85 protein-coding genes and 15 pseudogenes (2 of these 100 cut by a window edge) are annotated in these 115,343 nt (G+C 69.0%); 49 read left to right on the top strand and 51 right to left on the bottom strand.

Annotated elements, in window-relative coordinates; all coding sequences use genetic code 11:
* Positions 1-142, bottom strand: a pseudogene (locus ACZ5XZ_RS29460) (IS5/IS1182 family transposase); its annotated part reaches 20 nt to the left of the window's first position; the annotation flags it as partial.
* A gap of 113 nt (positions 143-255) precedes the next feature.
* On the opposite strand from ACZ5XZ_RS29460, the pseudogene ACZ5XZ_RS29455 reads away from it, so the two are divergent.
* Positions 256-396, top strand: a pseudogene (locus tag ACZ5XZ_RS29455) (flavin reductase family protein); the annotation flags it as partial.
* Positions 397-546: 150 nt separating this feature from the next.
* On the opposite strand, the gene ACZ5XZ_RS29450 reads toward ACZ5XZ_RS29455, so the two are convergent.
* On the bottom strand, positions 547-2,796 hold the full coding sequence (locus tag ACZ5XZ_RS29450) for a serine/threonine-protein kinase (protein ID WP_468983329.1): 2,250 nt from the start codon (positions 2,794-2,796) through the stop codon (positions 547-549).
* Positions 2,797-3,524: 728 nt separating this feature from the next.
* On the opposite strand from ACZ5XZ_RS29450, the gene ACZ5XZ_RS29445 reads away from it, so the two are divergent.
* From ACZ5XZ_RS29445 to ACZ5XZ_RS29435, 3 genes and pseudogenes are all read left to right on the top strand, one after another.
* Entirely contained in the window at positions 3,525-4,670 is a 1,146-nt protein-coding gene (locus ACZ5XZ_RS29445) for an acyltransferase family protein (RefSeq protein ID WP_468983309.1), read from the top strand.
* 159 nt (positions 4,671-4,829) lie between these two features.
* Positions 4,830-5,030, top strand: a pseudogene (locus tag ACZ5XZ_RS29440) (IS630 family transposase); the annotation flags it as partial.
* Positions 5,031-5,219: 189 nt separating this feature from the next.
* The gene (locus ACZ5XZ_RS29435) at positions 5,220-5,714 is read left to right on the top strand and encodes a lamin tail domain-containing protein (protein WP_468983307.1); all 495 of its coding nucleotides are present in this window, start codon (positions 5,220-5,222) and stop codon (positions 5,712-5,714) included.
* Positions 5,715-5,859: 145 nt separating this feature from the next.
* Here the strand turns inward: ACZ5XZ_RS29435 and ACZ5XZ_RS29430 are convergent.
* Positions 5,860-6,156, bottom strand: a pseudogene (locus tag ACZ5XZ_RS29430) (helix-turn-helix domain-containing protein); the annotation flags it as partial.
* A 150-nt stretch (positions 6,157-6,306) separates the two neighbouring features.
* Here ACZ5XZ_RS29430 and ACZ5XZ_RS29425 point away from each other — a divergent pair.
* On the top strand, positions 6,307-6,927 hold the full coding sequence (locus ACZ5XZ_RS29425; RefSeq protein WP_468983305.1) for a hypothetical protein: 621 nt from the start codon (positions 6,307-6,309) through the stop codon (positions 6,925-6,927).
* 281 nt (positions 6,928-7,208) lie between these two features.
* On the opposite strand, the gene ACZ5XZ_RS29420 is transcribed toward ACZ5XZ_RS29425, so the two are convergent.
* From ACZ5XZ_RS29420 to ACZ5XZ_RS29400, 5 genes are all read right to left on the bottom strand, one after another.
* Positions 7,209-8,339 carry an amidase domain-containing protein gene (locus ACZ5XZ_RS29420; protein ID WP_468983302.1) on the bottom strand — a complete coding sequence of 377 codons (1,131 nt, stop codon included), beginning with the start codon at positions 8,337-8,339 and terminating at the stop codon, positions 7,209-7,211.
* A gap of 154 nt (positions 8,340-8,493) precedes the next feature.
* The gene (locus tag ACZ5XZ_RS29415) at positions 8,494-9,783 is read right to left on the bottom strand and encodes a polysaccharide deacetylase family protein (protein ID WP_468983300.1); all 1,290 of its coding nucleotides are present in this window, start codon (positions 9,781-9,783) and stop codon (positions 8,494-8,496) included.
* Positions 9,784-9,857: 74 nt separating this feature from the next.
* Positions 9,858-11,918, bottom strand: a complete 2,061-nt coding sequence (locus tag ACZ5XZ_RS29410; RefSeq protein WP_468983298.1) for a transglycosylase domain-containing protein — start codon at positions 11,916-11,918, stop codon at positions 9,858-9,860.
* Between the two features lie 2,370 nt (positions 11,919-14,288).
* The gene (locus ACZ5XZ_RS29405; protein ID WP_468983296.1) at positions 14,289-15,176 is read right to left on the bottom strand and encodes a hypothetical protein; all 888 of its coding nucleotides are present in this window, start codon (positions 15,174-15,176) and stop codon (positions 14,289-14,291) included.
* A 10-nt stretch (positions 15,177-15,186) separates the two neighbouring features.
* Positions 15,187-15,732: a papain-like cysteine protease family protein gene (locus ACZ5XZ_RS29400; protein ID WP_430975378.1), complete on the bottom strand. Its 546-nt coding sequence runs from the start codon at positions 15,730-15,732 to the stop codon at positions 15,187-15,189.
* Positions 15,733-16,963: 1,231 nt separating this feature from the next.
* Here ACZ5XZ_RS29400 and ACZ5XZ_RS29395 point away from each other — a divergent pair.
* Both ACZ5XZ_RS29395 and ACZ5XZ_RS29390 read left to right on the top strand, forming a co-directional pair.
* Positions 16,964-17,533, top strand: a complete 570-nt coding sequence (locus ACZ5XZ_RS29395; RefSeq protein WP_468983293.1) for a hypothetical protein — start codon at positions 16,964-16,966, stop codon at positions 17,531-17,533.
* An 89-nt stretch (positions 17,534-17,622) separates the two neighbouring features.
* Positions 17,623-17,850 (top strand): annotated as a pseudogene (locus ACZ5XZ_RS29390) (transposase); the annotation flags it as partial.
* Here the strand turns inward: ACZ5XZ_RS29390 and ACZ5XZ_RS29385 are convergent.
* The 3 genes and pseudogenes from ACZ5XZ_RS29385 to ACZ5XZ_RS29375 form a co-directional block, all read right to left on the bottom strand.
* A pseudogene (locus ACZ5XZ_RS29385) lies at positions 17,850-18,366 on the bottom strand (IS630 family transposase); the annotation flags it as partial. The pseudogenes ACZ5XZ_RS29390 and ACZ5XZ_RS29385 overlap by 1 nt on opposite strands.
* Positions 18,367-18,411: 45 nt before the next feature.
* A pseudogene (locus ACZ5XZ_RS29380) lies at positions 18,412-18,624 on the bottom strand (NADPH-dependent FMN reductase); the annotation flags it as partial.
* A gap of 4 nt (positions 18,625-18,628) precedes the next feature.
* Positions 18,629-19,825, bottom strand: a complete 1,197-nt coding sequence (locus ACZ5XZ_RS29375; protein ID WP_468983290.1) for an MFS transporter — start codon at positions 19,823-19,825, stop codon at positions 18,629-18,631.
* A gap of 146 nt (positions 19,826-19,971) precedes the next feature.
* On the opposite strand from ACZ5XZ_RS29375, the gene ACZ5XZ_RS29370 reads away from it, so the two are divergent.
* Positions 19,972-20,874 carry a LysR family transcriptional regulator gene (locus ACZ5XZ_RS29370; protein ID WP_468983288.1) on the top strand — a complete coding sequence of 301 codons (903 nt, stop codon included), beginning with the start codon at positions 19,972-19,974 and terminating at the stop codon, positions 20,872-20,874.
* A gap of 183 nt (positions 20,875-21,057) precedes the next feature.
* Positions 21,058-21,276: an ATP-binding protein gene (locus ACZ5XZ_RS29365; protein WP_468983286.1), complete on the top strand. Its 219-nt coding sequence runs from the start codon at positions 21,058-21,060 to the stop codon at positions 21,274-21,276.
* Between the two features lie 415 nt (positions 21,277-21,691).
* Here the strand turns inward: ACZ5XZ_RS29365 and ACZ5XZ_RS29360 are convergent, their stop codons facing one another.
* Complete coding sequence (locus tag ACZ5XZ_RS29360) at positions 21,692-22,105, bottom strand: hypothetical protein (protein WP_468983284.1); 414 nt, start codon at positions 22,103-22,105, stop codon at positions 21,692-21,694.
* A complete protein-coding gene (locus ACZ5XZ_RS29355) occupies positions 22,098-22,331 on the bottom strand; it encodes a hypothetical protein (RefSeq protein ID WP_468983283.1) in 234 nt (77 codons plus the stop codon). The genes ACZ5XZ_RS29360 and ACZ5XZ_RS29355 overlap by 8 nt, the downstream gene beginning before the upstream one ends.
* Positions 22,332-22,340: 9 nt before the next feature.
* On the opposite strand from ACZ5XZ_RS29355, the gene ACZ5XZ_RS29350 reads away from it, so the two are divergent.
* The 4 genes from ACZ5XZ_RS29350 to ACZ5XZ_RS29335 all read left to right on the top strand — a co-directional run bounded on the left by ACZ5XZ_RS29350 (position 22,341) and on the right by ACZ5XZ_RS29335 (position 30,099).
* Positions 22,341-22,595, top strand: coding sequence for a hypothetical protein (locus ACZ5XZ_RS29350; protein WP_468983281.1), 255 nt, complete (start codon positions 22,341-22,343; stop codon positions 22,593-22,595).
* 1,089 nt (positions 22,596-23,684) lie between these two features.
* Positions 23,685-27,119, top strand: a complete 3,435-nt coding sequence (locus ACZ5XZ_RS29345) for a terpene synthase family protein (RefSeq protein ID WP_468983279.1) — start codon at positions 23,685-23,687, stop codon at positions 27,117-27,119.
* Positions 27,120-27,134: 15 nt separating this feature from the next.
* Complete coding sequence (locus tag ACZ5XZ_RS29340; protein WP_468983276.1) at positions 27,135-29,285, top strand: FAD-dependent oxidoreductase; 2,151 nt, start codon at positions 27,135-27,137, stop codon at positions 29,283-29,285.
* Between the two features lie 352 nt (positions 29,286-29,637).
* Positions 29,638-30,099, top strand: a complete 462-nt coding sequence (locus ACZ5XZ_RS29335; RefSeq protein ID WP_468983274.1) for a hypothetical protein — start codon at positions 29,638-29,640, stop codon at positions 30,097-30,099.
* Positions 30,100-30,594: 495 nt separating this feature from the next.
* Here the strand turns inward: ACZ5XZ_RS29335 and ACZ5XZ_RS29330 are convergent, their stop codons facing one another.
* Entirely contained in the window at positions 30,595-31,161 is a 567-nt protein-coding gene (locus ACZ5XZ_RS29330) for a universal stress protein (RefSeq protein WP_468983273.1), read from the bottom strand.
* A 345-nt stretch (positions 31,162-31,506) separates the two neighbouring features.
* Here ACZ5XZ_RS29330 and ACZ5XZ_RS29325 point away from each other — a divergent pair.
* Positions 31,507-34,081 (top strand): annotated as a pseudogene (locus ACZ5XZ_RS29325) (ATP-binding protein).
* Between the two features lie 809 nt (positions 34,082-34,890).
* Here ACZ5XZ_RS29325 and ACZ5XZ_RS29320 read toward each other — a convergent pair.
* The 9 genes from ACZ5XZ_RS29320 to ACZ5XZ_RS29280 form a co-directional block, all read right to left on the bottom strand.
* On the bottom strand, positions 34,891-36,459 hold the full coding sequence (locus ACZ5XZ_RS29320) for a Na+/H+ antiporter (RefSeq protein WP_468983270.1): 1,569 nt from the start codon (positions 36,457-36,459) through the stop codon (positions 34,891-34,893).
* A 318-nt stretch (positions 36,460-36,777) separates the two neighbouring features.
* Positions 36,778-37,083, bottom strand: a complete 306-nt coding sequence (locus ACZ5XZ_RS29315) for a hypothetical protein (protein WP_468983269.1) — start codon at positions 37,081-37,083, stop codon at positions 36,778-36,780.
* A gap of 649 nt (positions 37,084-37,732) precedes the next feature.
* Positions 37,733-38,278, bottom strand: coding sequence for a hypothetical protein (locus tag ACZ5XZ_RS29310; protein WP_468983267.1), 546 nt, complete (start codon positions 38,276-38,278; stop codon positions 37,733-37,735).
* 197 nt (positions 38,279-38,475) lie between these two features.
* Positions 38,476-39,252, bottom strand: coding sequence for a GNAT family N-acetyltransferase (locus ACZ5XZ_RS29305; RefSeq protein ID WP_468983264.1), 777 nt, complete (start codon positions 39,250-39,252; stop codon positions 38,476-38,478).
* A gap of 70 nt (positions 39,253-39,322) precedes the next feature.
* Complete coding sequence (locus tag ACZ5XZ_RS29300) at positions 39,323-39,400, bottom strand: 50S ribosomal protein bL37 (RefSeq protein ID WP_397911949.1); 78 nt, start codon at positions 39,398-39,400, stop codon at positions 39,323-39,325.
* Between the two features lie 55 nt (positions 39,401-39,455).
* Complete coding sequence (locus tag ACZ5XZ_RS29295) at positions 39,456-40,265, bottom strand: SDR family NAD(P)-dependent oxidoreductase (RefSeq protein ID WP_468983261.1); 810 nt, start codon at positions 40,263-40,265, stop codon at positions 39,456-39,458.
* Positions 40,266-40,624: 359 nt separating this feature from the next.
* Complete coding sequence (locus ACZ5XZ_RS29290) at positions 40,625-40,831, bottom strand: hypothetical protein (protein ID WP_468983258.1); 207 nt, start codon at positions 40,829-40,831, stop codon at positions 40,625-40,627.
* Positions 40,832-40,900: 69 nt separating this feature from the next.
* Positions 40,901-43,330: a sensor histidine kinase gene (locus ACZ5XZ_RS29285; RefSeq protein WP_468983326.1), complete on the bottom strand. Its 2,430-nt coding sequence runs from the start codon at positions 43,328-43,330 to the stop codon at positions 40,901-40,903.
* Between the two features lie 220 nt (positions 43,331-43,550).
* Positions 43,551-43,691 (bottom strand): potassium-transporting ATPase subunit C, encoded by a 141-nt coding sequence (locus ACZ5XZ_RS29280; RefSeq protein WP_468983255.1) that lies wholly within the window; start codon positions 43,689-43,691, stop codon positions 43,551-43,553.
* Between the two features lie 605 nt (positions 43,692-44,296).
* Here ACZ5XZ_RS29280 and ACZ5XZ_RS29275 point away from each other — a divergent pair.
* The 6 genes from ACZ5XZ_RS29275 to ACZ5XZ_RS29250 all read left to right on the top strand — a co-directional run bounded on the left by ACZ5XZ_RS29275 (position 44,297) and on the right by ACZ5XZ_RS29250 (position 49,124).
* A complete protein-coding gene (locus ACZ5XZ_RS29275) occupies positions 44,297-44,713 on the top strand; it encodes a hypothetical protein (protein WP_468983253.1) in 417 nt (138 codons plus the stop codon).
* Positions 44,707-45,015 carry a hypothetical protein gene (locus ACZ5XZ_RS29270; RefSeq protein ID WP_468983250.1) on the top strand — a complete coding sequence of 103 codons (309 nt, stop codon included), beginning with the start codon at positions 44,707-44,709 and terminating at the stop codon, positions 45,013-45,015. Before ACZ5XZ_RS29275 ends, ACZ5XZ_RS29270 begins: the two co-directional genes overlap by 7 nt.
* 565 nt (positions 45,016-45,580) lie before the next feature.
* On the top strand, positions 45,581-45,910 hold the full coding sequence (locus tag ACZ5XZ_RS29265) for a hypothetical protein (RefSeq protein WP_468983248.1): 330 nt from the start codon (positions 45,581-45,583) through the stop codon (positions 45,908-45,910).
* Positions 45,907-46,995 (top strand): WXG100 family type VII secretion target, encoded by a 1,089-nt coding sequence (locus tag ACZ5XZ_RS29260; protein WP_468983246.1) that lies wholly within the window; start codon positions 45,907-45,909, stop codon positions 46,993-46,995. Before ACZ5XZ_RS29265 ends, ACZ5XZ_RS29260 begins: the two co-directional genes overlap by 4 nt.
* A 13-nt stretch (positions 46,996-47,008) precedes the next feature.
* Positions 47,009-48,421 (top strand): hypothetical protein, encoded by a 1,413-nt coding sequence (locus ACZ5XZ_RS29255; RefSeq protein WP_468983244.1) that lies wholly within the window; start codon positions 47,009-47,011, stop codon positions 48,419-48,421.
* Positions 48,422-48,464: 43 nt separating this feature from the next.
* Positions 48,465-49,124 (top strand): hypothetical protein, encoded by a 660-nt coding sequence (locus tag ACZ5XZ_RS29250; RefSeq protein ID WP_468983242.1) that lies wholly within the window; start codon positions 48,465-48,467, stop codon positions 49,122-49,124.
* On the opposite strand, the gene ACZ5XZ_RS29245 is transcribed toward ACZ5XZ_RS29250, so the two are convergent.
* A complete protein-coding gene (locus tag ACZ5XZ_RS29245; RefSeq protein WP_468983240.1) occupies positions 49,045-49,491 on the bottom strand; it encodes a recombinase family protein in 447 nt (148 codons plus the stop codon). The two genes, ACZ5XZ_RS29250 and ACZ5XZ_RS29245, sit on opposite strands and share 80 nt — an antisense overlap.
* A gap of 120 nt (positions 49,492-49,611) precedes the next feature.
* Between ACZ5XZ_RS29245 and ACZ5XZ_RS29240 the strand changes: the two are divergent.
* A pseudogene (locus ACZ5XZ_RS29240) lies at positions 49,612-49,752 on the top strand (flavin reductase family protein); the annotation flags it as partial.
* Positions 49,753-50,113: 361 nt separating this feature from the next.
* Here the strand turns inward: ACZ5XZ_RS29240 and ACZ5XZ_RS29235 are convergent.
* Positions 50,114-50,620, bottom strand: coding sequence for a hypothetical protein (locus ACZ5XZ_RS29235; RefSeq protein ID WP_468983238.1), 507 nt, complete (start codon positions 50,618-50,620; stop codon positions 50,114-50,116).
* A gap of 866 nt (positions 50,621-51,486) precedes the next feature.
* Here ACZ5XZ_RS29235 and ACZ5XZ_RS29230 point away from each other — a divergent pair.
* Positions 51,487-53,724: a hypothetical protein gene (locus ACZ5XZ_RS29230; protein WP_468983235.1), complete on the top strand. Its 2,238-nt coding sequence runs from the start codon at positions 51,487-51,489 to the stop codon at positions 53,722-53,724.
* Between the two features lie 114 nt (positions 53,725-53,838).
* Positions 53,839-59,853: a hypothetical protein gene (locus ACZ5XZ_RS29225; protein WP_468983233.1), complete on the top strand. Its 6,015-nt coding sequence runs from the start codon at positions 53,839-53,841 to the stop codon at positions 59,851-59,853.
* A gap of 465 nt (positions 59,854-60,318) precedes the next feature.
* Here ACZ5XZ_RS29225 and ACZ5XZ_RS29220 read toward each other — a convergent pair whose 3' ends face one another.
* On the bottom strand, positions 60,319-60,483 hold the full coding sequence (locus tag ACZ5XZ_RS29220; RefSeq protein ID WP_359613184.1) for a hypothetical protein: 165 nt from the start codon (positions 60,481-60,483) through the stop codon (positions 60,319-60,321).
* A 158-nt stretch (positions 60,484-60,641) separates the two neighbouring features.
* Positions 60,642-61,865, bottom strand: a complete 1,224-nt coding sequence (locus tag ACZ5XZ_RS29215) for a hypothetical protein (protein WP_468983230.1) — start codon at positions 61,863-61,865, stop codon at positions 60,642-60,644.
* Positions 61,866-62,545: 680 nt separating this feature from the next.
* Here ACZ5XZ_RS29215 and ACZ5XZ_RS29210 point away from each other — a divergent pair.
* The 5 genes and pseudogenes from ACZ5XZ_RS29210 to ACZ5XZ_RS29190 form a co-directional block, all read left to right on the top strand.
* The gene (locus ACZ5XZ_RS29210) at positions 62,546-63,421 is read left to right on the top strand and encodes a hypothetical protein (RefSeq protein WP_468983227.1); all 876 of its coding nucleotides are present in this window, start codon (positions 62,546-62,548) and stop codon (positions 63,419-63,421) included.
* A 453-nt stretch (positions 63,422-63,874) separates the two neighbouring features.
* Positions 63,875-64,428 (top strand): annotated as a pseudogene (locus tag ACZ5XZ_RS29205) (IS5 family transposase); the annotation flags it as partial.
* A 169-nt stretch (positions 64,429-64,597) separates the two neighbouring features.
* Positions 64,598-65,182: a DinB family protein gene (locus ACZ5XZ_RS29200; RefSeq protein ID WP_468983324.1), complete on the top strand. Its 585-nt coding sequence runs from the start codon at positions 64,598-64,600 to the stop codon at positions 65,180-65,182.
* 138 nt (positions 65,183-65,320) lie between these two features.
* Complete coding sequence (locus tag ACZ5XZ_RS29195; RefSeq protein ID WP_468983224.1) at positions 65,321-66,760, top strand: NF041680 family putative transposase; 1,440 nt, start codon at positions 65,321-65,323, stop codon at positions 66,758-66,760.
* Between the two features lie 73 nt (positions 66,761-66,833).
* A pseudogene (locus ACZ5XZ_RS29190) lies at positions 66,834-67,608 on the top strand (IS5 family transposase); the annotation flags it as partial.
* Positions 67,609-67,760: 152 nt separating this feature from the next.
* Here the strand turns inward: ACZ5XZ_RS29190 and ACZ5XZ_RS29185 are convergent.
* Positions 67,761-68,483, bottom strand: a complete 723-nt coding sequence (locus tag ACZ5XZ_RS29185; protein ID WP_468983221.1) for a (2Fe-2S)-binding protein — start codon at positions 68,481-68,483, stop codon at positions 67,761-67,763.
* Between the two features lie 1,117 nt (positions 68,484-69,600).
* Between ACZ5XZ_RS29185 and ACZ5XZ_RS29180 the strand changes: the two genes are divergently transcribed.
* The 3 genes and pseudogenes from ACZ5XZ_RS29180 to ACZ5XZ_RS29170 all read left to right on the top strand — a co-directional run.
* Positions 69,601-69,909 carry an SHOCT domain-containing protein gene (locus ACZ5XZ_RS29180; RefSeq protein WP_430975365.1) on the top strand — a complete coding sequence of 103 codons (309 nt, stop codon included), beginning with the start codon at positions 69,601-69,603 and terminating at the stop codon, positions 69,907-69,909.
* Positions 69,906-70,514: a sulfocyanin-like copper-binding protein gene (locus ACZ5XZ_RS29175; RefSeq protein ID WP_430975364.1), complete on the top strand. Its 609-nt coding sequence runs from the start codon at positions 69,906-69,908 to the stop codon at positions 70,512-70,514. The genes ACZ5XZ_RS29180 and ACZ5XZ_RS29175 overlap by 4 nt, the downstream gene beginning before the upstream one ends.
* 50 nt (positions 70,515-70,564) lie before the next feature.
* Positions 70,565-70,943, top strand: a pseudogene (locus ACZ5XZ_RS29170) (DUF302 domain-containing protein); the annotation flags it as partial.
* 293 nt (positions 70,944-71,236) lie between these two features.
* On the opposite strand, the gene ACZ5XZ_RS29165 reads toward ACZ5XZ_RS29170, so the two are convergent.
* A complete protein-coding gene (locus tag ACZ5XZ_RS29165; protein WP_468983218.1) occupies positions 71,237-71,488 on the bottom strand; it encodes a hypothetical protein in 252 nt (83 codons plus the stop codon).
* A gap of 268 nt (positions 71,489-71,756) precedes the next feature.
* On the opposite strand from ACZ5XZ_RS29165, the gene ACZ5XZ_RS29160 reads away from it, so the two are divergent.
* A complete protein-coding gene (locus ACZ5XZ_RS29160; protein ID WP_468983215.1) occupies positions 71,757-74,276 on the top strand; it encodes a heavy metal translocating P-type ATPase in 2,520 nt (839 codons plus the stop codon).
* Positions 74,277-74,376: 100 nt separating this feature from the next.
* The gene (locus tag ACZ5XZ_RS29155) at positions 74,377-74,691 is read left to right on the top strand and encodes a universal stress protein (protein ID WP_430975361.1); all 315 of its coding nucleotides are present in this window, start codon (positions 74,377-74,379) and stop codon (positions 74,689-74,691) included.
* Positions 74,692-75,181: 490 nt separating this feature from the next.
* Here the strand turns inward: ACZ5XZ_RS29155 and ACZ5XZ_RS29150 are convergent, their stop codons facing one another.
* A complete protein-coding gene (locus ACZ5XZ_RS29150) occupies positions 75,182-75,583 on the bottom strand; it encodes a carboxymuconolactone decarboxylase family protein (protein ID WP_430975360.1) in 402 nt (133 codons plus the stop codon).
* A gap of 127 nt (positions 75,584-75,710) precedes the next feature.
* On the opposite strand from ACZ5XZ_RS29150, the gene ACZ5XZ_RS29145 reads away from it, so the two are divergent.
* Complete coding sequence (locus ACZ5XZ_RS29145; RefSeq protein ID WP_468983212.1) at positions 75,711-76,604, top strand: LysR family transcriptional regulator; 894 nt, start codon at positions 75,711-75,713, stop codon at positions 76,602-76,604.
* 29 nt (positions 76,605-76,633) lie between these two features.
* Here ACZ5XZ_RS29145 and ACZ5XZ_RS29140 read toward each other — a convergent pair.
* The 11 genes and pseudogenes from ACZ5XZ_RS29140 to ACZ5XZ_RS29090 form a co-directional block, all read right to left on the bottom strand.
* Positions 76,634-77,394 (bottom strand): annotated as a pseudogene (locus tag ACZ5XZ_RS29140) (FAD:protein FMN transferase).
* A 34-nt stretch (positions 77,395-77,428) separates the two neighbouring features.
* Positions 77,429-77,611 (bottom strand): FMN-binding protein, encoded by a 183-nt coding sequence (locus ACZ5XZ_RS29135; protein ID WP_468983322.1) that lies wholly within the window; start codon positions 77,609-77,611, stop codon positions 77,429-77,431.
* Positions 77,612-77,836: 225 nt separating this feature from the next.
* A pseudogene (locus ACZ5XZ_RS29130) lies at positions 77,837-78,190 on the bottom strand (ferric reductase); the annotation flags it as partial.
* Between the two features lie 361 nt (positions 78,191-78,551).
* Positions 78,552-78,986 (bottom strand): archease, encoded by a 435-nt coding sequence (locus ACZ5XZ_RS29125; RefSeq protein ID WP_468983209.1) that lies wholly within the window; start codon positions 78,984-78,986, stop codon positions 78,552-78,554.
* A 106-nt stretch (positions 78,987-79,092) separates the two neighbouring features.
* A pseudogene (locus tag ACZ5XZ_RS29120) lies at positions 79,093-80,333 on the bottom strand (RtcB family protein).
* Between the two features lie 256 nt (positions 80,334-80,589).
* Positions 80,590-81,486: a DUF1918 domain-containing protein gene (locus ACZ5XZ_RS29115; RefSeq protein WP_468983319.1), complete on the bottom strand. Its 897-nt coding sequence runs from the start codon at positions 81,484-81,486 to the stop codon at positions 80,590-80,592.
* A gap of 333 nt (positions 81,487-81,819) precedes the next feature.
* Entirely contained in the window at positions 81,820-83,760 is a 1,941-nt protein-coding gene (gene ftsH / locus ACZ5XZ_RS29110; protein WP_468983206.1) for an ATP-dependent zinc metalloprotease FtsH, read from the bottom strand.
* Positions 83,757-84,329 (bottom strand): hypothetical protein, encoded by a 573-nt coding sequence (locus ACZ5XZ_RS29105; RefSeq protein ID WP_468983204.1) that lies wholly within the window; start codon positions 84,327-84,329, stop codon positions 83,757-83,759. Before ACZ5XZ_RS29105 ends, ftsH begins: the two co-directional genes overlap by 4 nt.
* 630 nt (positions 84,330-84,959) lie before the next feature.
* The gene (locus tag ACZ5XZ_RS29100; RefSeq protein ID WP_468983202.1) at positions 84,960-85,727 is read right to left on the bottom strand and encodes a SpoIIAA family protein; all 768 of its coding nucleotides are present in this window, start codon (positions 85,725-85,727) and stop codon (positions 84,960-84,962) included.
* 51 nt (positions 85,728-85,778) lie between these two features.
* Positions 85,779-86,198 carry a CBS domain-containing protein gene (locus ACZ5XZ_RS29095; RefSeq protein WP_468983199.1) on the bottom strand — a complete coding sequence of 140 codons (420 nt, stop codon included), beginning with the start codon at positions 86,196-86,198 and terminating at the stop codon, positions 85,779-85,781.
* A 167-nt stretch (positions 86,199-86,365) separates the two neighbouring features.
* Positions 86,366-86,980: an Rv1733c family protein gene (locus tag ACZ5XZ_RS29090; protein ID WP_468983197.1), complete on the bottom strand. Its 615-nt coding sequence runs from the start codon at positions 86,978-86,980 to the stop codon at positions 86,366-86,368.
* Between the two features lie 287 nt (positions 86,981-87,267).
* On the opposite strand from ACZ5XZ_RS29090, the gene ACZ5XZ_RS29085 reads away from it, so the two are divergent.
* Positions 87,268-88,143, top strand: coding sequence for a universal stress protein (locus tag ACZ5XZ_RS29085; protein ID WP_430975351.1), 876 nt, complete (start codon positions 87,268-87,270; stop codon positions 88,141-88,143).
* Between the two features lie 741 nt (positions 88,144-88,884).
* On the top strand, positions 88,885-89,571 hold the full coding sequence (locus ACZ5XZ_RS29080; RefSeq protein ID WP_468983194.1) for a CBS domain-containing protein: 687 nt from the start codon (positions 88,885-88,887) through the stop codon (positions 89,569-89,571).
* A 38-nt stretch (positions 89,572-89,609) separates the two neighbouring features.
* Here the strand turns inward: ACZ5XZ_RS29080 and ppdK are convergent, their stop codons facing one another.
* Entirely contained in the window at positions 89,610-92,246 is a 2,637-nt protein-coding gene (gene ppdK / locus ACZ5XZ_RS29075) for a pyruvate, phosphate dikinase (RefSeq protein ID WP_468983193.1), read from the bottom strand.
* A gap of 85 nt (positions 92,247-92,331) precedes the next feature.
* Positions 92,332-93,225: a universal stress protein gene (locus tag ACZ5XZ_RS29070; RefSeq protein ID WP_468983190.1), complete on the bottom strand. Its 894-nt coding sequence runs from the start codon at positions 93,223-93,225 to the stop codon at positions 92,332-92,334.
* Positions 93,226-93,503: 278 nt separating this feature from the next.
* Between ACZ5XZ_RS29070 and ACZ5XZ_RS29065 the strand changes: the two genes are divergently transcribed.
* From ACZ5XZ_RS29065 to ACZ5XZ_RS29050, 4 genes are all read left to right on the top strand, one after another.
* Complete coding sequence (locus ACZ5XZ_RS29065) at positions 93,504-94,190, top strand: CBS domain-containing protein (RefSeq protein WP_468983187.1); 687 nt, start codon at positions 93,504-93,506, stop codon at positions 94,188-94,190.
* A gap of 156 nt (positions 94,191-94,346) precedes the next feature.
* Entirely contained in the window at positions 94,347-97,046 is a 2,700-nt protein-coding gene (locus ACZ5XZ_RS29060; RefSeq protein ID WP_468983185.1) for a bifunctional acetate--CoA ligase family protein/GNAT family N-acetyltransferase, read from the top strand.
* Positions 97,047-97,101: 55 nt separating this feature from the next.
* On the top strand, positions 97,102-97,692 hold the full coding sequence (locus tag ACZ5XZ_RS29055; RefSeq protein ID WP_468983182.1) for a CBS domain-containing protein: 591 nt from the start codon (positions 97,102-97,104) through the stop codon (positions 97,690-97,692).
* Positions 97,693-97,997: 305 nt separating this feature from the next.
* Positions 97,998-98,705: a response regulator gene (locus ACZ5XZ_RS29050; protein WP_468983180.1), complete on the top strand. Its 708-nt coding sequence runs from the start codon at positions 97,998-98,000 to the stop codon at positions 98,703-98,705.
* A gap of 34 nt (positions 98,706-98,739) precedes the next feature.
* On the opposite strand, the gene ACZ5XZ_RS29045 is transcribed toward ACZ5XZ_RS29050, so the two are convergent.
* Positions 98,740-100,458, bottom strand: a complete 1,719-nt coding sequence (locus tag ACZ5XZ_RS29045) for a sensor histidine kinase (protein ID WP_468983177.1) — start codon at positions 100,456-100,458, stop codon at positions 98,740-98,742.
* Positions 100,459-100,712: 254 nt separating this feature from the next.
* Here ACZ5XZ_RS29045 and ACZ5XZ_RS29040 point away from each other — a divergent pair, with 254 nt between their 5' ends.
* Positions 100,713-101,606, top strand: coding sequence for a universal stress protein (locus ACZ5XZ_RS29040; RefSeq protein WP_468983176.1), 894 nt, complete (start codon positions 100,713-100,715; stop codon positions 101,604-101,606).
* Between the two features lie 52 nt (positions 101,607-101,658).
* Here the strand turns inward: ACZ5XZ_RS29040 and ACZ5XZ_RS29035 are convergent, their stop codons facing one another.
* Together ACZ5XZ_RS29035 and ACZ5XZ_RS29030 are read right to left on the bottom strand one after the other, a co-directional pair.
* The gene (locus tag ACZ5XZ_RS29035; protein WP_430975343.1) at positions 101,659-101,943 is read right to left on the bottom strand and encodes a DUF1876 domain-containing protein; all 285 of its coding nucleotides are present in this window, start codon (positions 101,941-101,943) and stop codon (positions 101,659-101,661) included.
* A gap of 228 nt (positions 101,944-102,171) precedes the next feature.
* Positions 102,172-102,678, bottom strand: a complete 507-nt coding sequence (locus tag ACZ5XZ_RS29030; protein WP_468983172.1) for a hydrogenase maturation protease — start codon at positions 102,676-102,678, stop codon at positions 102,172-102,174.
* A gap of 182 nt (positions 102,679-102,860) precedes the next feature.
* On the opposite strand from ACZ5XZ_RS29030, the gene ACZ5XZ_RS29025 reads away from it, so the two are divergent.
* The 7 genes from ACZ5XZ_RS29025 to ACZ5XZ_RS28995 all read left to right on the top strand — a co-directional run bounded on the left by ACZ5XZ_RS29025 (position 102,861) and on the right by ACZ5XZ_RS28995 (position 109,150).
* Complete coding sequence (locus ACZ5XZ_RS29025; RefSeq protein ID WP_468983170.1) at positions 102,861-104,015, top strand: 4Fe-4S dicluster domain-containing protein; 1,155 nt, start codon at positions 102,861-102,863, stop codon at positions 104,013-104,015.
* On the top strand, positions 104,012-104,494 hold the full coding sequence (locus ACZ5XZ_RS29020; protein WP_468983167.1) for a cyclic nucleotide-binding domain-containing protein: 483 nt from the start codon (positions 104,012-104,014) through the stop codon (positions 104,492-104,494). The genes ACZ5XZ_RS29025 and ACZ5XZ_RS29020 overlap by 4 nt, the downstream gene beginning before the upstream one ends.
* The gene (locus ACZ5XZ_RS29015; protein WP_468983164.1) at positions 104,491-105,315 is read left to right on the top strand and encodes an FAD/NAD(P)-binding protein; all 825 of its coding nucleotides are present in this window, start codon (positions 104,491-104,493) and stop codon (positions 105,313-105,315) included. Before ACZ5XZ_RS29020 ends, ACZ5XZ_RS29015 begins: the two co-directional genes overlap by 4 nt.
* 10 nt (positions 105,316-105,325) lie before the next feature.
* Entirely contained in the window at positions 105,326-106,105 is a 780-nt protein-coding gene (locus ACZ5XZ_RS29010) for an NADH-quinone oxidoreductase subunit B family protein (protein WP_468983161.1), read from the top strand.
* Positions 106,102-107,475: a Ni/Fe hydrogenase subunit alpha gene (locus ACZ5XZ_RS29005; RefSeq protein WP_468983159.1), complete on the top strand. Its 1,374-nt coding sequence runs from the start codon at positions 106,102-106,104 to the stop codon at positions 107,473-107,475. Before ACZ5XZ_RS29010 ends, ACZ5XZ_RS29005 begins: the two co-directional genes overlap by 4 nt.
* Before the next feature lie 137 nt (positions 107,476-107,612).
* Complete coding sequence (locus ACZ5XZ_RS29000) at positions 107,613-108,281, top strand: CBS domain-containing protein (protein WP_468983156.1); 669 nt, start codon at positions 107,613-107,615, stop codon at positions 108,279-108,281.
* On the top strand, positions 108,278-109,150 hold the full coding sequence (locus ACZ5XZ_RS28995; protein ID WP_468983153.1) for a universal stress protein: 873 nt from the start codon (positions 108,278-108,280) through the stop codon (positions 109,148-109,150). The genes ACZ5XZ_RS29000 and ACZ5XZ_RS28995 overlap by 4 nt, the downstream gene beginning before the upstream one ends.
* 19 nt (positions 109,151-109,169) lie before the next feature.
* Here the strand turns inward: ACZ5XZ_RS28995 and ACZ5XZ_RS28990 are convergent, their stop codons facing one another.
* From ACZ5XZ_RS28990 to acsA, 5 genes are all read right to left on the bottom strand, one after another.
* Positions 109,170-109,427, bottom strand: coding sequence for an acyl carrier protein (locus ACZ5XZ_RS28990; RefSeq protein WP_468983150.1), 258 nt, complete (start codon positions 109,425-109,427; stop codon positions 109,170-109,172).
* Positions 109,424-110,800, bottom strand: coding sequence for a 2-oxo acid dehydrogenase subunit E2 (locus ACZ5XZ_RS28985; RefSeq protein WP_468983148.1), 1,377 nt, complete (start codon positions 110,798-110,800; stop codon positions 109,424-109,426). Before ACZ5XZ_RS28985 ends, ACZ5XZ_RS28990 begins: the two co-directional genes overlap by 4 nt.
* 1 nt (position 110,801) lies before the next feature.
* Positions 110,802-111,806 (bottom strand): alpha-ketoacid dehydrogenase subunit beta, encoded by a 1,005-nt coding sequence (locus ACZ5XZ_RS28980; protein WP_468983317.1) that lies wholly within the window; start codon positions 111,804-111,806, stop codon positions 110,802-110,804.
* A 2-nt stretch (positions 111,807-111,808) separates the two neighbouring features.
* Positions 111,809-112,744, bottom strand: coding sequence for a pyruvate dehydrogenase (acetyl-transferring) E1 component subunit alpha (gene pdhA, locus ACZ5XZ_RS28975; protein ID WP_468983145.1), 936 nt, complete (start codon positions 112,742-112,744; stop codon positions 111,809-111,811).
* 155 nt (positions 112,745-112,899) lie between these two features.
* On the bottom strand, positions 112,900-114,690 hold the full coding sequence (acsA, locus tag ACZ5XZ_RS28970; RefSeq protein ID WP_468983143.1) for an acetate--CoA ligase: 1,791 nt from the start codon (positions 114,688-114,690) through the stop codon (positions 112,900-112,902).
* Between the two features lie 374 nt (positions 114,691-115,064).
* Here acsA and ACZ5XZ_RS28965 point away from each other — a divergent pair, with 374 nt between their 5' ends.
* Positions 115,065-115,343: the 5' portion of a universal stress protein gene (locus ACZ5XZ_RS28965; RefSeq protein ID WP_468983140.1), read on the top strand. The gene runs 609 nt beyond the window's last position; the window shows 279 of its 888 coding nt (coding positions 1-279); its start codon is at positions 115,065-115,067; the stop codon falls past the right edge of the window.

The raw sequence follows: 115,343 nt of genomic DNA, 5'->3' as shown, positions 1-115,343 counted from the left end.
GGTAGATGGTCGCGGTCTTCTCGTAGCGCGTGGCGATGCCGCGCCACTGCTTCAGGCGGTTGATGCACCGCTCGACGGCGTTGCGCTGTCTGTAGGTCTCGCGGTCGAACGCCGGTTGCCTTCCGCCCGGCTGCCCCGCCGCAGCCGGTGGCCACGTTGATCGGCCGGCGCGGGGATCACCGCGCGGATACCGCGCTTTGAGGTGCCGTGGACCCGCTATACGACCCGCAGCCGTCCTCCTGGATGCTGATCACCATGCGCACTGACTTTGATCCCGCTGACATGTCCCGTAACGACTTCTACCGGCTGCTGACCGCGACGGTGGTGCCGCGACCGATCGCCTGGGTCTCCACGATCTCGGCGGAAGGGACGCACAACCTCGCACCTGCGAAGTTCTGAGGAAAGCGGTATCGGCCAGCGGGTGGAAATGCCCGATGCGAAGCCGAGTTGGTCCGCACCTGGCCCGGATCTTGTTATGTGGTGCCAGCGGCGGAGGTTCCCGCGGTACTCCCTGGCGATGTTGCAGCCGCCGTCCAGCCCCCCGGGTCAGCCCGACTTCGGCGGCTTCTGCGCGTCGAAAGCGAAGAGAGTGTTCTTGGCCGCGGCCACGATCACCGCACGCCCCGAAAGAGTCACACGCGGGCTTGCGCCCCCCTCGCCCGTCAACCCATCGGCCTGCGGATCTGTTGTCCACAGGGGTTTGCCATCGTGCGGCGACAGCGCGACCACCCGTCCGGTGGCCGAGCTGAAATACAGTGCGTCGGCTCCCGCGACAGGACCCGACGCGCCCTCCACGCCGATCTGCCGCGACCACTTCCTCCGGCCGGTCGCGGGGTCGAGTGCCGTGACGAGACCGGTCTGCCCGCTCACGTAGACGGTGCTGCCCGCAATGCCGGGCGTCCCCGTGTACGTCTTGGCCAGGCGGGAGTACGTGACCTTCCGCGAGGCCGGGTCGACCCGTGCCACCCCGTTGTAACGGTCCAGCTCCGTTCCCCCCATGTGTACGTGCAGGAGTACGAGTTTGCCGTTGGCGACGCCCAACGGCACGGCGGGGCCGTTGACCGCGATGGGCCTGCCCAGTGTCCCCGAGGCGCGGTCGACCGGGTACAGGGTGGGGTGGCGCACCGCCAAGGCAGCCACCTCCGCATCCGTCGCGCACATCGCGACGAGCTGTGGGCCTACCGGGACGGGAGCGCACTGCTTACCCGCAGGGAACGACGACGTCCATGTGACCTGACCGCTGTGCGCGTTGCGGGCCTCGAAGCGGGAGTTGGAAGCGTCGACCGTTACGACGTCGGAGCCGACAACGACGGCGTCCTGAGTCCGTCCCGTGACGGCCGTCGACTGGGCGCCGGACGGCACGGACCACAGCTCCCGGCCGTTGTTCGCGTCGATGGCCACCACCTCGCTGCGAGGGTCCTGCGGGGCGTCCTGGGCGGCCAAGCGGTAACCAAGCACCGTGTCGTCGGTGGCGCCCACCAGGTACATGCCATTGGCGGGGACGCCGGGGCTCTTCGCTGTCCACACCCGCGAGCCGTCCCTGGCCCTGATACGGGCCGCGACGACACCGCCGCCCCCGCAGAACAGCGCGTCGCCGTGCGCGACGCAACGCAGCTCGTCGGGTATGTCCTCGCGACCGCCCGGCACGGTCTTGTGCCACGGCTTGAAACCGTCCGGAAGTGCGGCAACCGGGGCCGCAAGGCTGTTGCCCTTGTCGCCGCCGCTGTTCCCCCCAAAGCCGCCCGTCGTCAGCGCCGCGACTCCGCCACCGATCGCTGCCACCGTGACCGCGACCGAAGCCGCGAGCACGGGACGCCATCGGCGACGCGGTCGGCGGCCGATGGAGGTGTCGACGTTCCCCGTACCGGGACCGGCCGGGGTGGTTGTCGGGGCAGTCGGCGCCGGGGTGGCCGGCGCCGCGAAGTGATGCTGGGTGATCATGTCGCGGGTGCGGCCCGCGCCAACTGTCCTCGCGTCGGTCTGGCCGAGGTCGGCCGGCAGGTCCCGTAGCAGCACGAGGAGTTCGTCCGCCGAGGGGCGCCCATCGGGCTCCTTGGCCAGGCACGACTCGACGACCGTGCGTAAGGCCACCGGCACGTCCTCCAGCGACGGCACCCCGTGCACCACCTGATACGCAACTATGTATGGGCTCTCCGCGTCGAAGGGCCCGTGGCCCGTCGCCGCGTATGCCAGCAGCGTCCCCAGCGAGAAGACATCGGACCGCGGTCCCACATCACGCGGCGCCAGCAACTGCTCCGGAGACATGAAGGGCGGCGTACCGATGACCCGCCCTGTCACCGTCAGCGTCTGCTGGTCCACGGCGCGCGAAATGCCGAAGTCGATGACGCGTGGGCCCTCGGGTGAGAGCACGACGTTCGAGGGCTTCAGGTCACGGTGGACGACCCCCACCCGGTGGATGTCCCGCAGAGCCTCCGCCAACCCGATGGCGAGCCTCCTCAGCTCCGCTCCGCTCAGCGGGCCCTTCGTGGCGATGTGCCGGGAGAGCGTGTGGCCCTGGATATAGGTCGTCGCCATCCACGGCTGCTCGGCCTCAGGGGCAGCGTCGACCACGGCGGCGGTGAACGCGCCGCTCACCCGCCTGGCCGCCGCCACCTCCTGTCGGAAGCGGGCGCGGAACTCGTCGTCCACCGCGAACTGCGGGTGGATCAGTTTGATCGCGACAGGTCGCCCTGAACTCGTACGGGCCAGAAAGACGGTGCCCATGCCACCCGAGCCGAGCCGGGCCTCAAGTGGATAACCACCGATCTCGGCTGGATCACCTGCGCGCAGCGACACTCTTCCCGACCTCTCGTCCCCCGTGTGCCTCTGCCACCACGGGCCTTCGTACCAGTCCCGCATACAAACTAGCCGCTCCAGCGCCGGTGCCTGACATCCCTCCCGCTCCGTCGGTTTGTGCAGCATCTCCTCGAAGTGCTGCACGGCCCGCCTGCTCGACCAACTGCCGCAACCTCTCCGCTCGACGCCCGACAGCACCCCGAGCAGGTACGCACGCGCCGCAGCCGGGGGCTCAACCCGTCTGAACCTGCCCGCAATCCGGCCCATGACCTCGTCGGAAGAGGGACATCCGGGTGCTTCACCACGATGTGCCCTCTCTCCGGTGCAACCAGGAGCCGTGAGGGTGTCCCGTTCAGGGCGGGTGACCAGCCGTGCCAGGTCAGGCACCCCAGTCCGGGGGAGTCGGCGCAGTTGGCGAGAGCTGTGCGAGGGCCTGCCGCCCGGCGAGGTAGCTGTCCAGACGGGAGAGCCGGGCGCGTGCGTGGGCTGGATCTCGCGGCGGCACCGTTGCTCGGGCGCCATCCGATGCCCGGAGCGGCTCTTCCGCCGTAGCGCGACAACGGCTGGCCCAGTTCTCCGCGTATCCGCCTCCCTTGAGGCAGACGATGCGGCATCAAGCAGGCGGAACACATGAATTGGCCGGTCGTTGTGCCGAACTGACGGACGGGCGACGGATCAGTCGTGTGGACGGTTTTGCCCATTACAGCTGTGCAGCTAGGGTGCCTCAAATGTTCCGCGCGGCCATACCCCTCGAACGTACTGTGGACCCGGCGCCCGTGGGGCGGCAGGATCCCGCCCCACGCATCGATCCCGAGTCCGGCGGGAGAGATCCGTTCTTCGACAACGCGAAATACCTGGCGGTTGTCCTCGTCGTCATGGGGCATACGTGGGAGCCGCTCACCCACGGTGGCCGGGTGGCGATGGCGCTGTACATGACCGTCTACACCTTCCACATACCGGCGTTCGTCCTCATCTCCGGCTATTTCTCCCGCGGATTCGACCTTAGTCCGGCCAAGCTCAGGCGGCTCATCACCAGTGTCGCCGTGCCGTACGTGGTGTTCGAGGTTCTCTACGCCTACTTCCAGCGCTGGGTGCACGACACCCCGAACGAGCCGATCAGCCTCACCAGCCCGTACTACCTGGACTGGTTCCTGGCGGCTCTCTTCATCTGGCGGTTGACCACCCCTCTCTGGAAGCTCGTGCGTTGGCCCGTCCCACTGGCGCTGGTGATCGCCGTGCTCGCGGCGGCCTCACCTCAGGTCGGCAACGACTTTGCCATGCGGCGGGTACTGCAGTTCCTGCCGTTCTTTGTCCTCGGACTGCACCTGAAGTCGGCCCACTTCGACCTGCTGCGGCAGCGCGCGATCCGCGTCGCGGCAGCGCCGGTGATACTGGCCGCCGTCGTCTTCGCGTACTGGGCGGCGCCGCGCATGAACTCCGCATGGTTCCGGCAGAACAACGCCGTACAGGACCTGGGCATGCCGGCGTGGGTCTCCCCGGTCATGGAACTCGCGCTGTTCGGCTGCGCCTTGGTGCTCACCGTGTGCTTCCTGGCCCTGGTGCCATTGCGGCAGACGTGGTTTACGAAGCTGGGCGCGGGTACGCTGTACGGCTATCTGCTGCACGGTTTCGCGATCAAGATGTCACGCTGGTCCGGTTGGTACGACACTCTCCCCTGGGTGCGCACGCCGGTCGGCGAGGCCGTGGTGACGTTGCTGGCCGTCACGCTGATCACGCTGCTGTGCACGCGGCCGGTACGGCGGGTGTTCCGATACGTGATGGAGCCGAAGATGTCGTGGGCGTTCCAGGGCGATGCGGCCGCGTCGGCGCGGACGCGTGCGGGCACGGCTGACACGTTTCCGCACGCTCCCTAAGCGGCCAGACACGTACGTCCGACGTCGAACTCGCTGACCACCAGGCTGGACGGCCCGTCTGGTGATCCGACCTTGGCATACCTGGCGTACCTGGCGCACTGGGTGGGTACCAAGCTGCGCCGGGGCCTGAGCGTCGACCGGACGGAGCAAGACGCGCTTCTCAACCTGGTGCGCTGGTTCGCCGAACTCACCAACAAGCAGATAAGGCGAGGCGTTCACAAGGCCGTCCGGGCCCTGGAGAAAGACATCCACGCCTGGATCGCCGCATGGAATATCGACCCGAGGGCCTACGTCTGGACCAAGACAACGGACGAGATCCTCGAACGCCTCGCCTGCAGATTCTCGCGCCGTCGGCCGTAGTGGGTGCCGTGCACGACCTCGTGGGTGCCGGTACCGCAGAAGATGCACGTGATGCACGTGATGCGCGTGCGGCCCGCAGTGCTCGACGCGTCCCGGATGTCCGAGACCAGCAATTTGAAACCGCAACAAGCGAGACGTGAAGTCTGTAGGCTTCTGCCGCTCATCAGCACTCTTGAGGGGGACCTCACCATGCGTACCCGCACCACAGCCCTCGCCGCCGCTCTCGCGGCCGCAACGCTCGCCGCGCTGACCGCGAGCCCTGCGCAGGCCGCCGAGTACTCCTCCGCCCTGAAGGTCCGCGGAGTTCAGTACGACGCACCGGGCCGGGACTCCAACAGCTGCCGCACCGGCAACACCCGGGACGAGTACCTGACCGTCAAGAACTACTCGCGTACGGCGACCGTCAACCTCCGCGGCTACGTAGTCAAGGACGCCACGGGCAACCGGTTCACGTTCACCGCGAACCACTATTTGCAGCCTGGTGACTACGTCAAGCTCCGTGGCGGCAACGGCACCGACTCCGACAGCGGCAACGTCGTCTACCGCGACAACTGCAACTTCATATGGAACAACGACCGCGACACCATCTACCTCTACAAGCCCGGCGGCAGCCGCGCCGACGTCCACTCCTACACCAGCAGTGGAAACGACCGCGACGGCGACGGCTACGTCACCTTCCACTGAGCAAGCGGGCCGGCCCCCTCGCCCAGCGCGATGGGGCCGGCTCGTACTGCGCCTCGGGGCCGCGCATACCCGCGCCACGCTTCTCCACCTGTGGGAAGACAGCGGTGCAGTGCGCGCGGCAATGACCGCACACGGGAACCGGCGGGATGCCCTCGGCCTGGAGCTCGAAAGCGATCCGGGACGCGGACCATTTCTCGGCACGGCCGAGTGCCTCGATCCTGGCCACGACGTCAGAACTCGTCGCCGTCAGCTGGTGTCGGGGTGCTGAGGACCGGTCCAGCAGGCCGAGTTCACCGTGCTGTCGGTAGCGGTTGACCCATTTCGAAGCGCAGGCACGGGAGATGCCCATCTCGGCCGCCACGTGGGCGATCGGGCGGTGCCGGCAACGCTGCACGAGTCGCAGCCGCCCCTCGGGGGACAGCGGAGCATTGCGGTGAAGCACCGGCGTTCCTACTGAAGTTCTCTGCGTGATGTTGCTTAGAGCGGCGGCGATAGCCCTTGAGTTCATGCGCTGACTCGGGAAAACGCCCACACGGGTGCAGGCGCGGGTATAGCTACTGGCAGCGTTGAAGCGACGGAGTGAGGAGAAGGAATGGCGGACACCAGCGCGATGTACGGACTGTTAGGGGCACTGGGAGGAGCTGGTGTTACCGGCATCGCGGCTATCTACGGCCCGCTGCGTTTGCAGCGACATCAAGCTGGGCTGAAGGCGGCTGAGGAGCAGGTTCGTCAGCGTGAGAAGGAGATCGCACGGCTGCTGAAGATGAGAACCATGGGGCGGGTGTGGATCGATGCACTGGAGCGGATCGTCCAAGATCTGCAGGCGCACCGTCCTTTGGAAGCTGACCGATTCGATGAGATCACGAGCCAGGCCGTCCTAGAAGCCTACAAAGCTGGTCACGATCTGGTTCACGACGGTATCTGGCTCGAATCGACAAGTACACCACCGCGCGGCATCCCCGCACTTGCCACATCTTCAGTCGGTGCTGACGGATCAACGGAGGTCGCTGCCTCTCAGATCCTGGGCCGCTTACGCGTCGCGACGGAGGCACTCCGTGCCGATGTCCTGCGGCGTTCCATGGGTGAGGAGATCCCTGTGCGCGATGAAACCTTGGAGGCCTTGGAGCTTGCCAGGGCTGCTCGGGCACAGCTGAATGCAACCATTCTCGAACAGATCGAACTGATCAACGGAGATCGCGCGCTTCTTCCTTAGCTGCTGGTGCTCTTTTTTGAGCGGAATCGCTGATAGTCCGGGCTTCGCCGCAGCTCCAGGCGTTGCGGCAGGCGACATCACGCAGCGAGGTTCAGTAACGCCAGGGATCGAGGGCGAGCTTGCCCCGGCTCTGGTCCCCTTCGGATTGCTCCAGCACCTTGGCCCCCTCAGCCAGCGGCTGAACCTGGGGAACGCGTACGGCCACCGCGGATCATCCGACTGTGTGGAGTCTGAAGTGCGGTGGCCACGGGCCGCAGCGCAGGCCGCTGGTGCGGTACCGCTCAGGTGCGGTAGGCGTAGTACGCGGCGCTCGGGTATGACGCAACGATGCTGGCCACCGACCTGTTGTAGGTGTCGGTGGAGTGATACGTGACGTACGGCATGCCCTGCCGGCTGCGCTTGGTGACGATCATGGAATGGTCCTTGGACCCGTCCCTGTCGAAGTCCAGCTGTAGCACGTCACCGACGTCCATCTGGTAGACGTTCGCGAGGCCGGTGACGCGCTTGGAAGACAGGGCGAACCAGGAGAACTCGTTGACGCCGACGAAGGAGTCCGACTGGATGTCGGAGTTGCCGAACCACTTGTGGAAGTCCGTCGTGTAGCCGGGGACGTGCTGCCAGCCGCCCGCCTTCAGGGACTGGCTGACGAAGTTGGTGCAGTCCCCGCCGGTGCCGGCGCCGCTGAAGTCGGGGTAGTCCGGGTTGTACCTGTTCCAGTACTTCGTCGCGTAGGCCGCCATGGCGTTGTAGTCGTACCCGGTGGCCGTGAAATTCTTCGGGTTGGCCGGCGCGGGCCGCGTCGTGGCCGAGCGGGTCGCCGAGGGCGGGTCGGCGGCGGTGGCCGGCGCGGCGACGGACGGCTTGGCGACCTGGTTCACCGCGAGGTAGCCGTCGTCGATATCGCCGACATCGGTCAGCTGCCAGTCACCCTTGTGGTCGGCCTGGAAGGTCAGTTCGTGGTGGGCCCGGAATCCGGTGGTCTTGGGCTCGGCGCCCCGGGCCTTCTCGTACGCCAGGGTCGTGGTCTCGGTGACGTCGACCGTGGCGTGCCGGCCCTTCACCCGGGTGGCGTCCAGCGTGACACTGGTGCCGGCTGCGCTGTACCTCTCGCCGAGTCGGGCCAGGCTGGACTTGCGGGCGCGCAGTTCGTCGAGCGTCGACTCCTCCTCGCGCGACTGCGTCTCGGACAGCCGCACCCTTCCGGTGAAGCCGGACGTCCGCTGCGAGTGCGATTTCTGACGTCCGCTCCGGGCGTCGCCCACCAGGGACTGCGTGCGATCGGTGAAGATTGCGTCGGCCAGCCGCTGAAATGCGGCCTTGGTTGCCGAGTCCACCGTCGGGGCGTCGGTGGCCGTCGCGCTCGCGCTCCAGCTGGGTAGCAGGACCCCGGCGGTCACCGAGGCTGCCGCCACCGTGACTATGGTGGCGCGGCTCCGCTTGCGGCCTGTTCTTCTGGATTTCAACGATGTTCCCCTCTGCGCCGGTACACAGACCGGGCGATCGAATTTTGCACGAGATGTGTGAAGTATGTGAAGGGCTGTGCGTGAGGTCAGGTTGGTTACCGGGTCATTTGACGACCGTGGACCAGTCCGGCGACTGGGCCGGATCCAGACCGCGCAGGCGCTGCAGCGTTTCGGGCTTCTGCACGTCGAGCCAGTCCACGAGTTCCTTGAAGGACACGCATTTGACGCCCTTCTTGGCGCAGATGTTCTTGACTACCTGGTCAACGGCCTTCATGTAGATGCCGCCGTTCCAGTCCTCGAAATGGTTGCCGATGAACAGTGGTGCTCGGCTGCCGTAGTAGACGCGATTGAAGCCTGCCATGTAAGAGGCGACGGTCTGCTGCTCCCAGTCGGCGTACTTGGCCGGATCGCCCTCGGTCTCACCATGGGACTGGTTGTAGAGGAAGTTGAAGTCCATCGACAGGCCTTGGTAGTTGCCACCGGGGTAAGGAAGCATCTGCAGCGGAAAGTCCCAGATGCCGTTCTTCTTGCTCGGCCATATCTGGAAGTCGCCCGGGGAGCTTGCGTCGTAGCGCCAGCCGTAGCTCTTCATGGCTTTGAGCAGGTTCGGCTGGCCCTCCAGGCAGGGGGCGCGACCGCCGGTCACCTCCTTGCGGAAGTCGAAAGGCAGCGCGGGACTGTCCTTGTAGCCGGTGTTGGTCCGCCACTTCTCCACGAAGTCGTAGAACTGGTCGATCTCGCTCTTCCACTCCTCCACGCTCCAGTCGGCGCCTCCCTTGGCTCCGCAGAAGTGGCCGTTGAAGTGGGTGCCGATCTCGTTGCCGTCCTCGTAGGCCGCGGCGAGCTGCGTCAGGGTGGTGCGGATGTGCTCGTCGGTGGGGTAGCTGATCGCGGCGGAGCCCACCGGGTGCTGGGGCGGGTGGTAGAGGTCCTTCTTGCTTTTGGGCAACAGGTAGATGCCTGTGAGGAAGAAGGTCATATGAGCGTCGTAGTCCTTGGCCATATCGCGGTAGTGGGAGAAGAGCCGGTCGTCGCCCTCCAGCGCGCCGTCCCAGGAGAAGACGACGAACTGTGGTGGCGTCTCCGCTGCCTTGAGCGGCGCCGCCTTCAACTGCCCCTTCTGGGGACCGGTGTAGGAGGTCGATCCGTCCCCGAGGACCTTGGGTGTGCCGTCCCACTCCGGATCCTTGCGAGGCTCCGCCGAGCCCTGGGCAACCGATCCTCCCTTGCCGCCGGAGGGAGCCGAAGCTTGGCCGTCGGTCTGGCTCAACACCAGGTAGCCCGCGGCGGCCGCACAAACGACGAGGGCGGCTGACGTAAGAGCTACGAACCGGGTGCGGACGGTGCGGTGGGGCGCGCGCCCCTTACGACGGCGACCTGGAGTCGACTTCATACAGGACTCAAATCTGCGAGGGAGGTTCCAATGCGGATGCGGATGCGGATGCGGATGCGGATGTGGCCGGCCGGTCAGCGCAGTGGGCCCACAGCATCCGACCAGATGTCGTACGGGACGCTGTCGGCCGCGGTTCCCGCGAGCCCCTTCAGCGGCAGCGGTTCGAGGCTCTTGGTCAGATCCATGCGGTAGACGACCACGGCCGTGGACACGGCGCGGGCCGTGCCGACGTACCAGGCGGCCGTGTCGTCGGCGGCGGTGCCGGCTTTGCCGGACACCGCCGCCGCGGCGGGAGCGGCGTCAGGGTGGGCGGAGCGGAAGGAGTCTGCAAGCGCCTGTGTCACCTCCCCGGCCACCTGGGCGGTGACCGCGCGGCGCGCGTCCGGGGGGTCCAGCCGCACTGCCGAGCCGTTCCGGGTGATGCGGTGCACGGAGTACGGCTCGATGTGCTGCCCCGCGGCGGCGAAGGTGGCGTAGCCACTGGCCATGCGGATCGCGCTCGGCGTGGAACTGCCCAGGGACAGAGCGGGTACCTGCGGCCCCATACTCGAGGACAGCAGCCCAGCCGCCTGGGCCGTCTTCTTCACCTTGTCCAGGCCCGTGTCCATGCCCAGTTGCATGAAGGGGGTGTTCACCGACTTGGCGAGCGCCTCGCGCAGCGTCAACCGGCCCCACGACTTCCGGCCGTCGTTGTGGGCAGTGACCTTCTTGCCGCTGCGGTTCCAGTAGGGGCCCTCCGGGGTTGTGACGGGCACGTTGTCGTCGCCGTCATAGAGGGAGTGCGGGGTGACCTTCTCCCGGGGCGCGTCCCGCCGCCTGACGACGCCGTGTTCGAGACCGGCCGCGTACACGAACGGGAGGAAGGCCGAACCGGCTGCTACCGTTCCGGCGTTGGACTCGTTGTAGCCCTGCTTTCGGTGGTCCGGCCCGCCGTAGACGGCGAGGATGCGGCCGTCGGTGGCCAGCGACGCGACGCCGTAATGGGCGGTGGCTGCCGCGTCCGGGTGGGCCTGCCGGGCCTTCTCGCGCGCCTTGGCCACCACGTCGTCGAGAGCCGCCTCCCGTTTGCGGTCGAAGGTGGTGTAGATCTGATAGCCGCCCAGATCGAACTGCCTGGCCGAGATGTGCCCGGCTTTCTGGGCGAATCGGGAGGCGAGTTCCACCAGGTAGTCACTCTGCTGACCGGTGTCGTACAACGGGTTCTGTTTGACCGGCTCGGGGAAAGTCCGATACCTGGCCCGCTTGGACGGCGACAGCCTGCCGATCTTGACCATCCGGTCCAGGGTCCAGTTCCAGCGCTTCACTGCCCGCTGGTGGTTGGCCGCACTCAGTGTGGGGTCGTACAAGCTGGCGCCCTTGAGTAGCGACGCCAGGAAAGCGGCCTGGCTCGCGTTGAGTTCGCTGACGTCCTTGCCGTAGTAGGCCTGTGCGGCGCGCTGGATGCCGTAGGTGCCGCGGCCGAACCAACTGGTGTTGAGGTATCCCGCCAGGATCTCGTCCTTGCTCATCTGGTTGTCGAGCTTGAGAGCGATCATCGCTTCGGTGAACTTGCGGCTGACGGACTGGTCCTGGTTCAGGTAGACGTTCTTGACGTACTGCTGAGTGATGGTCGAGCCACCCTGGGTGTCGCCCTGACCGACCGTGCGCCACAGGGCGCGGGTGAGGCCCTTCAAAGAGACGCCGGGGTCGTCGTAGAAGCTCTCGTTCTCGGCCGCCAGCACGGCCCAGCGAACGTCCTCGGGTATGTCTTTCAGCGGCATCGCCTGTCGCTGTACCCAGCCGGTGCGAGCCATGGGCGTGCCGTCGGACCAGAAGTACACGTTGTCCTGCTGGGTGGCGTACGCGTTCAAGTCCTTGGGTATGTCGGTCGCGGCGTAGGCGACGGCCAGGAACAGTCCGGTCAGGCCGACGGCCGTCGACACGACGCCCAGCCACTGCCGGCAGGAGGGCACCCAGCGGCGCCAGCCGGTGCGGCCCGGGCGCGGATAACGCGGCCTGAGCCGACGAGCGCGCGGCGCCAGCCACCCGACGCGGGAGGCCAGCAGCGCACCGATGCGTATGCGGGGGGATGGTGGCTGCGCGGCCCTACGCCGGCCGGCCCGCCCGTTGGACCGCTCCGGCCGCCGCGTCAGCATGGTCTCACCGGTCAGTGCGGGCAGTTCGACCCTCAGCTGTACCGTGCGTTCAGGGTCTGCGGATGCAGGTGCCCGGACGTCGATTCCTTCACTGGCGAGGGGCTCCCGGGGCGTGATCCGTCGGCGGCACGATGGCCCGTGGATCTCATCCGGACTACCCGCCCCCCGCCCAGCCCCAGTCACTCCGTGTCCCCTCCGCACTATGCGTGTGGCTCGCACGGGGTGACACAGCCGCCGCAGCCGCAACTGTCATCCCGCACCCCCAAGCCACGCCGCGGCCTTCACCACATATATAAACCTATCAGCGATCTTTTCAAAATCTCCACACAAGGGTCGAACGGAAACAAGCAGACGGGGCCTGGCCGCCCCGCCGCGTCATCGCTTACGAACCAGGAACGATCGGCTGTTGGTGGGCTGGTAGATGCCGCCGCCGCGGCGCTCACATCGTTGCCGGTGGCGGGGACGGTGGTCCCGGCCACGCGGCGTTCGGCCGCGTGTGCCGGGCCCGAGCCGTTTGGTGGAGGGAAAGAGGAGCCCAGAGCCCCGGAAACGTGGAATCGGTGGACGATCGGAGGGAATGTCCTGTGGTCGGTACAGGCAGCCCGGTGGGAGCTGGGGCCGATCCGGTCCAGGAGGTCGGTGATGGTTCGACGGCAGGCGGCGATTGTCTCCGGCAGCGCGATGAGGAGGAAAGCGGGAGCAGGTGGAGAAGAACCGCTGCTGGATCTGCCTGGTTCGGCCAGCCGATCTGCCCGTCGGGCCCCAGGCTTTGCCAGGAGTTCATGAGAGCTGCGACGGATCCGGCACTCCAGCGCAGTCTGGTCGACCAAGCGGGCGGACGGATGCCCCAGGCGGCCAGGCGCGCGTCGGACGGACCCAGCCGGGATCGGGCCGAACCCGCTCCCATCGCCTCCCATCCCGCATCCACCAGAAGAGACCTCCGGAATGGCTTCCTTGCCGTCGTCCTTGCCGGAACCGCCTGCGAAGTCCTGAGGAAAGTGGTACGGGGGATGAGACGTTAGCCCAGGTGGGAGCGCCCGGGCCATTGATGGCATCGGAGTTGAAGTGCTGAGCGCTGGCCTTGCTCGGCTCGCTCTTTGCGGCCGTGGACTCTCATCCCTGCCTCGCTCCGAGGTCGTCCTGCCCACGGGCCCAGGGGCGTAGCGGCCCGCCGAGGGTGTGGGCTCTGAATTGGTCATGAGCAGCTGCCCGCGAAGGTCACCGCGCGCCGGGGACAATTAGTGTCGTCCGCTTTTCCTGCTTGTCACTGTTCGGCGAGCTGTCTTCTTTGCCAAGTAGCCGAACAGCAGATTCTTCGCCTGTTGGTGGTGCGGCGTTCATAGTGGTACTGACCTGCTGTAATGGAGGCTGCGACTGCCGTCGCAAACGCGTTGGTCCGTGTATGGTCCGGATCTTGGCCTCAACCACCGAACCGGGAAAGTGCTGGCGATGCCGCTGGGGAGGGCGACCGTCAGCAGGGCTCCGGCGTCGAGGAGGAGCGGGGTGGCGACCTCGGTTGACCCGGCGAAGTCGGAGAGGCCGGTGTGCTGGACACGAGGGGCCTGGGACAGCTCTCCGCGCGGGCTCTCGAATCCGAAGTGCGACGTGAAGGCGATCCACCAGTCGGTTGACGTGGCCGTCGGCAGCAGATCCACATGGCATAGGACGTAACGACCGTCCAGAGGCGTCCGCCCGATCCAGGACAGGTGCTGCCGACCGCCCCGAAGGCGCCCGCTACGGCTTCACCCACGACGCCGAACTGCGACTGACCGCCGTCACCGCCCCCGACGGCCGCAACTGGAACTACAGCTACGACGCCGCCGGCCGGCTGACCTCCGAGACCGACTTCGACAGCCGCACCCTCACCTGCCCCCGCGACGCCGCAGGCCAGCTCACCTCGCGCACAAACGACGCCGGCCAGACCCTGACCTACACACGCGACCCGCTCGGTCGCGTCACCCACCTCACCACCGACGACGGGCTGCAGTCCACCTTCACGTACGCACCCACCGGAGCGCTGACCGAAGCGGCCAACGCCGACGCGAGCCTCGGGCGACCAGCTGACCGCGTCCTGACCCGCCCATCTACCCGGCCAGGACGCGACGGGCCGGCGGGCCTACGACGGCTCATGTCTCAACCGCGCCGGCCGCACCCACTACGAATACGACGGACATGGACGGCAATCTTCTGCTGTCGAGGTGCAGTGCCCGGTGTGCGGCCGGTGCTGGACGGTGGGCGTCGAGCGGGGCCAGTCGGCCGTCGACTGCTCGTCGCGGTGCCGGTCTGTAGCGGCCGGTCCGGCCGGGACTGGGTTTCGCCCCGTCCCGGCTGGCTGCCAGGGGCGGGGCGACGGGGCGAGCGGGGGCGGGTTCAGCCGGTGCTTGCACGCCGGCGCAGACGGAGGGCGACGGCCCCACCTGCAAGGGCGAGTGCGGCGCCAGTACCGGCGAGCAGCGGGGTGGAGGACGATGGCTCGTCCGCCTTGTGCTGGGGGCTGTAACCGCTGGAGTAGCCCTTGGTGTCGTACTCCGAGCCGGGCAGCTTGTCGGCGTAGCGGGCCTTGACCAGCTTCTGGTAGTCGCTGAGCGACATCGACGCCTGACCGCCCAGTCCCTGCCGGGCCTGGTCGTTGAGCGGCTCGACGGTGTTGAGCTTGAGCTGGTACCAGCCGCGGATCTGCGGCTCGGTGAAGACGAGCGTGCCCACGGTGGCCTTGCTGGCGTATGTGGCGTCGCTGTCGCCGTCGCGCACGGCCGCCAGGTGCCAGCCGCCGCCCTGGGTGGGGGCGAGCATGACGGTGGCGTTGCGGCCGTTGACGGTGGTGCTCAGCGAGGAGACCAGCTGCGTCAGCTTGACCGCCTCGGTGGGCACTGGCAGGGCGGTGCCCGCGACGAACCCGGGGGTGATCTCGTTCAGTGCCACCGGGTCCTTGATCGTGAAGGCTGGGAGGCCCTGGCACGGCTCGGCCGTTTCGGGGATCGTCTGCACCGATCCGCTGGCGTCGCCGGTGGGCACCGGAGTGCTCAGGAAGCGGCAGACGGCGTTGCGGACGGCGGTGGACTTCACCGCGTCGAGGGCGGCCTGGTAGTCGGGGATGTCGGCCGGGAGCGGGTCCTTGGCCGGTGCCGCGTGGGCCGGGCCGGCGACGGACAGCAGTGCGGATGCGCTCAGTGCGATGACGATGGACAGGCGGGCGAAGCGAGAGCCGGCCCGTTTGCTGGACGTTCTGGTGCCGCTGGTGCCGCTGGTGTCGCGCATGTCGCCTGCCTTAGCGGGAGATGCCGATGCGGGAGTGGGTCCACTTGGACGAGCTGTTGCTCACGTAGTCGTTGTAGTTCCACCACGTGTACGTGGCGGTGTCCGGCCATGGGTCGGCCACACCGATGGTGTTGTTCGACGTGTCGAAGCCGTAGACGACGTTCATGTGGCCACCACCGGATGTCCACCCGATGCGGACAGCCACCGGCCGGGCCGCCTTGACCTCGGTGTACACCTGGTTGAACGTGGCCGCGCTGCTCAGGCCCGAGCCGGGGTGGGTCATGCCGAGGCTGCCCCAGGCCCTGGCCATGTCGTCGAGCGTGGCGGGCTGGTTGTTGCAGCCGTAGTAGGGCTGGGCCCGGTTGCAGAAGTCCGTCTGCGTGGAGCCGAAGCCCTGGAACTTGGCGATGGTCAGCCCGGAGGCGACCCAGCACCACTGGGTCTTCTCCTGCTTGTACATGCCGATGTTGTCCTGACCCGCTTCCGCGTGAGCCGTGCCTCCCGCGGCTACCAGCACGATGGCCGACGCCGCGGTTCCGTACCTGAATCTGCCCATGTTCCTGCCTTCCCCTGATGGGTGCGACGAGACGAGCGGGGCGATCTGGCACAGATATGACAGCGCACCATGTCAAAGACATATAGGGATCTTGCAGGAATTTAACCCCTACTGATTACTTCCCGGATAATCGCAAGTTCAGGTTATATATCCCGGATGGACGGATGTCCGACCAGTCGGGCGGCGACTGGATCTGTGACGGGCACAGACAACTCGTAATGCCCGCAGCGTTCTCGACGCGAGCGCAGGCACGGAAGGACGTCCTTGCCCCCACGGAACTCGCCTCCGGGCTGGCCAAGCGACCTTACGATCTCCGCCACGCCGGGATCTCGTTCGGGTTGTGCTCTGGTGTGGGCCCGGTCGGATGCGCTCGCCGCGCAAGCCAGAGCATCGAGGTCCTCTTCCGCCACTACGCCAAGTTCCTGGACGGTGTCGGTGTCCGGGAGCAGCTGCGAGAGATCGGCATCCCTCCCGTCCACGAAGGGGACGAGCAAACCGAGCAGGCTCTGACAGATTGCCAACGGCGACTCCCGTTTTACTCCGCACGAGATCGAATGCATCAGAGCCACAGCCCACACCCTCCAAGCCGAAAGGGGCGGGCAAAGGACCTTGTGCCTAACGGCTTCCGGCTGCGATCTCCGTACCAGCCCGGCCTTCATCGACGCCTCCATCACCAAGACCCGGCTGGGCCTCAGCCTGCCGTAACCCCAGCTATCGAAGATCTCTAGCGGTGGTGATCACGGCCGGTCAGCGGGGTGATTCTCCACAGTTCAACCGCTCCTGGAAGCGATCCGGGTCCCTTCGCTACCGCGTGGTCGATGACGCGACCGCGGAACTGCTGAAGCAGTGCACAGCACAGAAAACCCGATGAGCGGGGGCGTAACACCAACCCTCCAACCCAGTGCCTGCTGCTCACCTCAGTGCCCACAAGGTCCTTAGAGCGTGTCCTATGTGGTGAGGCGGACGAGGAACGTCCTGGCCTGCTCCTGCTCGGAGTCCTTGTCGGCGGCGGGCCGCCATGCCGGCTTCGAAGAGCCGATCGTGGAAGTCCATGGCACGTGAACCCCGCGCTCCTGCGGTGCGCTTCCGCGCGCCCTCGGCGGATGTCTTGTTGGGGGCGGAGGTTGGCTGGATACTTCCGAAGGCCACGGGCACAGGCTGCCACCGAAGCCCCGATCCGGGATCGACCGCGCGGCATGAGCAGCTCAAACTGAATTCCCATGGAGGAGCAATGGCCTCTGACTTCCGCCGGGCCACCCGAACCACCGGAACGGGCGGGGCGCTGCTACTGGCAGCCGCCCTTCTGTGCGCTCCCGTACCGGCCGCGCATGCAGCCATAGTGGACAACCAGTGCCAGGGCACGCAGGTCAACACCTATGACCCGCCCATCACCAACACCCCCCGGACGGTGACGGTCACGTCCACCGCGACCTACACGTCATGCCTGTCCACCGACCCCACGGTGACGGCGGGGTCGTTCACGAACACGACGACGTTCCACAACTTCTCCTGCAACAACATCCTCGGCTTCACGCCGATCGAACCGGGTCCGCCGAGCCTCTCCGAGTACCGCTGGAACAACCATCGATCGAGTAAGGCCACGACCCGGACCCAGGCCCTCGTCAAGGCCGTCGGCGAGACGGTGTTCCCCTACACAGGCACCGTCGACCACGGTGAGTTCGCGGGTGACGGCATCGAAGGCAATGTCGCCGTGGCAACGGCGGACCTGACCGGTTGTCTGACACACGGCATCAGCGGTGTGCGGGGTCTTGCCACGCTCACCTTCTTCCCCAACTCCTGACCAGTAGCGGGACACCCCGAGCTATGCCCGCCACCTTAGACCGAGTCCTAAGACCGAGTCCTATGTGGTGGAGGTTCGTTGGACCAGGTATGGGGCGGGGTACGTGGAGTTGGATTGTTCCGGACGGGCTGTGGGAGATAGCGAAACCGTTGATCCCTCCCTCGAAGGTGCGGCCGCAGGGCGGTGGGACGCAGGACACGCCTGATGAGACGGTGTTCGCCGCGATCATCTACGTGCTGGTCAGTGTTTGCGCCTGGCGTGCGTTGCCGCCCTGCTTTGGAATATCGAAGTCGACTGCCCATCGTCGGTTTCTGATCTAGTGACCTGAGCCAGAGATTCGGTGGCAGTAGGCAGCGACTTTGTCGAAGATCTCGTCGGCTGTTTTCGTCCAGACGAACGGCCTGGGGTGTTCGTTCCAGTCGGCCAGCCATGCCCGAATGTCGCGTTCGAGTGGCTGGACGGAGCGATGGACGCCGCGCTTGAGCTTCTTTTGCGTGAGCTCGGCGAATCACCGCTCGACCAGGTTCAGCCACGACGAGCTCGTGGGCGTGAAGTGCAGGTGGAAGCGTGGGTGAGCCAGCAGCCACTTCTTGACCGCGGGCGTCTTGTGGGTCCGCGTAGTTGTCGAGGATCAGATGCACGCTCAGGCCGGCTGGAACCTCCTTGTCGAGCCTGGCCAGGAACTTCTTGAACTCGACGGCCCGGTGCCGACGGTGCAGGGAGCCGATGACTTTCCCACTGGCCACCTCCAGGGCTGCGAACAAGGTGGTGGTACCGGCGCGGACGTAGTCGTGGCTGCGGTGTTCGGGAACGCCGGGCATCTCAGGTGTGACGAAGACGAACCCGTCGTAGCGGGCGATCGACTCCGCCCAGCGGGTGGTGTGCGCTTGGCTGTACTGGACGGACAGGGCGGGCTTCTCTTCGCCGAGCAGCGGAAGCTCGAAGTCGGCGAGGTCGACGATCTCGAAGTCGACGGACGGCTGCTCCTGGGCGGCTATCGCGGCGACCCAGTCGGCGACGGTGCGCCCGCGGCGGCCGGGGCGAGGCGGCCACGGCAGGCCGAGTCCGGAATCGGCGGCGGGCTTCGTCAAGGTGTCATCCCTTCGTGATGGAGGTGGTGGTTCGGGTGAGCGGCGCGTTGCGGTGCTGTCGGGCGCGTTGTGCCAGGACAGTGGCCGTGGCGAGTGCCAGTCCGGTGCCGCTGACTGCTGCGCCTGCTGTGTTGAGGGCCGTGTAGCCGAGCCCGGAGCTGATGCACCAGCCCCCGAGGAGGGGGCCTGCGGTGTTGGCGAGGTTGAATGCGGCGATGTTGGAGGCCGAGGCCAAGGTGGGAGCCCCGTCGGCCAGGCGCATGATGCGGGTCTGCAGGGCGGGGAGGGTTGCCATGGCGGCTGCGCCGAAGCAGAACACCGTGGCCAACGCAGCGGTCTTGTCGTGCACCGTGACGGTGAAGGAGGCGAGGACGACGGTCAGCAGGGCGAGCGACCCGCAGAGCGCGGCGTCGGGCCTGCGGTCGGTGAGCCGTCCGCCGGCCAGGTTCCCGGCGAACATGCCCAGGCCGAAGAGCATGGTGATCCAGGTGACAGCGCCGGAGCCAAAGCCCGTCACCTCGGTCATCATGGCGGCGATGTAGGTGTAGGACGTCATGACGCCGCCGAAGCCGAGGACCGTGGTCAGCAGGGTCAGCACCACAGCGGGCCGCCGCAGCACTGCGATCTCGGAGCGCAGTCCGGCGCTCGGCTCGGGATGCGAGACGGGCACGAGTGCGGCGATGCCCACGAGGCCGAGCGCAGCGAATATCGCAACGAGCCCGAACGCCCAGCGCCAGCCGAGGTGTTGCCCGACGAGGGTGCCGAGCGGGACGCCGAGCAGCGTGGACAGGGTGACCCCGGCGCCGACCATGGCGATGGCGCGGCCGCGCCGCTCCTGGCCCACCAGTGAGGCGGCGACCACCATCGCGACGCCGAAGAAGGCTCCGTGGGCCAGCGCCGACACGATCCGCCCTGCGATGAGGACCGGATAGATGGGGGCGAGAGCCGACAGCACGGTGCCGGCCAGGAACAGGGCGACCAGCGCCATCAGCAGGCGGCGCCGCTCGGTGCGGCGGGCGGCGAACGCGAGGGTGGGGGCGCCGATCACCACTCCGAGGGCGTAGCCGGAGACCAGGGTGCCCGCGGTCGGCATCGACACCGACAGGTCGGTGGCGATGTCAGGCAGCAGCCCGGCGACGATGAACTCGGCGACGCCGATGGCGAATCCGCTGAGGGTCAGGGCCAGTACGGCCAGAGGCATGACAGAACTCCTTGACGAAACCTGGGGGCGCTGCGCTGAACTGCGCTGATGTGCCTCATTCCAGCGCAGCGGCGGGGATGGACCAAGGAGTGATCCGCTAACGTACTCATCGGGGATCGTGATGAATGAGGGTGAGGGGGAGCGCCGTGGAGCTGCGCCAGGCGCACTACTTCATCGCCGTCGCGGAGGAGTTGCACTTCGGCCGTGCGGCCGAACGCCTGCACATCGTGCAGTCCACCGTCAGCCAGCAGATTCGGCGCCTTGAGCGGGAGTTCGGCCTCGAACTCTTCGACCGCACCACGCGCACCGTGACCCTGACGGTGGCGGGGCGCGCGTTCCTCCCTCGCGCCCGGGCGCTGGTACGGGCCGAACGTGCCGCCGTCGAGGCGATGCACGCGCTGCACGGCGAACACGAGACCACGCTGCAGGTGGGCATCAACATCGGGCTCGGCTCTCGCCTGAACGTGCTGCTGGCCGTCCTGAGCGAGCAAGCCCCCGGTCTCTCGGTGGAGTTGCACGGCGCACCCGCCGCCCAGCGCCTACAACGCGTACGCGACGGCGAGTGGGACGCCGCGTTCATCCGCGGTGTCGACCGGAGCCCCGGACTGGAGTTCCTGCCGCTGTGGAGCGACGACCTCGTCGTGGCGCTGCCGGTCGGCCACCCTCTGACGGCCCGGGCCGAGATCGACCTCGCCGACCTCGCCGGACTGCCCCTGCGGATCACCGCACGAGAGGACAACCCGCACCTGTACGACACCGTCGTCCAAGCCTGCCAGGACGCCGGTTTCGAACCCACCCTGGGGCCGGCCTTCACCTCCGGCCAGACCGCACTCGCCGCCATCGGGACCGGACGGCCGAGCTGGACGGTGTTCTACGCACCGCAGGCAGCCGTCGAGCCCGGCGTCCGGGTCGCCTTCCGCCCCGTCACCGCGCCCGCGCCGTCCGTCCAGAACTTTCTGGCGGTCCGCCCCGACCCGCCGTCACGCCGCCTGACCATGCTCCTTGACGCCTGCCGACGTGTGGGCAGCACCGACACGGAGTGTGGCTAATCACAACGCCGTTGCCATACGCGGTTCCTGCGGCCTGCGACACGGCCATTTCCGCAGGCCGCGAGCCTGACCGCCCACGGCTCCGGCCTGGGAACCAAGCGGTGGGTCGTAGAACAGACAATTGCCACCCCCGGCGCCCGCCTGCTCGTCTCTGCCGCCCTGAACACCTGGGGCATAGACGAGTTGGCTGACATCGGACAGCTGATCGTCTCGGAGCTCGTCAACAACTCCGTCCACCACACCAAGTGCCGCGCGATCCGCGTACTCATCTCGCGACAGCGCCGCGATGTGGTGCGCATCGGTGTTGCCCACAAGAGCCGGGAACTTCCCGTGATGTCCCACCCCGACAACGACGCCGAGGGCGGTTTGCGGCCTACTTCTGATCGCCAGTATGAGTCGTAATCGGGCGTACGACAGCAAGCACTGGGGCAAGGTCGTCTGGGCCGAGCTGGTGGTGCCGGCCCGAATGCTGACCGCTCGTCGAGTTTCGCCGAGGCGAAAGGGCAGAGGGGCGCTCGGCGAGTAGGGCGCATGCCATCCCGGTCGTCGTGCGCCCTACGTCGGTTGTTACCCCAGGCCCGATGTACACGCCCCGCCCAACAGCCTCGAATGCTTCGGCAGCTCGATGCGGTGCGGACGTCTTCTCGCGGATGCCCGGCAACGCTCGGTTCCCACGGGTAAGCTCGAATGTCCGACTGGGGGTCTCGTGGCAGCAGCGATCATCGCCGTTCTGGGCACGCTTCTCGGAGCTCTTGTTGCGGGCGGCATGCAACACTTCACCGCAGTCTCCGCCCGCCGCGACCGTGACCGCCAGGCACTAGCCGCCGCAGTGGCCGGCCTTCTCGGTGCCGCCACCGACCATCGCCGTCATCAGCACCTCAAGCACGTCACCCGCCAGCAGGGCGAAACGGAGACTCCGGAGACCCGGGCTGCTCGCTGGCAGGCCCGGTCGGAGATGGCGAAAGCTCTGACCGCCCTGATGCTCGCAACCGATGATGCGACGCTCCTCCGGTTGGCGTCCCACCTGGTCGACGCGTCGAGCGCTGTCGGAGATCCTGCCCATGACGATCGCCCTCCTGTCGACGGTGCTGTGGGTCATGCCCGCCAAGCGCACGTCGCCTTTCAAGCGGCAGCCGCCCAGCACCTCCACCGCCGCGCAACACCGGCCCGCTAGGAAAGACGGCGTCGGGCACAGCAGGTAGCGGTCGGCGGTGATCGTGGCGTCAAGCACAGGGAGCGCCTTGGCTCGGAGGCTCGGGGAAGGGGTCGAGTTGGCGGGGAGCGAGGCCGGCGGTGTGTAGGAGCTCGTCCGACCAGGCCAGTGCCAGCTCGCCGATGAGGATCGCGCCGTTGGCCCCCACCCGCTCGGCCGCAGCGGCGCTGCGGCTGTCCCCGTGGAGCTGCGTGAGGCGGCGGTGGACAGTGGGGGCGCCGCGGCGGCTGTCACTGTTGTCCATGGTGTCGTCGTGGTCGGTGTAGACCTGCTCCTTGACGGTGATCTCTGCGACCCCGGGGACCTTGAGGCTCTGGTCGCCGGATTGCCAAAGCTGGCCGAGGTTTACCGTCGTTGGGCCGATCCGGACTGGCCGTTGATCGGGGGGTTCTTGAACGTGGCGTTGCGTCCCGGCCGCGAGATCGCCTGCGCCTCGATGCCCTCGATCTCGCCGCCGAGAAGGCCGGGGGTTTTCAGCCTGACGGTGCCGGCCGACGCGGAGGCGTAGGCCGCACCGCGCTCTGGGGTGCCCGTCAGATCGCTGGTACTACAGCAGAACCACGGCGGCCAGCGCCCGCGCGATGCGCAGCGTCGTGTTCGTTGTGGCCTACCCAACGATCTCGACAGGAGCGGATGCGCGGTGCACAGGCCAGGTCCGGCGGGGACCTGAGTGGGGATGCCCTCGGCTGGAAGGCGTGGGTCAGTCGTCGAGGTCGAACCACCGGTTGTGGTGGTACGAAGCACCAGTCGTGTAACCGGGTCAGTGGCGCCACGGGAAGTGACCCTGTAGGGGCCACCGACGTTGTACGACTCGTGGCCCGCATGTCGTCCCTCGTTTAATACCGGCCATCGTCGGTACGTCCTCTGTCGTCGGCAGAGGCAATGCCCGTCAGGCCGAGGAGGGAGCCAGTTGCCAGAGCCATGGCAGCAGCGGGGCCCTGACGCGGAGGAGCGGACAAGCCGCCCGGCGCCGGCCCGGCGCCCTCGGATCGGCCCACAGAGCAGGCAGCACCGAGGATCACCCAGCTCGTGGTGGCACCCCACGGATGCACACGGTACACATACTCGCCATCGCCTACCCGTCGCGGTTCTTGACGAGTCCGAAGGGTGCCAGCCGGTCAGCGATGTCGGACAACTCCGGCTGAAGCCAGGGAGGTTCGGACTCCCAGAGGGCGCTGTACTCTGCGGCTTCCACTGATACCGGGTTAGCGGCGATGTTGCGTGTTTGACGGGTTGGCCGGCATTTTTGCAGTTCAGAGGTGGTGCTCAGCCGTGCGATCGCCAGGGCATTCAGCGGCTCGCCCCCCCAGACACCGCCGTCGGTTCAACTGGTCATTGCGATAGGGGTTGTTGGCGGTAGGCGAGTGGCGTAGTCGTCTCCCGAGCGCGCGGAATCTACTCGTTCGAGTGGCTGGAGGCGCCTGGGGCGTTGATGTCACCAACTCCTGCGAGATCCTCGACGCATCAGCTAATGAGTCCGGCATCAGGACTGGCGGTCACCGCACTGCGCCCGGGACCTCTGCCGCGGCCGTGGGGCGCGCGGGCGGATCGGCGGCGCGAGCGTGTTCAGGGAAGGACGGCATCTATCATGCGCTCCGTGGCACCGGCGTTCCCGCTGGTTCGTATCAGTCCTCATCTGGGCGTGGTGCGTGACCACGCCAAGAACTGGGCTGGCGATATGGGCATGTTGGAGCCTGGAGGCGTCTGGAGCGAGGAGTCCTTCGACTCGGCGGACTACGCCTTGCTGACCGCTGCGTGTCATCCGGACGCCGTTGCGGATCGGCTTCCTCTGGTCACGGACTGGTACGTGTGGCTGTTCTTCCTCGACGACTACTTCGACGCGTCGTACATGCGTCGCGGTGACGTGGCCGGAGGTAAGGCATTTCTCGGGCGATTGTCCGCGGTGCTGGCGGACGGGCGCGGCGCTGGCCTGGTTTCCGGCGACCCTGCGCAGCGGGGGCTCGCTGATCTGTGGTTGCGGACGGCTCCGGGGGCGACGGGCGACTGGCTACGGCGATTCCGGGAGAGTAATCAGGGCGTTCTCGACGAGCACCTGCGGGAGCTCGTGCTCTACGGGCAGAGCCAGGTGCCCGATCCCGTCAGCTATCTCGACATGCGCCGTCAGGGACGCGGCGGCCTGTGGGCGGGCGAACTGGTGGAGCTGGCGCTCCAAGCGCCGCTCCCGGCAGGTATCTCCGACAGTGGGCCGGTGCGGGCGCTGGGAGATGCCTTCGGCGATGTGGTGCGCCTGGACAACGACCTCAGCTCCTACCGGCGGGAAGTGGAGGAGGAAGGGGAGGTCAACAACCAGGTGCTCGTGGTGGAACGCTTCCTGGATTGCGGACCGGCGGAGGCATCGGCTGTTGTCCGGGACCTCCTGGCTGCCCGAATGCGCCGGTTTGAGGAGATCGTCGCCACCGAGCTACCGCTGCTCTTCGCCGATCAAACCCTGGGGCCGTCCGCTCAAGTGGATGTGCTGAGTTATGTGCAGGGGCTGCGGGAGTTCGTTGCCGGAAGTCGGCGGTGGAACAGGCAGTCGGGGCGGAACGCCGTATCGGATCGGGCAGGTGCCCCGTCACCGTTCCCTTTTCTCGGAGGACCCACTGGGCTCGGCACGTCGCTCGCCCGGTTGTTGCCCGGGCCGTCTGCCACAGGGGGCGACGAGCGCTCCAGCAGTGGGGCCTCGGCAGAAGCCCCAGGTTCTGCACCAGTGGCCGACGCGGTGGGCGAAGCTCAGCGGCGCGTGTGCCTGGATACCGCGGCACATCGTGCGCTGACATGGGCCCGGGGGATCGGCATGGCCGACCCGCTCTTCGGCGTCTGGGAGGAGAAGGACCTGTCCGGCCTCGACCTCGCGCCGTTGAGGTCACTGCTGTCACCGGCAGCCACCGGACAAGAGAACGCTGCCGCACCGGAGTGGGATCTCGCCGTGGCGTGGTACGTGTGGTCGCGGTTCGCCGACGACTACTTCTCGACCCGGTACGCGCACAGCCGTGACGTGACCGGCGCGTCCGCCTTCCTGGCCCGCCTGCCGCGGTTCACGCCGCGTGACGGGACCCAGCCCGATCTCAGGCCGGCCAACCCGATGGAGCGCGGACTCGCCGAACTGTGGTCGCGCAGCCGCTCCGTCACGGCTGAGGAATGGCAGAGCGGCCTCCACTCCTCCTTGGCAACCTTGGCGGGCGATCTGCAGTGCAGGCTCGCCGAGATGGTCGAGGGCCGGACACCGCTGGTTGCCGAATCCACCGAAGCGTTTCACCGAGCCTGGTCGTCGTGCGTGCGCGACCAGCTCCCCGGCCTGCGCCCCTCGCCCCAGGTGCAGCACCTGCGAGCCGCGCTGTCCCGTACGCCGGACGGAGCGGTCGACGACTTCGGCGGCCTCACGATCCGGGAGCGCACCGCCCGCCTCGCCGCACGTGTGACCCAATCGTTCGACGACCGTGGGGCCTTCCGGGAAGCGTGCGACAGCCGGGTCGCCGAGTCCACGATGATGCTGGCGCTGCTGCGCCGCGAAGATCACCTCCCGGCGGTCCAGCACGCTCTGGTCCGGTTCCTCTCCGCGCGCCGCCGCGATCCCCTGCTCAATCCGGTGGAGCGCCATCTGGCCGACGTCAGCCTCGGCACGTCCTCGGGACGGGACCAGGCAGAAAGACTGCTGGGCGGCTTCGACCACTTCACCGCGAGCCGCAAGCACCTGATGCTCAGGACCTATCTGGCCGTACTCGGCGCCGAGCCCTACCCGGACATGGACGTCACGGCCATCGATTACCACGGCCACGCCACCTGGGTGGAACTCGCCCTGTGCGCCATGAAGATCCTCAATGCCCACGGGCAGGGGCGGCCGGACCTGGTCCGCGAAGAGGACCGTGCGTTCCTCCTCTCCCGCCTCAGCGAAGGCCGACGGGACGTCTGGGAGGCGAATGTGTCCGCACACCTGATGGCGCTGCTGGCCATCCACGAGTTCGCGCCGGGCAGCCGGCCCATCCGGGACGGTGTCGAGGCCATTCTGGCGGTGCGCAATCCGGACGGTGGCCTGCCCTTCATCCCCGACTACACCGTCTTCTTCGGTGCACTGGCCGGCCTTGCGCTGGCCACGGTCGATGCCGATCCCCTGCTCCTGTGCCGCATCGGCGACTACCTCGCCGGCCAGCAGAGCGACAACGGCAGCTGGCCCTTCACCGAACGGGTCTGCCAGACCGACGTCGAAGGGGCGGGCGCTGTCATCGAGGTCCTGCGGGCCGTGGACTCCGCACGCTACCGAGCCGCCTTGGCGCGCGGAGCCGACTATCTCGTCGCCATGGCGAACGCCGACGGCGGATTCCCCACCTATCTGCGAGGGCACCCCTCCGAAGTCGTCATGACCGCCAACGCGGTCCATGCGCTCGCCCCCGAGTGGAGCACCTACGCACACGTCCTGGAGCCCGCGGTGACGTTCCTTCTCGACGCCCAGAAATCGGACGGCACCTACGAACGCAGCTGGAGCCTGAGCGAGGCGCACGCCATCCGGCGTGTCCTGCACGCCCTGCACCGCGTCCCCGAGTCCGCCCGGCCACTCTTCGAACGCGGCATCGCCCAGGCATACGCCCGTGCCGGTGCCTACCTGGAGAAGAGCCAGAACCCCGACGGAGGCTGGGGCCAGAGCGCCGGCGACGACAGCGATCCCATCAGCAGCGCGCACACGCTCAGCGCGGCCGCAGTCCTGGGCACCCCCGACTGGTGCGGCCGGGGATTGACCTACCTGCTGAGGCAGCAGCGGCCGGACGGGGGCTTCACTTCCGTCCCCGACCAGGTCGCCCCCCGCCCCATCCCCTACAACTTTCCCGGCATGGCTGACCTGTATGTCCTGACAGCGCTCGGAGACCTCAGGCGACTGGGCCGCCTGCCCGGCTGCACACCGCCTGTCACCCCCCGTCTTGCGCCGGGCACACGGTCCGCGCTTGGTCCCGATGGCACCTTCGGCGGGTTCGGCATGAGCGCACTGCGCGCGTTCCGCCCCGCGGACGGCAGCCACGTCGCCATGTTCCGCGCATAGGAGGGCGAGCCGTCGATGACCTGGTACGACTACATCGTCGTGGGCGGAGGTTCGGCCGGCTGTGTCCTGGCGGCCCGGCTGAGCGAGGACCCGAGCGTCAACGTGGCACTCATCGAGGCGGGAGGACAGGACGACGCCAGGGAAATCCACGTCCCCGCCGCATACGGCCGGCTCTTGCAGAGCTCGTACGACTGGAACCTGTGGAGCGAACCCGAGCCCGGTCTGAGAGGCCGCCGCCTGCCGCTGACCCGGGGACTGGTCCTGGGCGGGTGCAGCTCCCAGAACGCCATGATCTACATCCGCGGCAACCGCCATGACTACGACAGCTATGCCGCCAACGGAGCCGAGGGCTGGTCCTACGACGACGTCCTGCCCTACTTCCGCCGCTCAGAGGACAACGAGCGCGGCAAGGACGCCTACCACGGGACAGACGGCCCGCTCAGCGTCGCCGACAGCCGGTCACGGCACCCACTGGCCGACGCGTTCCTCGACGCCTGCGCACAGGCCGGACACCCCGGCAATCCCGACTTCAACGGGCCCTGCCAGGACGGAGCCGGACGCTATCAGCTCACCCAACGCGACGGACGTCGCTGCAGCACCGCCGTCGCCTTCCTCCGACCGGCACTGGCGCGGCCCAACCTGACCGTGCTCACCGAGGCGCTTGTGCTGCGCATTCTGGTTGAGCGACGCCGAGCGACCGGGGTGCGGATTAAGCGCGGCGGACAGGAGTTCACCATCGCGGCCGCACAGGAGATCGTCGTCTGCGCCGGTACCTACAACTCGCCTCACCTGCTACTGCTCTCCGGGATCGGCCCCGCAGCGGACCTCGCGGCCCATGGCATCCCCACCCATCAGGACCTGCCGGTCGGCCGCGGACTCCAGGACCACCTCGCGGTACCCCTGGTCTGGCTCACTCACGAGCAGACACTTCACTCACAGTCCACCCCAGCCGCCATGGCAATGGCCTGGCACGAGGGCCGCGGCCCGATGACCTCCAACGTCAGCGAATCCGGCGGCTTCTTCCGCAGCACCGCCGACCTGCCGGCCCCTGACATCCAGCTCTACCTGTCGCACTCGATGTTCCACCAGGAAGGGCTCGGTGATGTCCACGCGGACGCCTACACCATCCTCACCTCCTCCATCACCTCGGAAAGCCGAGGCCGCGTGACCCTCCGCTCAGCGGCCCCCGACCACAAGCCACGCATCCTGAACAACTTCCTGGGCAGCACAAGCGAGCTGACAACCGCCGTGCAGGGCGTTCGACTCGCTCTCGACCTCGCCCATCGCCCCGCTCTGCGCACCCGGGGCGGCCACCCTCACCTCATTCCGGATGCCGACACCGACAGCGCCGTCGAAGACTTCATCCGAAACACCGGATGCAGCACCTACCACCCGACCTCGACCTGCGCCATCGGCAGCGTCGTCGACCCACGGCTGCAGGTCCTCGGCATCGAGGGCCTGCGGGTGGCCGACGCCTCGGTCCTGCCCTCCGTACCCCGCGGCAACACCAACGCCGCGGCCATCATGATCGCCGAAAGGGCCGCCGATCTGATCAGGGGGCACGGTCTGCCCACGCCCGCCGCGCACGCCGACACCGTGCGGCTGTCGGCAAGGTCCCGAAGGCCCGGCGCGACGAGCACTCAACAGGCCCGCGAGCGGCTCACCGACCTCGCGGGCAGTCACGCACGCACCGACCCCGCGGAACTCGACGACCTGTGGGAAGCCCTGGACACCGTCCGCCCCGACCAGATCCTCGGAACCTGGCGCGGCACACCACTCAACACCGGCCACTCCGCCGCCCGTCGCCTGCGCACCCTGCGCTGGTACGGCAAGAAGTTCACCTCACCCGATGACGTCCAGCCGCTCATCTGCCGCGACGAGCACGGCCAGCTTTACCCCGAGAGCCAGGCGTCCGGAGGCGGAGGAAGTCTGCGCATACTCGCCTTCCGCAACGATGTGACCACGGCGCTCGTCTATCACGCCAGGCCCGTCGTCGACTTCTTCAAGAAGGCTGACCACGACACCCTCATGGGCATCATGACCGGTGGCGACGAGTCCTGCGACAACGGTGGGCCCTTCTACTTCATCCTGCAACGCCATGACGAATCCCCGGGAAAACGTGGGACGACGGGGGAGCGTCGATCACCGAACCGCCGGGACGTTTAGCCCGTTGCTCGCGGGTTCGAGGTGCAACACGCCTACGTACATCACGAGAAGAAATGCCCCCACCAGCGTGGGTAGCAGCACCAACTCACAAGGAGGGTGCCACCAACGCTACGCAGTCTCATCCGCCTCGCGAGACCTACCGGCTTCCGGTTGTAGTTCTGGTTGTGTCCCCCTTGGTCCGCTCGGATCAGCGCCCGGTATGGGGGGCCTCGCCGCGTGACGTACGACAACCGAGATCCTGGAGAGAGACCGACCATATTCCGCGTTTAGGCAACATTTATTGACGTGGTGTTTCCTGAGGGAGGGTCAGAGGCATTCGCTCAGACTCTTTCTCCAGGGAGGGAATAGGGAAATGTATATCAAATCGGGCTTCCTCAGGATTGTTGCCCTAGCCGCAGGCGCAGCTGCCCCGGCAGTCACGTCTACGCAGCCTGCTGTAGCCGCTCCGGCCTCAGTGCACACCGGGGAGGTCCGTGCGGAAGAGGCTGTGGTACTCACGTGCAACACCAAACCCTTGGGAGCTACGAGTACCGCAAACATCACTAATTGGATCTCTCCGACTTCAACAGTCGGCATCGACTGGGATATTGCGGATAATAGGTCTGACGGCCGCTATGCGGCGGCTCGGCTCATTGCCATCGGAGTGAACGGGAGCCGTTCTTACAGTAAGTGGTTCAAGGCCACCGGCGGCTACGGTGACTACAAATCCTGGAAGGGAACCAGCCACTACGATCGTGGCCTTAACCATATCCAGCTTGAGGTCGCCACGTTCAAGGGCAAGCGCATGATGTCGCACTGCACCGATAAGGCGTAGCCACACTCCGTCAGTTGCGCCCGCACTCCGTGGAACTGACGCACACTGGCTGGCCCCGTCTGATGAAAGCGGACGGGGCTTGTCGCGACTTACGGCACCCAAGATCCTGGATCGCCGAAATCCGTACCCTCCCCACCAGGGAGGCGAACGGGCTGGCAACGAAGCTAAACGAGAACAACGCCAGCAGTAGCAGCACCTGGAACCGTGGGCCCTCCGACGTAGCGGAGGCCCCACGATTGCTGTTGGACCTGGTGGATACGTGCAGTGGGGGTGATCAGGTGGTGGCGGTGAGTTCTTCGATGCGGGAGGCGAAGTCGGCTGCAGGTAGTGGCAGGTCGACGTCGTCGACGAATCCGAGGGCGTCGGGGACGTAAGCGATGACGGCATTGGCTGCTGCGGAGACACATCCCTAACGCAGAGCCACAGAGATTGACGTGGCCTCGACACACCGTGTCTGACCTGCACGGACCGTGGCTCGCACCCAGGGCGAGACGGTCAGTCCGCCAACTCGCGTGTATCGAGCGGTAGTTTCCAGACGTTGCGACGGTGTACGGAATCGAATGCGTCGTGCAGGGGAGAGGGCGGAACCGTCAGCACCGGGCAGCACGCGCGGGCGACGCAGTAGCGGGCGACGGAGGGCCAGACCGCTCGGCGCAGCCTGCCACGGGCTCCGGCCCCGACCACCAGCAGGTCGTCGGCGTCGTCGGCAGCATCGAGCAGGACCTTCCCGGGTTTGCCGCGTCCGAGCAGCCGCTGCATCGGCACTCCCGGCCCGGCGCTGCCGAAGGCGGCATCGAGAGCCTCCAGCAGTCGCTCGCTGGCCATCCCGCGCCATGTGGCGGCCAGTGACGGGGGGCAGGGCCCGCCCCGGTGGGGGATGTCGCCACCAGGCGGCTCCCAGGCCAGTACGGCCCACAGCTCGGCGCCGGTGCGGCCGGCCTCGGCGGCGGCCCGGTGCAGCGCCGTCAGGCTCCCCAGCGAACCACTCACGCCGGCCACGACGCGCCGGCTACCGACGGGTCTGCCCATGGGGTCCTGCTCCTTGTCCTGTGTCGCGTTCATGTCTCCTTCCATGGAAAAGCCGCTGGTGGAGCGAGTGCGGAGTGTTGGTGCTTCCCTTACGCCGGGAGCACGGACCCTGACGGCTCCATGACGACAGCGGGCAGACGCCTGGCGCGTAGGCAGGTACGTCACCGTCGGCGCACCACGATCGGGGAGCGGGCGCCTGATCCCGGTGGCGGGTCAGAGTTGCGTCAACGTCCTCGAACCCGCTCGCGACATTTGCCGACGTGAAGTGACGATGCTCCCAAGAACCCCGCACGCCGTCCGGTGCCACGCCGTATGCACCCTTCGTGGTGCCGTCCGGCGTGCCGTTTTTCCGAAGAGGAGCACGTGGAGGAGTACGGGATGGCGCGGGGCAGCGATGCGACCGACGGGCCGGGGTCGCGTCCGGGCAGGCTCAAGGTCTTTCTCGGGGCTGCCCCAGGGGTGGGCAAGACCTACCGGATGCTGGACGAGGGTCGACGCCGGGCTGCGCGTGGCCGGAACGTGGTGGTGGCCTTCGCCGAGTGTCATGGCCGTCCGTCGACCGAGGCGATGCTCGAAGGGTTCGAGGTGCTGCCGCGGGCGACGCGCACGCATCGCGGTACGGACTTCACCGAGCTCGACCTCGACCTGGCGCTGGAGCTGCGGCCGGAGGTCGTGCTCATCGACGAACTCGCGCACACCAATGTGCCGGGTGGCCGCCACACCAAACGCTGGCAGGACATCGAGGAACTCCTCGCCGCCGGGATCGACGTGGTGGCCACGCTCAACATCCAGCATCTGGAATCGCTTACCGATGTCGTCGAGAACATCACCGGAGTGGCGCAGTACGAGACCGTCCCCGACGAAATCGTCCGCCGCGCCGACCAGGTCGAGCTGGTCGACCTGCCGGCCGAGGGGCTGCGCCGCCGCATGGCGCACGGCAACATCTACCCGCCCGAGAAGGTCGACGCGGCACTGTCGCACTACTTCCGGCTCGGAAACCTCACGGCACTGCGGGAACTGGCGCTGCTATGGGTGGCAGGCAGGGTGGACGAGGCGCTGCGCCGATACCGGCACGAACACAGCATCGGCCGGGTGTGGGAAACCCGCGAGCGCGTGGTCGTGGCGCTCACCGGCGGTCCGGAGGGCGCGACCCTGATCCGTCGCGCCGCCCGGATCGTGGACCGATCCTCCGGCGGCGATCTGCTGGCCGTCCACATCACCCGCAGCGATGGCCTAGCCAGCTCCTCGCCCGCCGCGCTGGCCGGGCAGCGGCAGCTCACGGAGAGTCTCGGTGGCAGCTACCACTCGGTGGTCGGCGACGATGTGCCCGCCGCCCTCTTGGACTTCGCCCGCGCCCAGAACATCACCCAACTGGTGATCGGAGCCAGCCGCCGGGGCAGGTTGCGGCGGGTGCTGACGTCCCGTGGCGTGGGGGAGACCGTCGTCGAACTCTCCGGTGATATCGATGTGCACACGGTCACCCATGAACACGCCGGACAGGGGCGCAGACGGGCCACCCCCGGCAGTGGCCTGTCGCGCTCGCGCCGCGTGGCCGGCCCGGTGGCCGGCCTCGTCCTGCCCGTACTCCTGACCCTGGCACTGCGCGGTATCTCGGGCCCGCTCGCCCTCAACCTCACGAGCGAGGCCCTGCTCTTCCTGCTCACCGTGCTGGGTGTGGCGTGCATCGGTGGCGTGGTTTCCGCGCTGCTCGCCTCGGTGACGACCTCGCTTTTGCTGAACTACTACTTCATCCCGCCCGTCGGCCACTTCACCTTCGCCTCGGCCAATATCGTCATCGCCCAGGCCGCCTTCACCATCGTCGCCGTCACCGTCGCCGCCATCGTCGACCGTTCGCTGCGGCTGAGCCGAAGGGCCACACGGGCGACCGCGGAAGCCGAGACGCTGAGCTCGTTGGCGGGCGGCATCCTGCGGGGGGGACCGGGCCGTACCCGCACTTCTGGAACGTACCCGCGAGACCTTCGGCATGGACCGCATCGCCCTGCGGCCTCGAAGGGAAGAGCCGGAGCCCGCAACGGAAATCGGCCCGGTGCCCGACCACGAGACCAAGGTCGCGATAGGGGAGGACAGCGTGCTGGTGCTCAGCGGGCGCCGCCTGCCCGCCTCCGAGCACCGCGTACTCACGGCCTTTGCCGCGCATCTGACCGCCGCCGTCGAGCGCGCCCGGCTCGCCGAGGCCGCGGCCGAGGTCGAGCCGGTCAAGGCGGCCAACCGCATGCGCACCGCACTGCTCGCCGCCGTCGGACACGACCTGCGCACGCCCCTGGCCGGCTGCTGGGCCGCGATCAGCTCGCTGCGCAGCAGCGATGTGGACTTCTCACCCGAGGACCGCGAGGAACTCCTGGCCACCGCCGAGGAATCGCTGGCCAAGCTCAGCCGCCTCGTCGACAACCTCCTCGACATGAGCAGACTGCAGGCTGGTGCGCTCACCCTGAACCTGGAGCCCATCGCGCTCACCGAGGTGCTCCCCACCGCACTGGACACCCTGCCCGACTCACCCCCACAGGCGCTCGTACATGTCGTGACGCAAGGGCTGGAGACCGCCCCCGATGTGCTCGCGGACCCGCCGCTGCTGGAACGCGTCATCGCCAATCTGATCTCCAACGCGGTACGCCATTCGCCCGCCGGGCGCCCGGTCACCATCGGCGCCAGCGCGCTCGCCGGCCGCGTGGAGCTGCGGGTCATTGATCGCGGCCCCGGACTTCAACTCGCCGACAGGGGCCGGATCTTCGAGCCCTTCCAGCGGCTCGGCGATACGGACAACACCACCGGCCTGGGGCTCGGTCTCGCACTCTCCCGTGGGCTTACGGAGGCGATGGGCGGCACGCTCATCCCCGAGGAAACCCCCGGAGGCGGCCTGACGATGGTCGTCTCCCTGCCGGCCGCACCGGTTCCGGTCGCGGTCCCCGGGCAGGGGACTGCGCACGAGAGATGAGACATGAGGATGAAAGATGCGGTATGAGACATGAGGTGTGCGCGCCGGGCACCTGCCCCTGAGGCGTGAGCCGGATAGATGCCTGGCTCCAACGCCCGGCGTCAGTCCGGGATCAGTGACGCGGACGGCTGTCCCGTGCCCTCCGTTTCGATGACGAGTACCCGGCGTACCGGCTCGTCGGGTGTGCACAGTGCCGTGGCCACGGTCCGGGCCGCCTGCGTTCCGGGACCATCGAAGGCGGCGACGTCTTCCTGTGCGCCAAGGGGGTGGGCCACGAGGGCGGACTGCCAGCGGTGCGGGATCTGGAATTCTGGTCGGAGGCAAGGAAGACGGCCGGGGCGGCGAATCCTGCCCGGCCTACGCGGCGACGGCCGCCGTGCCGTCGGACTCGGGCTCAGGGCGGTCGCCCACCCGTCGGACGAACCCTGGGGCACCGCCGGCTTCCGCGCTCCGACGGAGAGCACGATCGCGGGGCGGCGGCTCCCTGCCCGGGACGGCACGTGGGTCGCGGACGCGATTCACTCGAGTGCGCGGGTGCCGTTCGGATTCCGTTAGAGAACCGGCCCCGTTGTGCGCAGGGCAGCATGCCGGGCGCCACGGTGGACTCGGTCGGGGGCACGCGAGGAAATCAGGAGGTCCGTGATGATGTGCGCGGTGACGAGGGCGGCGGTGGAGTCGTGAGCGTGGAGCGCGTCGTGGGGCTGCTGGTGGCGGCGTCGCTGGTCGGACTCCTTGTGGCCGGGGCCAAGTTCCCGGACCGGTTCTGAAGCGGTGCTCCACCTCCCTCGGGCAACTGGGCGCGCTACGGATCACTCGTCGCCGAGTCCGGCCTCTTCGAGGTCCAGTCTGCGTTGCAGTCGGCGCCGGGTGAGGTCGCTGATGTGGTTGTCCGCGTACAGGCGTTGGAGTTGTGCGGTTTCGGCGGCTATCACGGTGCGGCGCAGTGCCCGGTAGTCGGTGGCGGAGGGCAGGGAGGACGGGCCCGTGTCGTCGTCCTGGTCCGCGTCGGCCTGGTCGAGGCGGGCCAGCAGGCCGCGGCGCAGCTGATCGATGAGGGTGGCGGGCGCGGCTTCGACGGCTTCGAGTTCGTCCAGGCAGTCCAGCCCGGCCTTGGCGAGGCCGGCTCGGGCGCGGGCCTCTTCGCGGGCGGTGTGCTCCGGCTCCAGCGCGATCTTGGACCAGCGGACGACCGGGGCCAGCGTGAAGCCCTGCAGGACGAGGGTGAAGACGACGACGCCGGTGGTCAGGACCAGGATCAGCGGGCGGTGCGGCAGTGGGCTGCCGTCGTCCGCGGTCAAGGGGATGGACAGGGCGGCGGCCAACGGCATGACACCCCGGGTGCCGGCCCAGGAGACCACCGCGGGGATCCGCCAGGTGACCGCGCCGTTGCCGCGGCGGCGCTGCATCACGGCGGAGAGGGGAAGGACTCCGAGGAGCCGTACCGCGATCACGGTGGCGGCCACCGCCAGCACACCCAGCGGCCAGATCTGCTCGTCCGCCGTCAACTGGCGTACCAGGGCCGGTAGTTCCAGTCCTATGAGGGCGAAGACCACGCTCTCCAGCAGAAAGACCACGGTGCCGTAGACGGCGTGCACCTGGAGCCGGATGGTGGCATTGGTGAGCTTGTGGCCAGTGCTGCCGAGCACCACCCCGGCGACGACGACCGCGGTCACGCCGGAGGTGTGCATGTCCTCGGCGAGGACGTAAGCGGCGTACGGGGTGACGAGGGCTATCACTGTCTCGAGGATCGGGTCCTCGGTCCGCCGCCGGATCAGCGCCACGACCCCCGCGACGACGCCGCCGACCAGCGCCCCGCCACCGCCGAGCACCAGGAACTGTCCGCCGGCCGCGGGGAGGGTGACCGCATGCGCCGCTATGGCGGTGCCCACCGCGACCTTGAAGAGCACGAGGCTGGTGGCGTCGTTGAAGAGGCTTTCGGACTGGACGAGCACCTGGATGCGCGGCGGCAGCGCGATCTTGCGACCCAGGGCCGTCACCGCGACCGGGTCGGTGCTGGCCAGCACCGCGCCCAGGACGAACGCCATGGTGGTGTTGAGCGGGGTGACCGCGGACGCCACGGCCCCCACGGCTGCCGCGGTGGCCAGCACCAGGCCGAAGGCGAGGACGGTCACCGGTCGCCACACCACGCGCAGTTCCCGCCAGGGGATCTCCTCGGCGGAGGCGTACAGCAGCGGCGGCAGGACGACCACACTGATGACTTCGGGTGCCACCTGGACATCCGGAACCCAGGGCAACAGCCCGATGAGTACGCCGCCGACGACGAGCAGCGAGGGGGCTGGAATGCGCCAGTGGCGGGCGCCCGTGGCCACCAACGTGGCGAATATGACGAGAAGGAGGAGGGCAGTAAGGTCGGTCACGTTCTCGTCTCTCGATGGCTTCGGCTGTTGCTGAACCGCCGCCGACCAGACTTCCCGGCACTCCGCAAGGAAACCTACCGGTGTTGTCGGGTTACTGCCACAGTCCTAGCGTCTTTCCGATCACCGGATCGTTGGCGTGATCGTGGGGAATGGGGACATTTATGACGCCGAGTGGGCGGTGATCGCGCTGCTGCTGCTGCTGCTGCTGCCGCCCGCCCGCCGGGCTCGTGGTCGGTGGCGGAATCACCGGGGAACAAGGGGCCCGTCATGGAGAAGATCGGGCCCTTCATTCCCGGTCCTGGGCGATGAGCGGCAGGGTCAGTCGCTGTCCTGTCCCATGGCGCAGCGACGTGCCTCGCGCCGGCCCGCGTAGCGCTCCTTGCGGTTGCTGGTCTTGACCATCCCCTGCCATTCCTTGCGGCAGGAACGCACAGTGCACCCCGAGCAGCAGGTGTGGCCGAACAGCAGCATGCCGGGGTGTGCCCAACGGCAGCGGGTGTCCGCTTCCTCCTGCGTCGGGTGCGGCGGCAGATCGCAGGCACCGTAGCGGTGATCGTGAATCGGCCGGGGGTTGTGCTCCGCGTGGCGCACCCACAGTGGCTTTGTCTTGTCCGTACGGGACATCTCGTTCCTTCCGGAACCGCCGCCCTGGCTCCCGGACTTTCCGGGTGGGCGGCTAGGTTCGCCACTTCACGGCGTCACGCTCCTTCCTGTGGCTTGTGTCGCCAGCTGCGTTGGCGCCACGCAGCCGATCCTCACCGTACGGCGATCCGCCGGGCAACCGGATTTGCCCGACACAGGGCCTGACCCATCGGACACGCCCTAACGCCCCAAGGTGGCATGCGGCTCGGCCGCCGGCTTCCTCGGCCTCCGGGCTCCCCTGTCCGAGCCCCGGGGAGACGCCGCCCGTGGGTGCCGTTACACGCCGGGATGCTGCCCCACGGGCCATCGATACGAGGGGTTCGAGGGGCAACGCCGGTGCGGCCAGGCCTCCTCACCGACCCGTGCCGGACTCATCGGATGCCGGTGGTCGCCTCGGCATCCCGGCCAGGCGCGATGGCCGTCGATCTGCTGAAGGTTTTCGAGGACGGCCGCCTGTGTGTGAAAGGCGAGTGAGGCGATTGCTCAGTCCGGGTCCGGGTCCGGGTCCGTGACCCATTCCGGGGCGAACTCCAGAGGGCCGAGCGTACGCCCGACACGGCGAGGTCTCGTCACCGCTGCGGGTCCTCGCCGGGCGGGGCGGTGAAGCTGCAGTCGATGTCCCGCCGACTGGTCACAGCAGCCCGGAAGCCTTGAGCACCGCCCAGGCCTCCTGCCCGTCGGTCCGCTCCGCCAACTCCCGTAGCACCCGTGCACCGTGGTGGAGCGTGCCTTGCTCGAGGGAGCGCCGGGCGCCGGCGTCGACCAGGTGCCAGAGCAGCGGGTTGACGTCCAGGACCCGTCGGTCCAGTTCCAGCCAGTGGCCATAGGCGTCCCGTAGGACGAGGTGCGCGGCGACGCCACCGCAGAGTCGCGCCGTGATCAGCGCATCGGTACGCACCCGACCCTCGCGCACGAGGCCCCGTACGGCCAGCCACCCGTCGCCCGCGGTGACTCGGGACGGCAGGAGGACGGCGAGCACTGCGATCCCGAGGACGGCCCAGAGCCCGGCGCCGGGCAGCGTGAGACCTCCCGCGCCCCAGTCGAGCAGCATGAGCAGACCGACGAACGCCAGGGCGTACTGAACGGCGCGCCGGGCATCCCCGCGCCAGTGGCGGTCGACGGCTGTGTCCGGCCGCCCGGCGCCTGGCGCCGTGGCTGGAACTGTTCGCCGTCTCATCCCACCGACGCTACGCAGGATGTGGGTGGGGCCTGGCCTGTTGACACCCCTCTGAGGTCGCGCCGGCAATCTTTATCGCGCTCTTGCCGTGGGGCGGTGTCTGGTGTTCAGCCGACGTGGACGCGGGGGCGGCGTTCCCGGTCGGGTTCGGCCTCGCGCAGGACCTCGCGGGTGGCGACTCCTCGTTGTGGCGGCGTTCAGACGGTGAGCCCGGCGACGCGGCGGGCCGGTTGTCCGGTGAAGTAGTGGACGTACTCGTGCGCCAGGCGGAATCCGGCGGTCCAGGCGAGGAGTCGGCTGGGGCGGTTGTCGCGGGAGCAGGTCCAGCTCGGGGTGTGGCCGCGGGCCGTGATGTCCTGGCACAGGGCGGTGATGCAGGCCAGGGCGAGGCGCTGGCGGCGGTGTTCGGGGACGGTCGCGCAAGCGACGTCCTCGTACGTGGTGCCACGGAAGTAGGTGCAGGCCACGGCGAGCGCGCGGTCCTTTGCGAAGGCCGCCCAGCCGTGCCCGGAGGCGGCGAGACCTGCGGGTCCTCCCCAACTGGTGTGAATCCATGCCATGTCGGGGTGCAGCGCGGCGAGCGCCTGAGCGTCCCCGGGCACCAGCCGACGCACCGTCACACCGTGGGGCGGGCGTGGAGGCGACACGCGGACGCGGTGCACGTAGGCCATGCGCTCCCACGGCACAAGCAGATCGAAGGCGTTGCCGAGCAGGGGCAGGAAGCGGGCGGGGGCCTGCACATAGTGCGCGGCGAAGGGGGCGAGCGCGATCGGTGCCAGGGTGGTCGGGTCCCCGCGGAGCAGCAGGTGATCGGCGCAGGCCACGGCGATGGCACGGGGATGGACCGCGCGGTCGGCCCACCAGCGACCGGTTCCCGGCACCAGCGCGTGTTCGGCCAGCGCTGCCGCTCTGGGAGGCCCGGTGACAGACCAGTCGGAGAGCGCGGGGAGTTGGTCGGGGGACAGCTCGATCATGAAAGCTCCTTGTGGCGGTGGCGGGGAGGCCCGGGCAGGGCGGCCCTGGCGGGGCCGCCCTGCCCGACGGTCAGCTCTGGCCGGCCTTGCTGCCGTGGTTGGCCTTCTTCTTGCGGCGGGCCTTCTTCTTGCGGGCGCGCTTGGACATGGGCGTACGGGCCTTTCGTTCTATGGGCGCCTGGATCCTTCAGCGGTGGTGTTCTTCAGGCGCCGTGGCCGACGAGCTGGTCGGCGAGTTTGGTGAGGCGCTTGAGCGTGCGGACCTCGGTCGCAGCGGGCGCGGGTTCGACGCGCTGGTCGCGGTCGTAGTAGGCGCCGTTGACGATTTCGGTGGCCGGGTCGCAGAGGCGTACGACATGGGCGGCGCCCTCGGCTGCGGGCTCACCGCTGTTCGCGTAGAGCGACAGCAGGTCCGTCTCGCAGACGCCGGGGTGTACGGAGACGGCGGTCACCCGCGGATCGGCGGCGAAGACGGTGAGTGCGAGCTGCGACTGGGCGTAGGCCGCGAGCCGGGAGTAGCGGCGGGCGCGGTGCGGGTCGCTCCACTGGATGGAGGCGGTGCGATGCAGGGACGAGGAGACGTTGACGACGCGGCCGCCGGGGCCGCTGGTGAGCGCGGGCTCCAGGAGACAGGTCAGCAGGTAGTGGGCGAGGAAGTTGACCTGCAGGGCGATCTCGTTGCCGTCGGCCGTCACGGTGTGCCGTTCGGGGGCGGCCATACCAGCGTTGTTCACCAGGACGTCCAGCTGCGGGTGCTCGGCGATGACCCGCCGTGCCATTGCCTCGACCTCCTCCAGATGTGTGAAGTCGGCGGCAAAGACGCACAGTTGGTCGCCGTTGATGCCCGTGGTGGCGATGAGCCTGTCGGTTGCGGCCTGGGCGTCGTCGGCGGTGCGGCCGTGCACGAGGACGGTGGCGCCGCGCTCGGCGAGCTGTCGGGCGGTCTCGTAGCCGATGCCGGAGGCGGCGCCGGTCACCAGGACGGTACGGGAGGAAAGGTCGAAGACGGACATGATCCAATCCGGGAAGGGAGACGGGCACACCGAAAACGGCCCTGCCAGGGGCCCGTTGCGGGCGTGCGAAGGTACGAAAGAGGGCGCCGGATCGGATCACGGCGCCCCGTGCAGGGAATGCAGGAGATAGCTCAGCGAGAGGCTGACGTCTCCGGGCAGCGCGGCGCACGACGCGAAGCCTCGGGATGAGGCGGACGGTCGAGGAGGAGCCAGGCGCTGTTCACATCACCCATCAAAGGCCCGGCCGCGTCCGGCTTCAAGGGTTTCGCGTACCTCTTGACGGCCCCCTGATGAGCTGCATTTTCGCCCGATGACGAGGGCAGACCCGGGGGCACGATGATGCGGAGTGGAGATCGTGGTCATCGGCTCGCCGTCGCGACACCGAGCAGGGCAGGCGACAGGAGCGCGACGACGGCGCCCTCGGCGATGAACGCGCGCTCCAGCCCCAGGTTTTCCCGGTCGTGGACGACGACGGTACGAGGATCGGCAGGATCGTAGAGGACGAGCACGTGGTCGCCATCGTCGAGTGCGCCGCCGCATGCGGCAATCGTCGCGAGCACGGCCACGGCTCCGCGTCCACGCCACCCCGTTCTCCGGTGGTACATGGGCCTCCGGGGAACGCCCGGAGACTGGGACTACGTGAGTTCTGCGGGCTCCTCCACGGCAGCGGCCCGCAAGGAGAGCACCATGGTCAGCCCGCCCCCGGGGGTGTCCTCGGGGGTGAGCGTGCCGCCCATCGCCTCGGCCAGCCCCCGGGAAAGAGCGAGCCCGAGTCCCAGCCCGGCGGCGTTGTCGTTGTCGCCCAGGCGCTGGAAGGGTACGAAGATGCGGTCCCGGTCCTCGGGGCGCAGGCCCGGCCCCCGGTCGACGACCCTCAGTTCGACCCGCGGGCCGAGGGCACTGGCACTGACCAGCACCCGTTGCTGTGGGGGCGAGTGCCGGACCGCGTTGGTCACCAGGTTGGCGATGACGCGCTCCAACAGGGGCGGATCCGCGAGCACATCGCAGATTTCCGCCAGCCCCTGGGACTCGATCGGCACCGGTGTCGTGGCGAGGGTGTCGAGTGCCAGGGGCAGGACGTCCGCGAACGCGGTGGGCTGAAGGCGCAGGGTCAAGGCGCCGGCCCGGAGTCGGCTCATGTCCAAGAGGTTGTCCACCAGGCGGTTGAGTTTGACGAGCGACTCGTCGGCCGTCGTCAGCAGCTCGTCCCGTTCCGCCGTGGAGAACTCCACATCCGTGCTGAGCAGGGAGCTGACGGCGGCGCGTCCGGCGGCCAAGGGGGTCCGCAAGTCGTGGCTGACCGCGGCGAGCAGCGCCGTACGCATCCGGTCCGCAGCCTTCACCGGTTCGACCTCGGCGGCGGCTTCCGCGAGACGGGCGTGGTCCAGCGCAGCGGCGAGGTGGGCCGCGAAGGCGGTCAGTACGCGGTGTTCGGAGGCAGGGAGGCGGCGGCCTCGCAGGACGAGCACCCGGTCCGGCCCGGCCGGCACCTTCACGAGTCCGCCACCGCCGTCTTCCACGTCGCTCTCCCGATCCGAACGCGGGACGAGCTCGGCCGACTCCATACCGAAGGTCTCGCGGGTGCGTTCCAGGAGTATCGAGACCGCCTGGTCACCGCGCAGGATGTTGCCGGCCATAGAGGAGAGGGTCTCCGCCTCCGCGGTGGCGCTCGCCGCGCGCCGGGCCAGCCGGAGGGAACGGTCGACGAGGACGGCGACCGTCACCGCGACCACCACGAACACCGCAAGGGCGAGCGCGTTGTTGGGTTCGGTGATCGTGAACTGCCCGCTCGGCGGAATGAAGTAGTAGTTCAGCAGCAGGGAGGCGGTCAGGGAGGCGAGCAGCGCGGAGACGACGCCACCCAGGCAGGCCACCCCGATGACGGTGACCAGGAAGAGCAGGGCCTCGCTGGTCAGGTTGAGGGTGCCGCGAATGTGGATGAGGGCGGCGGTCAGCAGGACGGGGAGGACGAGGCCGGCCACCGGACCGGCGACGCGGCGCGCATAAGGAAGCCGGCGGCCGGGCACTGCCAACCGGCGTCCGCGGCCGGCCCCTTCGTGGGTCACCATGTGGACGTCGATGTCGCCGGAGAGCTCGACCGTGTCCTCGCCGATACCGCGCGGTGCCACCAGACGGGACAGCCAGCTGCGGCGGCTGGTGCCCAGGACAAGCTGGGTGGCGTTCTCGGCACGCGCGAAGTCCAGCAGTGCGGTGGGCACATGATCGCCGACGACCGAGTGGTAGCTGCCGCCCAGGCTCTCGACCAGGGCGCGTTGCTTCGCGAGCGCGGCGGGGGAGGCGTCGGCGAGCCCGTCGCTGCGCGCGACGTGTACCGCCAGCAAATCGCCGCCGGAGGACCGGTCCGCGATCCGCTCCGCCCGACGGATCAGCGTTTCGCCCTCCGGACCGCCGGTGAGCGCCACCACGACGCGCTCGCGGGTCTCCCACACCGTCCCGATGCCGTGCTCGGAACGGTACTTCTGCAGGGTCTCGTCCACCCGCCCGGCGACCCACAGCAGCGCGAGTTCCCGCAGCGCCGTCAGATTCCCGACGCGGAAGTAGTGCGAGAGCGCGGCATCGACCTTCTCCGGCCGGTAGATGTTGCCGTGCGCCATCCGCCGGCGTAGCGCCTCGGCGGGCATGTCGACCAGTTCGATCTGGTGGGCGCGGCGGACGACCTCGTCGGGAACGGTCTCGCGCTGCGGGACCCCGGTGATCTTCTCGACGACGTCGTTGAGCGACTCCAGGTGCTGGACGTTGACGGTGGTCACGACGTCGATCCCCGCCGCGAGGATCTCCTCGATGTCCTGCCATCGCTTGGTGTTACGGCCGCCGGGAACGTTGGTGTGGGGCAGCTCGTCGACGAGTGCGACGGCGGGGCTGCGGCTGAGGACGGCGTCGAGGTCCAGCTCGCTGAAGGTGCCTCCCCGGTATTCACGGTGCGTCCGGGGCAGTATCTCCAGCCCTTCGAGCATCTCCTCGGTGTGCGGCCGGGCATGGCACTCGGCGTACGCCACCACCACATCGGTGCCGCGACGGGCACGCCGGCGCCCCTCGTCGAGCATCCGGTACGTCTTGCCGACCCCGGGTGCTGCCCCGAGAAACACCTTCAGCTTTCCTGGCCGCACGCCTACGCCTTCGCCAACGCTTGGCGTATCGGCTGCGTCACCCCTCGGCGCCACCGAAAACCTCACCCTCACCGGTCCCGCACACGTCCCACGTCGCCTGGTACTGCGAGGGATCCCCGGGTGGCCGGGCGGCATAGGTCTGCTCCGTGCCCCATGGTCACATCAGCCCGTCGACATCGTGGTGGAGCGCGACGATCTTGACGCGTTCCTGACCCGGAAACCCCCGGACGGGTCCCTGGACGTGGTCGGCGAGCAGCCGCTCGACCTGGCCGGGGCGGAGCCGGCGGGCCTTCGCCACCTGGCCTGCGACCGGGCCGTGGTCACAGTGCCGTGCCCGCCCGCAGGGTGGGCGACGTAAGGCAGGCTTGCCCGCATGGAGCTCGTCGACCTGCCGTCACGTCAGCTTGCGCCCTGGGTTGGCAGCTGGAGGAGGAGGGGGAGGAGGCACAGGGAACTGTGCGGCTTGCTGCTGACGGAAACGTTCGAGCAGCTCCAGGTTCTTCCGCTGCCAGGTCTTGATGTAACGGGGCCCGATGACGGCTGCTGTGAGACACAGGAAGCCGCCCACGATCGCCAGCACAGTGAGTGCGGTCCGGATCCGGGCGCCTCGTTATGCAACTCTGGCCTCGGCTGATCTGGCGGCGGCCGCGCGTGAGGCGGGGTATGTCCTGCGGCCTGAGGGCGACATCGTGGCCGCGGTGAAGGTTGGTGGCCGTGGCGGCGACCTGGGCGGGGTGCTGAGGTTCCGTCCGGTGACCGCGCCGCCCGGCGCGCGGTACGAGGGGTGGCGACCGGCGCGGTCCCGGTGCCTGGCGGTGACCGGTTGTCTGTTCGCGGGCCTGGGCCCGGCGGTGCTGGTCAGGCTGATGCCGAAGGTGCCTGTGCCTGACGTGGACCGTCGCTGTGCTGTGCCTCCTCGGCCTCATCGTTTCGGTGCTGCCGATGGGCAGGGTGAAGAGGCCGGCCGTGTTGGTGCTGTTGCTTGTCTTCGTCCTTCCCCTGGCCTCCTTGGCTGCCGGGGCCGACGCCTATGAGGGCTATCTGCTCGAGCGCGATGGCCGGACCGTGCGGGCTGAGATCGTCGGCACGTACACGGTGCAGGGCAGGAACGGGTCCGTCGGCTATCTGAAGCTGGCGGATGCGCACGGCAGGGCGGTCCCCGGCTCCGCCATGCCGTCACGGGGTGTGGGGGCCGAACGCGGTGACACCATCACCGTCGCGGCGGACCCGAGGGCCGGGTGGCGCCCCGGCTCCCGGCGGATGTCGACGAAACCGTGGGCACCGTTGTGTTCTGTGCCTTGTCGCTGCTGTCCATGGTGAGCGTCGTGGGGCTGGGTGCCATCGACCGATGGCGCAGGGCGCGGATCGCCCATCTGCCCCCGGAACTGGGCTACGCCACCGTCGAAGCACGGGCCCAAGAGGTGGCCCTGCGAGAATTGCTGCGCACCGGCGAACGCGATGAGCGGGGATACCTCAGCGTGGACCCGGACGCCTTCGACAACATCTCCCACGCCCGTGCGGCCCGTCTTGCAAGGGAAGAGGGACTGCGGGCCGAGGCGTTCGGCAACGAGGGATGGTGGCGGTTCGCCGAGACCGTCGTTGAGGACGTCATCCCGGAGTGACCGGATTGACCTGGACTTCCTGCCGATGTGTGGGCCGCTGTATCCGGTAGACCGACCCACGTACGTGAGCGGCGCCCGGCTTTTCGGCTGGCGCTGGTCCCGATGTGGCAGCAGAAAGTCGGTGCGGTGCCTGTCTGGTTGAGGATGGTGGCGCGGATCGTGCTGCCGGGATGGCTGTCCTCCGTCCGAGCCGCATCCTGGCCAGGGTGCGGTCCCAACGGCGGGGATAGCGGCGAACTCCTGCCCCAGGCAATGCGCGTATCCAGCCGCGGCGGTTCGCCCTGATGCGCCCCGCAGGCCGACTATAAGCGCAGGGGAGTCCGGCAGATGGACGCCCGAGCGCGGAAGAACTCGGCAAACGGGACCGCGAAGCCACTCACCCCGCCTCGCCCTCAACTCCCCTCTGCATAAAGAGTCCAACAAGAACGTGACAAGAAAGCTTCCGGCCAGTCTTCCAATGATCGTCTTTCCTTAAGCTCGGTCAGCACGACGGTCCCTCACCACGATGCCGGAACCACGGCAGCAGGATTCCGTCGGCCGTTTCGGGAGCGATAAGGGGTGACTCATGTCCAAAAACGAGTCGTTAGTGGATGCGGCGGCTCTCTCCAGGCTGTCGAAGAGCTTCGAAAGCCATGGGTCGGACCTGGAGAGCTATATCAAGGAGTTCCAGGGGAAGGCCGATGCCGAGGTCATTCATGATGGATTCGGCGTTCTCACCGAATCCGAGGAAGTCACCTCGGCATACATCGAGATGTCCACCGGCATGGCGGAGACGCTGAACGAACTGCGCAAGCACCTCGACCAGATCAGCCAGGGACTGCGCCAGGTCCAGCAGAACGCCACGGCGACGGACGAGTCCCTGTCGACCGGTTTCGACCAGGGGCGTCACGCATGAGCGGTGACGAGTCCGTAGCGGAGCAGGTCTTCGAGGCCGGCCTGGAGATCATCAATCCCGGCGGCGATCCGGAGACCCTCCGCGCCGCCGCCAAGGGCTGGCGGGACCTCCACGACAACCTCCAGTCCATGTTTCAGGCGTTGGATCGCGACGTGCAGCGGACCCTGGATTCCGGGTGGCGAGGTGCGGCGGCCGACTCCTTCGTGGAACACTGGAAGAACCTCAATGCGGGAATGGACAAGTCCCTGCCGCAATTGCCACAGGCGGCAAAGAGCCTCGACGAGGCGGCAGATGCCATTGAGGAGATCAACGACGAGATCCACAAGATCTACCTGGAGATCGGTATCTCCATCGGTATCTCGGTCGGCATGTCATTTCTGACCATGGGCTTCTCGGCGGCCGCGGGGGCTGCCCGAGCCGCCCAGCTGGCCGCCCGGGCGGCCAAACTCGCCAAGACGCTCGGCACCATCCTCCGAAAGGTCGGCCAGGCATTCAAAGCCGTCTCCCGGCTGGCGAAGGAACACCGTTTTCTGAAGAACGTCCTGGTCAACTGGGCCAGCAATACCGGCGGCACCGTCATTACCAACACCCTCACCGGGCAGGACACCAACTTGTGGGACGCGACGTGGCAAGGCGGCCTCTCGTCCCTGGCCGGTACCGGACCCGGACTCGCGGTTGCCCGCGGACTGGGTAAAGCTGGCCGGCCGCTGCTCGGTGACATAGCGGGCGGCGCAACGGGAAGCATGGTCGGCGGGCTCGCCGTCGATGGGACGAAGAACCTCGACAACGACCTGTCGAACGACGTCAGCGGTCGCGACATGCTGTGGAATGCGGGGGTCAACGGGGTCGGCGGTGGTGCGGGAGGCGCCGCGGTACACGGTGCGAACACGCATCTGCCACCCGGCCGGGAGGGCCCGCACTTCTCGATCGAGGGTCCGGCCCAGGGAATCATCTACGGCGGCGCCGGAGCCATCGGTAGCGAGCTGCACAACGCCATGTTCCCTCCGGCGGACGCGACGGAGAGCAAGGCCGCTGACACGCCACAGGGCCCGAAGAAGGGGTCCGTGGAGGACGTTTTCGGGTGAAGGATGTTGTCGGATGAGAGAGCGGGACCGTGGAACCGCGGCGGCGTCGGTGCTGGCATGGGCCGGCGCCGCGGCGTTCCTGATCTGCCTGCTGGTGCGGAAGGTCGCACCGTATCCGCGCTGGGATCTGCTGGCATGTCTGGCGTTCTCCGCTGTGGCGTTCCTGGCGTGGTGGCTGCGGGCGACCGGACGGTGGTGTTCCCGGCGGGGATGGGCCGGCTCCCCGGCACTCGGGCCGAAGCAGGGCAGCTGGTGGTGGCCACCGGCGCGCGGCATATACGCGACACTCGGTGTCTGGGCTTTGTCCATGCCACTCGTGCTCCTGGGTTTTTCGACGTTGGACAACACTCCTCAACTGGCCGCCATTACCCGGCACGACTACCGCATCGCACCCGTCACGATCACGAAAATCCATCACTCGTACCGGAATCATTCCAAGACCGGTACGTCGTACAAGTCCGTGGTCACCGTCGAGGCTCCGGGGCCCGCCAAGCACGGCAAGACACTGCGCCTGAAAGGGACGGCGACCACACCCGACCGGTTGACTACCGGTCACCGGTTCACGGGTGGGCTCTACGCCCCGGATGCCCCGTGCCTGGGAATCATCCTGACCGGCCGTGCGGAGCTCGCTTCCCTCGTGGGAGGCCCGGCCGCACCGCGCGAGATGAGCCTCCTGGCCCTCATCGGCGCCCTCCCCATCGCGCTGTTCCTCGTAGGGCTCAAGTCCGGGGCAGAGCCGATGACTCTCCGGTCCGTGCTCGGCGACAGACCGGGGCGCAGGCTGCGTGTCCACATCGCGGGTGCGGCCGCCGGACAATGCCTCGCGGCACCCGATCCCAAGAAGTCCTCCCGTGACCCCCACACCAAGCTGTCCCCCGCCCTGCGCCTTTCCTCCCCCGAAGGCACACGTGAGCTGTTCATCGACCGGTGCCTCGACCCGCAAGCCCTTGCCGCAGCCCTCGAAGGCAGGGCCGGATGGCTTTACTGGGCGCCACTTGAGGAGCATCCACCGGACTGGTGCGTCGGAGCCGTGCTCGTCCTGGACGACGAACGGTACGTCTACGGGCTGACGCCGCCGGGAAGTGCTGCGGAGCTTCCCCAGGGCGAGCCGGTGGACCGTCCCCTCCCGGACGCCCGTCCGCTGCGCGCGGTCGGACCGTACGCGCTGTGGCAGCCGGCCGTGCATCGACCGGGACTGTACGGGTTCGGGCTCGGCTTCCTCGCCGTATGCCTGATCGTCGCGGGGGCCGGCTACGACGGTGGGCCACTGTCGGGCATGTGCTTTGCCACGGCCGTGGGAGGACCAGTGGCGGGGTTCCTGCTGATTCTGCGGCGGCGCACGGTCTACCTGCGGCGGTTGGTCGGCGAGCCGGGCCGAGACGGCGGAACGGGCCCCGGCCCACGGCAACCACGGCGTCAAAGGTGACCGAGATGAAGGACATGTTCGGGTGCGGGAACGAGATCGCGCGGTGGCAGCAGCCGCCGCGATGGCCTGGGCGGGCGCTGCCGCGTTCGTGGTCTGTCTGGTGGTGCGCGAGGTCGCCCCGTACCCCCGCTGGGATCTGCTGGCCTGTCTGGCGGTGTCCGCCGCAGCGGTCCTGACGTGGTGGCTGCGGGCGCGCAGCGGGTCGGCAGAGACGGAGCGCACGGCGTTGGCCTGGCACCCGCCCGTCCCGGTGGGGCGGCATCGGACCCGTTGGTGGCCCGAGAGCCGGTCCGCGCTCGTCGTACTGGCCCTGGCGGCGCTGACGCTCCCGTTGGTCATGCTGTTCTCCTCGGCGAAGGAGAACACGCCACAGCTAGCCGCGATCACTGCCCATGGTCCGCGTATCGGGGAGGTGACCATCGCTCAGGTCCACCACTCCGTTCTGAAGACCGGCCGGAACTCCCGGCAATACGAGTCCGAGGTCACGGCGACCGCCATGGGCGGCGGCCGGTCGGGGAAGGGGACGCTGCGGCTCGACGGCACGGTGAAGACCCCCGAGCCGCCGCACCCGGGCGACCGGTCCCCGGGCTTGTACGCTCCGGACGACCCCGCTGCCGGGGTCATCATGGACAGCCGCGCCGAGCTGCGCGCGCTTCTCGGCGGACCAGCCGGTCGAGGTCGTAGAAGATCACGCCGGCGATGACTCCGTTGGCCAGGTCGGCGAGGAGCTGGCGGAATTCGGGGCGCAGGACGATCCAGTCGATGGATCCGTCGGGCTTGATGACCTTGCGCTTCTTGAAGGCGGGGGTGTCGTTCTCTCGGTAGACCTTGGCGAACGGACCCCAGCGCAGGCGGGACCTGGTGTCCTGGGCGTCCTCAAGCTGGCGGTCGACGCCAGCCTCCAGACCGAAGCGGTCGGAGGAGATGCGCAGATAGGCACCGGGGCGCTTCGGGGCGTAGGCGGCGGCCAGGTGGTCGTGGAGGTTGAGGGTGACCTGGCCGCCGCGGGCGTGTGCGGGGACGTCGAAGTCTTCCCAGACGGTTGGTGCTATGGCTGGGGCGGTGGACACGGTGTCGGCTCCTGGTGCTCGTCGGCTCCGATACCGGGCACTCTCCGCCGAACTCAGGGGTTTTGTGGTGCAGTGGATCCGCTATACGACCCGCAGTCGTCCTCCTGGATACTGATCACCATGCGCACTGACTTTGATCCCGCTGACATGTCCCGTAACGACTTCTACCGGCTGCTGACGGCGACGGTGGTGCCGCGACCGATCGCCTGGGTCTCCACGATCTCGGCGGACGGGACGCACAACCTCGCACCTGCGAAGTTCCGAAGAAAGTGGTATCGGTTGGGCTGACGTTAGCCCAGGTGGGAGAAATGCAGCAATCACTGGAGGCGAGCTGCCGTCCTCGGCGAGTTACTTACCAGCAGGTTCTTCGTCTGTTGGTGGTACACACACCACAGCTGTGTTGACCTGCCCAAACGGTGGTGATGGCTCCGGTCCTCTGGGCGTTGGTCCGTGAATGATCCGGATCTTGGTCTCGGATGCCCGTATGGCCCGGGAAGGCTGACTGACTCGCCCCGAGAAGGCGAGGCCGGCGCCGTTGATGCCCAATGCCGTGGCGGGACCTCCTCGGTTACGCACGGGGGTATGCGGCTGCGCCCGGGGCGGCGCGGGGTGACGGGCGGCGTCATCGGAGCTCAGACATGGCGGTCGTTGCCTGGGACTGTTTCCGATGACGCATCACGTGGAGTGCGTGGTGATCCTTGGACGGGCCGCAAAGATGCAGGAGCAGTGCAGGTCCGCGTCGGCGGAGCTCCTGCGGGGTCGGCTCGTACGGGACCTTGGCCGTCCACTCCGTCAGGACGAAGGGGAAAGACCGGCCCCGGATCACGATCGCCAGCGTGTGTACGGCTTCACCGCGATGGAGGCCGGTCTGGGTCTCCACTGTGTAGCCACGGCTCTCGGCCGCGGTCAGAAGCGCGTGCATGATCCGCAGGGCCCGGTCGGCGAGCGGGCGGGACACGTACAGAGGAATGACCTCGGCTCTGCCCCGCGTGTCGACCGCGCCCTGAAACCGGCCGAGAGCCTTGCGCGTTGCGCGGACGAGACGATGAGGGCGAGCCAGGCTCTCCGGGACGTCGACGGTCGGCACCGGGAGAGGCTGGGCCGCCTTCTCGGTTTCCTCGTCGACCAAGACACAGTTGCCTCGCTGCCGACCGTGCCATCGCAGCTTGTGCCCTGCTGGCACGTGCCCGTGATGGAGCGCGCTGTAATAGGCAGCCCGCCACTGGCCCCGGGTCTGAGGGGCGGGATCAGGGACCGTGATCTTCCTCGAGGTCGACTGCAGACGGGAGATCAACTCGGCTCCATTGGCAGGGGCACGAGCGGCTTGAGCGGCGTCGTCTTCCAGCCGCTCCCTCTCGGCCTGCCCCCCGGGGATGCTTGCCGTGCTTGAGGTAATAGCGGCCGTCCGCAGTGACCACTGCGACGTGCCCACTGCCGCGCCAGGTTCTCTTGAGCAGTCCGCGCTGCTCCAGTGCCCAGGCTGTATGGGTCTTGGCGGGCGGGAGGGACACGGCGGTAGAAGCAGCCGCGATCTCTAGGAACAAGACGACCTGCGGCTCCGTCAACGTGTACTTCACGACTCCGGCTCCACTCGACGGGATGCGGGCTGACGGCCAAGATACGGCGGGCATGCCATGCTCGCGCGTGCCCGCCCCCCCGTACGGGTGCCACAGGCTGACGCCGGACGCGTCGGTCACGGCAGCAGAATCGCCGCACGGAATCAGTTGCCGAGCCCATTCGCCGGGCACCCGCGACGGCATTCACGATGCTGGTGGTGTGTGAGAGCAGATGTTGCGACGGTGCCGAAGTGTTCCGCGCAAGCCGCTGTCAGCCATCGCAATGTGGTGAAAGTGCCGCAGGAACCCCAAGCGCGGGCATACTCTGCGGGAATTACCGCAGGCGGGCCGGGATGACCTGTAGTGCGGCGGAGGTGTCATGGGTGGGGACCCGTATGTGTCAGCAACGGTTGGCGAACGCGGGGGGAGGGGGACGGGGGTGCCTGATCCGTACGGTGACCGGGCCCTGCTGACCTCCGTCATGACGAAGGGTTACGACGCCGTATCCGACCAGGAACGGGATCGGCTGCGCCGCTACCTCGAAGCTGTTGTCGCGGCCCGGTCGGCGCCGGTGCACACCACCGTCGCCTTCAACGCCGTGTACTTCGGGTACGACCTCGGCGGCGACGGCTACGGTGGCAGTCCGTTGTGCCTTGACGACTTCCCCGTGATCACGTTCGGTGAGTGCGCTCCCGTGCTCCCGGTCGGTGCCATGGTGTGCGTCGCCACCGGGTCGGAGCCGCTGTACGCCGAGATCGTCCATCGGGAGGGTGCCCACTCGGAGGTGGATGCCCTCGGTGACGTACCGGCCTGGGTGTCGGGGGCGCCGGCGGGCGCCGAGGGTCCGGGCAGGCCGGGGGACGGTGCTGCGCCACGGCGAAGGGAGCTCCTGGTCCCGGATCTCCACGCCTTCGGCCCGGCTCTGAGCCTGTCATCGGCCCAGCTCCACCGCTTACGCACACGCCGACGCTGGATCAACGAGGACGGGCATGTCGTCGTCGACGTGTGCTACCCGTCCAGGGAGGCAGCTCGGAGCGACGACCTGACGGCCTATGCGCATCATCTCCTGACGACGGCACGGGAGCAGCTTCTCAGCCCGTTCGTCCCCGTGTCCCTCGCCGCATTGGTGGGCGGCACGCACGACGACGACCTGCGGGCGGGTCTGCTCGGTCTCCTCGACACGGTGCGGGGTGTCATCAACTCCAGTACCGTGGTGCGAACTTGGGGGCACTACGCCTTGACCCGGGCCTCCCTCGCGGACTGCTGGCGGGACACAGGGCCGCTGGGCGGCGACGACCTCAGATCTCTCGCGGCGGCTGTGGAACGCGCGGCCACCCCGGCGAGGCGGCGCTACGGCCTCACCGCTCCGGTCACCGTGTACACAGCGGTCGGACCGAGGCTTCGCGGGTTCCCGGGGGCGACGGAACCGCTCAGGGGAGTGGGGTACGCCGCCGCCGTGTGCCGGGCGAACGTGGCGCTCGCCGACGTAGTCCAAGGGGACAGCGACCAGGGCCTGTTCGAGAACGGCTCCCGGATCACTCTCGACGACGCCTTCGAGGGCGGAGGCGTGTGGCGGACCCATCATCCCGGCGAGACGGAGGCACCCGGAGACCCCCTTACCCCGGCCGGACGCGGCTGGACGTCCACACTGCCTGCGCAGTCGGAGTCGGAAGCGGAGCTGGACCCGGTCGATTCGTCGCTCGCCGACGACGCCTCCCTCGGCGTCGGTGAACTCCTGCGGAACGACGCGAAGGAAACCGTCTGGCGGGCACCCCTGCGGCTGGCTCATCTCATCGACGGCTGGTTCCCCTTGCATCCGTACGTCGTGGAGGACCTTGGCCGGTCTCGTGGCGCGCGCCCCAGGCTACGCCTCGAACTCGACCATGTCGGCGAGGTGTCGGGTGCCAAAGAGGCGACGCAGGACGTCACCGCCGAACTCGGTCACGACTCGGGCCGGTTGACCGGCATTGCCTGGCCTCACGATTTCTTCCCCGGCCTGCTGCTTGAACTGCGCCGTCTCCGTGGCAGCACAGTGATCCGCCTGGCCACGACGCTGCTCGAGGAACGGGTGCAGGTCGGCGACCGCGAGACCGGGCACTGTTACGACCCTCGTGTGCTCACCAGGGAAGACGCCCCGGGCAGTGACCGCCATGGAGACAGCGCGGTCGGGCTCGGGTCCCGGCAGCTGGTGATGCGCACGGTGCGCCGCTGTGGGTTGCTCACCCTGGACGGCCATGCCCTGATGGACCGCTCGGTCCTGCCGGGCGCGGTATACGGGCGCCGGCCGGCCCGGTCACAGGCCGTCGCCTTGGAAGCGGCGGTCGCGGAACTGCTCGCGGCACGGCTCCTGGCGCCGGCCCTCGGCAGTCGGGACGCCTGGGGTCAGCCGCACTTCCCGGCGCGCGACAGGGAGCCGACCATCCCTCTCATCGGCTACCGCCCGGTCCGGCGTCGGGTGATACGCCCGTGGGGCGGTACGGACACGGAACCGGGCGGTGTGGGGCTGTCGACGCCGCAATTCATCTCCGGCCACCTCCGTCGCCTGCGGCCGGGTTGTTCGCCCAGCGAAGGCCAGCGAGCGGCCTTCCGGGAGCACTGCCGCAGGCTCGGAAAGGCGGACGGCTGGGAACTGCCCTACGGCTACACCTTCGTCATCGAACACACGCGCTGCCGCTGATCCGCGTACCCAAGGCTTCCGCCGCATCCCTCACGTCCCGTTCCTCTCTTCAGGCTCCTCGGTATCGGGTGAGCCGATCCCGCAGGACCAACCACAGAAACGGAGTGCGTGTACATGCATGACTGCTACCACGTCGTGACGGGGCCGCCGTTGTCCCCGCCGAGTACCGCGGCCGAGGAACTCGCAGGCTTGGCCGCCGCTCTCAACGCCTTGGAGCATCCTGCCGCCGCCTTGAACGACCTCACCGTCGACATGGTGGAACTCGCCTTCAACTCTCTGCCGCCCAAGGACCGGCAGAAGCTGCTCGGCAACCTGGGCATCCGCATGGCGGCTCCGCGACGGGCCGGCCCTGCTCTGTGTCACGACGTTCTCGCCCGGCTGCGGCGCGACGCCCGGCAGCACGCATGCAACTGTGGGATCAGGGGCCTCACGCAGACAGTGATGGACCAGGTGATCGCGTACGTCATCGCAGCGGACGGCAAGTCCGCTTCCGACCCCGTTTCCCGGTGGGGTGCGACGCTGGTCCGGGCCACGATCTTCGCATACTGCAGTGCCTCCGTCGCCGATGCCTACATCCTTGCCTGGGCCGCGGACCAGGACTGGTTCGCGGCGACCGCCGACGAGAACGAGACGCCACGACTCGCCGCTGTCGGTGACGTGGCAAGGGCGATCGTGGCGGCGCACCCGGGCTTCGCGCCCAGCGCGACGGAGGAGCAGTGGCCGCCGCTCGTGCCCGTCTCGAACGACGTGTCCGCAGGGGCGGCCGACGATGACCGAACCGACGAGGCGAGGCGGCCGGATGAGGTCTGCCGGGAGCTGGAGTCGGCCCTCGCCCGAGCCCGGCAAGCAGTGGAGAAGGTGGCTGGTGCGGTTACGGACGGCCGCCCTCCGCAGGACGAGGACCTCGCACAGCTGGCCGCGCTGAGCGGCGTGTTCGACAGCACCGAGGCGGTGTTCTGTGCAGCGGGGGTCGAGGGCGTGCCTCGTCGGCTGGAGGACATGACCCGCGCCGCGGACGCGCACCGAGCGGCACACGAACATGACCTCCGGACACGGGAGACCCTGCACGAACTTCTGGATGTCGTCTGCCGTTCGGACAGCCCCGCCACCTCTGCCGCCGAGGCCGTGCGAGGCGCGGCCCGCCACCTGCTGGACACACCGGTGTGGGAGCAGGCGCAACGGGTGGAGAGCGCCGCACTCACGGCCTTGGCCCAGCTCATTCGGCTGGGACGGCAGGCGGACGCCGCGGCGGAGATCCTGGCTCTGCAGGAGCAGGTCGTGCGGGGGCTGCCCGCGTGTGCCATGGCGGCAGTCATGGCCCCCGAACTGTCGTTGCCTCAGCCGGAGGAGCCTCTTCGCGAACGCGCCGGAGCCGAGGCGGACGGCACCACCGAACCCGCCGACGCCGAGACGACCGTGGAGCACGGGGAGGTACATCCGGCAGGGCCGAAGGAGGAGGCCGCCGGTCACTCCACCGAGGAGACCGTGCCCGACCCTGCCTCCGCGCCCGAAGCCGCCGAGCCTGCCCGGACGGCCGGTCCCGAGCCGGCCCACTCCCTCCATGCGCAGACCGCGGCACCGGCCGACAGCGACCCGTCAACCCGCACGGACCCGGACCGGCTTACTACGGTGCTCATTCCCACCACACTCAGGGACGAGGACGCGCCGGTTTGGGAAGCGGCTGAGGACGACGACTCCGACGAGACTGACGCCGAGCGGGCTCTGGCTCGGCTCGTCGTTGAGCGGCGCTTCGGACTCGCCCACCACGTGGCACGTGCCGCCGACCACCCCGAGCCGCAGGTGACGGCGCTCCGCCTGGCCGGTGCCGCCGCGATGCTCACCTCCGGCGACAGCCAGGGTGCGAGGTTGACCACGGGCGTGCTCCAGCAGTATGGCGGCTACGCGGGCCGCGACGCGGAGGGCAGCGAGCTCCTGCTGTTGCCCGCCCTGCTGCGTACGGCACTGATCACCGGCGACCACCTGGCGGGAGCCCAGCTCAAGGCGCTGGTGCCCCGTCTGCCGGACCGGCTCGCCGAGGTCGCGACTGCCGTCGCCGACCGTGCCCTCAGTGGCGTCCTCATGATCGCCTCCCCGTTGGTCGTCATCGCCGACGTCTCTGAGACGGAGGCCGGGCTGCGGGAGCTGGGGGAGCAGTGTCGTGCGTTGCTCGTGCCGCCGAGGCTGCGGTTCGCGCGGGCGACGGAGATCGCCAAGCGTTGGCTGGCTGCTGACGGAGGAATGCTGGGGTCGCTGCTGACGACCGTGGTCCGCGACCAGCGCGACGTTGTGCCGCAGGTTCGGGAAAAGGTCGAACGCCTGTCGAAGCTGACCGAGATCAACAATGAGATCGACCGCATGGACCGCAAGTACCGTTCCAGCGGCAAACCGCTCCAGGGCGCCGGGCGGCAGGACCTGGTGCAACTCGTGGAGCGAGCCGTCGGCCTGGCCAAGGAGTGGTGTCTGGCGGTCGACGGCATCCGCCGCGGCGATCGCTCCGACGGCAACCGGGCGATCAAGGAGATCTCCTCTCTGCGCCGGTCGCTCCTGGACGGTAAGGAGGCGCTGCTCGCTGAACTGGAACAGCTGGCGCGGCGCTCAGGTGCCGTCGCCGCCGCGACCGCCTGGGCGGCACGTGCCTCGATGGAGGAGCTGTTCGTCCTGCTGGCCGGTGCTTCCGCGACCACACGTCCCGGCGGTTCGATCACCCCCGAGAAGGTGTTGGACGCGGAGCTGCTGAAGGTCTGCGACACCCCTGGCGAGCGGCCGTCCCTCGACCGGCTCCTCACCGCGGTCGACCGCACCTGGCAGGACGCCCTCGACGAGCGGCTCTCCCGCGATGCCTTCACCGCGGTCCGTACCATCGTCGAGCTGGCCGGCCGTGAGCTGTTGCCCGCCGCGCAGGCCGGCGACTTCGCCCCGCTCGCCCTGGCCGAGATCGACGAGCGGGAGGCCGCCCGGCGTGCGGAGCTGCGCAGCGAACACGACGAACTCGTCGCCGAGCTGCACCGCGCACAGGCCGACGGCGCCGTGACCGACGACCAGGACCTGCGCCTGCAGGAGCTGCTGGCCGATGCCCGTGACCGGCTCGAGGAGACCGGCATGCACGACCTGAGGGACGTACGCCGAGCTCTCGACACCGCGCGCAGCGACCTGCCCGACTTCCGGCAGCAGGCCGCTGACCGGATCCGGGCCCGGCTCGATGCCCTGGACCTCACCGCGGACGGGCGCGCTCAGATCCTGCGCCACCTGGACACCGGCGGCCTGGCTACCGCGGCTGACCTCGTCTATTTCCTGGAGATCGGCGAACCGGTCCCGGAGATCGAGGGCAGCGAACCCCACCTGACCGAGTTCTTCCCTGCGGTGCCCGACGGGCTGCCCCGGGGCATCGACCGCGAATTCGTGGACCTCGTCCGGTCCGGTGCCAAGCATCCGACGCTTCCAGTCCTCGACTACGGTTCTCTGTCCACCGACGAGGCCGCGCTGGCGGCCGACGCCCTCGACGCATGGCGGGAACTTGGCGCGACCGAGCCGAAGGACCGGCTCGAAGTATCCGGGCGGCGGCAGCTGCCCCCGCTTCTCAAACTCCTCGGCTACGACGCCAAGAGCGCCAGACCGCTCGACGAGCGGTCGCCGAACCTGCGCCGGCGTGAGTACCGCTTCTTCGAGGCGACCGAGGTGGAGATCAACGGGAGGGCGAAGGCGCCCGCTTTCGGCTCGCAGATCCGGGAGCATGGCGGCACGCTGCGGGTGCTGATGGTGTGGGGGCGCCCGCCCGCCAAGGTCGTCATGAGCCTCGCGGAACGCGACACCAGCGGTGCGGGCCTCCTCGTCGCCTACTTCGGCACGCTCAGTCGCGAGGCCCGCGTGGAACTCGCTGTCGGCTCAGACCGGTTGCAGCCCCTGCTGGTCGTGGACGACGCCGCCCTCGCCTACCTCGCGGCATGGGGCAACCGGCAGGTCAGCACGGCCACGCAGACACTGCTTCCGTTCTCCGGCGTCAACCCGTACATCCGGGAGAAGCGCGGCCGGATCGGCGGCGAGATGTTCTATGGCCGTGACGCCGAACGCAAGAGCATCATCGACCCGCGCGGCACCCAGGTCATCTACGGCGGCCGGGGGCTCGGCAAGTCGGCACTGCTCGCCGAGGCCGGGGACAGGTTCGTGGAGCAGCGTCCCGGCTACCACCATGCGGTATACGTGAACCTCGACCAAGAGAACATCGGCAAGGGCAGTTCGCTCGGGCCCGAGGCGCTGTGGAGCGTCCTGGACCGGAAGCTGACCGAGGCGCAGGTACTGGACCGGCCGCAGGGCCGCAGGTCCGCGAAGGACGTCTCCGACATCTCCGAGCGGGTGCGCGCGGGCATCCGGGCATGGACCGACACGGACTCGCGTCGCAGGCTGCTGATCTTGTTGGACGAGTGCGACCAGTTCTTCGAGGCAGACGCACCCCGGTTCAACCAGACGAAGAGGCTCAAGGGCCTCGGGGACGACACCAAGGACCGGGCCAAGGTCGTCTTCGCCGGGCTGCACTCGGTGCAGCGGTTCGCCAAACTTGCGAGCAACGGGCCGTTCGGCCACCTCGCTCAGACCCCGAAGGTGATCGGCCCGCTCGCCCCACAGTTCGCCGCCGAGCTACTCGTCGAGCCCATGCGGGCACTCGGTTTCGAGTTCCAGGACATGGATTTGGTCAACCGGGTGCTCGGCTACTGCTCTTACCAGCCGTTCCTGCTCCAGATGTTCGGCCACCGGCTAGTGGAGCTGATGCACCGCAAGCGGGCTCGGCGCGGCGCCGAGGGACCTCCGTACCCAGTGGAACTCGCCGACATCGAGGTCGTGGAGTCGGACGCCGGACTCAGGGACAGCATCTCGGCGGCCTTCAAGGACACCCTCAGCCTCGACCACCGGTACGACGTGATCGCCAACGTGCTGGCTTACCACGCCCGCCACCGGGGTCTGGAGGTGCGGCTGAGCGACACCGAACTGCGCGAAGAGTGCGAGACGTACTGGCGCAAGGGGTTCGAACAGCTCGACACCGAGGGTTTCCGCGCCTACCTCTCCGAGATGGTCGGCCTCGGCATTCTCGCGCCCAACCACGACGGTCTGGGCTGGCACCTGCGCGGTCCCAACGCCCTACGCATGATCGGCACCTCCCACGAGGTGGAAGCCCGCCTGCTCAGGGCCGAGGAGGAGTGTGAGCTCCAGGAGAGCATCGTGCAGGAAGGCCGTCCCGAGCTGCCCGACCGCCGACCCGCACCGCTCACCAACACCCAGCTGGACGACCTCCTCGGCCAGCGGTCCAACCAGGCGAGGGTCGTCCTGGGCAGCCCCGCCACTGGTGTGGTCGACGTCGCCCGCACCCTGCGGACGCTCACCGCGGGCATCGCCGGCTGGACGCTGCCGCCCGTCGGCAAGCCCAGCGTCTACAAGCAGGAACTCACCGGCGGACGTCCCCGCGAACGACGTGTCGTCATTAGTGACTTCGTCAACTACCGGGACCCGGTGCGTCCCGAGACCTGCCGGGAGGCCGCCGACCTCGCCGAGACGCTGCTGCCCCTCACCCCGGGGGTGACCCGCGCGGTCGTCCTCGTCACCGACACCACCCAGCTGGCCCTGTGGCGCCCCCTGTTGACCGGCACGGAACCCACCTCGGCCGCCCCGGTGGTGCTGCGCCGCCACGACCGCCGCAGCCTGCGCGGCTGGGCGCAGCGCGTCGACATGTTCCAGCGCGAGGACCGGCTGAACCGGCTCCACGAACTGACCGGCGGCTGGCCGGGGCTGGTCGGCGACGCCCACCGGCTGCATCTCGAACTGGACGACCCCGACGAGGCGCTGCATCGCCTGGCCGACCTGCGCACCGACCGGGCCCGCGCCCACGCCTTCGCCACGGACACGGGTCTGTACGCGGATCCGTTGCTCGCCACCGGCTACCGGGCCCTGGCGGAGGAGTACAAGGACGGATCGTTTGACTGGGAGAGCGCGCTGACCGCCGTGGCGGTCAAGGGTGAGGTCGACGAGGACGAGGCGCGGTGGATCGTGACCTGTCTTGACGCCCTCCAGGTGTTCGACCGTGAGCACACTCTGCTGCGCCTGGAACCGCTGCTGCGCCAGTGCATGGCACTCCGCGCGTGACAGCGTGTGACAGTTGGAGGAGCAGGTCCTGGTTGAGGTAACAGGGCAGGTCGTCGCGCAGGCCCTGTCGGTCGTGACGCTCGATTGACGCTCTGGGAGCCCGCACGCGCGGCAGCGAGCCGAGAAACAGGCCCTGACCTGGGCTTTTCCGAGACTCGCTCAGGCCGACATCTTTCCGATGACGCATCACGTGGAGTGCGTTGCCATCCTCGAACCGGCCGCCAAGGGTTCCTGACCTGCGGTTTTGCTGGTGCGTATTATGTGCGGTGTGGGTGTTACGGGTGATATGTTAACGCTCGTTCTGATGGGGAGTCAGGCGAACTGTTGGGCGGGTCAGGCCCCGTAGGGCGGCGCGGCGGGGCCAGGGCTGTGCGCTGGAGGTCGGCCATGTTCCTCCGCGGCAATGGGCGGCTCACCTCCGCTCGCGCGGAAAGTAGATCCGCTGGTCTACCCGGGTGTGCCGGTTCAGCTTCGCCGTGCCGCGTCCGCTTTCCGCACCATCTTCGCCGCGTGGTCAGCCGAGTCGGCCAAGTTCCGGAGTGCGCGGGAGACCCGGCTGAGGAACTCCACAACGTGGTCGGTGAGGGTGTCCTGCTTGGTGCTGGTGCGGAAGGTGGTGCTCTGGGCCACGGTCGGCTCCTCGGGAAAGGGGTGCTGGGTGTGCTGCGCCCACTGTGGCACCGGGGGACTGACATGTTGGGTGGAAACATGACACCCTCCACCCGAACCGGGCAGGGGGCTCTCGCGCCAGGTAACGCAGCGAGCGGCAGCCAGTGGTGGCCGATAGATCACGCCTCATGCTTCCTGCGGCACGAGAAGTGCTCGGGCAGCCCTTCGGGTCCTGGAAGGCTTGCGGGCTGACCGCAGCCGTAGCGGCAGAGCGGGATTGCTAGACCCGACGCGTCGACCGGAACCCTGGCGGCCTCGGTTTCCCGGGGGCGGGACGCAAGGACCATCGCGCGGCTGCCACGTCTCCGCTTCGGTTCAGCCCGCACCTCCGAAGCCGGACGGTCCTCGGTGCACCTGTCGCGCCGGTCCCCCTGTCGTACGGATGGCTGGCGCTCCTTGTCGTCCAGGGCGGGCCCGTTCGCCTCGAGGTACTGCTGCCACTGCTGTGCGGGGAGCCAACCGTGGTGGCCGCCCCGCTGGAACGGGATCCGCTCACCGGCCGCGGCTTCCACGATGAACCGGGTAAGGGTCAAACCGCCTTCCCCTGTGAAGGTGCTCGACTGATGGGCGGGCACGAGGACGCGGTGCCAGCCCCCGCAGTACCCGGCATCGGTGGGGTTCTCCGGGTCGTAGGGCTTCTCCGGGCATCGGGTGAGCGCGCCGTTTTGGCTGCACTGGCCCTCCTCCAGGACGAAGTTGCCGTCCTGGACCGCGATGGGGTTCTTCTGCACGCGGATGACGGAAGCCGGCAGGTTGGGGGTGCGGACGTATGGGACGGTGCCGATGCCTGCGTGGTCAGGGTCGGCGAAGTCCCAGACCGACTGAACACCGCCGCGGCGCCGGAACCCCTCCCGGGCCCGCATTCCGCGGGCTGTCTGGGCGCTCAGCTGAGGTTCGTAGCCCAGGACGATGCCGTTGGCGCCGTTGATGCGTACATCGAGGCGCGCGTGCCCGTCTGCGGTGTGCGACTCGATGTCGGCGTGGAAGCCGTGATCTTCGGAGTCCTTCGCGACGCGTTCCTTGCGGGCGAGGTGCTCGTCGGACTCGTGGCTGATGGGCTTCTCCCCGGGCTTGCGGTAGTGGGAGGCAAGCCATACGCCGTCACGCTGGACGAGGTACATGGGGACGCGCCGGCCGCGGAGGTCCCGGCAGTCGGGGCAGATGAGCCCGCGCTTTTCGACGGGCACACGTCCTCGCATGCGCAGGAGCACGTTCAGGAGGTCTTGGCCTTGCGGGACGCCAAGGTCGGCGCGGTCCAGGTCGAGGTTGCGGCAGGCCGGTTCGTAGTAGACGGGATTACGGAAGAGGTCTTCGTCGCTGTCGATCTGAAGGTCGTCGTCCATTAGTGCTCCCCGCAGCCGCCACGAGTAGGACTCACAACGCTACGGGGAGGGTCTGACAATCGGGGCTGAGCAGCGGAAACAGGGCGCACTGAGAGACACAGGGGGCAGTGGGCCTACAGCGGGTCAGGTCCGCGCAGCTAGAGCCTGGCGAGAGCGCGGCCCGCTGACGAGGGCGCGTGAGGGGCAAGGACTTCGTTGAGGGGCACCTCCATCTCGGCCGAGAACGGCAGGCGGGGCGAGGTGGCTGACGGAGCGGCGTTCTTTGCCGAGTCGATCCGCTGCTTGTGTGCGATCCGTTCTGCGATCGGACTGGCACCTTCCTGCGGCTGATGCTCTCGTGAGGGGGCGCCACAAGACGTGTGACGGAAGTCACGCGCTATGCGGAGAATTTCATTGTCGGTTCGGCCGCCCGTCGGGACTTAAGAGAGGAAGCCTTTAGAAAACTCACGAGGAGCTTGTTCGTGTCCGGGACGTCTTCGACGGATAGCGTGCGTCTATCAGTTCGACTTGCCCTGTCTGCCCGACAGTTAGTCCGGCGTCTGTGGCCGGTAGGAAGGAAGCTGGCCTCTGCGAAGTTGGCCCCGCTGGCCGTGCGCGATGAGCGGTTGTTGGACCGGCTGCCGTTGCCAGTGCGGCAGCCAGGCCAGAGTCTTCGACGCTTTGAAGGGACGCGCCCGCTGGTGACAGTGCGGGTGTTGCACCGTGCAGGGCCGGTACGGCGGCGTGGAGAGCCCGAGCCGCAGGGCGTCCTTGCCACGCTGATCTTTCTTGGTCCCGACGAGATGGTGCCGTTGACGGTGCATGGCGACGGAACTGTGAGTGCGCTGCCGTCGCTGCACAAGAGGTTGCCGACGTTCCTCCCGCAGGTGGAGCAAGAAGCCATGCATCCCTGGTTGTCTCCCAATGAGGTCGACCCACCGCCCACGGTGCGAGCGTTGGAGGCTCGGCGAGCGGCCTTGGTGGGCCGCTCCGACCTGGTGGCATCGTTCGCATCGGAGGTCATGGGCCTGCGGTGCGGAGCCCGATGGCAGGAAGCGGTGTCGACGGCTTTGCTCAAGGACGACTGGCTGGAGCCTCTCGGCGAGGGGCTGAGGATCAAGTGGCTGGAGCCTCTTACGACGGAGGAGGGGCGGCTGAACGAAGCCTCTCTGGTACGGCTGCGCACGGACGCCTTCGCCGTACACCGGCAGCTCATCCCGCTGTGGCGTCGCCGTACCCGCCATGGGAGGGTCCTGCTGCTCAACACCCCGATCGGTGACGGCCTGACCCTGCAGGACCTGGCGTCCGACACTTCCGAACCAGCGGACGCTCCGGTGACCACTGAGCCGGAGGACGCTCGTCTGGGGAGGCTGGTCAGGGCGCTGCTGCCCGCGGAACGTGCTGTTGCCCTGGCCTGGGCCCGTCCGGGTGTACACACCTGGGCCGATGCTGCCCAGGAAGCCGGTGCCGATGAGCCGGCGCGCTTCGGAGAGCATGTTCGGCGCAAGGTCCGCCGGCTGGTGGCAGAGCAAGAGCGCCGCAACGCGCTCCTCTTCCGCGATGGCGAGGGGGCATAAGGACATGAGCATCTTGTCTGCTGCCCTTCCGGAGTTCCTCGGCGCTCTCGCCGCAGCCGCGGTGACTGCCTTCTGCTCACGGGGCATACGGGCTCTCCGAGGGCAGCGATTGCGCACCGAGGCTCTTGACCGCGACGCCAGTCCGGTGGACCGAGACCGACCGATAGGAAGTGGGGACGTCCGGCCGGCCGACGACTCGCCCAGGTGAACACCAGTGGGTAGCCGGGAGCTCCCAATGACCATCCGGACGGTCGGAGAGCTGGCTGCGGTGTTCGCCGAGCCACCACAGTGTGTCGGAGGCCCATGCTGAGCTGGCCCCGCCAGCGCGCCGATCCCGCCCCGGCGACAGCGTCGCAGACCGGATCCCCGCATCCACAGCTCCTCATCTCCACCCGGGCAAAGCCCACGTTGGAGCGTCCGGCGGGTACGAAAATGACGGTGACTCATGTGGCCGAAACGCTGCTCGTCGAACTCCGCAGGTCCGGTCTGTTGGAGATGGGCGACGCGGCAGTGGACGGCTCGCACGTCAGAGCCCTCAAAGGGGGGCTCACACCGGGCCTTCGCCTGACGACCGGAGCAGGCTGGGCAGCAAGCACCACCTGATTGTCGACCGGCACGGCACCCCGCTTGCTGCCTCACTGACCGGCGGCAACCGGCACGGCGTCACCCAGCTGATGCCACTGCTGGACGCGATACCCCGCATCCGCGGACTGCGAGGACGTCCCCGCCACCGTCCCCGGCGCTTGCTCGCGGATCGCGGCTACGACTTTGACAAGTACCGGCGTTTGATCCGCAAGCGCGGCATCACACCGAAGATCGGCCGCCGCGGCACCCCGCACGGCTCCGGACTCGGGAAGACGCGATGGGTGGTGGAGCGCACATTCGCCTGGCTCCACCAGTTCAAACGCCTCCGCATCCGCTACGAGATACGCGCCGACCTCCACCAAGGACTCCTCGAACTCGCCTGCAGCATCATCTGCTTGAGACGAATACGCACCGCATTCTGAAACGATCAGTAAGAGGGTGTCTCACGTGGCAAGTTTCGCGAGCTTCTTGTGGCAGTGCAGGGCAGGGGAGGGCAGGGCGGCGGCCATGGCCGGGCCTCGGCTCTGCCAGTCGTTGCGGACCACCACGGGATCTTGAGACCACGAGCAGCCCATGGCAGGTTCATGCCGCATGATCGATACATTCGCGAAAGACGACCTGCACGGGAGACTGCGGCGGGACCGCAAGGCGCTGCTCTGGAAACTCGACGGCTTGTCCGAATACGACGCCCGCCGACCTTTGACAGCGACCGGGACCAACCTCCTCGGCCTGGTCAAACACGTGGCCACCGTCGAGGCCAGGTACTTCGGCGAGGTCTTCGACCGTCCTTCCCCGGAACCGCTGCCCCGGTGGCAGGACTCCAACGGCAGCGATCTGTGGGCGACCGAGGACGAGACCCGCGATCAGATCATCGGGTTCTACCGGCGCACGTGGGAACACTCGGACGCGACGATCAACGAGCTTCCCCTCGACGCCCCCGGCCACGTGCCGTGGTGGCCGGAGCCTCATCCCAACACGAACCTGTTCGCCATCATGGTCCATGTCCTCGGCGAGTCCATCCGGCATGCCGGGCACGCCGATATCCTGCGCGAGGGCCTCGACGGCCGGACCGGGGTGCGCGCCGAACACGAGAAACAGATCGACGAGGAAGCCCGTGCAGCCTACTGCGCGAAGATCGAGCAGGCCGCCAGGTCGGCCGCACCAATCAAGGCTTAAGCTTGGCGTTTAACGTCCGCGGTCGAACATGGCCTCGAACTTGCTGACGTTTTCGGCCGAGCGCCTGACGTGAGAGCGGCCTTCGCCTGATCCTGTGCTCCGTCACAGAGGCACCTGACCAGCGCGAAGGCCGTAGCAATGAGTCTGCAGCAGCGGGATGTCCCGCGGGATGCGTTTGCCGAACTGTCATGCTTTCGGACGGAGCTATATGCCTGCCTGTCCCACAGACCCGACGCCTTGTTCGAGCTGAGCGACGCCCTGCTGTGTGCGGACGGCCCGGTGAAGACATTGGTCGAATTGTCCCTGGCGCCTGAGCATCAGCGTGGGCATGGTGCACTGTATGGCGGGTTGAACCGCGGGCATCTGGACCTGTCTCGGCTGCGCATAGCGCTGGCCGAGCTGCCGCTTCCCCGGACGGCGGAAGGGCGGCTGGTGCTGGCGGTCGATGTGAGCAACTGGCTGCGGCCGGATGCGAATACCAGCCCGGACCGGCTGTTCTGTCATACGTATGGCCGGGGCAGGGGCTCGGCCCAGATGATCCCTGGGTGGCCCTATTCCTTCGTCGCCGCCCTGGAGTCAGGGCGGACGTCGTGGACTGCCATGCTGGACGTGGTCCGGCTGTGTCCGTGGGACGACGCGATCGCCGTCACCGCAGCCCAACTCCGGGAGGTGTTCCAACGGCTGCATGTGGCGGGTCAGTGGCAGATCGGCGATCCGTCTGTTCTGGTCGTCGTCGATGCCGGCTATGACGTGACTCGCCTGGCCTTTTTGCTCGCGGACCTGCCCCTTGAGCTGCTGGGCCGGATGCGTTCGGACCGAGTCCTGTACTTCCCGCCCCCGCCGCAGCCGGCGGGGAAACGCGGGCGTAAGCCCAAGCGCGGGGCGGAGTTCGCGTTCGAGGCTGCGGCAACTCAGCCCGCCCCTTCCGTCACCACCGTGACTGACACCACCCACTACGGGAAGGCCGTCGCCACTGCCTGGGACCGTCTGCACCCGCTGCTGGTGCGGCGCTCGGCCTGGGCCGACCACCCCAAAGGAGAGCTGCCGGTCATCGAAGGCACCGTCATCCGTCTCCAGGTCGACCACCTTCGAGGAGACCGGAACCCCAAGCCTGTCTGGCTGTGGTGGTCGGCCACCGCCGCCACTGCTGGGGATGTGGACCGGCTCTGGCAGGCATTCCTGCGAAGATTCGATCTGGAGCACACCTTCAGGATGTTCAAGCAAACGCTGGGGTGGACCGCTCCCAAACTCCGCGAGCCGGCCGCCGCCGACCGCTGGACCTGGCTCGTCATCGCAGCCCACACACAGCTCCGCCTTGCCCGGCCCCTCGCCGAAGACCTCCGCAAGCCCTGGGAGCGGCCCGCACGCCAAGGGCGCCTCACACCCGCACGCGTCCGCCGAGGATTTCGCCGCCTCCACCGGAAAACCCCTCAGCCGGCCAGCGCACCGAAACCCAGCACCGCCGGCCCCGGCCGACCAACCGGCATGAAGAACAAGCACCGTGCACGCGAGCACCCCGTCGGGAAACAGGACAAACCAAACCTTGCGGCAGCCACCACAGTCACCGGAGCTGCATAAACGCCAAGCTTAGAGGTTGTCTCACGTGACTTGATGTTCGTGCGTGCATGATGCCGGTCGTGGGTGCTGATCTATCGAATCTCTGGTTCCTGATGAACTCTGGGAGCTGGCCGCTCCGTTGCCGCCGTCGTTCGCTGCTCGTCCGCAAGGTGGTGGGACCGCTCCGTGTGACGAGCGGGCCGTGTTCACGGCAGTGGTGTACGCGCTGACCAGCGGCTGTGACTGGCGGCATCTGCCGCCGACGTTCGGCACGTCGCCCGCCACCGCGCATCGCCGCTTCACGGTATGGACCGAGGCCGGCCTGTGGCGTCGGCTGCACCGGGCCGTGCTGGACAAACTCGGGGCCCGGGCGAGGTGGACTGGACCCCGGCGATCGGCGACGCGGCCTCCGTTCGCGCCAAAAGGGGGAATCGCTGACCGGGCCGAACCCGGTCGAGCGCGGCAAGAAGGGCAGCAAGCCGCACGTGCTGTCCGATGCCCAGGGCATCCCGCTCGCCGTCGCCGTGTGCCGGCGCGAACAAGCACGACAGCCTCGCCCTCAACCCGCTCATCCACGGCATACCCGCCGTCCGGTCCCGCCGGGGACCACGGCGGCGCCGACCCGTCAAACTCCGCGCGGACAAGGCGTACTTCTCCGCCGAACACCTGGCCTGGCTGCGCGAGCGCGGGCTCGTCGCGCGGCCAGGCATCGAGTCCGGTGACGCCTCGGTCGGCACCGCTGGAAGATCGAACGGCCGGTCGCTTGGCTCTTCGGTTACCGCCGCCTCACCGTCCGATACGAACGAAAGGGCTCGCACTTCCTCGCCTTCCTCGGCCCGGCCGGCGCGCTGACCTGCTACAAGAGGCTCGCGATCTCGCGAAACTTGCCACGTGAGACACCCTCTGTGTTGCAGAAGGCCCCAAGCTGCGGCGACGGAACGATGGGCAGACCCGCAGTCCGGCCCGCAGGACGAGGTTGTCGATTCATGGAGGACCCGCCGCGCTGTGGGGAGGCGACGTTCTATCGCCTGGCCTGCCTCAGTACGCAGTCCCCGCACAGCCCACCGCCCGGGGCGCGGTAGTAGAGGCAGCAGCTGCGTCGTGAGAAGGCAGGGACGGTGGGATCCAGGGTTCCGCTGTCGCGCAGCTGCGGGGTGGTGAGTAGGGAGGCCGCCAGTGCCACGGCTCTTTCCGCGGCTTCGTGGTGGCCTGTCCGGCGACACCAGCTGTGCAGCACACGGAGGGTGCCGACCAGGGCAGAGGCGGCGTTTCCCCACAGCACGCGGGGGGAGAGCGGGGACACGGCTGTGACGGCGCGGTGCAGCGGCACCAGGTGATCGTGCAGGAGCGCCGTTTGTAGCCGGCCCGCGAGGTCTTCCTCGGAGGTCGACGGCAGGGGGGACGGGGCGGGAAGCCAGAGTTCGTCGGGTGTGCTCCGGTCCGGATTCCACCACAGGGCGCCACCGCCGAGATCGGCGATGCGTCCGGCCAGCGCCGCCGGTCCGAGAGCGATCGACCACAGGCGCCCGGCGAGTCCCTGGTAGACGAGCGAGGCGGCAACCCGCCTCTCTTCTGTGCCGAGCCGCGTCGCCACCGTGTCCACGCGGTTGCGCAGCGCCGGTGAGACTCCCTCTCGGTACACCTCCGCCAGGGGGAGAAAGCCCTGCTCGCGGGGTGCTCCCGCAGTGGTCCGAACGGAGAAGAACGGCCCCACGGCGGCGGTGCGGCCGAGTGTTGTGGTCATCGGCTCCTGCGGCACCGGTCCTCCTCAGTTCGCTGGATTATCCGGGCCGGATCGTAACTGCCGAGCCGACTCGCGTGCGGGCTGGCGGGCCGTGCCGGCACCGGTGGTTGGCTGCCTGAGTAACCCGGTGGTGCCTGGCTCGGGCTGCTGGTCAGTCCTTCACTGCAGGCGGGCGGGTTGCCTCACCTGCCTTCACGGGGTCGCCCGCATCGACGGAGTGCAGGGCGTGGGCCAGGACCTCCGCACCTCGGACCACCCTGGGGCCTGGACGGTTGAAGTAGGCGGGCCCGTCGAGGACCCAGACGGCGTCCTTGCGCACGGCGGGTAGATCGTCCCAGCCCGGCAGTCCGGTGAGCAGGCTGCGTTCCCCCAGCGTGCGGTCCGGGCACGCGTGGGGAACGCCCGGCAGGTACTTCCTCTGTGAGATCGCGTGCGATGACGAAGCCCCGCCGGAGCGGCTCGGTCCGTCGGGACTTCGTCGCAGGGTGTAGCGCCCGGTGTGGGCGCGACTGTACTCCGGCTCGCCGCTTTCGAGCACGCGGAGCAAGGACGCAGTGACGACACCAGCCCTACGGTCGATGCGTAGCACGCGGCGTGAGAATTCCTCGCGACGAACGAGGTTCAGGCACTGATCTTGCCTGCGTGGATGGTATTTGCGCTGGTCAGCGGCGCGGTTCCGGTTGGTCTCACGGGGGTGCGGAAGGGGAGCTCGGAGCGGGGTCGGTTCCCCAACGGCCCCAGGAGGCAAAGGGAGGAGCGCTCGTCGCCCGCCGGCCGTGGCACGCGAATGGCGCGCAGCCCAGACAGGGTCTGGACGACGAACCAGGCCCAGGTCTCTGACCTGGGCCTTCGCTATGGAGCGGGTGATGGGAATCGAGACCACGCTCTGAGCTTGGGAACCAGGGGGATTCCCGGTCTTCAATCTCTGTCTGACCAGCGAAGACGCTGGATCGGGGACGGGGTTCCCCGACAGAATCTCTGCCCCTTGTTGGCCGCTGTTTATCGCTTGGTGCTGGGCCGCGGTCTTCGGTATTCCGGGGCTCTTCGGCCCTCAGGCGGGGGCCGGACGTTCCCTATCTCTGCGCCGGCCACAGCTGACGCATCCTGGAGGTAGCACATGCGTGTCCACCGGCCCAGGGATGTGATCGGCATGATGTGGTACGACGGCGGTTGGGGCTGGGGCGGCTGGTTCTTCATGGCCGTGGTCATGGTGCTGTTCTGGGCGCTGCTCATCGCCGGTGTCGTGGCGCTGGTCCGCTACGTCTCCAGCAGCCATCGTGGCCAGCAGGGTGGCCCGCCTTCCTCCCATGAGGCGGGGGGCGCAAGCAGGCGGGCCGAGGACCTGCTTGCCGAGCGGTTCGCCCGCGGGGAGATCGACGAGGACGAGTACAGACGCCGGATCACGCTGCTGAGGGAGCACCGGTGAGGACGGATCTGCCGCGCCGGCTGTGGCTGGCCTGGGGAGCGGTTGCCGCACTGGTGCTGGGCATCGCGACGACCTTGCTGCTCGCTGCCGTCGGTGGCTTCCGTGGCGGTTCCCCAGCAACTTGGCGAGGGGAGGCGATGCAGTGCAGGGCGCCCCTCCTGAAGGGGCATGCGGTGGAGGTGACCGTCGGGGATATGGGGCCGGGAATGAGGGGCCGACCCGACGGGCGCGTCCCGAACGGCGGCCCTGGCGGGCATGGCCTGGGCATGATGTGGCTGCGCGCCACTCCGAGCGCTGTTCCGGCGGGCGTGGTGTCCCTGCGCGTGGTCAATGCAGGCGTCCTCCCCCACGAGGTGGTCGTCCTCCCGCTGCCGACGGGGCAAACGGTGGGGGAACGGCCCACCGGTGCTGACGGGCGCGTCGATGAGGCGGGCAGCCCGGGTGAGGCTTCGCGCAGCTGTGGCGCGGGGGCCGGGACTGGGATCGTCCCTGGTGCGGCGGCCTGGACCACGGTGACGCTGCAGCCCGGACGCTACGAGCTGGTGTGCAACTTCCCCGGTCACTATGGCGCCGGCATGTACGCCGAGCTGGATGTCACGCAGTGACTCCACAGCAAGGGAGCTGCTGTGGAGTGCCTGTATGGAGGAGGGCTGCCATGAGTGACGACCGGACCATCCGCCTCAACGGTGGTTTCGCCGGCACGGTGACCGCCGTCCGCGATGCCCTCGCCGAGCAGGGCTTCGGTGTGCTCACCGAGATCGACGTGACCGCCACCCTCAACCAAGCTCGGCCAGGAGATGGAGGATTACGTGATCGTCGGTGCCTGCAACCCGTCGCTGGCTCACCAGGCACTGGAGGCCGACCGTACCGTCGGTCTGCTGCTGCCCTGCAACGTCGTGGTACGTGCGGCGGGCGAAAGCGCCGTGGGCCAGGTCCTGGATCCGGCCACCATGGCTGGCCTCACCGGCCTTCCCGCGCTCGAACCCATCGCGGCGGAGGCCACCCGCCGCGTCGACGCGGCTCTGGCCGCCCTCGCCTGGCGGATGACGGCGGTGCGTGGCTGCGCTCCAGGGCCGGCTGACGGGTGCTGGTGGGCTTCGGTCCTCGCCAGATCAGCCATGGCCAGCCGGTAGGCGGCCTCGCCAATCTGCCTGATCTCCAGCCGGTGGGCGAGTCGTCGCTCAGCGGCGTTCGCTGCTGTCTCGGGCCCGAGCACACGGGCCAGGGGCGGGCAGCGGCGCCAGAAGGATGTCAGGCGGCGTAGTGCCCACCAGGTCCATCCGGACAGGAGCAGCACACCGATGAGGGGGGCACGGCGGACTCCGCCCTATTGGGTGCGGCCTCCGCCGCTGCCGCCCATGCCGCGCATCATCAAAGCCATCACCGCCAGGCAGGCGATCGCGACGAACCCGAAGCCGAAGTCGACGACTCCTGTGGCTGCGAGGACGAAGACGACAATGATCAGCGGGATGCAGCAGGCAAGCATGACCCAGGCGCTCCTGAGCCGACGGCGACCCTGCTGGTGGGCGGGGGGCTTGGGCATGTCCGAGGGCTGTCGGCCCGGTTCGTGGGTGTTCATCGCGGGCTTCCCTGGTGATGTCGGCACAGCGTGCCGCGCCGATGCCGTCGCAGCAGAACACCGCGTTCACATCCCCGGCGTCCGGGCCGTAGGAAGGAGCCCGCTGTCCTGCTGATATCCACGATTTCCATGACTGCCACACTCCCTCGGCGGTGGCATGTCCCAGCAGGGCCGGACGGTCCCTGTCAGCTGCCGGTGAGCCCCTATCCGGCGGGGCAGCCTGGAGGGAGGGTTGGAGGGAAGCGTGCATTTGGGAGGCCGGTCTGCCATGGGTGCCGTCGACATCAGCGTGTTGATCGCTGCCGCTGTGGTGATCGCCGGATTGGGATGGTTCTTTTTCGGTCCGCGCCGGGCCCGGACCGCGTGGCTGGAGGGCGGGGTGCAGCGGGTCGAGGTGACCGTACGGGGCGGCTACCGGCCGGACGTGATCCGGGCGCGTCAGGGTGTGCCCCTGGAGCTGGTCTTCGACCGGCAGGAGAGCGGGGAATGCACGTCACGGGTCGTCTTCCCGGATCTTCGGGTCAGTGCGGGGCTGCCCGCGTACGCACGTACCACCGTCCGTGTCAGCCCGGACCGGGCCGGGTCCTTCGGCTTCGCCTGCGGGATGAACATGATCCACGGCACGCTACTGGTCGAACCGGCCGGTGCTCCAGACGCCACGCAAGCCGACTCCGGTGGAGACCGTCCGGACGTCACCGTCATGGGACCAGCCGCCGGTGCAACTGGTCGGGTGCCGGATGGTGAGCGCGGGGCCGCGGAGGCGGAGGCGACCGAGGCCGCCGAACGGCGCGCGGAGATCACGGACCTGACCCGCAGAGTGACGGTCGGCGCGGTGCTCACCTTGCCGGTGCTGTTCGCGGTCATGGCGCACGAACTGTTCCGCGCCCAGTGGGTCCCGGGCTGGCTGCTGAACCACTGGCTGCAACTGGCCCTGATCACCCCGGTGATGTTCTACACCGGCTGGCCGATCCACTCCACCGGCTGGCTGACCCTGCGCCACCGCGGCGCCGACATGAACAGCCTCATCACCCTGGGCACCACGGCCGCCTACGGCTACAGCGTGCTCGTCACCGTCGCCCCAGGTCTGCTGCCCAGCGAGGTACGGGAGGTCTACTTCGAGGCGGTCGGGGTGATCCTCACCCTGATCCTGCTCGGCAGGCTGCTGGAGGCACGGGCCAAGGCCGGCACCGGCGAGGCGATCCGCGCGCTGCTGGGCCTGCAGGCCCGTACCGCCCGCGTGCTCCGCGGCGGCGCCGAACGGGAAATCCCGGTGGACGAGGTCGTGGTGGGCGACGAGGTGGTCATCCGGCCCGGAGAGAAGGTGCCGGTTGACGCCGAAGTGCTGTCCGGATCGTCAGCCGTGGACGAGTCGATGGTCACCGGCGAGCCGATGCCCGTCACCAAACGGGCCGGGGACACCGTCATCGGCGCCACCGTCAACGGCACCGGCAGCATCCGGGTACGGGCCGGCAAGGTCGGAGCCGACACCGTGCTCGCCCAGATCATCCGCCTGGTCCGGCAGGCCCAGGCGTCCAAGGCTCCCATTCAGCGGCTAGCCGACGCGGTCTCGGCGTACTTCGTGCCCGTTGTCATCGCCGTCGCGGTGGCCACGTTCGCGGTGTGGTTCACCGTCGGCCCGGTACCGGCGCTCACCCTGGCCCTCGTCTCCGCCGTCGCGGTCCTGATCATCGCCTGCCCGTGTGCGCTCGGCCTGGCCACCCCGCTGTCGGTCATGGTCGGTACCGGCAAGGGCGCCCAGGCGGGCATCCTCATCCGCTCCGCCGTGGCCCTGGAGACCGCCCACAAACTCGACACCGTCGTCCTGGACAAGACCGGCACGGTCACCGCAGGAAAGCCTGTCCTGACCGACGTGCACGCGGCCGAGGGCGTCGACGAGGCCCCGCTGCTGGCGCTGGTCGCAGCCGCCGAGGAGTCCAGCGAACACCCGCTCGCCCAGGCCGTCACCGACGGCGCCCGCCTACGCGGCCTGACCTGGCCCACCCCGACCGACTTCGACTCCGTCACCGGCAAGGGCGTGCAGGCCACCGTGGACGGCCACGCGATCCTCGTGGGCACCGCCCGCCTGCTTGGCGACGTGGACATCGACACCTCCGCCCTCGCCCCGCTCGCGACCCGCTTCTCGGCGGAGGGTAAGACGCCGGTCCTGGTTGCGGTCGACAGCCGCCCGGCTGCGGTGCTCGCGGTGGCCGACACCGTCAAGGACGACTCCGCAGAAGCCATCGCCGCCTTGCAGGGCCTCGGCCTGGAGGTGGTCATCATCACCGGCGACAACGCCCGCACCGCCAACACCATCGCCGCCCAGGTCGGCGTGGACCGTGTACTGGCCGAGGTACTGCCCGAGCACAAGGCGGACGAGATCCGCCGCCTGCAGCGCGAGGGCCGCACGGTGGGCATGGTCGGCGACGGCATCAACGACGCCCCGGCCCTAGCCGCCGCAGACGTCGGCCTGGCCATCGGAACCGGCACCGACGTGGCCATCGAGGCCGCCGACATCACCCTCATCTCCGGCTCCCTCACCGGCGTCGTCACCGCCATCCGGCTCTCGCGCGCCACCATGCGCAACATCCGTCAGAACCTGTTCTTCGCCCTGGTCTACAACGCCGTCGGCGTCCCCCTCGCCGCCGGAGCCCTCTACCCGCTGTGGGGTATCCGCCTCAGCCCGATCATCGCCGCCGTCGCCATGGCAGCGAGCTCGCTGTCAGTGGTCACCAACGCATCCCGCCTGCGCCGTTGGCGCATCAAGGGTTCGGCAGCGCGGTCTGGGTGACGCGCCGAAGACGGCGTGGGAGATCTCCCTCGTCGAAGGGGCGGACCTCCCTCAGCTCCCAGCCGGCAGCGAGGGCTTCCACTAGCGTCTGGTCGACGAAGTGGACGGCGAAGCTGCCGTGTTCATAGATGCCGTCGCCGTGGGAGGTACCGGTGTGGCGGACGGTGTAGACGAAGGTCCGGCCCCGGCCGGGGTGGAACGCCGGGTCGTCGAGGCGCCGCCGGCGCCGACGTTGATCGAGGCCGCCCGGAACGCTGACCTGCTGGTCGTCGGGGCGCGGGGGCGGGGCGGGTTCGCTGGGTTGCTGCTGGGTTCGGTGAGCCAGCAATGCGTTCAGGGTGCAGCGTGCCCGGTGGTGATTGTTCGTGACGGCGTTGAGGCGGGCCAGAGCCCAGCGCACCTGGCCCAGGAATGACAGGTCATTGGCCGGGTGCCCCAGTGGCAGGCAAGGTGCAAAGCCGACCGGTTGGCGAGCAGGGAAGGCAGGCCGCGCTCAAGGAGGAGCTGGCGATGGTGCTGCCGGGGGCCGGAGCGAGCGCGATCAATGCGTGGCATGGTTGCGTGGGGGCGCGGGGCTGGGGTCAGTCTCGGGCTCATCACCGGGATGGGCGGCACCCTTTGTCGTCTACCCCGTCAGCGAGGACGCCGTCCGGCACCGCCGCGGTGCCGTCGTCGACACCGCGGCGCTCGAAGTCCGAGTGAGGCAGACCGGGTTGGTGTGAGCCCGGCGTCAGGGGGGATGCGGTCGCCGAGGGTGCAGGCTCTGCTGGGCTCTTCGCTTGGGGCCCAAGGTCCGGGTCCGGACGCACATGGATCAGTCGCTTTCGCCGCGGCTTGGAGTGCCACTTGATGCCGTTTCGGCGAACAGCACCGCCCGGCGCATCGAGGGTGCGGCATGGCAACGGTCAGCTGAGGTTGGTGAGGGGGAGCAGGCCACGCTCGGCGAAGACCTTCTTGGCGATGAGTGTGGCGTTGATCGACCGTGGCATGCCGCAGTAGACGGCTGAGTGCAGCAGCGACTCGGTGATTTCGGTAGCGGTCAGGCCGACGTTGAGCGCGGCGTTGATGTGTACCTCCAGCTCGATTTCGCAGCCACCGAGCGCGGTGAGCACGCCCAGAGTGACCAGCTGTCGATCACGCGGGGCCAGCTCGGGACGGGAGTACATGTCGCCGAATGCCCATGCCACCACCTGGTGGCCCAACTCCGGTGAGGTGTCTGCGAGGGAGTCGACGATCCGCTGTCCTGCTTCGCCGTCGACCTGCTCCAGCACCTTCATGCCGTACCCGTAGCGGTCTTCGCGATTCATGGAATCTCCTCAGGGCGTGGTGTGCGTTCCGGTCCGTCCGGTGCGCTGTTTCCAGCCTGGCCTGAGGGTCGCCCAAATCTGCTCCATGGGCATGACTGTCTATACTTCCCATGCCTGGGAGGTATAGATGGAGCTAAGGCTACTCGGCTACGCAGTCGCGATCGCGGAGGAGGGCAGCATCAGCGGAGCGGCGCGGCGGCTGCATCTGACGCAGCCTACGCTAAGCCGCCAACTCCAGGAAATGGAACGGCAGTTGGGGGTCAAACTCTTCGTCAGGGAAGGGCGCGGACTGACGCCGACACAAGCCGGACAGGTGCTGGTCCGGCGTGCGGCCACCGTGCTCGCCGAGGCGGAGGCCGCCCTGACGGACGTGCGGCTGGCCGGGCAGGGCATGGCCGGGCGACTGGTCGTGACCTTCGCCGGTTCGGGCATCAACGGGCCACTCGGTGCAGCGCTGGGCCGGGTGCGGCGTGAACTTCCCCGAGTGCACCTGCAGTTGGAGGAGAGCTTCAACGATGCCGAGATGTCGAAAGGCGTGCTGGACGGCCGCTACGATCTCGCGGTTCAGCGCCTCCCCATACGCGATGCCCGGCTGGCCACGCAGGTGTGGTGGCGTGAACCGCTGACGCTGTTCCTGCCGGCCGGCCATCCGCTGGCTCATCCCTCGGAACCCGCCCCGCTCACCGCACTGGGCCAGATCCCCCTGGTCATCTGGCCCCGGGACGTCTCACCTCGGTCCTACGACGAGATCATCGCCCTCTGCCACGGCGCCGGGATCGTGCCGCGGATCAGTGCCGAAGGCCGCAGCGTGCAGACGCTGCTGGCCCTGGTCGCGGCCAAGTTCGGCGCCGCGGTGCTCGCCGATTCGCACCGTGTGCTGCGCCGCATCGGAGTGACCCCCCGGCCATTGGCCGAGACCTCGACCGACCTGCACCTGGTGCGGCGGGCCGATGACACCAACCCGCTCGTCGAACGCCTCTGCGCTCTCCTCACCGATGCACGGGGGCGATGCGACGGGTAAGTGCTCAGAAGGCATCGATACCGACCGGCTCAGTCACACGGCTCGTCGGACAGCAGCCGGAGGCCGACACCCTCGCGCGGCTTTCCCGGGAACTCCGGGGTGTACCAGGTACCGCCGTCCCGCGTGACGGCGAACACCTCGTAACCTTCGAGCCCGGCCAGCCAGTTTCTGGCGGCGGTGCCCATGGCGAAGGCCGGCGTAGGCGTCCGTCGTGGTCAGGTGGCGGCCGACGACGGTGACCGAGGCGGGACCTGAGGCGGGGGCGCCGGTGTGCGGATCGAGGATGTGGGAGCCCCGCTCGGCAGTGCCCGAGGTGGCGACGGCCAGGTTGCGTCCGGTGACGACGGTGCACAGTTCCCCGGGGCGCAGCGGGTGGGCGATCCCGAAGCGCCAGGGGGCGCCGGGCGCCGCCTCCCCGCTGAGCTGGAGGTCGCCCCCGCCGTTCACGCAGGTGTGGTGGGCGCCGGCGGCCTGCAGGAGCTGCGTGGCGCGTTCGCCTGCCCAGCCTTTGACCAGTCCGGACGGGTCGAGGGTGCCGTCCGGGGTGGCGCTGAACCAGCCGCCCGTGGCGCGCCCCACCTGCTCGCAGAGGTCGAGGACCTCCCGCACCTCGGGGGGGGCAGGCGTCGAGTTCGATCTCGCCGCGCGCGAGTCGGCTGACGGCGCTGCCGGGGCGGTAGGTCGAGAAGACCTGGTCGACGTGGTGGAGCCAGGCGACCGCGTCGTGCAGGGCGGACCCGATGGCGGGCGTGCGGGGGTCGCGGATGTCGAACGAGAACACCGTGCCCATCGTCCGCTCGACGTGGCACAGGCTGCGCCGGGGCTCAGGCACCGGCCTGGTCCAGGGCGCTCTGCAGCGATCGGATGTAGCCGGCGCTGGTGTAGCTGGCTCCGGACACCGCATCGATGCGGGCGCTGTGCATGCTCAGTGCTTCCTGGGTCAGGCGCGGTACGGCGTAGGCGGCGATCTCCCGGTCACGACCATTCTCGGACGGCGTGTGCAGCACCTTGACGGCCGTCAGTCTGCCGGCCTTGACGGTGGCGGCGACCTGTACGGTGCCGTATCGGGTGCGGATCGCGCGTCGCCCGGGTGGCCGCTCCGCTGCGGACGTCCGGTGGGCGACGAGGCCGGCGCGGCACCCACCCTGGTCGGATCGCTGGTGAGGCCGGCTGGCTGGTGCGGTTTGAGGGAGAGCAGGAGGACGACCAGGGCGCTGGTCGACACGGCAGTCAGTGACCTCGTCTGGGAGGCTTTCGAAGAGCGCGCGCAGCGGGGTGATACCCACGCCGCCCGCGAGCAGCAGTACTTTGGCTGACCGGCGACGCGCTTCGGTGAAGGCACCGTAGGGTCCTTCGGCCCACACCCGGGTGCCGGGCCGCAGCCGCGCCAGGGCCGCACTGTGCCCGCCGGCCGTCTTCACCGTGATGCGCAGGTGATGGGGGAGCGGCGGCGCGGAGAGGGAGTATAGGGGGTGGCGGTCCACCACAGGCCCGGCGCCAGGAACCGCCAGCGGAAGAACTGGCCGGGCCGGGGCGCCGAGCTCGGACAGCCGCTCGCCCGTGAGGTACACGGACACCGCGTGCGGCGGGCGGCACCGGACTGGGGCTCGCCATCGTCAAGGCGTGGTCACCGCGCACGGCGGGCGGGGCGTGATGACCAGCCGCCCTGGACACACCGAGTTCACCGTGATCTTCCCCCGGCGTCGCTCGGTACCGACAGCCACTGACCCGCCCGTATCGTCAGGCGCTCCGGACGCTTGGCCATGAAGCCACGCCTGCAAAGTTGCGGAGAATGCCGTTAGCCCACGTCACGGAGGTGAGGCAACGAGCAGGTGATGCCACGCCGCGTGGGGTCCGGGCCCCGTGCGATGAACAACCGCCCTCGCGACGGCTTCGGGCCGAGCCAGTGAGGGGGCGCTACCGAGTCCGTTCGGACCCGGACGTCGCTCAGACGTCGAGCGTCACCGAACAGGTCCAGCCCTGTGCCCCATGGGCGAAGTCCAGCTCGTGCAGAGTGACCCCCTTCGGTACGGCGCCCGTCACCTGGAGTGAGTCGGCGTCAGCCATGCGCAGGGCGGCGCGCAGGCCACCGGCGATCGGGGTCAGTTCCACCTCGATCGGGACCTCGCCGTCGGTGTCGAGCCGGTACACGATCTCGTCCAGTAGGGCCACCAAGAGGTCCTCGTCCGCGTCGGCTCGCACTTCCACGTCCCGCCTCCGGACGCCGACCGCTCCTGCCAGATCCAGGAACGACTCGCAGACACCATGCACGGCCTGCTCCAGGCACTCCTCACGGGTGGGAGCCCATGCCTCCACCCGCAGATCCGCAGTGTGCGGAACACTACGGTGACCGCCGTGGCGCGTGGCACTCTCCCGACGCATCACACGCCTCCCTCCGGCAGCCACCACCGATCGCGACATCGGGCCGAAGCCATGGTGGAGGACACGGCTTCAAGCAGGTACCGCGGACGCCGCCTGAGCCCGGTCGTCACCCCTTGACGACGCCGAGCGGCACCATGCGGGCAACCGGCCGGGCGAGACCCGCGCCTTCCGTGGCACGGGCGACCGCGTCGACGTCCTTGTAGGCATCGGGGGCCTCTTCCGCGAGGCCGCGCCACGAAGACGGCCGGACGGAGATGCCCTGGGACTCCAGCTCGTCGCGCAGCTGCTCGCCGCGGACCCGGCGCAGCGCCTGGTGGCGGCTCCACACGCGCCCCGCGCCATGGGCGGTGGACGCGAACGCGTCGTTGCCGATGGTGCCGACCATCACGTACGAGGCCGTGCCCATCGTGCCGGGAACCAGTACGGGGTGTCCGAAGGCAGCGAGTTCCTCGGGCAGGTCAGGGTGGCCGGGCGGGAGCGCCAGGGTGGCGCCCTTGCGATGGACGCACAGCCGGCGCGGTTCCCCGTCCACGTCGTGGGTCTCGACCTTGGCCGTGTTGTGGGAGACGTCGTAAACCAGGTCGAGTCCTGCTTCGGCGGCGATGTCGAAGGCGTGGCGCGCCGCCTCGGTGAGCAGCTGCCGGTTGGCGCGGCCGTAGTTGGCTGCGGCCGCCATCGCCCCGAGGTAGGCGCGGCCGGGTGTGGAGACGACAGGCGCGCAGGCCAGCTGCCGGTCCGGAACGCGGATGCCGAATCTGCGCAGGGACTGGTCCATAACGCGGACATGGTCAGTGCATACCTGGTGGCCCAGGCCGCGTGAGCCGCAGTGGATCATCACGCACACTTGGCCGACGTGCAGGCCGAAGGCGGCCGCGGTCACCGCGTCGTAGACGCGGTCCACGGCCTGGACCTCCAGGAAGTGGTTCCCCGAGCCCAGGCTGCCCACCTGCTGCAGCCCCGCTCCACGGCCCGCTGCCCGACCTGTGACGGATCAGCCCCTGCCAGTGCCCCACGGTCCTCGCAGCGCTCCAGATCGCGTGACACACCGTGCCCGTGCTCGACCGCGTAGCCGGCGCCGGCGACCAGAAGCTTCTCCATCTGCGCCCGGCCGGTCAGCTTCCACAGCCCGCCACGTCCCATGCCACGCGGCACCGTGTCGCCGAGGACGTCCATCAGCCGCCGCATCCGCGGGACCAGTGGCTCGCGGTCGATGGCGGCGGCGAGCAGCCGGACACCGCAGGAGATGTCGAATCCGACGCCGCCGGGCGAGACCACCCCGCCGGCGTCGATGTCCGTGGCGGCGACGCCTCCGATCGGGAACCCGTAGCCCCAGTGCACATCGGGCATGGCGAACGAGGCGCGCACGATGCCGGGCAGCGTCGCCACGTTCACCACCTGCTCCAGAGCCTTGTCCCCAGCCGCCTGCGGCAGCAGATCAGGCGTCGCGAAGACCACTCCTGGCACCCGCATCGGGGCGCACCGGTCTATGCGGAACCGGAACTGGCTCTCCGGCACCAGGGATATGTCCATATCCGTCACCACCCGTCGTCCGCGGCGCCGCAGCCATAGCCTTCCTACCTCTTGCCGGTCAGGAGACGTGTCCTCATCGATCGCGCGGACTGATGCGGCGTCCGGTGAGGCGCTTGGGCTGGACCGACACCCACATCTCACGTTCACCCCCGGCCCATGGCTTGGTGTGGGCGCGATCGGTCAGCCTTCGCACCTCGTCGGGCTCCGTGACAACTCGCGCGGGGCCGATGACGAGCACGCTCCAACCCTGGCTCATGGCCTCGTCAACACGGTCGACCTCGAAGGCTACGTCCGCTCCCACGGCCGCCGCCGGAGCCGTGGCAGGGGCGGTCCGGAAGGCGATCATGTCGTCGATGACTTCGTAGTTGACCGGTACCACGGTCGGGCCATCGGGCGTCGACACTGCGACGCGCCCAATGCCGTGCGTGGACAGCCGGGCGCGGCATTCGTTGGGGTCGAGATCCCGCAGCTGAGGGTGCAGCAGCGCCTGGCCTTGGCCAGGGGGCAGATCGATGCCACCCCCGCGCAGGGCTGCGGCGCTCATGCCGAGCGCGTCGGCCAGTCTGATGAGGCTCGCCAGGCTCGGGTCGGCGGGCTGTTCTTCGAGGTACGCCAAGTAGTCCAGCGCCATTCTGGCGCGGCGGGCTGTTTCGGCCCGGGTCAGCCCCTGTCGTTCGCGCTCTGCGGCAACGCGTCGGCCGATATCGCCGGGGTTGGATGTTCCGCCCGGTGTGGTCCTGTCGGACACGGCGCCCACCTGCTGCCCTGCTCCTCCGGGCCTCTGCTCGATGTGACGGATATGGGCATCGGGTCCGGGAAACACGAGGGTCACCTCGTCTGTGTCCGACCAGCGCACATCGTAGGGAGGCGTTCCGTCCTCGTGGTGGAGTCCGACAATCTCGCCGTCGCGCCTGGTGGCGCCAGTGACCGGGCTTTCGACTACGAGTTGATCGCCGAGTTGAGCTCGCATGATCGCCACCATTTCCTCAAGGTGCTGTATCCAACGTGCCACGCGCTGCGTGCTGCCGCATGGGCCTGCGCGATGCCGATGCCGTCCGCGCTGCGCCTCGTTCCGGATGGGGTGACGGTCGAGGCAGGCGAGAGGCAAGTCGCCCTCCTCATCCCCGTCATCGAGCGGCTGCGCCGGAGGGTCGACGACGAGGTCTCGGGTCACATGTGCCATCGGGCGAGCACTCCGCAAGGCTGCGGGCGCGGCGATGCCCTCGATGTCATGTTCGGTGGCACCCACCAGCTGCCGGGATTCACCTCAAGGGGGCACGGCACCCCACCGTCGAGGTTTGGATCACCGTGTCGGGTCACCATCCGTGGGGGCTTCCTGGTCGGACCGTTGCTGTTGCTGCAGCACGTCGAGGACGACGGAGCCGTCGACGGTTTCGCGGGCAGTGAGGAGCTCGGCGAGGCTGTCCAGCGCCGGCCGGTGCTCGCGCAGCAGGTCCACGGCGCGCTTTTCAGCCTGCCGGACCAGGCGGGCGATCTCCTCATCGACGATGCGCTGGGTCTGCTCGGAGTAGGGTCGTTGCAGGGTCTCTTCGGGAGTCTCGCCGCCGAGGTACCGCGGGGCGCCCGAGGCGTAGCCGACCGGTCCGAGGGCGGGGGAGAGGCCGAAATCGCGGACCATGCGTCCGGCGATCTGGGTGGCTCCGGCGAGGTCGTCGGCGGCGCCGGTCGAGCCTTCGCGGAAGACCACGAGCTCCGCGGCCCGGCCGCCGAGCCGTACGGTGAGCAGGTCGGTCAGATAGCCCTCGCTGTACAGGTGGCGCTCGGCTTCCGGCAGCTGTTCGGTGGCGCCCAGGCTCGGCCCCGAAGGCAGGATGGTCACCTTCGCGACCGGGTCGGCCTGCTCGCACAGGGCCGCGACCAGGGCATGGCCCGACTCGTGGACGGCCACGGCGTGGCGCTCCTCGGGGAGCAGGGCGTTTGAGGTCTCTCGCCGGCCGAGCAGGACCCGGTCACGGGCGTCGTCCAGGCCCTGGGCGGTGATGATCGACCCGCCCGCGCGGACCGCGTTGATGGCGGCTTCGTTGACGAGGTTGGCGAGGTCGGCACCGGAAAACCCCGGTGTGGCTCGGGCGACAGCGCTCCAGTCGACGTCGGACGACAGCGACTTGCCACGGGCGTGGACGGCGAGGATCGCTGCCCGCTCGGCCTGGTTGGGCAGTGGGACGGTTACATGCCGGTCGAAACGGCCCGGCCGCAGAAGTGCGGGGTCGAGGGCCTCGGGCCGGTTGCACGCGGCCAGCACCACGATGCCGCTGCTCTGGTCGAAGCCGTCCATCTCGGCCAGGAGCTGGTTCAGGGTCTGTTCGCGCTCGTCGTTACCGCCGAGCCGGGCCCCGCCGCGGCGGCTGCCGACGGCGTCGATCTCGTCGATGAAGATGATCGAGGGGGCGCGTTTGCGCGCGTCGGCGAACAGGTCGCGCACCCGGGAGGCACCGACCCCGACGAACATCTCCACGAAGGCAGACCCGGTCACCGAAAGGAACGGGACTTCCGCCTCGCCGGCGACAGCGCGAGCGATCAGGGTCTTGCCGGTGCCCGGGGGTCCGACCATGATCACGCCACGTGGTCCCTTGGCGCCGACCACTGCATACCGCTCGGGATGGCGCAGAAAGTCCACGACCTCACTGACCTCCTGCTTGACGCCCTCGTACCCGGCGACGTCGTCGAACCGAGTGGTGGGACGCTCGGTCTCGATGATCTTCGCCTTGGACCGTCCGATGCCCGTGAGCCCCCCGGACAGCGTGCGTGCCGCCTGGCGCCCGGTCCACAGGAAAAGGGCACCCAGGAGTATCAGGGGCAGGAGCACTGCCAGCAGGGTTCCCAGCCAACTGCCCCCACCACTGTCGGAGGCGGTGATGTCGACCTTCTCGGACCGCAACTGCTGCTCAAGGCGGTTGTTGTCCAAAGCGGTGGGGATCCGGGTGGTGAACTTACGGCCGTCCTTGAGAGTCCCGCTGACGGACCCCTTGTCGTTGATGTCGACGGTCTTGACCTGGCCTGCGCTCACCTTGCCGAGGAACGCACTGTACGAGTACGAGGTGCCCGCCGGGGACTGCGGCCTGGTGAGGAGAAGGGTGAACATGGCCACCAGGACGATGGGCAGCAGCCACGGCCGCCAGGCGGGGGGTCGCGCTTCCGGTGCCGGCTTGGGTGGCTCCCGTGACTGACCCGGTTTGGCCGACCGCGTCGGATGGCGGTGCGGCAAGCGAACTGCTGTGATCACCGCTGGCTCCCTTGACGCAGGGCATGCCTTGTAGACAACAGTGTTTCCGCAGTGCGAGTGCTCGGACCGTGGCCGGGGACCTTCTCATGGCCACGTTCGCCGGGCCTGACCTTCGTCAACGGCCATGTTCCCACCTCGGAGTCGACACGGACGGTGCCGGGGGCCTCCTTGGAATGAGCGTCTGTGTAGTGGACGCGCACAGCCAGGTGCGAGATCTCGGGCGCGTGCTGCACGATGAGGGGCAGGGCATCGGGGAGCGTCCCGAAGTGGGCTCTGTCCGGGGCGGGAGGTTCGGGGGGTTCGTCCCACAGAGTGAGCTTCCCGTGGGCGATGAAGAGCGCCTGGCCGCGCGCGCCGGGCACATCCACATCTCTTCCCACAGTGCTGGCCACAGCTGCTATGGAGTCCGGGTCCGCACCTTCGGACAGCAGGCCCTTGTGAAGATGCCGCCAGCGCAGAGCGATGGCGGTGTCCGGATCGTCGATGGCGCTGTGACGCGAAATGTCCAAGTGGATCGCGGCAAACGGGCCGGACTCCTTGTAGAGGGGGTCGACGACGGAGAGTCTCATCACTACTCACTTACACGGGTCGTCGGCACACCGCCCCAGATCGGGCGGGCGCATGCCGGAAGCTGTCCCTGATGTCCATGGTGCGCTCGCGGACTGCGCCGCGCCTGGAAGCGCGGGCTGCCCGCTGTTGGCTGGAGGGCAGTACCGGTGTCGGCTCCGGGCCCGGGCGCCTGCCGGGAGCAGCCGTGAACGGCCCCGTCGCCCGGAAGATCGTCATGCGACTCCGGGCGGTCATCGCACACTGGAAGTGAGGCCGGAAGGCTGGTGCAAGAGTCACAAGAGGGCAGGGAAAGGCGTGAGCGGCGATGCAGGATCAGGCAGGTGATGTCCTGCGGTTCACGGGACGAGTGGTGAGAGAGCCGACACCGGCCGAGGAGCGGAGCGCCACGGCCGGTAGCAGGCCGATGCCCGCGGTGCGCTGTACGAGCGGTAGAACCGTAGAAACTGCAACTTCCGGCATCGCCTCTGGCGGGCGCCTCCCCCTTCGCCGTACGCCAAGGCGGCGCATCCGAACAATCCGAGTGCGCAGCCTCTTCGGCTGACAACTTCTTCTTCGCTGCTGACACGATCGAAGGCGGTCGGCATGGGCACCCGTGCTGGATGAGGCGGGCTCCTCCTGGCGGCCGGCGGTCAATGCGCTTCGCCCGGTTGCTGAGTCTCGTGGCCGGCGGCCCATGCGAGGGCGTCGTCGAGTTCGTCGTAGGCGAACCGCCGCACTTCGGCCTTGACGAAATGGTTCGCGAGCTGCGGCGCCAAAGCCGCGGCCTTGCTGTCCGCCGCCAGCGCGATTCTTTCGACCTTCCGGTGGTGGTCGCGGATGAACCGCACGTGGCGGATGAGGCTGCCGATGTTTTCCCAACCGGGGAAATCGCGCGTGTGGATCACGACGCCGGCCAGTTTGTCGTGTGCCCGAAGCCAGTTGTCCGCGGTCACGGACAGGGCATCGAAGTCCTGGGAGCGCAGGGGGTGTTCGACTTCGACGACAAGCACGCGGGAATCGGTCAGGAGCCGGTGGGAAATGCCGGGGCCTTCGGGCAGTGACGTCAACCACTGCAGGGCCTCGTCGCGCTCCTGAACGTCGAAGACACGCACGGGACAGGGCATCAGAAACCGCGTCAATCGTGTCGACTCGCGGATCCAGCCCTTGTCGCTGACGACCGCGCAGCCCTCGCACAGCCGTATGGCGCCGGGGCCGACCTTGAGGTCCTCCCAGCCTGCGGCGGGGGTGAACGACTGGAACTCCGGCCCGATCTCGCACAGAACCCGAATGCGGCGCCCTTCCCTGCGCGCCTCATTGATGAGTGGCTCGACCACCGTCTGGTAGTCGCTTTTCGATACGGTGCCGATCGCCTTCACCACGTCGATGCCTGCGGGCGTTTCTTTGGTTCTCACCAGCATGTGATTCTCCCTCCGGACCAGGACGACGCGGTGTACGCTCGGCCGAGCGAGTCAGGTGGCCGCGCAGACGACCTCGACAAAATGACCCACCTGCTGCTCCGATAGGCGACGTGCGAGGTCCGCCTCGCTGATCATGCCCACCAGGCGGTGGTCTTCGATGACCGGCAGCCGCCGGATCCTGTGCTCCTCCATTGTCCGCAGAACCTGGTCGGAGTCGGCCGCCGCGTCGACCGTAATCGGCTTGCCCTGCTCCAACTGCCCCGCGGTCATGGTCCTGGGATCCTTGCCCTTGGCAAGGCACTTCACCACGATGTCACGGTCGGTGATGATCCCGTGGAGCCGGTCATCCGGTCCACAGATCGGTAGGGCTCCGACTCCCAGCTCGCTCATCCTGCGTGCCGCATCCTGCAACGTCTCGCTTTCCTGGATGCAGGTGACACCTACATGCATGATCTCCCGCGCCGTGGTCATGGCTGCCTCCTTTGCAGCGTTGCGATCTACGCGAGGAGAGCCCACCTGGCCGGGCCCGCCCCGACTCGTACTCCTGCAGTCAGTGTGATTTCTTCGCATCCCGCACGCACGCCAGGGGCATCGGATCTCGGCGCCCTCTTCTCGGCTTCCGCGCCGACCGCTGCCCGTCACTGACGAAACCGCGCGGACCACCGAGGTTCCACCGAGGCCCATTCGGCATCCCACTGCGCATGCCTCCTACGGTCCAGTACCAGGCGCATGCCCGCCCGAGCGCCGAAAAGTGCCGAGGCCACGCCGACCGCCGTCATGCCACCCACCAGCCAGCCGGTTGCTGTCGCATCGCGCACGGTCATCGGAGGACTGCTGATGCTTCCGTCCCGCTTCAGCCAGATCGGAACCGTGGCCCCCTCGGGCGTACCCCCTTTCACGAGGGCGATTCCGGTCCGCTCCTTGCCGTTCCTGTCAGTCCAGCGGACCTGTGCTCGGTGTTCGGCGTTTTCGGCACGGCGCTGCACTCCTTCGACATTCGAAGCAAGCCGGGCGGTGACCTCGTACCGTTCCGTCGACTGTGCTTGCACGGCGCGCATCGAAGAGTCGCATGCCGCCAGCCCCGCACAGGTCGACGCCACCGGAAGTCCGAAGACGAGCAGGAGCATCAGCAAGCGGAAGACCCCGGATTCGACCCTGTCGGATGTACGCCTCAGGGGGTTCGCTGCCTCGGGCGGGTGCCCATGCCGCGGTGGATGCGGACTGGATGCGTCCGGCGAGCCTCGTGCACTCATGTCTGTCTCCAGCAATGGGCTGGTTCCCCACCACCATCGAACGGTGGCAGACGCGGTCACATGGGCGAAGGTCCCCGGTGGGCGGCCTTCCAGGCCCCACGGAACGGTCGCCGGCGTCCCCGGTGATGCGCGCTTCGCTCGACAGCCGGGTCCGTATGCAGCCAGTGAAGGTCTGGGGTACTCCTCGTAGTAGTGGGGGCCGTGCTCGGCGTGCCGGCGGTCTCTGGACGGACAGGCGGACTCGTACACCGGCGTTCCAGCTTCATACGAGACGGAGGCAGTCGCCAATGGAGCCAGTCATCACCGTGGGCCTTGACGCTTCACCCGAGAGTCTTGCCGCTGCCTGTTGGGCCGCCGATGAAGCCGAACGGCGCAAGCTCACACTGCGTCTGCTGCACGCATGGCCCACCCTGGCGCCGGAACCGACCCGCGTCGCCTCCGAAATCGATCACAACTATTGGGCGAGGCGGCTCGTCGACAAGGCACGGGCGGAACTCCAAGCGCGCCACCCGGGCCTTGTGATCGTCGGCAACCTGGTGGCCGACGATGCCCCGAACGCACTGCTGCAAGCGGCATCGGAGTCCGAGATGACGGTGCTCGGCTCGCGGGGGCTGGATCCTGTCGGGAGTTACTTCCTGGGCGACATCAGCACGCCCGTCGTGGCACGGGCCGAGCGGCCGGTGGTCCTGGTCCGTGCCGAAACCCACAAAGAAGGGCCGCCGCCCGCCGTACACACGACAGGTTGTGTGGTGGTGGCACTGAAACTGCACGGCCCCTGCGACGATCTGCTCGAGTTCGCCTTCGGCACTGCCGCAGCATGGGGTGTGCCTCTCCGGGCCGTCCACGGACGAAGCGTGCCGCCGCACGCCCACGTCTCCTTGGGAATGGCCCATGACGTCGCCGAAGAGATCATTCAGGACGCGCGGAAGCAGCTGACCCAGGCTCTCCGCCCCTGGTGTGAGCGGTTCCCGCACGTGGAAGTGGCCGACAGCATCGATCTCGACAGCCCCGCCCAGGCCGTCATACGGGCCGCCGCCGACGCCGTGACACTGGTCCTCGGCAGACGCAAACACCGTCCCGCGCTGATGCCCCGCCTGGGCCCCGTAGCCCAGGCCGCCCTCCACCACGTACGATGCCCCATCGCGGTCGTCCCTCATGACTGAACCGGCGAATCGCAGGGAGCGCCGCCACCTGTGGCACCGCTCCGTCGCCTACCGTGCGCTGGTCCCTGCCGGGAGTCGGTTCCGTGCGGTCTCAGTGACGGCCAGTGCCACCCCATCACCCGGCTGTACACGGCGGCCTGTGGGAGCGCGTGAACCGTTTGAGGCTGGGACCGTCGACCTCTTCGCCGGTCCCAGCACGGTGGTACGAGGACGTCGGCAGGCGGCAGACGTGCTGCGGCTACCGACAACCGAAGTCGACTGCCGCCACGGATCGTTTCACACCGCGGCATGAAGCTGGGTGATGAGATGCTGCTGTGCCGCGCGCGTAGATGCGGGACAGCAAGCTGGTTTCGCTTCAGCGCCTCGACGCCACGCCTCAGAGGGACGGTTGCTTGAGCTATCTTGCCTCAAGGTGTGAACTCCCAATGTGCGGGGCGCCGGGCTCACTTGGCCCGGTGATGGGCGCGGCACTGACTCGCTATCCCGGGCGCCACTGGTGCTGTGCCCGCCCCGCACCTCGTCGCAGCGGCCCGGACAGCCACCGGCAGGGCGGCTTCCTCCTTCGGCGACACGAAGCGCCTGTTCGCGGGTGAAGCGCTGCGCCCAGTCCCGGAAACCGGGTTCGTCGGCCGATCGGCGGCGGCTGGGGCCGGACGGCCCCTCCCTGCCTGCTCGCTGCGCGGCCCACTGTGGAGGTGTCGCATTGCCACGCGGCGCCGTTCCGTGTACCGAGGAGGAGCCATGCCGAACACTCCGCACATCGTCGGTGATGTGATGACCAAGACCGTGGCAGCGGTCAACCGGGAGGCGGGGTTCAAGGAGATCGTCGAGACCATGGAACGGTGGACGGTCAGTGCGCTGCCGGTCCTGGCAGGGGACCGACGCGTGGTCGGGGTGGTCTCCGAGGCGGATCTGCTGCCGAAGGAGGAGTTCCGGGAGTCGGACCCCGAGCGTCTGGAGCAGCTGCGGCAGGTCGATGACGTCCGTAGGGCGGAAGCGGTGACGGCGGGGGAGCTGATGACCAGTCCCGCCCACACTGTGCGCGCCGATGCCACGCTGTCGCAGGCGGCGCGGGTGATGGCGAGGGAGTCCGTCAAACGGCTTCCGGTGGTGGACGGGCACGGGCTGCTGCGGGGGATCGTCAGCCGTGCCGACCTGCTGAAGGTCTTCCTGCGCTCGGACGAAGACCTCGCGGAGGAAGTCCGCCGGGACATCGTCGGCGCGCTGTTCGCGCCGCCGACCAGGGACCTGCAGGTCACGGTCGCAGACGGGGTGGTCACGCTCAGCGGGAGGGTCCGGGACACGGCACTCATCCCGGTGATCGCTCGCCTGGTGCGGTCGGTCGAGGGGGTGGTGGACGTGGAGTTCGATGTGACCGGGCCGATGTCCGTGTCACCCGGGCCGCCGGAGAGGGGATGGCATGCCTGACCGCATGGTCCTGGCCCCAGGACTATTCCCGTCGCGGGTCATCCTTGCAGGTAACGAGCCCGCCCCGCCTCCAGTCGGGCGATCGGAACGCGATAGGGCGAGCAGGAGACGTAGTCCAGCCCCGCCGAGTCGAAGAAGTGGATGGAGTCGGGGTCGCCGCCGTGTTCACCGCAGACGCCGACGGGCAGACCGGGGTGAGCGGCGCGGCCCTCCTGGAGTGTGAGGGAGATGAGGCGGCCGACTCCGTCGAGGTCGAGGGTTTCGAAGGGGGAGGCGTCGCAGATGCCTTGTGCGAGGTAGGCGGGGAGGAAGGACGCTTCTGCGTCGTCCCGGGAGAGGCCCCAGGTGGTCTGGGTGAGGTCGTTGGTGCCGAGGGAGAAGAAATCGGCGTGCCGTGCGATGGGGCCGGCCGTCAGGGCGGCTCGGGGGAGCTCGATCATGGTGCCGATGGGGCAGTGCACGTCGATGCCGGTCGCTGTGGAGACTTCGGTGAGCGTGGCGGTTACCTCGTCGCGGGCCCGTGAGAGTTCCCTCGCGGTGCCGACGAGTGGGATCATGATCTCGGCGTGTGGCTCGCCGCCGTCGCGTCGGCGCTGGGCGACGGCCTCGCCGATGGCCCGCGCCTGCATGGCGTACAGCCCGGGTGTCACCAGTCCGAGACGGACTCCGCGCAGTCCCAGCATGGGGTTGTGCTCGTCGAGGCGCGAGACGGCATCGAGCAGGCGCACGTCGTGTGGGTCGGGTGTCTCCCCAGCTGCTCGTAGGGCGGCGATGCGTTCGGTCAACTCGGTGCGGTCCGGGAGGAATTCGTGCAGTGGGGGATCCAGCAGGCGGATGGTCACGGGCAGCCCGTCCATGGCGGCCAGGATTTCGGTGAAGTCGCCGCGCTGGAGGGGCAGCAGGTCGTCCAGGGCCTGCCGGCGGTCCGCATCGGTCGGCGCCAGGATCATCGTCTCGAGGAGGCGTCGGCGTTCGCCGAGGAACATGTGCTCGGTGCGGCACAGGCCGATGCCGCTCGCCCCGAAGCGTCGGGCGCGGGCCGCGTCCTGGGGTGTGTCGGCGTTCGCCAGGACGTCCAGGCGTCGCGCGTGGTCGGCTCGTTCCAGTGCGTGGGCTACCGCGGCGCTCAGGGCGGTGGGTTCCTCGCCGTATTCGAAGTAGCGCATCACGTCGGACTCCACCAGCGGCAGTGCGCCCAGGTGCACAGCGCCTGTGGAGCCGTCGACGGAGATCACCGTGCCTTCTGTCACCCGGGTGCCGTCGGAGGTGGTGAAGGTCCGGTCCAACGGGTCGATGGTCAGCGTCTCGGTGCCACATACGCAGACCCGGCCCATGCCGCGTGCCACTACGGCCGCGTGGCTCGTCTTGCCGCCGCGGCCGGTCAGCACCGCGCGTGCGGCGATCATGCCGGGCAGGTCGTCGGGGCTGGTCTCGCGGCGGACGAGGACGACGTTCTCCCCGAGACCGGCCCGGCGTACTGCCTCGGCCGAGTCGAAGACCGTGGCGCCGACCGCGGCACCGGGGGATGCCGGTATGCCGACCGCGAGCGGCGGTTCGGTGTGAGCCGTGTCGAATCGAGGGAACATCAACTGCCCGAGCTGCTCGCCGGTCACCCGGCCCAGCACCTCGTCCGGAGTGATCACGTCCTCGTCGATGAAGTGGGCGGCGATGCGGAAGGCCGCCTCCGCGGTGCGTTTGCCGATCCGGGTCTGGAGCATCCACAGCTTTCCGCGTTCGATGGTGAACTCGGTGTCGCACAGATCGCGGTAGTGCTTCGTCAGTGTCAGTAGGCAGTCCTGAAGTTGATGGAACGACAGCGGGTCGAGCCGCTCCAGGTCCTGTAGCGGAACGGCGTTGCGGACGCCGGAGACGACGTCCTCGCCCTGGGCGTTGGGGAGATAGTCGCCGTAGACGCCCTCGCGACCGGTGGCTGGATCGTGGGTGAAGGCGACACCGGTTCCGGAGTCGGAGCCGAGGTTGCCGTAGACCATGGCCTGGACGGTCACCGCTGTGCCCAGGTCTTCGGCGATGTGCTCACGGCGCCGGTAGATCTTCGCTCGCTCGCCGTTCCAGGAAAGGAAGACGGCACGGACGGCGCGGCGCAGCTGTGTGGCCGGGTCCTGCGGGAAGTCCTCGTTGGCCGCTGTCCTGATGATCCTCTTGAAGTTGTCGACAACGAGAGGGAGTTCGTGCGCATCCGGGTGGCGCGCCAGTTCGGAGGCGAAGAGGTCGGCGTCCACGCCCAGTACGGTGACGCCGTACATCTGCAGCAGTCGGCGGTAGGAGTCCCAGGCGAAGTCGGCATTGCCCGACACCTCTGCCAGGCCGCGCACGGTCGCGTCGTTGAGTCCGACGTCAAGGATCGTCTCCATCATGCCCGGCATGGAGCGCTGAGCCCCCGACCGTACCGAGAGCAGCAGCGGGTCCTTCGGATCGCCGAGGCTGCGGCCCATGGATTGTTCCAGGGCAGCGAGATGCTCGGTGAGTTCGCCAGCGAGCTGTTCGGGCTCGCTGCCGGTGGCCAGGAAGGACCGGCACGCCTGGGTGGTGATGGTGAACCCGGGGGGCACGGGCAGACCCATGCGGGTCATCTCGGCGAGGTGGGCGCCCTTGCCTCCAAGGAGGTTGGCCATGGACTGGCCGCCGTCGGTGAAGTCGTACACGTATCGGATCATGACCGTGACCCTTCCTGGAGAGCGGCGATGGATGCCGCCGGCGGTGGTGTCGAGCGAGCGCACAACCGGATGTCGGCCGTCGCGGTCAGTCGTGGGGGACGATGGCGACCGGTGCCGGGCAGTGGTGCAGGACGGCGTGAGCGATGTGCCCGATGCGTGGGGCGATGGCCTTCGGAGCCCGGGTGCGCCGTCCGATGACGACGAGGGCGGCGCAGGTTGCGGCGTCCAGCAGATGGTGGGCGGGTTGTCCGATGACGGCTTGCTCGGTCACGTCCACGGACGGGTACTTCTCGCGCCACGGCCGCAGCGCATGCCGCATGGTTTCCGACTCCGCGTCCGCGATATCGGCTTCCCAGTTCGGGTCCGTGCCCACGCCGGACTCGCCGTAGAAGGCCGGTGGGTTCCAGCCGTGCACCACCAGCAGGGGAGCGGCTCGCAGCGCCGCGGATTCGAAGGCGAAGCGGATCACGTCGTCGCCAGGTCTGGCGAGGTCGAGGCCGAGGACCACCGGGGGCGGGGACACGACCCCCGACGCCCGTCCCTGATGCTCGTTCTCTTCTGCCGTCCGGGCGCGTACCAGGACGACGGGCCGCTCGGTGTGCGCGACAGTGGCCAGAGCGACCGAACCGAGCAGGAACCCGGTGAGCCGGCCGATGCCGACCGTACCGACCACCAGGAGTTCGGCTTCTTCGGCGGCTTTGCACAGTACCTCCGGGGGTGGCCCGGTGAGACGCTGCGCTGTGATGTCCAGGTCCGGGTAGAGGTGCTGCAACCAGGCGGTCACCTCACGTGGGACGCCCTCGGACCAGTGCCGGGCAGCCTCGGGCCCTCCCGGAGGTGCGTGGGCATACGGCTGCCACTCCCATGCATGGACGAGCCGCAGCGGCACGTCCCTGAGCTGGGCCTCCCGCGCGCCCCAGTCCGCGGCGGCCAGGCCCGAGGGGGATCCGTCCACGCCGACGGCCACGGGGCGCGTCATGACGTACCTCCCAGGGGAGCGAAGGTTGCGTTCCCCTGACACGGTGCTCGGCGTGCCCGACTCAGGGGAGGGGCCGCAGGGGGCCTTCTCACGGGCCGACCGGCCCAACGGGTGGCGCGCTGTGCAGTACGCCCTGGTTGGCCCTCAGTGTCGTAGGCCCCTGCCGAACGCTGCTCGCTCGGTTTGGGGCCGGACGGCCCCTGCACCACGCGGTGAGGCGGAAGCAGGCTGGAGGTGTCACCAGCTCGTGCGACAGGGGTCCGTATCAAGGAGGCGTCATGGAGCACACTCCGCGCACCGTCAGCGATGTGATGACGCAGACCGTGGTCGCGATCGGTCAGGAAGCACGCTTCAAGGAGATCGTCGAGACCATGGAGCAGTGGAAGGTCAGTGCTCTGCCCGTGCTTGCGGGGGAGGGGCGAGTGATCGGTGTGGTCTCCGAGGCTGATCTGCTGCTCAAGGAGGAGTTCCGGGAAACGGACCCGGACCGTATGGAGCAGCTGCGGCGCTCGGACGCCGTGCGCAAGGCCGGTGCCGTGACGGCGGGGGAGCTGATGAGCACGCCCGCCGTGACCGTGCATGCCGGGGACACCCTCGCCCAGGCGGCGCGGACCATGGCGTACAAGTCGGTGAAGCGGCTTCCCGTGGTCGACAGCGAGGGGCTGCTGCAGGGCATCGTGAGCCGCTCGGACCTGCTGAAGGTATTTCTGCGCTCCGACGAGGACCTGGCGGCGGAGGTACGTACGGAGGTCGTGGACCGGCTGTTCGGCGAAGCCGCGAAGGAGCTGTCGGTCAGCGTCACCGATGGGGTGGTCACCCTCAGTGGCCGATTGCGCAATGTCTCGCTCATCCCCGTCGCGGCACGCCTGGTGCGGGCGGTCGAGGGCGTCGTGAACGTGACGTTCGACGTCACGGACGCTGCTTCGGCAGGGGCGGTTCCGCCGTCGGCCGAGCCGCAACTCTGACCGCCGGCTCTGTGCGAATGGGGTTCACGGATCAGGGCGTGGCAGGGCCGGTCGGCCCCGGCGAAGGGCACTGGATGGCTCTCGCGATGAAGCTGCCGCGCAGCAGATCGTAACGAGCGGGGGCCGTGAGGAGGAGCGGTAAGGAAGGTTGTTGCGATGACTGACACCGCCTCCGGTGCGTACGGGGTCTGCGCATTGCTGGCCGACGGAAGTACGGTCCGGCTGCGCCCCGCGTGCCCGGAGGACCGTGCACAGGTACTCCGGCTCTACGCGGAGATGTCCGCGGACAGCTTGCGCAGTCGGTTCTTCCTGGCGAGCCGCCGCTCCGGCGAGCAGGCCGCCGACCGGCTCTGCGCGCCTACTCGCCCCGGTCACCGCACGCTGGTCGCCGTGCAAGGCGACCGGCTGGTCGGCGTCGCCGAGTACGAGTCCGTCGACGACCCCGCCTCCGCCGAGATCGCCCTGGCGGTCGCCGACGACTTCCACCACCGCGGCGTGGGCACCCTGCTGTTGGAACACCTCGTCCACGCCGCCCGAGAGAACGGCGTGGAGACCTTCACCGCCGATGTGCTCGCCGACAACCACCTCATGCACAAGGTTTTCGCCGACCTCGGCCTGCGCGTCACGCGGCGATACGAAGGCGGCACGGTGTGCGGGGCCGTCCGGCTCGAACCGGACGAGCGCTATCTGTCGGCGGTGGACAGCCGGGGCCGCACCGCCGACACCGCCAGCTTGCAGCCGTTGCTGCGCCCCCGCACCATCGCGGTGATCGGTGCCGGAACCCGGCCGGGGGCGGTCGGCCGGGCCGTGCTGCGCAACCTGCGCGAGGCTCACTTCAACGGGCTGCTCTACGCAGTCAACCCGCATGCCCACGCCGTGCTGCGTATCCCCGCCTATGCGTCCATCGCAGACCTTCCCCACCCGCCCGACCTCGCCGTCATCGCGATACCGGCTGCCGCGGTTCCCGAGGCGGTGGTCCAGTGTGGAGAGGCGGGAGTCAGAGCGCTGGTGGTCGTGACCTCCGGCCTGGATGCGAGTCGAACCGCAGAGCTGACCGGGGCATGCCGGCACTGGGGGATGCGGATGGTCGGCCCCAACTGTCTGGGTATCGCCAATACGGAAGAGTCCGTTCGCATGGATGCGACCTTCGCCGTGACGAAGCCGCCGCCGGGCACCGCAGGGGTCGCCGTGCAGTCCGGTGGAGTCGGCATCGCGCTTCTCGACGGGCTCTCCCGCTTGGGCATCGGCATCTCCAGCTTCGTCTCGCTGGGCGACAAACGCGATGTCAGCAGCAATGACCTCCTGCAGTGGTGGGAGGACGACGGAAGGACCGAACTGGCGCTGCTCCACCTGGAATCCTTCGGCAATCCCCGCGCCTTCTCCCGTACGGCTCGACGAGTCGCCCGCCGCATGCCGGTGCTCACCGTCGACGCCGGGCGCTCGGAAGCGGGCCGCCGCGCCGCTGCCTCCCACACGGCGGCAGCGGCAACCCCGACCATGACCCGCCGGGCACTGTTCACCCAGGCCGGCATCACCGCCACCCGCACCCTCGGCGAGCTGCTGGACACCGCGGCGCTGCTGCACTGCCAGCCGCTGCCCGCCGGCAGGCGGGTCGCCGTGGTCTCAAACGCCGGAGGCGCCGGAGTGCTTGCCGCAGACGCGTGCGTGGATGCGGGCCTTGCCGTCCCCGAGTTGCCGTCGGACCTCAAGGGAGAACTATTTTCCCTGCTTCCGGCGGGTGCCGGTATCGGCAACCCGATCGACACCACGCCAGCGGTGACCGTGCCGGAACTGAGCGAGTGTGTGGATCGGCTCGCACGTTCAGGCGCGGTGGACGCCGTCCTGGTGGCCCTGGTGCCGACCGCGTTGGCCACGGCTGTCGGCACTGACCTGGTCACAGCGGTGACGTCCCCGGCGCCGCAGGCCTGCTCCGACGTACCGCTCGTGGCGGTGCTGCTCGACCAGCCCGAGCGCGTCCGGCTGCTCCGCACCGAGGACGGGAAGGCGGTGCCCGCTTACGGCGAACCGCAGTCGGCGGCCAGGGCCTTGGCTTACGCCGCCGAGCGGGCAAGCTGGCTGACCAGGCCACAGGGCAGGGTGGTGGATCCGGCCGGTGTCGACCTCCCACGGGCACGCGCACTCGTGGAGGCGTTCCTCGTGCGGGAGCCGGCCGGTGGCTGGCTGGACGCGCGAGAGACCGAACCGTTCCTCGGCTGCTACGGAATTCCCCGACTGCCACAGGCATGCGCCATCACCGAGCAGGAAGCGGTCGACGCCGCTGCACGCCTTGTGGGACACGATGGTGCTGTGGTGCTCAAGGCCCAGGGCCCCGGCCTCGTCCACAAGAGCGAGCGGGGCGCCGTCCTCCTCGATCTGCGCGGCGAACGCCAGGTGCGGGATGCCTACCGTGACCTGACAGGCCGCCTCGGCACCGGCATGACCGAAGTGCTTGTGCAGCCGATGGCTGCCCGCGGGACGGAGTTGCTGGCCGGCGTGGTCCAGGACGACGTCTTCGGAGCCCTGGTCCTCTTCGGGCTCGGTGGCACCACCAGCGAGTTGCTCGCCGACCACGCCGCGCGCCTCGCCCCCCTCACCGACACCGACGTCCATGAACTCCTCACCGCACCGCGCTGTGCGCCGCTGCTGTTCGGCTACCGGGGGAGCGGCCCGGCCGATGTTGCGGGCCTGGAGGATCTGCTGGCACGTCTCTCCCAGATGGCCGACGACCTTCCCGAGCTCGCCGAAGCGGAATGCAACCCGGTCATCGCCGGGCCGGACGCCGTCACCGTCGTCGACGCCCGGGTACGTCTGCTGCCGCGCCACGCGCGCGATCCCTACCTGCGCCGGCTGCCGTGAGGCCGGGCACGAGCGGAGAGGGCCGGAGATGAAGCGCCGACGGGTCGGAAGTGTCATGACCGCGGATGTCGTCCGCGCGTACCGCGAGACACCGGCCGGGGAGATGGCGCGGTGGCTGGCGGAGTACGACATCAGCGGTCTGCCGGTGGTGGACGCCGACGACAAGGTGATCGGGGTCGTGTCCGCGACGGACCTGGAGCGCGTGCGGAGAAGGACCGGCAGTGACGCCGACCTCGATGCCGGCACGCTGATGTCCGCTCCGGCACGTACGGTCCGCGCCGACGACTCCGTGGTGCGGGCGGCCCGCCTGATGAGCGCAAGCGGCGTCGAGCGGCTTCCCGTGGTGGACGAGGAGGCACGGCTCGTCGGCATGCTCACCCGGCGTGACGTGCTGCAGATCTTCGCCCGTCCGGACTCGGCCATCCGCGACGAGGTGATGGACGACATCGTGGTGCGGGCGTTGTGGCTGAGTCCGACGAGTGTGGACGTCTCGGTCCACGACGGGGTGGTGACCGTTGCGGGGAGCCTGGAGAGCAGTGGCCAAGTGGCCGTCGCGGTATGGATGATGCGACAGGTTGACGGCGTCACCGCGGTCGTCAACCGCCTTACCTATTGGCGCGAGGCTCCCTACCAGCAGCCGTTGTAGCCGACCGTCCTGACCGTGCCGACCGGGGCCGTCCACCGCACCTGAGCACTGCCGAGTGTGCCGCCCGCGGAATCGACACCGATGTGCAAAGGAGGCTCTTTCGTCATTACCGCGGAGACACTGTGCCGCTGGTCAGTGTGCCACTGGGACGCCCGAGGGTCGCAGGTCCGGCGGGCACGGGTGCGGGGCCGAACGGGCTCACCTGGGAATTTGTGGGGCGGGGGCCGTGCCGGCCTGGCACGCTGCCGCGTCAGGAGCCACGATGGGAACAGCGGGGGTGACGTCGCACCCAGCCGGAGGGCGCCATGGGCAGTGCGGAGGCATTCTCACCGGAGCGGCCGATCCGGGTGTTCCTGGTCGACGATCACGAAGTCGTCCGGCGCGGTGTGCAGGACCTGCTCGACGCCGAACCCGACATCGAGGTGGTGGGCGATGCCGGGACGGCCGACCATGCGCTGGCCCGCGGCCCGGCGCTGCGACCGGATGTCGCGGTGCTGGACGTACGGCTGCCGGACGGGAACGGCGTCTCCGTGTGCCGGGAGCTGCGCTCGCGTATGCCGGATCTGGGCTGTCTGATGCTCACCTCGTTCGACGATGACGATGCACTGCTCGACGCGATCATGGCCGGCGCGGCCGGCTATGTGCTGAAGGAGATCAAGGGGGCCGACCTCGTCACCGCGGTGCGTACGGTTGCCTCCGGGCGCTCGATGCTCGACCCGGCGACCACGACGCGCCTGATGAGCAGCCTGCGGGGCGAGAAGACCGAGACGGAACCGGAGGCGGATGCGCTGTCCGGGCTGTCCCCGCGGGAGAGGGAGATCCTCGGCCTGATCGGGGAGGGTATGACGAATCGTCAGATAGGTAAGCGCCTCTACCTGTCGGAGAAGACCGTCAAGAACCACATCTCCCGCCTGCTGGCCAAACTCGGTGTGGAACGGCGTATCCAGGCGGCCGTCCTCGCCACGCAGGCCGCCGCGCCACGTGATGAGGCCGCCGGGTCGCATCAGAGCTGAGGAGTGCGGTACGGCGTGCGTCACCCTGCGTACGTCACCCTGGGGGGCGGCGCAGCGGTACGTGCCACACCAGTCTCGTCCCGCCTTCGGCGGGTGCCTCAAGGGTCATTTCGCCGCCCAGGGTCTCTGCCCGTTTGGCCAGGTTGTTCAACCCGCTGCGCCTGCCGTCTCTCGGCATGCCGACACCGTTGTCCTTGACTGCCAGCGTCAGACTCCCGCCGCGGACGACCAGGGATACGTCCACGGCGGTTGCGTGCGCATGCCGTGCGATGTTGCTCAGCGCCTCGCCGAGCACCGCAGGCACCTGCTCGGCGATCTCGGCCGGTACGTCGGTGTCGATGAGCCCCTCCATGTGCAGGGCTGGGGTGAGGCCCAGAGTGCGAGTTGCCTGATCCACCACGGCGACCGTGCGAACACGCAGTCCGTTGGCGGTCCGGGGGGTGTCGTGGGTGCGGAGCCCGAAGATGGTGGACCGGATGATCTTGATCGTCTCGTCCAGATCATCCACCGCCCGCAACAGCCGTTCACTGGCTTCCGGGTGATCGACGAAACGCAGCGCACTCTGCAGCGTCATGCCGGTGGCGAAGAGTCGTTGGATGGCCAGATCGTGCAGGTCGCGGGCGATGCGTTCGTGGTCCTTGAGCAGGGCCAGCTGTTCGGCGCCCTGCCGTTGATCGGCCATCTCCATCGCGAGGGCAGCCTGACCTGCGAATGTCAGCAGCGGTGCGGTCTCCGGCTCGGCGAACGGATCACGACCGTGTAGCCGGGCCAGCAACAGCACCCCGCGCACCCGCTCGCCGGTGATCATCGGAACGGCGACCGCGGGTCCCAGCCCCTTCCAGCGGGGTGGGCCGGTGGTGATGCGGGGATCGTGCTCGACATCGAGGCTGATCAATGGACCTCCGGCCGTGATCGCCGCGCCTGCGAAGGATCCGTGACGGAGAAGAACCAGGTCGCGGTGGGCATCGGCCTCCACGCCGACGGCGAGCGCCACCCTCATGTTGTCGTCGTCGGGCACTGCGAGCACACCGAGGTCGGCGGAGAGGATACGCACGGCGTGGTCCAGGATCTTCTCAAGGACGTTGGTGTCGTCCGCGACGGGCAGCAGACCGGCGACGATCTCACCGTTGGCCTCCAGCCACCGCTGACGATAGCGAGCTTCCTCGTACAGGCGGGCGTGCTCGATGGCCACGCCGGCCGCGACTGCCAGTGTGGACAGCACGGTTTCGTCCGCGGCGTCGAATTCCCCGCCACCCCGTTTCTCCGTGAGGTAGAGATTCCCGAAGACCTCGTCGCGGACCTTGATCGGTACTCCGAGAAACGATCGCATCGGTGGGTGGTGCGGAGGGAATCCGTACGATGCGGGGTGGTCGCTCAGCTCGGCCAGGCGTAGCGGCAGGGGGTGGCGAATCAGCTCACCCAGAATCCCGTGGCCCGCCGGAAGCTTGCCAATGGCCTCGACCTGCTCCTCGGAGATTCCGACAGGCAGGAACTGGGAGAGCCGGGCGTTGGCACCGATCACACCGAGCGCCCCGTATTCGGCGTCCACAAGCGCGACCGCGGCCTCGACGATACGGCGCAGGACCTGTGGCAGCTCCAGCCCCTTGCCCACGGACAGCACCGCTTCGAGCAGCAGGTGGGGCGCTCCACCCTTGCTGCGTTCCACCGCCTGGAGGCGTTCTCGCAACTCTTCCGGCAGCGCACCCAGCTGCCACCGTGTCTCGTCGCCCCGTTCAGCATTCTCGTCACCCACGACGCCCTCCGGCGTGGCCGTCCAGGGGTGCGGCCACACCTCCTACGGTAGTGACCGCGGGCCGGTGGGCACCTTGAAGCAAGGTGGCGCCGTGGGCCGTGCGGTCCCCTCGCAGCCCCCATTGGCTCATTGGCCGAGGACGGAGGGCGCAGCAGGCTCGATGGCGTGGAGCGGGCGTACCGTCGTCCTGAAAGAACGCGGGTGACGAGTGACGATGGGTATATACCGTGGCACTACCCGGGAGAAGGACACCCATGGAGCCGGAAATCATCACCGTTGGGCTCGACGGCTCACCAGAAAGTCTGGCGGCTGCACAGTGGGCGGCTGACGAAGCGGACCGGCGGCAATTCGTGCTGCGACTTCTGCATGCCTGGATACTGCTCGCTGCTGAAGCGGCGGACACACCACCCGATCGCGACCAGAACGCCGGGGCACGGCGGATCGTGCGTCAAGCAGTGGAAGAGGTGCGCGAACGCCATCCGCATCTGCAGATCATCGAGGACCTGGTGGGATCCGAGGCCGAGCCCGCGCTTCTGCGTGCTGCGGACGAGTCGCGGATGGTCGTACTGGGGTCGCGGGCTCTGGGGATGTGGGAGAGCTTTGCGCTCGGCGATGTCAGCCTGGACGTGGTGGGCCGGGCCGAAGGGCCGGTCGTCCTCGTCCGCCGGGGTGCCGGTGCGAAGCCGGAACGCGCTGGGGCCGCGGGCGACCGCGATGGTCCCGGCCCGCGCATCGTCGTCGGAGTGAGCCTCAACGGACCTTGCGATCCACTCCTCGCGTTCGCCTTCGATGCCGCGGTGAGCCGCGGACTTCCGCTGCAGGCCGTACACGGCCGTGCGCTCCCCGTCCACGCCTACGCGCCCTGGGGCGTCGACCCCGATGTCGCGGCGGAAGTCGCCAAGGAGGCGGACGGTGAGCTGCGCGATGCCATCCGTCCGTGGCGGGAGCGCTTCCCCGACGTGCCGGTGGAGCTGACCGTGCTGCCGGAGAGCCCGACCCGGGCCATCGTCCAGACGGCCCCCGGGGCCGAACTTCTGGCAGTCGGCCGTCGGCGGCATCGCCCGCTCCTCGTGCCACGCGTCGGCCCTGTCGCGCACGCCGCCATCCATCACGCGACCTGCCCCGTCGCAGTGGTCCCCCACGACTGAGCGCGTGCATGGCCATGCGCGGCGTACGGCGATCCCGCAGCGGTCCGGCCGCTCAGGCCGGCTCTGTGGGCTGTGTCCGGGTTGCTTGTGAATGCGCCCGCACTCCCTCCAGGTCGTCGTACGCCGTCTGCTGCAATTGCGCGGCCAGATCGCTCATCGCGCGGCTGGCTGCCAGTTCGTCGCCGATTTCCGGGACGTCCACGTCCTCCGGTTTGCACTGGGCCTTGCCGTGCCCGGTAAGCGAGGTGGTACCGGTATCGAGCACCATGCGCGCCTTGGTCGTCCCGGCTTCCTCGAAGAGGTAGAGCCGGACTCCCCACTCTCCGGTCCTGGCCATGATCTGCCTCCCGTGTCAGCGACCTGGCATGGGTCCCGCGCTGTGCGGTGACGCCGCAGCCGCGGGGCGGACCGCCAATGTGTTCGGCGCCCCGCGATGCCACTGTGGGACGAGGCCGCCGCGGGCGGGGAGGGGCTGACCTTCCCTGGGCAGGACCCGACTGGCCCCCCTTGAGTGCGAAGCGCCGGTGGTCTTCGCGTCGTAGGCTTGCTATGCCGGTTCGCGGCATCACCGCTCGTCGTGAGTGAGGCGTGCGATGTCGTCCTCGATGCGTTGGACGAGCGGTCCGACGGCGGCTGCGACCTGCGGTGACAGGCCGGGGCCGAGGCTGGTGTCGGCGGCTTCGACGGCGTAGACGAGCAGCTCTCCGGGCAGCCGGTCCAGTGTGCGGGCGAGCCGGACGGTGTCGCCCAGCGAGAAGCCGTGGGAGCTGATCTCGCCGCGGGGCGCCTGCGGCAGATCGCCATCGAGCCGTAGCCGGTGCACGCGTCCGGGCCGGGCGGGACGGGCGTGCGCGGCGTCCACGACGATGGCCAGGCGGACGCCTTCCCAGGCGCTGATCAACCGCGCCGGATCGCCGTCGGTGCAGGTGAGCCTGGTGCCATGGGGGAGCGGGCGCTGCTTCTCGCGTTGCGCGAGCCCGGCCACGACTGCCCAGCCCACGCCGTCGTCGTGGCGGTAGTCGTTGCCGACACCGGTGACGGCGACCGGTGCGAAGGCGGCGGAATTCTTCATGGCGCCATGAAACTTCCCCTCCGTGGCCAGGCGGCGGCTCTGCTGCAGGTTTGGGGTGCACCCGGGCCCGTCCGGGGGACGGAGGGGGCCGTATGGGCCACTGCGCGGACCGTCGGCAACGCCCCGTACCAGCGCGAGCACATACTGGCCGCGTTGGCATGATCCATGCCGGAAGGCGGGCGATGACGGGCGACGGAACCACCGCGGTGATGGGCACGGACGGGCTGGACGCGTTGATCCGCGTGCTCGCCGCCCGTGGACGTACGGTCATTGGGCCGACCGCACGCGACGGGGCGATCGTGCTGGCCGAGATCGCCGGCGGCGACGAACTGCCGTACGGCTGGGGTGTCGAGCTGGAGGCCGGGCACTACCGGGTGCGGCGTCGCGAAGACGGCGCCGCCTTCGCGCACAGTGCGGGACCGCAGTCGTGGAAGACCTATCTGCATCCGCAGCGAGAGCGGGAGTGGACTGCCGAGCGTGGGGCCGACGGCACGCTGACGGTGACCGTGGACGACCCGCCGGCGCCGTCGTACACCTTTCTCGGGGTGCGCCCCTGCGATCTGCGGGCCATCGCCGTGCAGGACCGGGTACTGGCCGGCGGCCCGCACACCGACAGCCGCTATCGTGCGCGCCGCCAACGGGCTTTCCTGGTGGCCGTGGAGTGTACCGAGCCGGGCGCCACCTGCTTCTGCACGTCGATGGGTGCCGGACCCGCCGTCGACGGCGGCTACGACCTCGCGCTGACCGAGGTGGTCGACGGCGGTGACCATCGGTTCTGGGTGCGAGCCGGCAGCGACGAAGGCGAATCCGTGCTGGCCCAACTCCCGCGCCGGCCCGCCGACGGCGCGACCGTAGCCGCTGCTCAGGCGGGGGTCGTTGAGGCGGCCGACCGTATGGGGCGCAGCATGCCGCCCGTGGACCTCCAGATGCTGATGCGCGGCACGTTGCAGGCCGAACGCTGGAACGATGTCGCCTCGCGCTGCCTGACCTGCGGCAACTGCACCATGGTCTGCCCGACGTGCTTCTGCACCACCGCCGAGGACGTGACCGATCTGACGGGTGACCACGCCGAGCGGTGGCGGCGCTGGGAGTCCTGCTTCGACCTGGAGTTCTCCCATCTGCCGGGCGGTCCGGTACGGGCGACCGGCCACAGCCGCTACCGGCAGTGGGCCACCCACAAGCTCGGCACCTGGTACGACCAGTTCGGCAGCTCGGGCTGTGTCGGGTGCGGTCGGTGCATCGTGTGGTGCCCGGTCGGGATCGACATCACCGAGGAAGCTCACGCCCTCCACCAGGAGCGACAAGCCGCCGCCGGACCGGAGGAGACCACACCATGACGGCCGGCCGGCACGGCTTCCTGGCCGCGCTGCAACCCGGCCACCGCGACCGACTGCTCGGCTTCGCCCACGAGGTGTCCATCCCCGCGGCCCGGCGCATCTTCGACGAGGGCGGCACGGCCGATCGGTTCTGGATCATCCGCTCCGGGCTGGTCGCCCTCGATGTACACGAGCCGGGCCGCGGGGCGATGGTCGTCGAGACCCTGGGCGAGGGTGAACTGCTCGGCTGGTCCTGGCTGTTCGATCCGTACCGATGGCACCTGGGTGCACAGACCCGGAGCGCGGTCGAGGCGTATGAGTTCGACGCGCGGCAGGTCCGTGCCGCCATCGACGAGGATGCGGCATTTGGTCTCGCAGTGACCCGGTGCGTCGCCGCCGTGGCCATCGGCCGACGGCTGCGCGCCGCCCGCACCCGCCTGCTGGATCTGTACGGCCCGGCAGGCGACAAGACGGTGGCGTCCGACGGGGGAGCACCATGACGACCGCTCGCCCGGCACTCGTGCCGCTCCCGTACCGGGTGGTGGGGCGCACGCAGGAGACTCCGGACATCGCCGAGATCGTCCTCGAACCCGTGGCGTCCGAGCTGCCGCCGTTCCGCCCAGGGCAGTTCGCGATGGTGTACGCCTTCGGCGTCGGAGACATCCCGCTGTCGCTGAGCGGCATCGACGGGCAGCGGCTGACCCACACCATCCGAGCGGTCGGTGCGGTCTCCCGGGCTCTGCACGACCTCCGGCCCGGACACACCGCTGGGGTACGAGGTCCGCTGGGGACCGGCTGGGACCTGCCCGCCGACGCCGGGCGTGATCTGCTGATCGTCGCCGGCGGCCTCGGTCTTGCGCCGTTGCGGCCGCTGGTGCGTGACGCGCTTGCCGCACCCCGGCGGTTCGGGCGTCTGAACATCCTGGTCGGCACCCGCACCCCCGGCGACCTGCTCTGCGCCCGGGACATCGACGGTTGGCGGGCGGCCGGTGCCCGTGTCCAGGTCACCGTCGACCGCCCTGATGAACAGTGGCAGGGCGACGTCGGTGTGGTGACCGACCTCCTGGACCGGGCCGAGTTCGATCCAGCCAGCGCAACCGCCTTCATCTGCGGGCCCGAGGTGATGATCCGGGCCACCGCCCGGGACCTCGTCCACCGAGGTCTCGCACCGGACCGGATCCGGGTTTCCCTGGAGCGCACCATGCACTGCGGCACCGGGCACTGTGGCCACTGCCAGCTCGGCCCGCTGCTGCTGTGCCGCGACGGGCCGGTCGTCACCTGGTCCCGGGCCGAACCCCTCCTTGTCGTACGGGAGTTGTGACATGGCGGCGATGTATGAAAGGCGCCCGCAGCTGGCGGTGTGGAAGTTCGCCTCCTGCGACGGCTGCCAGCTCACCCTGCTCGACTGCGAGGACGAACTCCTCGGCATCGCCGAGCGGGTGGAGATCGCCTACTTCCTGGAGGCGTCCAGCGTGCCCGGGCCGGGACCGTACGACCTGTCACTGGTCGAAGGCTCGGTCACGACCGCGCAGGACGCCGAGCGGATCCAGCGGATCCGCGCCGCCTCCCGCCGTCTGGTCACCATCGGCGCCTGCGCGACCGCGGGCGGCGTCCAGGCGTTGCGCAACTACGCCGACGTCGCCGAGTTCCAGGCCGCCGTCTACGCCCGACCGGACTACGTCGACACCCTCGCCACCTCCACCCCCGTCAGCGCACACGTCCCGGTCGACTTCGAACTACGCGGCTGCCCCATCGACCGCGGTCAGCTGATCGAGGTCATCACCGCGTTCCTGGCCGGCCGCACGCCCGATGTGCCCGCCCACAGCGTGTGCTTCGAGTGCAAGCGGCGCGGCACCGTCTGTGTGACCGTCGCGCACGGCACCCCCTGCCTGGGACCGGTCACCCACTCCGGCTGCGGCGCGCTGTGCCCCACCTTCAACAGGGGCTGCTATGGCTGCTTCGGCCCGTCGAACTCGACCAACTTCCCCTCCTTCATCCCGCTGCTGCGCCGTGACGGCATGGACACGCTGGACGTGGTGCGGGTGCTGAGTACGTTCAACACCGCCGCGCCGGAGTTCGAGGCGGCCGCACGGAAGGAACTTTCCGAGTGACCCCCCGCGAATCGAAGGTGCTGCGGGTGGAATCGCTCGCCCGGGTCGAAGGGGAGGGCGCGCTGCATCTGCGCATCCACGACGGCGATGTGGCCGCGGCTCAGCTGAGGATCTACGAACCTCCGCGATTCTTCGAGGCGTTCCTGCGCGGACGCTCCTACACCGAGCCGCCCGACCTCACCTCGCGGGTGTGCGGCATCTGCCCCGTCGCCTACCAGATGAGCGCCTGCCGCGCGGTCGAGGACGCCTGCGGCATCGTCGTGGACGGGCAACTGGCCGCGCTGCGTCGGCTCCTCTACTGCGGTGAGTGGATCGAGAGCCAGACCCTCCACATCTACCTGCTGCACGCCCCCGACTTCCTGGGCGGCGACAGCGTCATCGACCTCGCGCGTACCCACCGCACCGATGTGGAGCGGGGCCTTGGTCTCAAGCAGACCGGCAACGCCATCATGGAACTACTCGGCGGCCGCGCCATCCACCCGGTCAACGTACGACTCGGCGGCTTCCACCGCGTACCGGCCACGTCGGAACTGCGGCCCCTCGCCGAACGGCTGAAGCGCGCCCGGGACGACGCGGAGGCGACCGTGCGCTGGGTCGCCGGCTTCGACTTCCCCGACGCCGGCATCGACACCGAACTGCTCGCACTCGCCGAAACCGGCACCTACGCCATCGACTCCGGGACCCCCACCACGATGGCCGCCCCGAGCTCCGCCGACCTGCCCGCGGACACCGACCGTGCGCTGCCCACCCGTAGCTTCGCGCTTCCCACGTTCCCCGATCATGTCGTCGAGACCCAGGTGCCGCACTCGACCGCCCTGCACTCCCTGCTCGACGGGCGCCGTCACCTCACCGGCTCGCTCGCCCGCTACGCCATCAGCGGCCGCTGGCTACCGCCCGACGTCCTCCAGGTCGCCCAGGAGACCGGACTGGGGGACCCACGAGAGGGCACGGTGTGCCGCAACCCGTATCGCAGCATCGTCGTCCGCGCCGTCGAGGTGCTGTACGCGGTCGGCGAGGCCCTGCGCCTGATCGACGCCTACGAACCTCCGCCCAGCCCCTGTGTCGACGTACCGGCACGGGCAGGAACCGGACATGGTGCGACGGAGGCACCCCGCGGCCTCCTCTACCACCGCTACACCCTCGACCCCCACGGAACTGTTGCCGAGGCCGCCCTCGTCCCGCCGACCGCCCAGAACCAGGCCGCGATCGAACAAGACCTGCGCCGCACGGTGCAAGAACGCCTCGGCGCCGGCAGTCCCCCCACCGACGACGAGCTGACCACCCTGTGCGAACGGGTGATCCGCAATCACGATCCGTGCATCTCCTGTTCCGCGCATTTCCTCGACCTGACCGTCGAACGCCATGCCTGACAGGGCCCACCAGACCTTGCCAGGTCCCACCCGGCCCTACTGGTGGAGCCTCGGGCGAGGCAGGCTCGTGAGCACGGGGCTCCCTCGTGGCGGGAGCCGTACGGAACCGGCCTAGGCGACCCGGAGGGACTGGCCAGATGAGGCACCGCGACGTTGCCGACCTGATGACGCCCAACGCGGTCGCCGTCCAGCCCGGCACCTCGTTCCGGGAGATCGCGCACCTGCTTGATGAGTACGACATCACCGCTGTACCGGTCCTCGACGAGAACGAGCGGCCGGTAGGCGTGGTGTCCGAGGCCGATCTGCTGCGCAGGCAGATCACGAAGCCGGGGCCCGGCACCGCCGAGGCGCTCATGTCGAGCCCGGCCGTGGTGGCGCGGCCCGGGTGGAGCGTGGTTCGGGCCGCCAGGACCATGGAGGAGAAGAAGGTCAAGCGACTGCCAGTGGTCGACGACTCCGGCCGTCTCATCGGGGTGATCAGCCGCAGCGACCTCCTGCAGCTCTTCTTGCGGCGTGACCGTGCCATCCAGGAGGAGATCCTGGAGGACGTGCTGACGCGGACGCTGGGTCTCGCACCGTCCGCCGTCACAGTGGATGTCGCCGGCGGCACGGTGACGCTCAGCGGCACCTTGGAGCGCACATCGCTCGTCCCCATCGCCGTCCGGCTGTGCGAAAGCGTCGACGGCGTGGTCGAGGTGATTGACCGGCTCACGTCGGTACGGGACGACACCGCCACGGAGCGGCAAAAGGAAGTGGAGCCGACCCAGCCGGCATGGGAGCGGACTCAGGAAGGAGAGGGAGCATGAGCAGCCACGACGTGTACGAACCGGTGGTGGTGGGGGTTTCCCGCTCCGCGACGGCTCAGAGAGCAGTGGACTGGGCGGCGGATGCCGCAGCCAGGCGGGGTCGGCCGTTGTGCTTGGTACATGCTCAGGAGTGGCCTGCCGGCGCCGCCCCGAAAGACCGGCACGACTCACCGGACCAGGCATGGGCATCGCACTTCCGGGCTACCGGGCAGTCGCTGCTGGAGGGCTTCCGGGAGTCGACGGAGATGCGGGTGCCGGGGCTGCAGATCATCACGCGGGTGCTCGACGGACGCCCGGCAGCCGTTCTTCGTGACGTCGCCGAGGACGCCTCCCTGCTGGTGGTCGGTGCTCATCGGGTGTCCGGGCCGGGCGAGGCCTTCACCTTCGGCGGGGTGGGACCGGCGCTCGTCGGGCATCCTCCGTGCCCGGTCGTGCTCGCGCTGGAGCCGACGCACGCGGGCGCACCCTCCGGGCCCGTCATGGTGGGGGTGGACGGGTCCGCGGCCTCGGCCCCTGCGGTGTCGTTCGCCTTCGAGGAGGCGGCGGCGTGCGGTGCGGAACTGCTGGCGGTGCAGGTACGGCGACCGCGCTACGGCGACTGGCCCGAGGACCTGCAGGAGTCCTATATCGATGTCTCCGAGGCGCTCGCCGGCTGGCCGGAGAAGTACCCGCAGGTCGCGGTGCGGCACGAGGTGCTGATGGGAAGCCCGGCGGTGAAGCTGGCCGAGGCGGCCGCGGCCGCACGCTGTCTGGTGGTGGGATCACGCGGGGTGGGCGGTTTCCGCGGCATGGTGCTCGGTTCGACCAGCCGCACCCTCTCGCACTTGGCGCCCGGCCCGCTGGTGGTCGTCCCGCGGGAGGCTGTGTGACAGCGGACCCCACGCGACCTCACAGAGGCGCGCCCTGGGTACGTTCGACCAGGAACTGAGTACAACCGTCCAGGGTGGTCAGGCGAGGCGTGTCCTCGTCGTCGATACGGATTCCGGTGCGCCTACTGAGGATCTCGATAAAGCTCAGAAAGTCCAGTGAGTCCATTTCGAGGGCGTCCCTGAACGTGCTGTCGGGCCTTAGCGCGCCGACGTCGGCTCCCGGGATAACCTGCTCGATGGCGTCCCGCACCACGTCCAGTGCCTCGTCGCGATTCATAGCTCCTCCGGATGCTGCAAAAGACGGTCGACGACCGTCAGAAAGCGGGCGCCAGTGACACCGTCGGTCGCCCGGTGGTCAGCGGACAGGGTGGCCGTGACCTGGGGGTGCACTCCGAGCATTCCGTCCGCGGCACACGGCCGCTCGACGACGCGGCCGAAGCCGACCAGCGCCACCTGGGGCGGATAGATCACACCGAAGACGGTCTCCACGCCCTGATCGCCGAGGCTGGTGACGGTGAGCGTCGCCTCGGACACTTCGGAGCCGCGCAGCCGGCCGCCGCGGGCGCGGCCAACCAGGTCCTTCAACTGGGACATCAGCTGCGTGAGGCCGAGGCCGTCGGCGTCGCGCAGGGCGGGCGCGACGAGTCCGCCGCCGCGCAGCGACACGGCAACTCCGAGGTGTACGCCGTCGCCCGGCGTGAAATGGTCCTCGTTCCAGAATCCGTTGAGGTCCGGTACTTCCCGAGCCGCCAGCGCTGTCGCCTTCAGGAGCAGGGCTGCGGGCAGCAGCCGTTCGTCGAGCGCGGCGCGCCGGTTGTGTGCGTGCAACCAGTCCATCGCCGCGGCCATGTCGACCGTCGTGGCCAGGTAGTAGTGCGGCACCTCGCGGTTCGCGCGTGCCATGAGCCCGGCGATCGCCCGGCGTGCGCCAGCCGAGTCGCCTCGGGGAGGCTGGGTGGGAGAAGGGCGGCGGGCAGGGGAGGGCACAGGCGGGGCACCCTCGGCGGCCCTGCGCACGTCCGCAGCCCGGATGACGCCGCGCCGACCGCTGCCCGTCAAAGAAGCCAGGTCGACGGCGAGTTCGGCGGCCAGCCGCCGGGCGAGCGGACTTGCCCGTACGCGCGGCGGCCGGGACACGGAGCCGACGGCCAGGTCGATGTCGGTACGGGTGATGCGCCCGCCAGGTCCGGAACCGTGGAGCGTCTGCAGATCGATACCGCTCCGCTCGGCAAGATGCCGGATCAGCGGTCCGGCCTCGGCGGGTCCGCCGCCGGCGGACGGGGGAGCGGCTTGGGGTACGGCTGCCGTCTCCAGCGGCGCCGTGGTTCGCCCGGTCCGTGCGGCCACACCGGCCTTCTTCGGAGGTGCGGCAGCCTCTTTCCCTCCACCGTGCTTTTTGGGCCGGGACTTGGGCGACACCGGTTCGATGAGTGCGAGCGGTGCGCCCACCGGTACCGTTGTGCCCGGCTCCACGAGCAGCCGGCTCACCGTGCCGGTCTCGAAGCACTCCACCTCGACCGCGGACTTCGCCGTCTCGACGACCGCGACCGGGTCCCCCCTGGCCACCTGATCGCCGGGCCCCACCAGCCATTCCTGGAGTACTCCCTCGTCCATGTCGGCGCCGAGCGAGGGCATCACGAACTCGGCCATGTCAGTCCACCGCCCGGTATGCCGCCGCGACGATGTCGGCGGTCTGCGGGAGCGCGGCTTCCTCAAGCTGCCGGGCGTACGGAATAGGCACTTCCGCACTGCAGACGCGCTCCACCGGTGCGTCCAGCTCGTAGAAGGAGCGCTCGGTGATCCGAGCGGACACCTCAGCCGCCAGACTGCCGGTGCGCCATGCCTCGTCCACGATCACCACCCGGTGGGTACGGGCCACAGAGGAAGCCAGGGCCGCGTTGTCCAGCGGTCGCAGGGTCCGTAGATCGATCACTTCGGCGCTGAGCCCTTCGGCGGCCAGCTCGTCCGCCGCGGCCAGGGCCTTCGGCAACGATCCGCCGTACGTGATGACGGAGAGATCGGTGCCGGCCCTCCGGACCGCGGCGTGGTCGAGATCCGAGGCGTCGTCGGGAGCCGGGCTGAGCGAGCCGGTGGCGTTGTACAGGCTGCCGTGCTCGAAGAGCAGCACCGGGTCGGGGTCGGCGAGCGCGGAGGCGAGCATGTACCGGGCATCGTCGATGGTGGCCGGAGCCAGTACGCGGATGCCCGGGATGTGCGCGTACCAGCCCTCCAGGCTGTGCGAGTGCTGGGCGGCCAACTGCCGCCCGGCGCCGGTGGTCATCCGGATCACCAAGGGGACCGCGAGCTGGCCGCCGGACATGTGCAGCAATGTGGCGGCGTTGTTGAGGATCTGATCGAGGGCGAGCAGGCTGAAGTTCACGGTCATGATCTCGACGATGGGCCGCATCCCGTTGAGGGCGGCCCCGATGCCGGCGCCCACGAAAGCGGACTCCGACAGCGGGGTGTCGCGAACGCGCTCCGGGCCGAACTCCTCCAGCAGGCCGAGACTGACGCCGAAGCAGCCGCCGTACCATCCGACGTCCTCACCCATCAGAAAGACCCGGTCATCGCTGCGCAACGCCTCTCGCAGCGCCTCGCGCAGGGCTTCCCGGTACGTCGTTTCCGGCTCCTTCGTGCGCTCGGCGGTGTCCACCATCGTCATCCCACCTCCGCGGCTCCTCCGGTCACGTGGCGCGTCAGGTCTTCGACCAGTTCCTGCGGCGCACGCTCCGCCGCCTCGACCGCACGGTCGAGCTCGTCGCTCACCCGGCTCTCCGTCGCCGCGAGCTCGGAATCGTCCAGCTCGCCGTCCTCCCGCATGCGTCCCGTGAGCCTGTCGAGTGGGTCCTGCTGCTTCCACCGCTCGATTTCCGCCTTGTCGCGATAGCGGTCGGGGTCGTACATGGAGTGCGCGCGGAAGCGGTAGGTACGCATTTCGAGGAAGTGCGGCCCGGAGCCGCCCCTGATCGCCTCCGTGGCCCGCTGCGCGGCACGCTCGACGGCCTCGACGTCCATACCGTCAACGGCCCAGGCCACCATGCCGTACGACCCGGCGCGCATGGCCAGGTCGGTCTGCGCCTCGTGCCGCTCCACGGCCGTGCCCATGGCATAGAGGTTGTTCTCACAGATGAGCAGCAGAGGCAGGCCCCAGAGCGCAGCCAGGTTCGCCGTTTCGTGGAACTCTCCTTCGGCGAAGGCGCCGTCGCCGAAGAAGCAGCAGGTGACCCGCGGCAGCCCGCGCAGGTGATCGGCGAGTGCCAGCCCGGCGGCCAGCGGGATACCGCCGGCCACGATGGCGTTGCCGCCGTAGAACCGCCGGGCAGCGTCGAACAGGTGCATGGAGCCGCCACGCCCTCCGCTACAGCCGGTGGTCCTGCCGTACATCTCCGCCATCACCGCCTCGGCGGGGATGCCGCGGGCGAGTGCGTGGCCGTGTTCCCGGTAGGTGGAGACGACGGCGTCGTCCGCTGTCAGCGCCTCGTTGATGCCGCAGGCGACGGCCTCCTCCCCGATGTAGAGATGGACGAAGCCGCGGATCTTCGTGGCGCTGTAGAGCTCGACGCAGCGTTCCTCGAACCGGCGGATGCGCAGCATGGCTGTCAGCAGGGCGGCGCGGTGTTCACCGCGGCTTGCACGAGCCGTCGGCGCAGCGGTCCGCTGACCTGCCCTGGCCCGGGACGCGTTGGCTGTGGCATGTGCGTCGCCGAGGCCGCTCGGCGTCCGGCGGCTACGGGTTGTGCGGGAAGTGCTCATGCCGATTCCTCCAGGGTGGAGAGGTCGCCGGCAGGCAGGCCGAGTTCGCGGGAACGCAGCAGACGCCGCATCACCTTGCCGCTGCGGGTCTTGGGCAGGTTCTGTTCGAAGTCGATCTCTTTGGGAGCAACGGCGGGGCCGAGCCGCCGACGGGCAAAGCCCAGCAATTCGCGCTTCAGCGCCGGCGTCGCGGAGTTTCCCGGGCGCAGCGACACGAATGCCTTGACCACGTTCCCGGCGACGGGGTCGGGCCGGCCGATCACTCCGGCCTCGGCCACGGCCGGATGTTCCATCAGTGCGCTCTCCACCTCGAACGGCCCGATCAGGTGGCCCGCCGACTTGATGACGTCATCGGCCCGGCCGACGAACCAGTACCAGCCGTCCTTGTCCCGCCTGACCAGGTCTCCCGTCAGGTACCAGCCGTCGGCGAAGGCAGCCGCGTAGCGCCGCTCGTCATGCAGGTACCCGCGGAACATCGATGGCCATCCCGGACGCAGGGCCAGTTCCCCTTCCTCGTCCGGCTGTTCCAGAACGGTCACCCGGCCGTCGGCCACCAGGGCACGGCCGTCCTCAGCACGCTTCAGGACCGCCGCTTCCATGCCGGGCAGCGGACGTCCCATCGAGCCTGGCCGGATCTCGCACGCCGCATAATTGGCGATCATGATGCAGCCGGTCTCCGTCTGCCACCAGTTGTCGTGGATGGGCAGCCCGAGAACCTCCTGGCCCCACACGATGGCCTCGGGGTTGAGGGGTTCACCGACCGAGGCGATGAAGCGCAGCGCCGACAGGTCATAGGAAGCCGGCAGGTCGTGCGGTCCCTGCCGCGGCGTCGCGCGCATCAGCATGCGGAGCGCGGTGGGCGCCGTGTACCAGACGGTTACCCGCTGCTCGGCGAGAATCCGGTACCAGCGCCTGGTGTCAAAGTCTCCCTCGTCGACCACGAGCGTCACCCCGTGAGCGAGCGGGGCGATGATGCCGTACGACATACCAGTGACCCAACCGGGATCGGCGGTGCACCAGTAGACGTCATCGGGGTGCAGATCGAGTGCGGTGGCAGCGGTGGCGTGGTGGGCGACGACGGCATCGTGCACGTGGACCGCCCCTTTGGGGGCGCCGGTGGTCCCGCTGGTGAAGTGCAGCAGGGCAGGCGTTTCCGGTGGTGTGGGAGGGACGCTGAAGCTGTCCGGGGCGGCGGCCATCAAGGCGTCGAACGAGGACACTTCCGGCCGGTCTTCGGCTCCTGGTCCCACGATCAGGACGTAGTCCAGGCCGGGCAGTTCAGCCCGGCGGTCGGCGATCTTGCGGCGGTACAGATCCGCCGTGGTCACCAGCACCCGCCCGTCACCGAGCTGGAGACGCTGCGCTGCCGGGTCGGGGCCGAACGCGGAGAAGAGCGGGCACAGGACGCTGGTGTTCTTCAGCGTGCCCAGTACGGTCGTGTACAGCTCGGGGCAGCGGCCGAGCAGCGTGAAGACCCGGTCACCGCGGCCCACACCGAGTGACCGCAGCACCTGAGCGAAGCGCGCCGTGCGGCGCTTCAGCTCGGCGTAGGTGACGGAGGTAAGTGAGTCGTCACGTCCGATGCAGCGCAGGGCCACCTTGTCGCTCTGAGTGGCCGCGTGCCGGTCGACGGCCTCGTACGCCATGTTCAGCCCGCCGCTGGGAAGCCCTGTCAAGGCATCCCTCGCCCGCGACCAGGTGAATTCGTCCCGCGCCCGGTCGTAGTCGGTGAGGTTGGGGGTGGCGCGCGCCGCGGCGGCATCCTTGCGGATCGTGTCCCAGACCATGGCGGTTCCCTTCGGCGCGGGGCCTCCTTCCACGGTCGTCCAGGAGCGGCACTTCTGCATTGGGCCGAAGGGCCCGAGCCCGGGCCGGTAGGACCGGGCGTGGTCGAGGCGCACTCTCGCACTCGCCCCTCAGGCTGGCGCTGTGCGGGCCACGAGGCTCTCCTTTGCGTACCGACCTTGTTTCTCATTTGTGCGTATGTCTACATAAAGCTGAATATGGTGCTCTCGGATAGGCTGCTGTCGTAGGGAGAGCGGTGACGGTCGGAGTGCTGCTTGACCTCATGCCGAAGCGATGAGCGGCGCACGCGGCCGACTTGCCGGACGCTGGTCCGGCAAGTCCCCGCTGCAAAGTCGAGAAAGCTGCGGTAGTCCACATGACGACACCTTCCAGAGCAAACCGTCCGGTCGTCGTCGGCGTGGAATCCCATGTTCACTACCGAGTGCCACTGGCCTGGGCCGCGGACGAGGCGGAGCGTCGGCGCCTGCCGCTCGTAGTGGTACACGCACACGGAATGCCCACACCGGCAGGTGCCGAAGGCCATCTGCCCTCCTGGCAGCAGTGGCGGCACGCCGAGCGCGGGACGGCGGAGAACACCCTCGCCGAGGCTGTCGCCTTTGCCGAGTCGCGTCATCCGAACCTTTCCGTCAGCGGT

It is taken from the genome of Streptomyces sp. NPDC033270, assembly GCF_055576575.1.
The sequence above is the reverse complement of the archived record's forward strand: the minus strand, read 5'-3'. Positions and strand labels throughout refer to the sequence as shown.

Excerpts from the sequence above, each read along its gene's own strand:
- ACZ5XZ_RS29285 (WP_468983326.1), bottom strand. The coding sequence starts at position 43,330 with ATGCTCGACGAGGGGCGCCGGCGTGCCCGTCGCGGCACCGATGTGGTG.
- ACZ5XZ_RS29255 (WP_468983244.1), top strand. The coding sequence starts at position 47,009 with ATGAGAGAGCGGGACCGTGGAACCGCGGCGGCGTCGGTGCTGGCATGG.
- pdhA (WP_468983145.1), bottom strand. The coding sequence starts at position 112,744 with ATGCTGCGCATCCGCCGGTTCGAGGAACGCTGCGTCGAGCTCTACAGC.
- ACZ5XZ_RS29330 (WP_468983273.1), bottom strand. The coding sequence starts at position 31,161 with ATGAACGCGACACAGGACAAGGAGCAGGACCCCATGGGCAGACCCGTC.
- ACZ5XZ_RS29295 (WP_468983261.1), bottom strand. The coding sequence starts at position 40,265 with ATGTCCGTCTTCGACCTTTCCTCCCGTACCGTCCTGGTGACCGGCGCC.
- ACZ5XZ_RS29060 (WP_468983185.1), top strand. The coding sequence starts at position 94,347 with ATGACTGACACCGCCTCCGGTGCGTACGGGGTCTGCGCATTGCTGGCC.
- ACZ5XZ_RS29375 (WP_468983290.1), bottom strand. The coding sequence starts at position 19,825 with ATGCCTCTGGCCGTACTGGCCCTGACCCTCAGCGGATTCGCCATCGGC.
- ACZ5XZ_RS29125 (WP_468983209.1), bottom strand. The coding sequence starts at position 78,986 with ATGCGTCGGGAGAGTGCCACGCGCCACGGCGGTCACCGTAGTGTTCCG.
- ACZ5XZ_RS29030 (WP_468983172.1), bottom strand. The coding sequence starts at position 102,678 with ATGAAGAATTCCGCCGCCTTCGCACCGGTCGCCGTCACCGGTGTCGGC.
- ACZ5XZ_RS29090 (WP_468983197.1), bottom strand. The coding sequence starts at position 86,980 with ATGAGTGCACGAGGCTCGCCGGACGCATCCAGTCCGCATCCACCGCGG.
- ACZ5XZ_RS29115 (WP_468983319.1), bottom strand. The coding sequence starts at position 81,486 with ATGCGAGCTCAACTCGGCGATCAACTCGTAGTCGAAAGCCCGGTCACT.
- ACZ5XZ_RS29300 (WP_397911949.1), bottom strand. The coding sequence starts at position 39,400 with ATGTCCAAGCGCGCCCGCAAGAAGAAGGCCCGCCGCAAGAAGAAGGCC.
- ACZ5XZ_RS29425 (WP_468983305.1), top strand. The coding sequence starts at position 6,307 with ATGGCGGACACCAGCGCGATGTACGGACTGTTAGGGGCACTGGGAGGA.
- ACZ5XZ_RS29070 (WP_468983190.1), bottom strand. The coding sequence starts at position 93,225 with ATGACGCGCCCCGTGGCCGTCGGCGTGGACGGATCCCCCTCGGGCCTG.
- ppdK (WP_468983193.1), bottom strand. The coding sequence starts at position 92,246 with ATGATCCGATACGTGTACGACTTCACCGACGGCGGCCAGTCCATGGCC.
- ACZ5XZ_RS29415 (WP_468983300.1), bottom strand. The coding sequence starts at position 9,783 with ATGAAGTCGACTCCAGGTCGCCGTCGTAAGGGGCGCGCGCCCCACCGC.
- ACZ5XZ_RS29395 (WP_468983293.1), top strand. The coding sequence starts at position 16,964 with ATGGCCTCTGACTTCCGCCGGGCCACCCGAACCACCGGAACGGGCGGG.
- ACZ5XZ_RS28985 (WP_468983148.1), bottom strand. The coding sequence starts at position 110,800 with ATGGCCGAGTTCGTGATGCCCTCGCTCGGCGCCGACATGGACGAGGGA.
- ACZ5XZ_RS29305 (WP_468983264.1), bottom strand. The coding sequence starts at position 39,252 with ATGATCGAGCTGTCCCCCGACCAACTCCCCGCGCTCTCCGACTGGTCT.
- ACZ5XZ_RS29145 (WP_468983212.1), top strand. The coding sequence starts at position 75,711 with ATGGAGCTAAGGCTACTCGGCTACGCAGTCGCGATCGCGGAGGAGGGC.
- ACZ5XZ_RS29085 (WP_430975351.1), top strand. The coding sequence starts at position 87,268 with ATGGAGCCAGTCATCACCGTGGGCCTTGACGCTTCACCCGAGAGTCTT.
- ACZ5XZ_RS29100 (WP_468983202.1), bottom strand. The coding sequence starts at position 85,727 with ATGCTGGTGAGAACCAAAGAAACGCCCGCAGGCATCGACGTGGTGAAG.
- ACZ5XZ_RS29150 (WP_430975360.1), bottom strand. The coding sequence starts at position 75,583 with ATGAATCGCGAAGACCGCTACGGGTACGGCATGAAGGTGCTGGAGCAG.
- ACZ5XZ_RS29000 (WP_468983156.1), top strand. The coding sequence starts at position 107,613 with ATGAGGCACCGCGACGTTGCCGACCTGATGACGCCCAACGCGGTCGCC.
- ACZ5XZ_RS29215 (WP_468983230.1), bottom strand. The coding sequence starts at position 61,865 with ATGGACGACGACCTTCAGATCGACAGCGACGAAGACCTCTTCCGTAAT.
- ACZ5XZ_RS29200 (WP_468983324.1), top strand. The coding sequence starts at position 64,598 with ATGATCGATACATTCGCGAAAGACGACCTGCACGGGAGACTGCGGCGG.
- ACZ5XZ_RS29435 (WP_468983307.1), top strand. The coding sequence starts at position 5,220 with ATGCGTACCCGCACCACAGCCCTCGCCGCCGCTCTCGCGGCCGCAACG.
- ACZ5XZ_RS29225 (WP_468983233.1), top strand. The coding sequence starts at position 53,839 with ATGCATGACTGCTACCACGTCGTGACGGGGCCGCCGTTGTCCCCGCCG.
- ACZ5XZ_RS29355 (WP_468983283.1), bottom strand. The coding sequence starts at position 22,331 with ATGGACAACAGTGACAGCCGCCGCGGCGCCCCCACTGTCCACCGCCGC.
- ACZ5XZ_RS28995 (WP_468983153.1), top strand. The coding sequence starts at position 108,278 with ATGAGCAGCCACGACGTGTACGAACCGGTGGTGGTGGGGGTTTCCCGC.
- ACZ5XZ_RS29055 (WP_468983182.1), top strand. The coding sequence starts at position 97,102 with ATGACCGCGGATGTCGTCCGCGCGTACCGCGAGACACCGGCCGGGGAG.
- ACZ5XZ_RS29065 (WP_468983187.1), top strand. The coding sequence starts at position 93,504 with ATGGAGCACACTCCGCGCACCGTCAGCGATGTGATGACGCAGACCGTG.
- ACZ5XZ_RS29180 (WP_430975365.1), top strand. The coding sequence starts at position 69,601 with ATGCGTGTCCACCGGCCCAGGGATGTGATCGGCATGATGTGGTACGAC.
- ACZ5XZ_RS29195 (WP_468983224.1), top strand. The coding sequence starts at position 65,321 with ATGAGTCTGCAGCAGCGGGATGTCCCGCGGGATGCGTTTGCCGAACTG.
- ACZ5XZ_RS29105 (WP_468983204.1), bottom strand. The coding sequence starts at position 84,329 with ATGAGACTCTCCGTCGTCGACCCCCTCTACAAGGAGTCCGGCCCGTTT.
- ACZ5XZ_RS29050 (WP_468983180.1), top strand. The coding sequence starts at position 97,998 with ATGGGCAGTGCGGAGGCATTCTCACCGGAGCGGCCGATCCGGGTGTTC.
- ACZ5XZ_RS29010 (WP_468983161.1), top strand. The coding sequence starts at position 105,326 with ATGTATGAAAGGCGCCCGCAGCTGGCGGTGTGGAAGTTCGCCTCCTGC.
- ACZ5XZ_RS29080 (WP_468983194.1), top strand. The coding sequence starts at position 88,885 with ATGCCGAACACTCCGCACATCGTCGGTGATGTGATGACCAAGACCGTG.
- ACZ5XZ_RS29015 (WP_468983164.1), top strand. The coding sequence starts at position 104,491 with ATGACGACCGCTCGCCCGGCACTCGTGCCGCTCCCGTACCGGGTGGTG.
- acsA (WP_468983143.1), bottom strand. The coding sequence starts at position 114,690 with ATGGTCTGGGACACGATCCGCAAGGATGCCGCCGCGGCGCGCGCCACC.
- ACZ5XZ_RS29040 (WP_468983176.1), top strand. The coding sequence starts at position 100,713 with ATGGAGCCGGAAATCATCACCGTTGGGCTCGACGGCTCACCAGAAAGT.
- ACZ5XZ_RS29095 (WP_468983199.1), bottom strand. The coding sequence starts at position 86,198 with ATGACCACGGCGCGGGAGATCATGCATGTAGGTGTCACCTGCATCCAG.
- ACZ5XZ_RS29315 (WP_468983269.1), bottom strand. The coding sequence starts at position 37,083 with ATGTCCCGTACGGACAAGACAAAGCCACTGTGGGTGCGCCACGCGGAG.
- ACZ5XZ_RS29400 (WP_430975378.1), bottom strand. The coding sequence starts at position 15,732 with ATGGGCAGATTCAGGTACGGAACCGCGGCGTCGGCCATCGTGCTGGTA.
- ACZ5XZ_RS29335 (WP_468983274.1), top strand. The coding sequence starts at position 29,638 with ATGTATATCAAATCGGGCTTCCTCAGGATTGTTGCCCTAGCCGCAGGC.
- ACZ5XZ_RS28980 (WP_468983317.1), bottom strand. The coding sequence starts at position 111,806 with ATGGTGGACACCGCCGAGCGCACGAAGGAGCCGGAAACGACGTACCGG.
- ACZ5XZ_RS29160 (WP_468983215.1), top strand. The coding sequence starts at position 71,757 with ATGGGTGCCGTCGACATCAGCGTGTTGATCGCTGCCGCTGTGGTGATC.
- ACZ5XZ_RS29035 (WP_430975343.1), bottom strand. The coding sequence starts at position 101,943 with ATGGCCAGGACCGGAGAGTGGGGAGTCCGGCTCTACCTCTTCGAGGAA.
- ACZ5XZ_RS29445 (WP_468983309.1), top strand. The coding sequence starts at position 3,525 with ATGTTCCGCGCGGCCATACCCCTCGAACGTACTGTGGACCCGGCGCCC.
- ACZ5XZ_RS29310 (WP_468983267.1), bottom strand. The coding sequence starts at position 38,278 with ATGAGACGGCGAACAGTTCCAGCCACGGCGCCAGGCGCCGGGCGGCCG.
- ACZ5XZ_RS29165 (WP_468983218.1), bottom strand. The coding sequence starts at position 71,488 with ATGAACACCCACGAACCGGGCCGACAGCCCTCGGACATGCCCAAGCCC.
- ACZ5XZ_RS29405 (WP_468983296.1), bottom strand. The coding sequence starts at position 15,176 with ATGCGCGACACCAGCGGCACCAGCGGCACCAGAACGTCCAGCAAACGG.
- ACZ5XZ_RS29020 (WP_468983167.1), top strand. The coding sequence starts at position 104,012 with ATGACGGCCGGCCGGCACGGCTTCCTGGCCGCGCTGCAACCCGGCCAC.
- ACZ5XZ_RS29265 (WP_468983248.1), top strand. The coding sequence starts at position 45,581 with ATGTCCAAAAACGAGTCGTTAGTGGATGCGGCGGCTCTCTCCAGGCTG.
- ACZ5XZ_RS28990 (WP_468983150.1), bottom strand. The coding sequence starts at position 109,427 with ATGAATCGCGACGAGGCACTGGACGTGGTGCGGGACGCCATCGAGCAG.
- ACZ5XZ_RS29185 (WP_468983221.1), bottom strand. The coding sequence starts at position 68,483 with ATGACCACAACACTCGGCCGCACCGCCGCCGTGGGGCCGTTCTTCTCC.
- ACZ5XZ_RS29270 (WP_468983250.1), top strand. The coding sequence starts at position 44,707 with ATGGTGAGCGTCGTGGGGCTGGGTGCCATCGACCGATGGCGCAGGGCG.
- ACZ5XZ_RS29340 (WP_468983276.1), top strand. The coding sequence starts at position 27,135 with ATGACCTGGTACGACTACATCGTCGTGGGCGGAGGTTCGGCCGGCTGT.
- ACZ5XZ_RS29025 (WP_468983170.1), top strand. The coding sequence starts at position 102,861 with ATGACGGGCGACGGAACCACCGCGGTGATGGGCACGGACGGGCTGGAC.
- ACZ5XZ_RS29260 (WP_468983246.1), top strand. The coding sequence starts at position 45,907 with ATGAGCGGTGACGAGTCCGTAGCGGAGCAGGTCTTCGAGGCCGGCCTG.
- ACZ5XZ_RS29410 (WP_468983298.1), bottom strand. The coding sequence starts at position 11,918 with ATGCTGACGCGGCGGCCGGAGCGGTCCAACGGGCGGGCCGGCCGGCGT.